Here is a 114,661-nt window from a genome sequence, read left to right on the forward strand (position 1 = left end):
CCGTTCCGGTTACATTCGCGCACGTCAACGCCTACGCACTGTCGCTTGTCGACCCGCACCGGAGATTGCCGGGCTTTCGTGAACGCTGTTTCCGGGAGGTCTCGCACTTCCCAAACGGTTGCCGACTCTGATGAAATCGCGGCCGTGCCGCATGTGGCACGTGCTCTGCCGCCTCGCTCGGCCGGGCCCGGGCGACGGCGATCGTACGGGCGAAGAGACGCGGGGACGATCAGCGAGGAGATGTCGTGAGCACCGGATCTTCGGCCCAGGCCGCGACCCGTACCCCGAGCGCTGTCGCCGATCCCGACTCCGCCAGCTTCGACTCGGCGTTGAGCAGCGAAAATGACGAAAGTGAACGCGGCGGTGTGCCGGCTCGGGGCACGCGACGGCGGTGGTTCCCCCGGCTGCGTGACGCCCGCATCCGTTCCAAGCTCGGCCTGATCCTCTTCGTTCCGTTGCTCGCGGTGCTGGCGCTCGCCGCCGTACGGCTCGTCGACGTCGGTGGTCGTGCGCTCGACTCCGGCCAGGTGGAAGACCTGACCCGGCTGTCCACGAACGTCTCCGAGCTGACCCACAAGCTCCACCAGGAACGGATCGCGGCAGCCGCATACCTGGCCGATCGGGCGGCCACAGCAGACGGTTACAACACGGTCATCGCTGAGAGTGATCGGCGCATTCAGGAGTACACCGTGGCGCGCCGTGCGCAGGGTGACCCGCCGCCCGCGCTGCAAGCCCGCCTCACCCGCATCGACGACCATCTGCGCACGATGGACGCGACCCGAAAGAAGATCACGGATCGCGACGAGATCGCCGTCGCCGAGGCGGTGCTGCGCTACGGCGTCGTCATCACCGACCTGGTCGGCTACGGCGAGGTCCTCAGCCAGTACGCGGGCGAGGGTGCCGTCGCCGACAGCCTGCGCGCCGTCGCCGCCTTCACCCGGGCCAAGGCCGGCACCGCGGAGCAGGAAGCCGTGGCGTACGCCGCCCGCGTAGCCGGGGACACCAGCGATGAACAGCTGTCCGTCCTCACCGCCACGCAGACCGCTCAGCAGGAAGCGCTCGAAGGTTTCGCCCTGGTCGCCACCCCGGACCAGCAGTCCCTGGTCGACAACACGGTCACCGGCGACGCGGTCAACCTCGCCGATCAGACCGCCACCCAGCTGCTGCGGGGCGCGTCGGTGCCACCACTCGACATCATCCAGTCCATGGGTTCCGTCGTGGACCTGATGCGCTGGGCCGAGCAGCGACTCGAATCGCAGGCGCTGAACCAGGCCGCGGGGGAGAGCGGCGCGGTGACCCGGCAGGCCGCCATCGAAGCCGCCCTCGTGCTGCTGACCCTGATCATCGCGGTGGCGCTCGCCGTCGTCCTGGCGCGTTCGCTCAACCTCTCGCTGCGCCGACTGCGCGAAGGCGCCCTCGCGGTGGCCCATCGCGACCTGCCCGAGGCGGTCTCCCGGCTCCGCGACGTCCGCAACCTGGGCGACAGCGGACTGGAGGACATCGTCCGCCAGGTGCGTGACCCGATCCGGCTCAGCAACCGTGACGAGGTCGGGCAGGTAGCCCAGGCCTTCAACGTGGTCCACCGGGAAGCCGTCCGCGTCGCCGCCGAGCAGGCAGCCCTGCGAACCAGCGTCTCCGCGATGTTCCTGAACCTGGCCCGCCGCTCGCAAACCCTGGTCGACCGGATGATCGGCGAGCTCGACCAGATCGAGCGCGGCGAGGAGGACCCCAAGCGGCTCGCCCAGCTTTTCGAGCTCGACCACCTGGCCACCCGAATGCGCCGCAACGACGAGAACCTGCTCGTCCTGGCCGGGGCCGACTCCAGCGCCCCGCGCCGCGAAGACGCGCTGGTGGTCGACGCCCTGCGTGCCGCGCAGTCCGAAGTCGAGCTCTACAACCGCATCGAGTTCGGCACGGTCGACACCGACATCTCCATCGCCGCCATCGCGGTCAACGACGTGGTTCGGCTCGTCGCGGAGCTGCTGGACAACGCCACCCGCTTCTCGCCACCCAATTCGGTGGTGGTCGCTGACGGCCGCCGCATCCGCGACTATGTGGTCATCCAGGTGGAAGACCGCGGCCTCGGCATGTCCGAAGAGCAGATGGACGGCCTCAACCGACGGCTGGCCGACACCCCCGACGTCGACGTGGCCGCGTTCCGGCTGATGGGCCTCGCCGTGGTGAGCCGCCTCGCCGCCCGGTACGGCATCCGCGTCGAACTGCGCGCCAACCTCGAAGGCGGCACGGTCGCCCAGATCATCCTGCCGAACAGCATTGTGGTGCTGCCCGGTCTCCGCCCCAGCGATCCACCGACCCGCGGTGGACGCCCGCTGGATGCCGCGCCGGTGGGCTGGAACGACCCGATGCCGCTGGGCCGGGGACCGGCGGTCACGGCGACGCTGCCGGCGATCGCCTTGGACCCGGGGCACCGCAACGGCGACGGGCACCCCCGGACGTCGGTGGCCGACCTGCCCGACTTCGAGCCACAGCAGCCAGCGATCCCGGTCCACCCCCAGCTGCCGCTGCTGCCGTCGCAGCGGCCCGCCAGCGGCGAAGGCTTTCCCACCCCGAACCGGCCCGCCCTGCCCAAGCGCGGTGCCGAAGACCGGCCGCCGCTGCCCACCCGGATCGCCCAGCCGGTCGAACCGGAGCCGGCGCGAAAGTCGGTGTGGAACGCAGAGGACCCCCAACCCGGTGCCTCCAAGCCGGAACGGACGCCGGAGTGGGACGCGCGGACCGAGATGCAGCCGCTAGTTCCCGCGCGCGGTCCGGAGGCGAGCGGGGGGTGGGGAGCTGCGCTCGCCGCGATGCCGCCGCCACCGCCGCCTCCCGTGTCGGCACCGCGTGACGAGCGGCCCGAAGCCGCGCCTATCTTCCTGCAGATGCAACAGAGTTGGTTCAAGGGTCACGATGGACCGATCGAGGATTGGGGCCTGCCCACCGCGGGCTACGCGCCCCCGCCGAATTCCCCGGTAGCTGTCGCCGCTCCCGTCGCACCTCCGGCCCCAGCGCCAGCCCCGGCTGCAGCTCCAGCCCTGGCTCCGGCCCCCGCTTCGGCTTCGGCTCCGGCCCCAGCTTCGGCTTCGGCCCCGGCCCCGGCCCCAGCTTCGGCTTCGGCCCCGGCCGCAGAGAGTGCGGAGAACAGCGGGCAGGCCGTTCCGCGCCCGCGTCGGTCAGCAGAGGACGCCTGGCGGACAGCCGCCGACGAGGGCTGGCAACGGGCCATGGCAGCAGCCGAACCCAACGTCACCGACACCACCCGCTCCGGGCTCCCCAAACGGGTGCCCCAGGCCCAGCTGGTGCCGGGCGGCGTGGAAAGCAACCTTCATCACCAGAACCGGCGCAGCCCAGACGAGGTCCGCGGGCTTCTCTCCGCGTACCACCGGGGTGTGCAACGCGGGCGTACGGCCGGCAGTGAAGAAGCTGCCGCCCTCGCCCCTGCTCCTAAGGAGAACGGACAGTGACCAGGCCCCCCACCATGCAGGACATGGGCTGGCTGCTCAGCAACTTCGCCGACAGCGTCGCGGGCATCGCCCACGTGGTCGCGGTCTCCGCCGACGGGCTGCTGCTGGCCTCCTCCCGGGATCTGCCCGGGGACCGGGCCGACCAGCTTGCCGCGATCACCTCCGGCGTGGTCAGCCTCACCGACGGTGCGTCGCGAATGTTCAATGCCGGCCAGGTGCAGCAGACAATCATCGAGATGGACAGCGGCTACCTGTTCCTGATGTCCATCAGCGACGGTTCGTCCATGGCCGTCCTGGCAGCTCGCAGTTGTGACGTCGGCCAGGTCGGCTACGAAATGGCCCTGTTGGTCGAACGGGTCGGCGCCGCCCTGGTGCCGGCTCCGCGTGAAGTCGTCGCCGGCCAGGTCTGACCGACCGACCGCGGACAGCCTGGCAGGAGGTGATCGCTCGATGGGACAGCCGTACGATCCGCGCGGCAACCTGGTCCGACCGTATGCGGTCACCAGAGGCCGGACCGAGCCGCGCCGGGAAATACCGATCGAGGCGGTGCTGGTAGCCAGCCAGGCCGCTGTTCAGGAAGCCCGGTTCGCCGGGCACGACAAGTACCGCATAGCCGTGCTGTGTGAGCCACGGGCGCAGTCGTTGGCCGAGATAGCGGTCTACAGCAGGCTCCCCCTGGGCGCCGCCCGAGTTCTCGTCGCCGACATGGTCGCCGACGGGATGTTGTCGCTGCACAGCGCCGCTCCCAAAAGTGGATTCACGGAGCGGATGGATCTGCTGGAAAGGGTGTTGAGTGGACTTCGCAAGCTCTGAGCGAGCGGGGGCGCAACCCAAGGAGATCACCTCCGCGAAGATCGTTGTCGCCGGTGGCTTCGGCGTCGGCAAGACGACGCTGGTCGGTGCGGTCTCCGAGATCGAGCCGCTGACCACCGAGGCCGTCATGACCTCGGCCGGGCAGGGCATCGACGACGCCTCCAAGGTGCCAGGCAAGGAAACCACCACGGTGGCGATGGACTTCGGTCGGATCACCATGGCTGAGGACCTGATCCTGTACCTCTTCGGTACGCCCGGACAGACCCGCTTCTGGTTCATGTGGGACGAGCTGATCCGGGGTGCCGTGGGTGCGGCCGTGCTGGTGGACACCCGACGGATCTCCGATGCCTTCGCGCCGCTCGACTACTTCGAGAACCGGCACCTGCCGTACCTGGTCGCGCTGAACTGCTTCGACGGCGCGCCCCAGTACGAGCCGGACGAGGTGCGGGAGGCGTTGGCGATCTCGTCGCACGTGCCGCTGATCATGTGCGATGCGCGACACCGGGACTCGGTGAAGTCGGTGCTGGTGGGCGTCGTGGAACACGCGATGCGCACGTTGGTGGCCGAGCAGGGTCGAGGCTTCCCGGCCGCGGTGGGCTAGGACCCGTCTCAGGCCGGCAGCCGGTAGCCGCGCTTCACCACGGTCTGCACCACGCCGGGCAGACCCAGCCCGGCGCGCAATCGGGCCACGGCCATCTCCACGGCGTGCTCGTCAGCGCCGCGGGGCAGGGCGTGGAGGAGTACCGCCCGGGACAGCACCCGGCCCGGCGTCGCGGCGAGTGCGCGCAAGACCGCCATCGGGCCGGGCGCCAGCGGCTTCAGTTCGCCGTCGACGATCGCGGCATGGCCGCGCAGGGTCAGTCGGTGTCCGGCCACGTCGATCGTGCGCGCTCGGCCGGGCAGCGCTTTTTCGACCGTACGCACAAGGGCGCCCGACCCGGCACGTGCCGGCGTCACCACGGGCACGTCGCGCTCGCGCAGCGGCGCGGCGGTGACCGGCCCGACGCAGGCCGCGAGCACGTCCCCGCGCAGCGCTTCCAGGACCGTGGCAGCGCGCGGCCCGGCCGCGCGCAGGAGGGCGGTCACCGCGGGCGCGGAGGTGAAGGTCACCGCGTCCACCAACCGGGCGGCGACAAGATCGACCAGCCGAAACAGCGGCGCCTGGTCGGCCGGCGGCGCCCACCGGAACACCGGGACCTCGATCACGCGCGCGCCGGCCGTCCGCAGCACTTCCGCGGCCTCCGGCTGACTTTCCCCGTGTAGTTGCATCGCGACGGTCAGGCCCGCCACACCCCGGGCCAGGAGGTCGTCGAGGTGGTCGTCGAGGTCGCCGCGGGTGAGCAGACACGAGCGCATCAGTACGGCACGCAGCGGCTCGGCGACACCCCAGCTCTCCGCGGCGCTGAGCCAGCCACCCAGCCCGTCGCCGGAGCCGTCCCACACAATGTCGGGTGGTGTGTCGAGGCAGTCCCGTGTCGCCGTACGCAGCTCAGCGCTGTCGGCGCAGGAGACCACACGCAAAGCGGGCGCGCAAATCACCCGGGCTCCCAGACGCGTGAACAGGTCCGCCAGCTCCGCTCGGCGGCGGTCCGACGTGACGCCGACCGTGTAACCGGACAAAGAGGTCGCCGCACCACTCGCCATCACCGCATCGTGGCGGTGGGTGATTTCGCCCCCAAGTCCCGTATGTTTCGATTCCGTCAAGCGCCCGCCCGCCCCCGATGCCGCCCTCCGCGGACTCCCGTGGGTGGAATCACGTCACCCGGCGTCGGCGTGCCGGGGGTCACGGCCTATCCTGGGGCCGATAAGTTATGCGGTCCGTCGGCCTGACGGGCCTCCTAGCCCGTTTTGACCGCGCGCTGCGCCGGCGGGTATTGTTGCCTGCTGTTGTGCGACAGCTGCGAGCGTTCCCCTTCGGGTACGCTCGATGTTCGTGCTCGACACCTGCTGTTGGTGGCGAACAGGCGCGCGCTCCCCAGACCGACGACGAGACAAGGTAATTCTGTGCGTACGTACAGCCCGAAGCCGGGTGAGATCGAGCGTCAGTGGCACATTATCGACGCTTCTGACGTCGTTCTGGGTCGCCTGGCCACCCACGCCGCCACCCTTCTGCGCGGCAAGCACAAGCCGATTTTCGCCCCGCACGTCGACACCGGCGACTTCGTGGTGATCATCAACGCGGGCAAGGTCGCGCTGACCGGCAACAAGCGCCAGACCAAGGTCGCCTACCGCCACTCCGGCTACCCGGGTGGCCTGAAGCAGGTCGGCTACGAAGAGCTGCTGACCAAGCGCCCCGAGCACGCGGTCGAGCTGGCCGTCAAGGGCATGCTCCCGCACAACAAGCTCGCCCGGCAGATCATCAAGAAGCTGAAGGTCTACCCCGGCGCCGAGCACCCGCACGCCGCGCAGCAGCCGGTGCCGTTCGAAATCAAGCAGATCGCGCAGTGAGCGCGGGCGAAGGAAACAGCATGTCCGACATCGCCGAGCCCGAGGTCGTCGAGACCGTCGAGGCCCCCGCTGAGGCCGCTGCCGAGGTTCCCGCCGAGACGGTGGAAACCCCCGCGGAGACCGTCGTCGTCGAGGCCGCGCCGGTCGTGGTGCGCGCTCCCCGCCCGGGCGACCGTCCGATCCAGACCGTGGGCCGCCGCAAGGAGGCCATCGTCCGGGTCCGGCTCGTCCCCGGCACCGGCAAGATCACCTGCAACGGCCGCGAACTCGCGGAGTACTTCCCGAGCAAGGTGCACCAGCAGCTCATCCGCGAGCCGCTGAACACCGCCGAGAAGGCCGAGCAGTTCGACGTCATCGCGAACCTGCGCGGCGGCGGCATCACCGGCCAGGCCGGCGCCCTCCGCCTCGGCATCGCCCGTGCGCTCATCACCAACGAGCCCGATGACCGCCCGGCGCTCAAGAAGGCCGGCTTCCTCACCCGGGACGCCCGGGTCAAGGAAAGCAAGAAGTACGGTCTCAAGAAGGCCCGCAAGGCCCCGCAGTACTCGAAGCGCTGATCGCAGCGCTCGCCTTGCACCACGTCTGACCGGACGGCCGGGTGCGCCCCCTCGCTGGGGGCGCGCCCGGCCGTTTCGCATTTCCCTGCCCGAACTACGCACCGGTCGGCCTTTACTTGAGGGATCGGACCGGCGAAAGGAACGACCACGATGGGGCGACTCTTCGGTACGGACGGCGTACGTGGGCTCGCGAACGGTGAGCTGCTCACCCCGGAACTGGCCCTCTCGGTCGCGGTCGCGGCCGCCCGGGTGCTCATCGAAAGCGACCGCAGCCACCAGCCGCTCGCGATCGTCGGCCGGGACCCCCGCGCCAGCGGCGAAATGCTGGAAGCGGCCGTGGTGGCGGGCCTGACGAGTGCGGGCGCCAACGTCGTCCGGGTCGGCGTGCTGCCCACGCCCGCGGTCGCGTACCTGGTCGGTCAGGCGCAGGCGGACCTCGGTGTCATGCTGTCGGCCTCGCACAACCCCATGCCGGACAACGGCATCAAACTCTTCGCCCCGGGCGGCCACAAGCTGCCCGACGAGCTCGAAGCGCGCATCGAAGCGGCGATCGAAGACGGGCACGGCCTGGTAGGCCGCCCCACCGGCGCCGGCGTGGGCCGCGTCCACGACCTGCTGGACGGCGCCGAGCACTACGTGAAGCACCTCCTCGCCTCGGTGCCGCACACCCTGGAAGGCGTCAAGGTGGTCGTCGACTGCGCCAACGGCGCCGCCAGCGACGTCGGCCCGGCCGCCTACGAGCAGGCCGGCGCGGAGGTCGTCGCCATTCACGCCGACCCCGACGGCCTCAACATCAACGACAACTGCGGCTCCACCCACATGGAGGCGCTCCGCGAGGCCGTCATCCGCGAAGGTGCCGACCTCGGCCTGGCCCACGACGGCGACGCCGACCGCTGCCTGGCCGTCACTGCCGCCGGTGACATCGTCGACGGCGACCAGATCATGGCGATCCTGGCCCTCGCCATGCGCGAGGCCGGCACGCTCACCGACGGCACCCTGGTTGCCACGGTGATGAGCAACCTCGGCCTGCGGCTGGCCATGAAGCAGGCCGGCATCCGCCTCCTCGAGACCAAGGTCGGCGACCGCTACGTCCTCGAAGAGCTGACCGCCGGCAACCTCGCCCTCGGCGGCGAGCAGAGCGGCCACATCGTCATGCCCGCCTACGCCACCACCGGCGACGGCGTCCTGACCGGCCTGCACCTGATGGCCACGATGGCGGCCTCCGGCAAGTCCCTGGCGGACCTGGCCGCGGTCATGCACAAACTCCCGCAGGAACTGATCAACGTCCCGGTGCAGGACCGTGAGGCAGGCGCCCAGGCCCCGACCGTCCAGGCCGCGGTGGCGCTGGCTGAGGCAGAGCTGGGCGAGACTGGCCGGGTGCTGCTCCGCCCGTCGGGCACCGAGCCTCTGGTCCGGGTCATGGTCGAGGCGGCCACTCAGGAACAGGCCCGGACGGTCGCCGAGCGCGTCGCCGACGAGGTACGGTCCGCCAGCCCTGCCTGATGCGGCTTCCGCGCTTGAGTTTTTGGTAGCCCGGCCGCTGTCGCGGCCGGGCTCTGCCGTCTTTGCGGGCGGCCGGGGCTTGGCTTCCGGGTTCAGGCGGCGTTGCGGACAGCTGGGCTTTGGCGGTCGAGCTCGGGTGGCTCGGGCTTGGGCGGCTGTGCGGGCGGCCGGGGCTTGGCCTCCGGGTTCAGGCGGCGTTGCGGACAGCTGGGCTTTGGCGGTCGAGCTCGGGTGGCTCGGGCTTGGGCGGCTTTGCGGGCGACCGGGCCTCAGCTGCTGCTGGCGAGGGTGCGGAGGCGCTGTGCGGCTTCATCGATGACGTCTTCGCGTTTGCAGAAGGCGAAGCGGATCAGGTGGCGGCCCTGATCCTGGTGGTCGTAGAAGACCTGGGTGGGCACCGCCACGACACCACACTGCTCGGGAAGTGAGCGGCAGAAATCGACCCCGTCCTTACCGCCCAGCGGCGTGATATCGGCCGTCACGAAGTAGGTGCCCTCGGACGGCAGCACCCCGAAGCCGGCGTCGGTCAGCCCGGAGACCAGGCGATCCCGGCGGGCCTGGAGACCGTCGCGGAATGTGGTGAAGTAGGCGTCGGGGAGCGCGAGAGCCACCGCGACGGCTGGTTGCAGCGGCCCGGCGTTGACGAAGGTCAGGAACTGCTTGACCCGGAGCACCGCGGAGACCAGCGCGGCCGGGCCGGTTGCCCAGCCGACCTTCCATCCGGTGCAGGAGAACGTCTTGCCCGCCGAAGAGATCCGCAGCGTGCGCTCCCGCATACCCGGCAAGGTCGCCAGCGGCACGTGCGGTGTCGCGGTGTCCGTGAACACGAGGTGCTCGTAGACCTCGTCGGTGACGGCATTCACGTCATGTTCCTGGCAGAGCTGGGCGATCAGCGTCAGTTCTTCCGTCGTGAAGACCTTGCCGGTCGGGTTGTGCGGCGTGTTCAGCAGCACTAGACGGGTACGCGGACCAAAAGCCGCCCGCAACTCGTCCGGGTCGAAGTCGTACCGCCCGCTGGCACCGGGCCGTAGGGTCACCGGCCGCCGCACCGCACCGGCCAGCGTGATCGACGCCGCGTACGAGTCGTAGTACGGCTCGAAGCACACCACCTCGTCGCCGGCCTCGCACAACGCCAGAATGGTCGCCGCGATCGCCTCGGTAGCCCCGGCAGTGACCGCAACTTCGGTGTTCGGGTCCCGACCAAGCCCCCAGAACCTGTCCTCGTGCGCGACGATCGCCTGCCGCAGCGCGGGGATGCCGGCCAGCGGCGGGTACTGGTTGGCGCCGGACCGCAACGCCTCGGCTGCGGCGGCCAGCATCTCCGGCGGCCCGTCGGTGTCGGGGAAGCCTTGTCCCAGGTTGACCGAGCCGGTCCGGACGGCGAGCGCGGACATCTCGGCGAAGATAGTGGTGCCGAAGGGGCGCATGCGGCCGACGAGCGGATCCGCGGAGGTCGACATCGTCACGCGCGTCAGACTACGGCCTTCCGCTAGAAAATCACTTTGGAGCAGGTGGCGGTGATGAAGGTGCCGGTGCTCGTCTTCTGTGCCACCTCTTCGCCGTTCACCTTGGCACTGCAACTGATCGACCCGTCGGTGATGTTCCCGCGCACGGCAACCACGGAAACGAGCGACGAGCCGCGCAGCTTGACCGTCTTGCGCCAGGGCAGCTTGGCGTCGCTGACTCGTTTCGGCTCCTTGCCGAGGTCTTCCATGTAGACGATCTCGACCGGACCGTCGCCGGTGACCTCGTACTCGACCTCGATCTCCGTGCCCTCGCCGGGCAGTTGCGGGAGGTTGGTCGGTAGTTCGGGCAAGTCGGTGGGCAGGCCCGGCACTTCCGGCACTTCGGTGGGCACCTGTGGCACGGTCAGGCTGGGTGGCGTGGGGAGGTTGTTGATCGCTTCTTCGGCCTTGTCGGTGGCCCGGTTGACCAGCAGCACCCCCGAGGTGATCCCACCCGCGCAGAGCAGCAGCGTCACCGCGATCAGCACTGCGACTAACGGGGTGTTGTTGCGTTTCGGTGGCGGCGGGGGAGGGGCGCCGTACCCGGGTGGCTGCCCGTAGGCCGGCGGCGGCGCGAATCCACCAGGCGGCGCGAATCCACCAGGCGGCGGGTAGCCGCCTTGCTGGGACGGCGGTTGATCGACCGCCGGGAACTGCGAAGTCGGCGGATACATGGCGGGAGGTGCGCTGGCCGGCGGCTCGGGCAGCGAGGCAATACCGGGTTGAAACTGCGGCGTAGCCGGCGGCCCGCTGTGGGGCGCTGCGGGTGGCCCGCTGAACGGCGCTGCGGGTGGCCCGCTGAACGGCGCTGCGGGTGGCCCGCTGTGGGGCGCTGCGGGTGGCCCGCTGAATGGTGCGGCGGGTGATCCGCTGTAGGGCGTCGTGGGTGGCTCGTTGAAGGGCGCTGCCGGCGGCTGGCCGTATGGCGTGGTCGGTGGCTCGCCGCCGTAGGGGGTGGTGGGTGGCTCGCCATAGCTGGCGGCAGGCGGCCCGCTCGGCGGGGCGAAGGGAGATCCGCTGGAGGGCGCGGTGGGCGGCTGGCTCTGCGCGACGGTCGGCGGCTCGAACGGCGTGGGCGCCAGGGGATCGCCGGTCGGTGACGACCAGGGCTCGCCCGAGGGCGGCTCCTCCGGGGGCAGCGGGCGAGTGGGATCCGTGGGCGGTGGATAGCTCAATCGTCTCTCCAGAGCAGGCGTACGGCCGACGGTACGCCTGCCAAGCCAGACCTGGATCACCCGGTCGGGTCAGCGTTGCTCGTGACCTGGACGGGAGTCCGCGCACGGCTGACCGAACGGCTGTTTCGCTCACGTACGATGCGCGAAAGTATGCTTCTCGAGCAGCGTCCGTGAGCAATTGTCCGCTAGGCTGCCCTTCATGTGTGGGATCGTGGGTTACGTCGGCAATCGTCCGGCGCTGCAAATCGTCCTCGACGGGCTCCGCCGGTTGGAATACCGCGGATACGACTCGGCCGGCGTGGCTGTCATCGATGACTCCGTCATCCTGACCGAGAAGCGGGCCGGAAAGCTGGCGAATCTGGAAAAGGCGCTGGCCGATCGGGCGAGCGACGGGATCGCGGCCGGGAAGACCGCCATCGGGCACACCCGCTGGGCCACGCACGGCGGACCCACCGACCGGAATGCGCACCCGCACCTGTCGGCTGACGGGCGGGTCGCGGTGATCCACAACGGGATCATCGAGAACTTCGCTCGGCTGCGCGCCGAACTGGAAGCCAACGGCACCGAGTTCGTCAGTGACACCGACACCGAGTGCGCGGCTCACTTGCTCGCCGCCGAGATGCGTACGCTGCGGGACTCCGGTGCGGCTGACGGCCCGCAGCTGCTGGCTGAGGGCATGCGCCGCGTGGTGCGCCGTCTCGAGGGCGCGTTCACGCTGCTTGCCATCGACCTTGGTGTGCCGGACGCGGTGGTTGCCGCCCGGCGTAACTCGCCGCTGGTGGTGGGCCGCGGGCAGGGGGAGAACTTCCTCGCCAGTGATGTCTCCGCCTTCATCGAGCACACCCGCGAGGCGATCGAGCTGGGTCAGGACCAGGTTGTCCTGATCACCGGAGCGGACATCGAGATCACCGACTTCGATGGCGCCCCGGCGACCGGCCAGGAATACCACGTCGACTGGGACCTGTCCGCCGCCGAGAAGGGTGGCTACGACTACTTCATGCTCAAGGAGATCGCCGAGCAGCCCCAGGCCATCGCCGACACGCTGCTGGGCCGGCTGAGCGAACGCGGCGAGATCATCCTGGACGAGGTGCGGCTTACCGACCAGGACCTGCGGGATGTGGACAAGGTGTTCATCGTGGCCTGCGGTACGTCGTACCACGCGGGCATGGTGGCGAAGTACGCGATCGAGCACTGGGTGCGCATTCCTTGTGAGGTGGAGCTGGCTAGCGAGTTCCGCTACCGCGACCCGATCCTGGACCGTTCCACCCTGGTGATCGTGATCAGCCAGTCGGGCGAGACGATGGACACCCTGATGGCGCTCCGGCACGCCAAGGAGCAGAAGGCTCGAGTCCTCGCCATCTGCAACACCAACGGGTCCACCATCCCGCGTGAGTCGGACGCCGTGCTCTACACCCATGGCGGCCCGGAAATCGCTGTCGCCTCCACCAAGGCTTTCCTCACCCAGCTCGTCGCCTGCTACCTGATCGGCCTGCATCTGGCCCAGGTGCGCGGCGTGATGTACGCCGACGAGGTCGCCGCCGTGGTCGAGAAGCTGCAGGCCACCCCGGACAGCCTCCGCACCCTGCTGGACCGCATGGAGGAGGTCCGAGCGCTGGCCCGGGACCTGCGGACCGCCTCGACCCTGCTGTTCATCGGCCGGCACGTGGGCTTCCCGGTGGCGCTGGAAGGCGCGCTCAAGCTCAAGGAACTCGCCTATATGCACGCCGAGGGCTTCGCCGCCGGCGAGCTCAAGCACGGCCCGATCTCGCTGATCGACCAGGGCACCCCGGTCGTGTGCGTGGTGCCTTCCCCCGCCGGGCGCGGCGTCATGCGGGACAAGGTCGTCTCCAACATTCAGGAGGTTCGGGCCCGGGGCGCCCGGACGATCGTGATCGCGGAGGAGGGTGACGAGGACGTTCGAGCCTTCGCCGATCACCTGATCCCGGTGCCGCCGACGCCGACCCTGCTCGCGCCGTTGATGACCACCGTGCCGCTGCAGGTCCTTGCCTGTGAGATTGCCGCCGCTCGCGGCCACGACGTTGACCAGCCGCGCAACCTGGCGAAGTCCGTCACCGTGGAATGACATCGGTGCTCCCCACCACGATGTGCGCCAAGGCGTCCAGCGCCGGGCCACCCTCGGCCCAATAGCCGAGGTGCCCGGCGCTGGCCTGGGCCGCGAATGTTCGCCCGCCGAAGGCAGGGTCGGCGGGGTTTCTGCCGAAGAAGAGGTCGCGCTCCGGTCGACCGAATGCGAGCAGAGCACCCGCCGGACCGGCCGGGGCGAGGAGTGCATCCTCGGCCAGGCTGCGGGGTGACACGGCGGCCCACTGGATGGGGTCCGTCAGGGAAGTCGTGGCCCACACCTCGGTGGACGGAACGTGCAGGTGCGCCGCGGCATCCACGCCCACGCCCGGCGAGCCGACGAAGACCACGCTATCGGCGTCGAATGCGGGCTCGGCCGCGGCGGTGCCCACGACTAGCGACCCGTAGCTGTGCCCGAGCACGGTCTGTCGAGCGGTCAGACCCTCGTGAGTCGCGCGCAGCCCCTCCTGGAAGTAGCGCAGGGCGGTAGCTCCTCTGTCGGCCTGCGCTCGGCTTACCGCCTCGCCCAGATGGTCCGGAGCGTCGTAGCCCAGCCACAGGATCGCACTGGTTGCTACGCCCGGTGACAGTTCACCCGCCTGGGCCGAGAGCCGCGCCACGCGGGCAAGCTCGCCTCCGACCGAGGCCAGGTCGGCCGTCATGCCTGGCACATGGGTGACGACGTTAGCGGCCGAGTCGGGATCGCCCAGCGCAAGCACCGCCCGCCCGTCACCCGTGGGATCGATCTGCAGGAGGTACGCCCGCAGCCCGTCCCCCTCAGCTAGCTGATGAGCCAGTGCGCCGCTACCTCGCAGCTCGTTGAGCAACAGCCGGTTGGCGCGGTCCCGGGCGGCGGCGGGAATGCCGTCCAGCGAGCCGATCCAGCCCGGTCCGGTAACGAGCAGCCAGCCGCGATGCGCCGGGTCGAGGCCGTTCCACCACCGGTTCACCTCGGCTGGCGTTGCCGTGCAGGCAGGTGGATCGGTGCCTGGCGGTTGCGCGGGGATCCGAAACACCTCCCGGAGGGTCTTGCTTGCCCGGATGTCTGCTGCGGTGGCGATGCCGAGATCATTGCTGCGCCGGGCTCGGTCCAGCGCTGCGGCGAACTCGCTCAGCGCCTGGTCAGCGGCCCAGCAGTCCAGCCGGAAGAGGTCCAGCCGGCGGAGAATCCGGAGGAGCTGGTCGCCGGCGGCAAGCGCCGCTCTGCCCTGCCAGATCGTCCGTAAGGCAGCGGAGAGCTGCCGTAGCTCGGCGGACCAGATTCCAGCTGTGGAAGCCAGGATTCGCCACGCCGAGGCGATCACACTCCAGTGGCGTGGGTCGGTCGCCTGCAGCACGCTCATCGCAATGCCCGAAAGCGGTCAGCGACTCGATTGTCGGTGTCGTCATAAGCGCCGGCTGTGGCGGCTGCGGCTCGGGCTGTGGCGATGAGGTCGTCGGCGATCGCTGCCAAAGTGTGCTGGGCGGCTGTGGCTGCGCCCGTACCCGCGGCAGAGGCTGACCAGGGCGGACCCGGAATGGGCGGCAATGGATCGGCGTGCAGCCGATCGCCCGCTCTGATCAGCTTTTCCGCCCAGGCGCGCAGGCCTTCCGTGGTGACCTCGAACTCTTGTGTCATCGGCAACCTTCCCTTGGCCGTTCGCGAGCCGGGACAGGCTCGGGCCGACGACGTTAGGGAAAGCGGGAACCGGCCGAATCCAGCCTGTGGATAACGCGGCTCCGACAGCACGTTGTGGATAACTCGCACCGATAGGGTTGGCTGTGTGATCGTGTCTGTCGGGATCGACGTGGTGCTGGTCGAACGGTTCGCCCGCGCACTGGAACGCACGCCGCTGCTTGCGGATCGGCTCTTCACCGATGCGGAACGGACGACGCCGTCCGGCAACCCGCGCTCGCCGGAGTCGCTGGCCGCCCGCTTTGCAGCGAAAGAAGCGGTAGCCAAAGCCTTGGGCGCGCCTGGCGGGCTGCGCTGGCACGACTGCGAGATCGTCTCGGACCCGGATGGCCGACCGTGGCTCACGGTCTCCGGTACGGTCGCGGCGGTGGCGGCCGAGCGAGGCGTCAATCGGTGGCATCTGTCGCTGTCCCACGACGGCGGCATCGCCTCGGCCATGGTGGTCGCCGAGGCCTGACAGACGGGAGCACGGATGCGGCAGGCATGGCGGGTTGCGGACGTACGCTCGGCAGAGAAAGCCCTGATGGCGACCCTGCCAGCCGGCACTCTCATGCAACGGGCCGCGGCTGGACTCGCCCGTCGGTGCGCCTTGCTGCTGCGCGAGAGCGGCGGTGTCTATGGCGCGAGCGTCGTGCTGCTCGTGGGCAGTGGTGACAACGGTGGTGACACGCTCTTCGCGGGAGCGCTGCTGTCCGGGCGTGGTGCCGCGGTGTCGGCAGTGCTTCTCGACCCGAATCGGGCGCATTCCGCCGGACTTGCCGCGCTGCGTCGCGCGGGTGGGCGCGCGATCACCGACCTGCCGGTGTGCGCCGATCTGGTGGTCGACGGCATCGTGGGCATCGGCGTGAGCGGTGGATTGCGGGATCAGGCGGCCGCCCTTGTCGCTCGGCTCAGCAGTCTGCAGGCGCGAGATGGCGGACGGCCGCCCGTGGTGGCGGTGGACGTGCCGAGTGGTGTGGCGGTGGACACAGGTGACGTGCCGGGCGACGCGGTGCACGCCGACGTCACGGTGACGTTCGGCTGTCTCAAGCCCGCGCACGTCGTGGGGCCCGCCGCGGCCCTGGCGGGCCACGTCGACCTGGTGGACATCGGTCTGGGCGCGACGCTGCGAGCTGATCCTGCCGTACGCGTCCCTGACGTGTCCGATATCGCCGCGTGGTGGCCCCGCACGCATTCCGGGTCAGACAAGTACAGCCGCGGCGTGGTCGGGGTGGCGACGGGGTCCGCGACCTATCCGGGCGCGGCGGTGCTGTCGATTGCCGGGGCGCTGGCCGGGCCGGCTGGCCTGGTGCGTTATGCCGGCAGCGCCGGACCCGAGGTGCTGCGGCAACACCCGTCAGTGATCGCCACCGAGCGGGTCGCCGACGCCGGCCGAGTGCAGGCCTGGGTGTGCGGGTCGGGGCTGGGCACGGGAGCCGATGCGCGTACGGAACTGCGAAGCGTCCTGGCCTCGTCGTTGCCGGTCCTGCTGGATGCCGATGCCCTGAACCTGCTGGTGGATGGGCAGCTCGCGACGGATTTGCGGCGGGACGCACCGCTGGTGATCACTCCGCACGACGGGGAGTTCGCCCGACTGTCCGGGCAGGCACCCGGCGCCGACCGAGTTGGTGCCGCTTGTCGCCTCGCCGCGTGGATCAACGCCGTGGTGCTCCTCAAGGGCGATCGGACCATCGTGGCGACGCCGGCCGGTGAGGTCTGGGCCAATCCGACCGGCAGCGCCGCCCTTGCCACCGCCGGATCGGGTGACGTGCTGGCAGGCCTGCTGGGTTCCCTGCTCGCCGCGGGGGTGCCCGCTGAGCGAGCGGCTGTGGCCGCCGCGTACGTGCATGGCCTGGCTGGACGCCACGCCGCGGTCGACGGGCCGGTGACCGCGCCGGATGTTGCCGCAGCGTTGCGCTCGGTGCTGGCGGACCTGCGGTGACGTGGTTCTGTCGGACCCGGTCAGTAGGGTGGTGAACATGTGGCAGGCCGAGGTCCGGATCGATCTGGACGCGATTCGCGACAACGTGGCGATGCTGCGGACCGGCACCACCGCTGAAGTCATGGCGGCCGTGAAGGCCGACGGTTACGGACACGGCATGCTGCCCGCGGCCCGTGCCGCCCTGGCCGGCGGTGCCACCTGGCTCGGCGTCGCGACCCTCGACGAGGCCCTGATTCTGCGCCGGGCCGGGATCGTCGCTCCCGTCCTGGCCTGGCTCCATGCGCCGGGAATGCCGCTGCACGAGGGCGTCGAAGCGGATGTGGATCTCAATGCCGGCAGTCTCGGTCAGCTCAATGAGGTCATCGCGGCCGCTCGCCACGCCCGGCGGGCAGCCCGGGTGCATCTCAAGATCGATACCGGCCTGTCCCGCGGCGGCGCAACGTCGGCCGACTGGTCCGCCCTGGTGGAGGCCGCGGCGAAGGCGCAGGCAGGCGGAGACCTCGAGGTCATCGGGATCTGGAGCCATTTCGCGTGCGCCGACCTGCCCGGTCACGAGACGATCGACGACCAGTTGGCCGGCTTCGAGGAGGCGCTGGCGGTCGCGGAGCGCTTCGGAGTGCAGCCGCGCTACCGCCATATCGCCAACTCGGCCGCCATGCTCACCCGCCCGGACACCCACTACAACCTGGTTCGGCCCGGTGTGGCGGTCTACGGCCTGTCGCCCTTGCCCGGCCCGCCGCCCCCGGGGCTGCGCCCCGCGATGACCGCCCGGGCCAGGGTCGCCCTCACCAAGCGGGTCCCGGCCGGCCAAGGCGTTTCGTACGGTCACACGTATCACACCGCCCGCGAGACCACCCTCGCCCTCGTGCCGCTCGGCTACGGCGATGGTGTCCCGCGACATGCCTCCAACGTTGGCCCGGTGCTGCTCGGTGGCGCCGTGCGTCGCATCGCCGGACGGGTCAGCATGGACCAGTTTGTCCTGGACTGCGGCGACGACCCGATCGCGGTAGGCGACGTGGCGGTCCTCTTCGGCTCGGGCGACGCCGGTGAACCGACCGCCACCGACTGGGCCGAGGCGACCGGCACGATCAACTACGAGATCGTGACCCGGTTCGGCGGATCCAGAGTGCCGCGCGTCTATGTCGGATCAGCGGGTAAAGCATCCGGCAGCAACCACGTCAGCTCTTCCCCCGAGGAGACCGGATGAGTTCCGCCAAACCGTCCGCCCGTGGCACGTCTCGGTCCGGGCGGTCCGGACCGCGCCGCCGCGCGAAGCAGGTCGGCATCGCCGGTGCCGTCATCGGTGTCGCCGCGGCCGGGCTCGCCACGGCATTCGCCGTCGAGCGAGCTCTCGTCCGCCGATCGGTGAACGCACCCGGCGACCCGTATGCGGACGAGGAATTCGGTGAGCAGCCGCACGACTCCGAGCTCACCGTTACCGCAGCAGACGGCACCAAACTGCACGTGGAGATCGTGGAGCCTCGGCAGGCCGGTGACAGGCCCACGATCGTCTTCGTGCACGGTTTCGCCCTGGACATGGGCACGTTCTATTTCCAGCGGCAGGCCCTCACGGAGCAGGGTCAATACCGACTCGTCTGCTACGACCAGCCGGGTCACGGCCGGTCGAGCCGCTTGCAGTCCGGCGACTACGACATCGCGGCGCTCGGAAAGTCGCTGGCCGCCGTGCTGAACGAGGCGGTGCCGGACGGGCGCATCATTTTGGTAGGGCACTCGATGGGCGGCATGACTGTCATGGCGTTCGCCGAGCAATACCCGGAATGGTTCGGCGAACGGGTCACCGGCGTGGTCCTCATGTCCACTTCGGCCGGTCTGATCGACAAGGCGAAAATCGGCCTGCCGACCCTGGTTGCCCGCGCCAGTGCCCCGTTCATCCCGGTGTGGGGCGGCGCCGCGCGGCTCGGCGGGACCGTGATCGACCGCGCCCGGGTTGCCTCTTCCGACCTCGCCTGGCTGTTGACCCGCCGCTACGGGTTCGGTGACTCCCGGCCCAGCCCGTCGCTGGTGACCTTCGTCGAGCAGATGAACTCCCGCACCTCGGTCGAGACCCTCACCAAATATCTGCGCACCCTCTATACGCACAACCGGTTCCCGGCTCTGTCGGCGTTGGAAAAAGTGCCGGTCCTCGTGCTGGTCGGGGACAAGGACTACCTGACGCCGGTGGCGCACTCGGAGGATATTCTCCGACGCCTGCCGGACGCGGAGCTCATGAAGATCGACAACAGTGGTCATGTGGTGATGTTGGAAAAGGCGGATGAGGTCAACGCCGCGTTGCTGTCCTTCCTGGAGCGACACGGATGAAGCACCGACTAGCCACTGTGGATGAAACTCAAGCTTTCGGTGTGCGACTAGCAGGTCTCCTGCGCGCAGGAGACCTGCTCTTGCTGACTGGCCCCCTCGGCGCCGGCAAGACCGCTTTGGTGCAAGGCATCGGCGCCGGGCTGAAAGTGCTCGGCGCCATCACCTCGCCCACCTTCGTCATCGCCCGCGTGCACCGGCCCGACCCGGCGCGAGGCGGCGAGGTGCCGCTGGTGCACGCCGACGCGTACCGGCTGGGTGATGCTGCCGACCCGCGAGCGGAGATCGACGACCTCGACCTCGACGCCGCCGCCGAAGATGCCGTCACCGTTGTCGAATGGGGGGCGGGCCTGGTCGAGCAGCTCAACGATGAACACCTTGCCGTGCACATCGACCGCCTCGACGACGACACCCGCGTGATCGACCTGGTACCCCATGGTGGCGACTGGGCCGCCCGCCTCGACAAACTCTGCAACCCGGAGATCAAGTGAAGCTGCCCGAACTGCTCCCCACCGCCTGGCGTGCGGAACTGACGCCGTTCCTCGACCCCGCCGCCACCGAGGCGCTGGGCGCGTTTGTCGGCGAGCAGTATGCCCAGCACAACGTCTACCCGCCGGTCGAAGACCTCTTCGCCGCGTACCGGCTGTGCACGCCCGAGCAGACGCGAGTGCTGATCCTCGGCCAAGACCCGTACCACGGGCCGGGGCAGGCGCACGGCCTCAGCTTCAGCGTTCGCGACGGCGTCCGGGTCCCCCCGTCGCTCCGTAACGTCTACAAGGAACTCGCGGCTGACCTCGGTGTGCCACCCACGACGAGCGGTGACCTCACTGGGTGGGCGAAACAGGGTGTGCTGCTGCTCAACGCGGTTCTCACCGTACGCGCAGGGGCGGCGGCCTCGCACAAAGGCAAAGGGTGGGAGGAATTCACCGACGCGACGATCCGAGCCCTGAACGCGCGGCAGGAACGAGTGGTGTTCCTGCTCTGGGGTGCCTACGCCCGTAAAAAGGCAGCCTTCGTCACCAACCCCGTCCATACGGTGATCGAATCCGGACACCCCAGCCCGATGAACGGCGGCCGGGACTTCTTCGGCGCCCGGATGTTCAGTGCGGCCAACAAGGCACTCGCGGATGCCGGACGTCCCACGATTGACTGGGACCCCCGTAGCTAGCCGCTGACGCCGCTCATCCCTGGACAGCGGACGGCTGAGCCTCGACTCCGGCGTCAACCTCGTGCGCAGGTAGGCCAGGTGCGAGGGTCGGCGTGGCGTGCGGGTCGGGCTAGCGCGCGTGCGGTTTGGCCTGGCGTGCGGTTGGGCTGGCGTGCGTGCGGTTGGCCTGACGTGCGGGTTGGGCTGGCGTGCGTGCGGTTGGCCTGACGTGCGGGTTGGGCTGGCGTGCGGGTTGGCGTGCGTGCGGGTTGGGCTGGCGTGCGGGTTGGGCTGGCGTGCGGGTTGGCCTGGGCGTGCGGGTTGGCCTGGGCGTGCGGGTTGGCCTGGCGTGCGGGTTGGGCTGGCGTGCGGGTTGGGCTGAGCTGGCGTGCGGGCGGTTGATCGGTGCGGTTGGGTTTGGGTCGGTGCGCGGCTGGATTATGGTCGGCCGCTACTGTTTCCTGGTGCTGGTACTTGCCCTGGATACGTCCACTCCTGCGGTCACGGCTGCCCTTGCGGAAGTGACCGATTCCGCGCTGACCGGGCTGGGCGAACGCCGCGTTGTCGATTCGCGGGCGCATGGGGAGTTGCTGGCGCCGCAGATCAGGGCGGTGCTTGCCGGGGCCGGGGTGCGGCCCGCGCAGCTGGGCGGGATCGTTGCCGGGCTGGGGCCGGGGCCATTCACCGGGCTGCGGGTTGGGCTCGCTACGGCGGCGAGCATGGGGCAGGCGCTGGGCATTCCGGCGTACGGCATCTGTTCGCTGGATGCGATCGGTCGGGCTGCCGGGCCGGGGCGGGTCCTGGTGGCAACCGATGCGCGGCGACGGGAGGTGTATTTCGCCACCTATGTCGATGGTGTGCGGGTGACTGAGCCGGCGGTGGCGAAGCCAGCTGAGGTGCTGGTGGATGCCGAGCGGGCCGTCGGCGAGGGCGCGCTGAAGTACAGCGACGTGTTCGGGGTGCCCATCGATGATCGACTGCTGTACCCGCCGGGCGAGGCGCTGATCGCGCTTGCGTGGGACAAGATCCGCGCCGGGGCGCCGGGGGACGCGCTGACGCCGCTCTACCTGCGGAGGCCGGACGCGGTCGAACCCGCTGCGCGGAAGACTGTGCTGCCGTGACACCAGACGGCGCTAACGGCTCTGAGCACCGTGTCGCCGTGGCGAAGGGTAGTGCCGGCGGCTTGAAGGATCGTGCTGCCCACACGAAGGACTTTGCCAAGAGCTCCCAGGACTGTGCCGCTGGGGCGGAGGACCGGGCTGCTGGGGCGGAGGACCGGGCTGCTGGGGCGGAGGACCGGGCTGCTGGGGCGGAGGACCGTGCCGCTGGGGCGGAGGACCGTGCCGCTGGGGCGGAGGACCGTGCCGCTGGGGCGGAGGACCGTGCCGCTGGGGCGGAGGACCGTGCCGCTGGGACGGGGGCCCAAGCCGGTGGCTCGGAGGGTCGGGCTGTGATGATTGAGCGGTTTCGGTGGTGGCACATTGCCGAGGTGTTGCCGCTGGAAGAGGACCTTTTCGGGCCGGAGAAGTGGTCCGCCACGATGTTCTGGAACGAGTTGGCGCAGCGGAACTTCTACGTGGTGGCTGTCGAGGACGACCGGGTGCTCGGGTACGCCGGCCTGGCGGTGGTCGACGACGAGGAGAGCTGGGTGCAGAACATCGCCGTCCGGCGGGACGCGCAGCAGCGGGGTCTGGGGCGGGCGCTGCTCGAGACGCTGCTGGAGCGGGCAGGGAAGCGGAAGGTGTTGTTGGAGGTCGCTGTCGACAATCAGCCTGCTCAGCGGCTGTATGCGCGGTATGACTTCGAGCCCGTCGGGATTCGGCGGGGCTACTATCAACCGAGTAACACGGATGCCCTGGTGATGATGCGCGATGCGTGACGAGCCCCTGGTTCTTGGGATCGAGACCTCTTGCGATGAGACCGGCGTCGGCATCGTGCGGGGGCACACCTTGCTGGCTGATGCGTTGGCCTCCAGTGTGGACCAACATGCGCGGTTCGGCGGGGTGGTGCCGGAGGTTGCCAGCCGGGCGCACCTGGAAGCGATCGTGCCGACCATGCAGCGGGCGTTGGACGAGGCGGGCGTGACGCTGGCCGACATTGACGCGATCGCGGTGACTGCCGGGCCGGGGCTTGCGGGGGCGCTGCTCGTCGGTGTCGCTGCCGCCAAGGGGTACGCCCTCGCGGCGGAGAAGCCGATCTACGGCGTGAATCACCTCGCGGCGCATGTCGCCGTGGACACCTTGGAACACGGGCCGTTGCCGGAACCAGCGGTGGCGATGCTGGTGTCCGGCGGGCATTCCTCGCTGCTGCTCGTGGACGATCTCACCGCCGGGGTGCAGCCGTTGGGTGCGACCATCGACGACGCGGCGGGGGAGGCCTTCGACAAGGTGGCCCGGCTGCTGGGGATGGGATTTCCGGGCGGGCCGGTGATCGACCGTACGGCCCGGGACGGCGACCCGCGGGCCATTGCGTTCCCTCGGGGGTTGACCGCGGCGAAGGATATCGACCGCTACCGGTTCGACTTCTCGTTCTCGGGGTTGAAGACCGCCGTGGCGCGCTGGGTGGAGGCCCGGGAGCGCAGTGGCGAGCCGGTGCCGGTCGCCGATGTGGCCGCGAGTTTCCAGGAGTCGGTCTGCGATGTGCTGACCGCGAAGGCGTTGGACGCCTGTCGGGAGCACGGCGTCCAGACGCTGATCATCGGTGGTGGGGTGGCGGCGAATTCCCGACTGCGGCTGCTGGCGGAGGAACGCGCCGCGAAGCTGGGCATCCGGGTGCGGGTGCCGAGGCCACAGTTGTGTACGGACAACGGGGCGATGGTGGCGGCGCTCGGGTCGCATCTGGTGGCCGCCGGGGTGTCGCCGAGCCCGCTGGAGTTGCCGGCTGATTCGGCGATGGCATTGACCTCGATTGCCGTCGCGGGGTAGGAAGCCAGGATGATCGCACGGATGTGGGAGGTACGCGCCTCGCGCAGCGGCTTTGACGAGCTGCTGACCTGGGTGTGTGATGTGGCGCTGCCGGCGCTGGAGGTGCTGCCCTCGCACGTGTCGAGTGAGGTGTTCACCTCCACGGATCTGCGCATTGTGGTCATCTCGAAGTGGCGGAACCCGCCCGCTTCCCTTCCGGAGCCGCCGGCAAACCTGGTGGCGCGGTCTCCGCACGTATGGGATTTCTCGCCGGTCGACAGATAACGCGCTGGATCGTGACTGCGGGGTTACGTAACGTCGAAGGGCCATGCGAGATCTGCCCCCCGCCGATCCCGGCTCTCCCGACTACCGGTCGGCCACCCGCTATCTGGGCTGGCTTGCCCGGCGCGCCTGGGTATCCGTCAGCGCCGCGATCTTCTTCGCGGTGGTGTGGATGGTGTGCCAGGCCTTTATTCCGGCGGTGCTGGGTCGGGCGATTGATGCCGGGCTGACCGGGCGGGACGGCCGGCAATTGTTCTTGTGGAGCATGGTCCTGCTGGGTGTCGGCCTGGTGCAGGCGGGCGCCGGCCTGTTGCGGCATCGCCGGGCCGTGTTCAACTGGCTGTCCGCCGCCTATCGGACGGTGCAGGTGACCGTACGGCAGGCCGGGTGGTTGGGGGTCGCGCTGCCGCGGCGGATGGCGGCCGGTGAGGTGGTAGCCATCGGCACGGCGGACATCACCCACATCGGCAACGCGATCGACATTACGGCTCGCGGGGTCGGCTCAGTGGTCGCCGTTCTCACCGTCACCACTATTCTGCTGGTCACGAGTGTGCCGTTGGGCCTGGTGGTGGTGCTCGGCATTCCGGTGCTGATGGCGGTGGTGAGCCTGCTCATCCGGCCGTTGCACCGGCGTCAGCATGCGTACCGGGAGCAGCAGGGGCGGCTTACCGGGCTCGCCACCGACCTGGTCGGCGGACTGCGGGTGCTGCGCGGCGCGGGTGGTGAGCCGATCATGTCCGCCCGCTACCAGGCCGAGTCGCAGCGGCTCCGAGCGGCGGGTGTCCGGGTTGCTCGGGTGGAGTGTCTGCTGGATGCGGCGCAGGTTTTGCTGCCGGGAATCTTCCTGGTGTTGGTCACCTGGCTGGGCGCGCGCTTCGCGATCTCCGGGAAGATCACGGTGGGGCAACTGGTGTCCTTCTACGGGTACGCCGCGTTTCTGGTCTCCCCGTTGCGTCAACTCACCGAGACGATCGACAAGCTGACTCGCGGCCACGTGTCCGGGCGGCGGGTGGTGTCGATGCTGCGCATGCACTCTGACCTGCATGGCTCGCCGCATCCGCGGCCCGCTCCGGAGCGAGGTGACCTTGTCGATCCGCTGTCCGGCGCGGTGGTCAGGCCGGGGCTGGTGACCGCAGTTGCGGCGGCGGTGCCGGCCGACGCGGTCGCCATCGCGGATCGGCTCGGCCACTACACCGCTGCGGGTGCGGGGACGACGCTTGCCGGCGTACCGTTGCCTGATTTGGATCCGGCGAGCGTGCGCGAGCGGATCGTGGTGGCGGACAACGACGCCCGGCTTTTTTCCGGGCCGCTGCGGGACGATCTCGATCCGGACGGCGGTGGGCACGTGTCGGCGGCATTGACCGCGGCGGCCGCGACCGACGTTGTCGAGGCGCTTCCTGACGGCCTGGACAGCGAGGTTGCGGAACGCGGCCGCAGCTTTTCGGGCGGCCAGCAACAGCGGTTGCGGTTGGCCCGCGCGTTGGTCGCCGACCCGGAGATCCTGGTCCTGGTGGAACCGACCAGTGCCGTCGATGCGCACACCGAGGCCCACATCGCGGCGCGGCTCGGTGCGGCCCGCGACGGTCGCACGACTGTCGTCTGCTCGACCAGCCCGCTGGTGCTGGATCGCGCCGATCACGTGTTGTTCGTCGAGGACGGCGTGGTGACGGCGGAGGGAACCCATCGCGAGCTGCTGGACGGCAGCCTCGCTTACGCGAGGACGGTGCTGCGCGAGTGAGCAACGCGCTCCCGGTGGCGGACACCCGCCAGGTGCGACGGTACGCCCGCGATCTGTTCCGCCGGCATCCGCGCGCGCTCGTGGCAACCGTGGCCCTGCACGCCCTGGCCGCCGTGGCCGGCCTGTTCGCGCCGCGGCTGCTCGGCGAACTGGTCGAGTCGATCCAGCACCACGCGGGGGTGGGCACGGTCGACCGCATTGCCCTGGCTCTTGCCCTGTTCGTGCTGGTGCAGGCCGTTTTAGTGCGGTTCGCCTACTTGGCTTCGGCGCGACTCGGCGAGCAGGTCCTCGCCGAGCTGCGGGAAGAGTTTGTGGATCGGGTGCTGACCATCCCGTTGTCCACGGTGGAGCGTGCCGGCACCGGCGACCTGTTGACCCGGACGTCGCGGGACGTCGACGCGTTGTCGCGGTGCCTGCGGTTCGCGGTGCCGGAGACGCTGATCGCCGTGCTCACCGCGGCGCTCGCGATCGGGGCGCTGATCCTGGTCAGCCCGCTGCTCGCCCTGCCGTTGCTGATCGCCGTGCCGATTCTGACCATCTCCACCCGGTGGTACCTGCGCCGCGCGGCAGCTGGCTATTTGCGGCAGAATGCCGCTTACTCGCAGGTCACGGACGGGCTGTCGGAAACCGTTGCGGGAGCGCGGACGGTGGACGCGTTGCGCCGGCAAACTCAGCGGGGGCGGCGCACCGATGCCGATCTGCGCCGGTCCTGGCAGGCCGAGCGTTACACGTTGTTCCTGCGTACGGTGTGGATGCCGTCCATCGAGGTGGGTTATGTCCTGCCGGTGGTCGGCACGTTGCTCCTCGGCGGCTGGTGCTACCTGCAGGGCTGGGTCGGGCTCGGCCAGGTGACAGCGGCGGTGCTGTATGCCCAGCTGCTGGTCGACCCGATCGACCGTTTCCTCGGCTGGTTGGACGAGTTGCAAGTCGGCGCCGCCTCCCTGGCCCGGCTGCTCGGCGTCTCCTTCCGGCAACCGGAAACGACCGCGCTCACGCCGGTCGGCGCGGAGATCGTGGCCGAGGACGTCCGGTTTTCCTACGTCGAGGGTCGCGAGGTGTTGCACGGCATCTCGCTGACCATCGCGCCGGGGGAGCGGCTGGCCATCGTCGGCCCCTCCGGCGCCGGAAAGTCCACATTGGGGAGATTGTTGGCGGGGGTGCACGCGCCGGGCGGTGGGTCGCTCACCGTCGGCGGAGTTGCGCTGGCCGGCCTGCCCCTGGACCGGCTGCGGACGGAAGTCGCCCTGGTCAGCCAGGAACACCACGTCTTCATGGGTACGCTGCGCGACAACGTCGCCATGGTCCGGCCCGACTCCTCCGCGGCCGACGTTCGCCAAGCGCTCGCCGCGGTCAACGCCTTGACCTGGGCCGAAGACCTACCCGACGGCCTGGACACCGTGGTCGGCGCGGACGGGACCAACCTGTCGGCCGCTCAAGCGCAGCAGGTCGCCCTGGCCCGCCTGGTGCTGGCCGATCCGCACACACTCGTGCTCGACGAGGCGACCGCGCTGCTCGACCCGCGGGCCGCCCGGGACCTCGAACGGTCGCTCGCCGCCGTGCTGAAGGGCCGTACGGTCATCGCGATCGCGCACCGCCTCTTCTCGGCGCACGACGCGGACCGGGTGGCGGTGGTGGAAAACGGGCGGATCACCGAACTGGGCTCGCACGACGAGCTCGTGGCGGCGGGCGGCTCCTACGCCGCGCTGTGGGACTCGTGGCACGGCACGCCGCCGGTCGGTTCTAGCGCAGGGCCAGGAAAACACCCAGCAGAACAAGCGTGACGGCGGCGATGACGAGGAGCAGCAGGAACTCCCGTTGTTGCCGCTCCTCGGCTGTCTCGGCCGGGAGGTCGCTGACCACGGCGGCCAACTCGTCCAGGGTGCTGGCACCGGCGGCCACCCCGGCCCGCTGGGTGAACTCGTCCAGCGTCAGACGGCCGGCACCGGTGTGCCGCTCCAGCGCAGCCATGATCCGCTGCCGGTCCTCGTCGGAGGCGCGCATGCTCACGCCCGGCACTCTAACCCGTGCGAACCAGTCGGCCCAGACTGCGAACGGCCGGAAGTCCTTAGCCGGTGGCACCCAGCAGCGGATCGGCCAGCAGCGTTTCGAATGCCAGCTCCGCGGCGCCGATCAGGGCCGCGTCGGTGCCCAGCTCGGGCGTTCGTAAGCGGATGTGCTCGCGGCAGGCCGGCAGGGCGACCTCGTTGAGCCGGGACCGGATCTGCGCCGCCGCCACTAGGTAGACGTCGCGCAGAGTGCCGCCGAAGATGACGGCCTCCGGGTTGAAGATGTTGACCAGGTTGCCGACGCCGAGCCCGATCCACTCGCCGACGTGCCGGACTGCCTGCTGGGCCGCCCAGTCGCCGCGCATCGCCGCTTCGACGACGCCGAGCACCGCCTCGCGGCCGCTGCGGTCTTCCCGGCCGGCCAGCTTGAGCAGCGGATACTCGCCGATTTCGGTCTCCCAGCAGCCGTGCGAGCCACAGCTGCACGGGTTGCCGCGCGGGTTGACCACCATGTGGCCGACTTCGCCGCCGTACCCGCCGTGGCCGGTGATGCGTCGGCCGCCGGCGATGATGCCGGCGCCGACGCCGACGTCGCCGTACAGGTAGATGACGTTGTCGCGGCCGGCGGCGGCGCCGCGGCTGTGCTCGACCAGGGCGGAAACGTCGGCGATGTTGCCGACGATCATCGGGCCGTCCCCGCCGATCTCCGCCAGCAGCGCCTCGCCGACCGGCTGATCGACCCAGCCGATGGTCGGGGCCAGCCGGACCATGCCGTCCGCGCGGCGCACCATGCCCGCCACGGCCAGCCCGGCGCCGACGTAGCGGGCACCGGCCGGCACGTCCTTGCCCATCTCCTGGACGAAGGCTGCGAGCGGCTGGACGGCGTCCACCACCTGCATGCCCCGGGGGCGCTCCGCCTCGCGGCGGTCCAGGATGACCCCGCCGAGACCGACCCGGGCGGCGCGCAGCCGGTCGACTTCGATGTTGAGCGCGTAGGCGTACACCTTGGCGGACTCGGGTCGGACCAGCAGCGAGGGGCGCCCGGCCCGGCCGGTTTCCCGCTGGCCTTTCTCGGTGACGAGACCCGCGGCGGTGAGATCGGCGGTGAGCGCGCCGATGGTGCTGCGGTTGAGGCCCAGCTTGGTGGTCAGTTCGGCGCGGGACGTTGCGCCATGAATATGCACATAACGCAGCAGTGTTCCCAGGTTGTGCCGCCGGACCTCCTCCTGGCTGGGCCCGGCCTTCATCGGTTACCGGTGGCGGCCGCTCTGCGGCGCGACAGCGCGTCGACGCTCGCCGCGAGCAACAGGATCAGGCCGGTGAAGATGAACTTCTGCCCGCCGCTGAAATCCATCAGGCCCATGCCGTTGTCGATGACCGCGATCACCGCGCCGCCGATCACCGCGTCCAGCACCCGGCCCTTGCCACCGAAAAGGCTGGTGCCACCGATGACGGCCGCGCCGACCGCGTACAGGAGCACGTTGCTGCCGCCGGAGTTCGGGTCGACCGAGTTGGCCCGGCTGGCCGCGAAGATGCCGCCGATCGCAGCCATGAACGAGCCGATGACGAAGACCGAGATGCGGATCCGGTCGACCGCGATACCCGCGCGGCGCGCGGCTTCCTTGTTGCCACCCACGGCATAGACGTGCCGACCGTACGTGGTGCGGCCCAGCACGAACGTCCAGGCGACCAGGGCCACCGCGATGAGCGGGGCGACCAGCGGCACGCCCTTCACCGAGATGCTCAACGGGTTGATGCTCCGCTCCTGGGTCAGCACGGCGACCGCGGCCACCAGCAGCACCGCCAGGCCGCCGATCCGTGCGAGCACGATACCCATCGGGTCGGTGATCAGGCCGCGGGTGGCCCGGGCCCGGAAGCGCAGGAGTTGGGTGGTGGCGTAACCGAGGATCAGCACGACGGCGAGCGCCCAGCTCAGGGCGACCGACATGTTGTTCTTCGCCAGCGACAGCACGAACGGGTCGCGGATCGAGATGTTCTTGCCGCCGTCGAGGAGGACGAGCAGGACGCCCTGGAAGGCCAGGAAGCCGGCCAGGGTGACCACGAAGGACGGGATGCCCAGCTTCGACACCAGGAAGCCCAGCGCGAAGCCGATCGCAACGCCGGTGCCCAGGGCGACCGGGATGGCCGCGTACCAGGTCCAGCCCTGATCGGTGAGCAGGATCGCCATGATCGCGCCGCAGACGCCGCTCGCGAAACCGGCGGACAGGTCGATCTCGCCCAGCAGCAGGACGAAGACCAGGCCCATGGCGATGAAAATGACGGCCGCGCCCTGCGAGAACAGGTTCGCGAAGTTGAGCGGGGTGAAGAACGCCGGCCGGGCCACGCTGAAGATCAGACAGAGCGCCACCAACCCGAGGATCGCCGGCAGGCTGCCGATGTCGCCGCCGCGCACCCGACCCCAGTAGTCGTGCAGATGGCTCGCGACCGTGGGCTGGACCTCCGTGGTGGGCCCGGTCGGGGAAGTCATGGTGGTCGACATCAGTGGCCGCCTCCCGGCCCGAAATCGGCGTAACCCACAGTGGTCCGTTCTGGTGGCAGGCCGAGGTTTCCGCTGCGGCCTGAGGTGATCAACTCGACGACCTGGGAGTGGGTGACGTCGGTGGTGCGTACCTGGGCGGCGGTCCGGCCGAGATAGAGCGCACAGATCCGGTCGGAGACGGCGAACACGTCGTTCATGTTGTGCGAGATCAGCACCACGCCGAGTCCGTTGTCGGCGAGGCGGCGGACGAGCTCGAGCACCTGGGCGGTCTGCGCCACGCCGAGCGCCGCGGTCGGCTCGTCCAGGATCACGATCCGGCTGTTCCACAGCACGGCCTTGGCGATCGCCACGGTCTGCCGCTGGCCGCCGGACAGGCTCGCCACGGACTGGCGCAGGGATTTCACCGTACGCACGCTCAAGCTGGCCAGGGTGTCGCTTGCCATCTGTTCCATGGTGGGTTCGTCCAGCACGATGCCGCGGACCCGTTCCCGGCCCAGGAACATGTTCTGCACGACGTCCAGGTTGTCGCAGAGCGCGAGGTCCTGGTAGACGACCTCGATGCCGAGCAGCGCGGCGTCGCGAGGACTGCTGACCGCCACCTCGTCGCCGGAGAACGTCACGGTGCCCGCATCCATCGTGTAGATGCCGCTGATGCACTTCACCAGGGTGGACTTTCCGGCGCCGTTGTCGCCGACGAGCGCGGTGACCTCGCCGGGATAGACGCTCATGCCGACGTCGTGCAGCACCTGGACGGGACCGAAGCTCTTGTCGATCCCGCGCAGCTCCAGCAGTGGTGTCGCGGCCACGGGCAGCTCTCCTCCTCGGCGGGTCAGACGCCGTTCTCGGTGCACAGCGCGGCGAAGTCACCGGTGCACAGCTGAGCCTTGGTCACGAAGCCTTCGGTGATGACATCGCCGACGTTGTCCTTGAAAATCGGCTTCGGGGGGATCAGGACAGCCGGGACATCCCGCCCGGTCTCGCCGTCCTTGATGGTCTGGTCGACCTTCTTGCGCTCGCCGCGGGCCAGCGCAATGGCGAGATCGGCTGCGGCATCGGCCACCTGCTTGATCGCCTTGTAGACGGTCATACACTGGTCTCCGGCCAGGATGTTCTGCAGGCCCTGCACGGTGGCGTCCTGCCCGGTCACCGGCACCGCGCCGTTCAGCTTGTACTTCTTCAGGACGGAGATGACGGCGTTGCCCATGCCGTCGTTGGCCGCCAGCACACCCTTGATGTCGCGGCGCTGCGTCAGCATCTGCTCGAACATCGTCCCGGCCTGCGCGTTGTCCCACTCCGGTACGGCCTGGTCCGGCCCCTTCTCATACTCGCCAGAGGTGAACTTGGGCTGGAGCACCGAGTCGTAGCCCTCCTTGAACAGGGTGGCGTTGTTGTCGGTGGCGGCGCCGTGCAGCTCGGCCACTACAGGCTTCGGGTACTTCTTCTCGGCCAGGCACTTGACCAGGCCTTCGCCCTGCAGCCGGCCGACCGTGACATTGTCGAAGCTCACGTAGTAGTCGGCGCCACCGCCGAGGGTGAGGCGGTCGTAGTCGATGGTGGCGATGCCGGCTCGCTTCGCCTTGTCGAGAACGGCTTTGCCCGTACCCGAATCGAGGTTGACGATCATCAGGACCTTGACCCCGCTGGAGATCATGCCGTCCGCGATGGTCTGGAACTGGCTCTTGTCGCCCTGGGCGTTCTGGATGTCGGCGGAGACGCCGGCCGCGTCGAAGGCCGCTTTGAGGAATTTCGGGTCGTCGGAGCCCCAGCGCTGGGAGCTGGCGGTGTCGGGCAGGATGATGCCGATCTTGCCAGCGGATCCGTCATCGCCCTTGTCGCTGCACGCGGTCAAGCCGCCAGCCAGCAGACCCGCCGCGGCGAGGGCGGAGATTCCCCTACGCATTCCTCGTGTCCTCTCGGATCGCCGCTGACCGAAATTTTGTTGTGTCGGGCAACGTATTCCGGCGACGTGCTGCGGCACAACCCGGCGACCTCCGGGCGCTCCTTAAAGTGACGCTAGGTCACGTTAAGTGGCAGAATCGGCGCTTCTCCGGTTTTGCCCGAGCCTTATGTCCGGATCCGCGCCGCCGTCGCGCCGGTCAACCGCACCAGATCCGCCGGCGCCAGTGACACCTGCAAACCCCGGCGACCCGCCGAGACATACATCCGCTCCAGCCCCAACGCCGAATCATCCACCACCGTCGGCAGCCGCTTCCGCTGCCCCAGCGGGCTGATGCCGCCCCGGACATAGCCGCTGCTGCGCTCCGCGGCCGCCCGATCGGCCAACGCCGCCCGCTTCCCGCCCGCCGCGCCGGCCAGCGCCTTCAGATCCACCTCGCCCGTCACCGGCACGACAGCCACCGTCAGCGCGCCATCGACCTCGGCGATCAACGTCTTGAACAGCGACGCAGGCGACACCCCCAGCGCCTCGGCCACCAGCGCGCCATAGTTCGGCACCTCCGCCGCCACCTCGTACGCGTGCAGCTCGTGCGGCACCTTCGCCGCGGACAGCAGTACGGTCGCCGGCGTCCCGGCCGCCTTCTTTGCCATGACCACGCAGGCTAGCGACACACCAGGACGGTCGGGGCATCCGCCACCCGGGTCAGCACCAGCGACGCCGCGTTGCTCCCGCGCAGCCGCAGGTCACGGCGCAGCTGCTCCGGCTCCAGGGCAGAACCGCGCTTACGGATCTCCAGCCGCCCCACCTCGCGCTCCCGCAGCAACGCCCGCAGCCGCTTCAGCGAGAACGGCAGCACATCGATGATCTCCAGCCGGCGGCCGTACGGCGAGTCGACCGGCTCGTCGGTGTAGACGTAGGCGATCTGCGGGTCTGCGAGCCGACCCCCGATCCCCGCCGCGAACTCGGCCACCAGGTGCGAGCGGACGACTGCCGGGTCCGGGTCATACACGAACCGCCCCACCTCGCCGACCGGTGCCAGAGTGGTTCCAGGGCCGTGCAACGTGCCGCCGTCCGGCAACAGCACCGCCCGCCGGGGCACCTCGGCCAGCGGCCCACACCAGAACGCCGCCTCGACCAGGTCACCGTCGACGCTGACCCACTCGCCCTCGGCGCCCGGGGGAAGCAACGCGTGATCGATCCCGGGAGCGAGCTTGAGGACCGTTCTCGGCACCCGCGTGGGCAGTGCGGCGATGAAGTCCCACGGCGGCGACCAGGACTGCGGGTCCATCAGCCGGCCGCGCCCCGCTCGGCGTCTGGCCGGGTCAGCGAACACCGCGTCGAACCGCTCCACGTCAACCGAGGTCGCATCAGCGCACGCCACGGTCACCCGATCGGCGAGGCCGGCGGCTGCCACGTTGGCCTCGGCGATCGCAGCGGTCAGTGGGTCGGCGTCCACCGCATACACCCGGATCCCGTGCCGGGCCGCCGCCAGCGCATCCGAGCCCAACCCGCAACCCAGATCGGCGAGGCTTTCGACGTCCGCGGCGCGCAGCCGCGCGGCGCGCCGGTCGGCCACCACCATTCGGGTCGCCTGTTCGAAGCCAGCCCGAGTGAAAAACATCCCCGCCGCGGCCGCTCCGAACTTGCCCGCAGCGCGTCGGCGCAGGTCGGTCTGCGTCAACGCGGCGGCCGCCAGCGGCGCCGCGACACCCCGCGCCCGCAAGGCCGTGGCCGCAGCGAGCGGGTCGGCGCCGGCCACCTCGGCAGCCGCGGTCAACGCCTTCAAGCCTTCATCGGTACGCAGGGCGGCGAGCAGTTCCAGGTCCACGCCGAGTCATTCTGCCGTGTTGGCACTCTCCTTGACGGAGTGCTAGTTCCGGCATAATCTCCGATTAGCACTCTCAACCTGAGGGTGCCAGCGCGCGCCCCGCACGGGGGCACACGCTTGCGCCAGGCGGACCGGCACCCGCGACGACGGCCCCGCCCGGTGGCATGAGGCATGAGATCGGCCGTTCCGGCCGGCGAAACCTGTACCCAGGAGGGTATGCCCGTGACTACCGCGACCAAGGTTGCGATCAAGCCGCTCGAGGACCGCATCGTGGTCCAGGCGAACGAGGCGGAGACCACGACGGCTTCCGGCCTCGTGATCCCCGACACCGCCAAGGAGAAGCCGCAGGAGGGCACCGTCCTCGCCGTCGGCCCCGGCCGGATCGACGACAAGGGCAACCGCGTTCCGATCGACGTGAAGGTCGGCGAGACCGTCCTCTACTCGAAGTACGGCGGCACCGAGGTCAAGTACGCCGGCGAGGAGTACCTGGTGCTCTCCGCCCGCGACGTCCTCGCGGTCATCGAGAAGTGACCTACTGACAGTGCTTCCCGCCCTGGCCCGAGCTCTCGGGTCAGGGCGGTGGTGCGTGAAGGGACCATTACATGGCGAAGATTCTCAGCTTCTCTGACGACGCGCGGCACCTGCTGGAGCACGGCGTCAACACGCTCGCCGACACGGTCAAGGTCACCCTCGGCCCGCGCGGCCGCAACGTCGTCCTGGACAAGAAGTTCGGCGCGCCCACGATCACCAACGACGGTGTGACCATCGCCAAGGAGATCGAGCTCACCGACCCGTACCAGAACCTTGGCGCGCAGCTGGTCAAGGAAGTGGCGACCAAGACCAACGACGTCGCCGGCGACGGCACCACCACGGCCACCGTGCTCGCCCAGGCGCTGGTCCGCGAGGGCCTGCGCAACGTGACGGCCGGTGCCAACCCGATCGCCCTCAAGCGCGGCATGGACCTGGCCGCCGAGGCCGTCTCCAAGGCCCTGCTGGGCAAGGCCGTCGAGGTTGCCGACCACAAGTCGGTAGCCAACGTCGCCACCATCTCGGCCCAGGACGCCGCCATCGGTGAGCTCATCGCCGACGCGATGGACCGGGTCGGCCGCGACGGTGTCATCACCGTCGAGGAAGGCTCCGCGCTCAGCACCGAGCTCGTCGTGACCGAAGGCCTGCAGTTCGACAAGGGCTTCATCTCGCCGAACTTCGTGACCGACGCCGAGGCCCAGGAGGCCGTGCTCGAGGACACGTACATCCTCATCACGACCCAGAAGATCGGAAGCGTCGAGGAGCTGCTGCCGCTGTTGGAGAAGGTTCTCCAGGCCAGCAAGCCGCTGCTCATCATCGCCGAGGACGTCGAGGGCCAGGCGCTGTCCACCCTCGTGGTCAACGCCCTGCGCAAGACCTTCAAGGTCGTCGCCGTCAAGGCGCCCGGTTTCGGCGACCGCCGCAAGGCGATGCTGCAGGACCTGGCGATCGCGACCGGTGGCGAGCTCATCGCCCCCGAGCTCGGCTACAAGCTCGACCAGGTCACCGTCGACATGCTGGGCACCGCCCGGCGCGTCGTGGTCGACAAGGAGAACACCACCATCGTCGATGGTGGCGGCAAGAAGGCCGAGATCGAGGACCGGGTCGCGCAGATCCGCAAGGAGATCGAGGCCTCCGACTCCGACTGGGACCGCGAGAAGCTGTCCGAGCGGCTGGCCAAGCTGTCGGGCGGCATCGCCGTGATCCAGGCCGGCGCCGCGACCGAGGTCGAGATGAAGGAGCGCAAGCACCGCATCGAGGACGCCATCGCGGCGACCAAGGCCGCGGTCGAGGAGGGCACCGTGCCCGGCGGCGGCGCCGCCCTGGCGCACGTCGTCTCCGCGCTCGACGGCGACCTCGGCCTCACCGGCGAGGAAGCCATCGGCGTCTCGATCGTCCGCAAGGCGCTCGTCGAGCCGCTGCGCTGGATCGCGCAGAACGCCGGCCACGACGGCTACGTCGTGGTGGGCAAGGTCGGCGAGCTGAAGTGGGGCCACGGCCTCAACGCGGCCACCGACGAGTACGTCGACCTCGCCGCCGCCGGCATCATCGACCCGGTCAAGGTGACCCGCAACGCGGTCTCCAACGCCGTGTCGATCGCCGGTCTGCTGCTCACCACGGAGAGCCTCGTGGTCGAGAAGCCGGCCGCACCGGAGCCGGCCGCGGGCGGCCACGGGCACAGCCACGGTGGTCACGGCCACCAGCACGGCCCGGGCTTCTGACCCGAACGCACGAGGTAAAGGGCGCGTCGCAGCAGCGGCGCGCCCTTTCTCGTGTGATCCTTCCCAGGGAGAGGTGCGCGGATGATCATCGTCGTGGAGGGTCCCACTGCGGCCGGGAAAACCTCCTGGTGCCGCGGGTACGCCGGCCGGTACGTCCCAGAACACCAGGCGACAGGCCGCGAACCGACAGACGCGGTGGCGCTCGCCCGGCACTGGGTCCGCGCCGGCATGCAGCGCTGGTCCGCCGCACTCGACCTCGAACGGGCGGACGGCGTGGCCTTCTGCGACACCGACCCGGTGAAGCTGCACTACGCGTGGGGGATGGCCGCGCTCGGGCTCGCGCCGCGGGCCCAGTTCGACCGGGAGCTGGCGGTCACCCGGGAAGCCTTCCGCAAGCACCGGCTCGGCTTCGCCGACACCGTGCTTGTCAGCCTTCCCGACACCGCAACCCTGCAACAACGCCGAGACGGCGACCACACTCGGCGACGGCGCAATTTCGCTGCGCACGTGCAGCTCCGGGAACCCCTCCAACACTGGTACGCCGCCCTGGAACAGCTGTCCCCGGGACGAGTCGTGTGGGAGCTGCCCGTGGCGGGCCTGCCTCCCGGGCCGCAGCCGCGTACGGACCGGTGCTCGGTGGAGCTGCTCGACGCGGTGGTCGAGGCGTTGCCGCCGCTGCGTGCGCCGGTCATGACCTCGTTGCCTGCCTGAACCGTCAGGACTTGGTAAGGAGCAGCCGGGCTCCGCAGAGGCAGGATGGTCCTTGTGAAGGTCTTGCCTCCCCTCGCTCGGGGATCTGTCCTGCGGGCGGCATGTGCCGGCATTGCCGCCGCAGCTGTGGCGCTCGGGGTCGCCGAGGTCGTCGCCGTCTTTACCGGAGCCCCGTCAGCCCCGATGCTCGCGGTCGGCGCGGCGGTGATTGATGCGGTGCCCGGCCCGGTCAAGGACTTCGCCGTCAGCGTCTTCGGCGGCTACGACAAGATCGCCTTGATCACGGGAACCCTTATCCTGCTGACCCTCTACGCCGCCGGCGTCGGCATCGCGGCCCTACGCTCGTGGCGCCTGGCCTTCTTCGGCGTGGCTGTCTTCACAGCGATCGGCGTCACCGCCGCCCTGACCCGCCATGACGCAGGTCTGACTGCTGCCTTCCCGTCCGTGGCGGCCGGGGTGATCGCGGCGCTCGCCCTGCGCCGCCTCCTCGCGCCGGTCGCCTCTTTGCCGGTCGTGCGCGGTGCCGCGGCCGAGTCTTCCGCTGCGCCGGTCGTGCGCGGTGCCGCCGCCAGTTCTCCCGCTGCGCAGCCGTCCGGGCATGCGGCGCCACTTTCGGCTGACAGCCGGCGGCAATTCCTGGTCGGCGTCGGGGTTGCCGCGGCGGCTGCCCTGGTTACCGGAGTGAGCGGACGTTTCCTGACCTCCCGGCGCGCTGTCACCGCGGCCCGTTCCGCTGTCGTCCTGCCGCCACCGGTCTCGCCGCCGCCGGCCGTCCCGCCGGGCGCTCAGGCCGAGGGCGCCACGGCATACGTCACGTCGAATGCCGACTTCTACCGCATCGACACCTCGTTGTATCCGCCGCAGATCGATCCGGCCAACTGGGAACTGCGCATTCACGGCATGGTCCGCAACCCGATCACCCTCAGCTGGGAACAGCTGCTCCGCCGTCCGATGATCGCGCGGTATGTCACGCTGGCCTGTGTCTCCAACGAGGTGGGTGGCGACCTCATCGGCAATGCACTCTGGCTCGGTGTCCCCGTGCGCGAGTTGTTGGACGAGGTCCAGCCCCTGCCCGACGCCGACCAGGTGGTGTCCCGTTCCACCGACGGCTGGACCTGTGGCAGCCCGACCGCCGTCCTCCGGGACGGTCGCGACGCCCTGATAGCCGTCGGTATGAACGGGCAGCCGCTCCCCGTGGCCCACGGCTTTCCCGCCCGAATGGTCGTCCCCGGCCTGTACGGCTACGTCTCGGCCTGCAAGTGGATCACCGAGATCGAGCTGACCCGGTTCACGGATTTCGACGCCTACTGGGTTCCCCGCGGCTGGTCTGCTCAGGGCCCGATCAAGACCCAGTCCCGCATCGACACCCCGCGTGACGGCGCGACCCGCAAGCCCGGCCCAGTGACCGTCGCCGGCGTCGCCTGGGCCCAGCACCGCGGCATCACCAAGGTGGAAGTTCAGGTGGACGACGGCCTGTGGGCACCGGCCAGCCTCGCTCCCACCGTCTCCACCGACACCTGGGTGCAATGGTCCTACCGTTGGGACGCCACACCCGGGAGCCACACGATCCGGGTCCGCGCCACCGATGTCGACGGTCAGACTCAGACCGCCCAGCGCGCCCCGGTCGCTCCTGACGGTGCCACCGGCTGGCACTCCGTCAAGCTCAACGTCGACTAGGACGGTCCCACCGCGGCTAGCCTCGGGTCGTGGCCGGAGCAGCTGACGTCGCGGATCTGAACACCCTCGTCGGCTTCTGCGCGCGACGCGACGTTGACGTGCTCAGCCGCGGAGCGGTGGAGGACTGCGCCGACGGGCCGGTGGACGTTGCCATTCTGTTCGGCGGGAGCATTCTCGCCGGCGGGGACCTGTTTGCCCGCGCGATCACGGATGGGGTGGCCGCCCGTTTCCTCATCGTCGGTGGTCAAGGCCATTCCACCGACGTACTCCGTGCCACCATGCGGCAGCACCTCGGCGGGGACGATGTCGCGGGTGAGACGGAAGCCGCGCTTTTCGATCGCTATCTGCGCCAGCGCTACGACATCCAGGTCGACCTCCTGGAACACGAGTCGACGAACTGCGGCAGCAACGTACGGCACGCGCTGGCCCTGCTCGCCGCCGAAGGGGTTCCGCACCGGCGCATCCTGCTCATCCAGGACGCCTCGATGCAGCGGCGAATGGACGCGGGCTTCCGTCTGTTCGCTCCCGCCACGCGCGTGGTGAACTTCGCCGCCCACCGCACCCCCGTGGAGCTGATCGACGGCGAGCTGGGGTTCCGATCACCGCCCGAGGGCATGTGGCCGCTGGATCGTTACGTCTCCCTCCTGATGGGCGAGATTCCCCGCCTCACCGACGACCCGGCCGGGTACGGCCCCGCCGGCCACGGCTTCATCGCCCACGTCGACGTGCCGGCCGACGTGATGCAGGCGTACTCGGCTCTGCGAGCGCGCGGAGTGGGGGCACCGCGGATCGCCGATCAGCAATGGGCGGACGCTGCGGGGCCAGTTGACAACCCTCGTCCGCAGGATTCAGTCACATCGATGTCGCGACCTGGTCCGCGGGTCTGACCAGCGACGATGATGCACATTTCGCCGCGGCGCCGTCGTCTGACCGGGTGTCACGCGAAAGCCGCACTTTTCGTCCGACGTCAAGGGCAAGTTCGCTCATACGGTGGCTTGCATGTTCACCGATGCGACTGACATGCCGTTACCGAAGCCGACGCGGCTCCCCGGGGGGAACCGCGCCGTCGGGTGTGTGGTGATGCCGCGTGTCGGGCGGCGTCAGGCCGCCGGTGCTTGCCGTTGTGCGGGAACCGTGGACTTGTGGGGTCGGCCGAGGCGCGCCTCGAGCCGGATGAGGTCGACCCGCCCGTGATGCCGATCGGCAAGGTCCTCCCAGCCGACCGCGAGCAGCCGCAGCCGCTCCGCTTCGCTGAAACCTCCCCAGACGCCGTACGGCTCACGAACAGCCAGCGCGTGCGCGGCGCACTCCGCCCGAACCGGGCAAGCGCCGCACATCGTCTTGGCCTTCGCCTCGCGGCGATTGCGGGAAGACCCGCGCTCGCCGTCGGGGTGGAAGAACTGAGCGCTGTCGCGCCCCCTGCACAGGCCGAGTCGCTGCCAGTCCCACAGGTCGGCGATGGGCCCGGGCAGTCTGCGAACGTTCGACATCAACACCCTCCTCCCGCGCGGCACCGCGGAGTGTTGTTATGAGGGGCCTGGCTCAGGCCTGCCGCCCGTGTACCCCGGCACACGCCGGATCACACACGACTCGTCGATGTCTTCACCGGTCGTATCTCACCGGTGCAGAAAATCGTGCCGATCTTTCCCATTTTTTCCATCTAAAGCGCGTAATGCTGCGGCCCTCGCGTGATCTCCTCTGAGAGAGAAGGAGGATCACTGTGCGTACCGTCCTCGTGTGCGTCCGTACCCCACTGGCGGCCCAGACCGTCGCGTCCACCGCGGCCCGGCTCGGCATGACCGGGGTGGTGCGGACCGCGGTGAGCGAGACCGAAGCCATGATCCGTCTGGCTGAAAGGCCGGCCGAGGTCGTTCTGGCGGACACTGCCGTGACCCGTCCCGACAGCGTCGGTTTTACCCGACGCGTACTCGCCCGCGCTCCGCAGGCGCAGGTTGTTCTCTTCGGCGCGGAAGACCCTCGGGTCGCCGCCGCCACGGTCGCCGCCGGCGCCCGCGGCGTCATCCGCGGTGTCGAGCATGATCTGGTCAGCGTTGTCGCCAAGGCGCTACTGCTTCTCCTGTTGCCGGCGCGCCCCCAGGGCCTGCCGATCAACGGTGCGAACGCCCAACCCGCCGCCGTGGGTGGCGCTGGGCGCAACAACAATTCGGCCGCGGCCCGGGGCCTGCACCGGGACGGCATGGCGATGGCCGGCAGTCCGAACGCGGCCGGCATCCCGGCGATGCTGCCGAACTCGCCGATGGTGCCGTCCCAGCGTGGGGACGGCTCCGAGATCGATCCGGCGACCGGGCGTCCGTATATCTGGCCGGGCAACGAGGGTCGCCCGGGTGAGGCAGCACCGGCTGGGCGCCGCTTGACGCTCACCGAGCGGGAGCTTCAGGTGCTGCGCGGCATGGCAGATGGCAAGAGCAACGCCGAGATCGGCCGGGAACTGTTCGTCTCGGAAGACACGGTCAAGACCCACGCGCGGCGGCTGTTCCGCAAGCTGGGTGCTCGGGACCGGGCGCACGCCGTGGCCGCCGGATTCCGTGCCGGTCTGGTGGCGTAACCGCGGATCCGCGGGCGTTGACAGCGAAGAATGTCGGAAAGATCCGGGCATCGAAAGGTGCCCGGATCCGCCACGCTCAGTGCCCGAAAAGCCCGCTCAAACGGGTTCTTCGTCCGAGCTGTCCGTCAACGTGTCATGTACGCCATCTGCATAACCGCGGGCGTACTCCCACGTGACGTAGTGATCGGGATCCGGGTCGTACGCCGGCTCGTGCACCCGCGGCCGCCCGCTGGACAGCAGATGGCGCAGGTTTCCGCGGAGCAGATCCCAGTCGAAGTAGTGCGGTTCGTGGCAGTCCTCGCACTCGATCACCAGCCCGCGGATCCCCGTGGGGCTCAGCAGCGCCTGGTAGATCTCCAGGTCAGACAGGTCTTCGAGCACGTCCTGCCGCTCGGCCTCGGTCAGCGGGTCCTGCTCGGCGTCCTCGGTGAGGTCGTCGAGTCCCGCGGCCGGGTCGGCGGGATCGCCGCTGAACGGGTCGATCGGCTCTTCTTGCACGGTGTATACCGTACCCATGAAGGGCGGTTGTGTGCTGGCCCGCACGTCCTGTCCGCCCCCTCGGGGACGCCTCGCGCGATGAGTAGGATGTAACACTCCGCCTCTTCGCTAGGGATGATCTGTGGAAACTGACTCCGCGCGCACGGTGCCTCTCGGTCTGACGTTCGACGACGTCCTGCTGCAGCCCGGTGAATCCGACGTGGTGCCGAGCCGGGTCAACACCATCACGCGGATGACCCGCAACGTCGAGCTGTCGATCCCGCTGCTGTCCAGCGCCATGGACACGGTGACCGAGGCGCGGATGGCGATCGCCATGGCCCGCCAGGGCGGCATCGGCGTGCTGCACCGCAACCTCTCGCTGGAGGAGCAGGCCTCGCAGGTCGACCTGGTGAAGCGCTCCGAGTCGGGCATGATCACCAACCCGATCACCTGCAGCCCGGACGACACCCTGCGCGAGGTCGACCAGCTGTGCGGCCGTTACCGGATTTCCGGTGTGCCGGTGGTCGACCCGGAGGGCGTGCTCGTCGGCATCGTCACCAACCGTGACATGCGCTTCGTGACGGACGACAGCGTCAAGGTGCGCGAGGTGATGACCAAGGCGCCGCTGATCACCGCCGCGGTGGGGGTCAGCAAGGACGAGGCCTTGGCGCTGCTGCAGCGGCACAAGGTGGAGAAGCTGCCGCTGGTCGATGATTCCGGCCGGTTGCGCGGGCTGATCACCGTCAAGGACTTCACCAAGAGCGAGCAGTATCCGAACGCCACCAAGGACGCTCAGGGCCGGTTGCGGGTCGCCGCGGCGGTCGGTGTCGGCGACGACGCCTACAAGCGGGCCCGGGCGCTGATCGACGCGGGCGTGGACGTGGTGATCGTGGATACCGCGCACGGGCACCAGCGGGCCGTGCTCGAGATGGTCGCCCAGCTCAAGAAGGACACCACCACGGACATCGTGGGCGGCAACATCGCGACGTACGCGGGCGCCAAGGCTCTGGTCGAAGCCGGCGCCGACGCGGTCAAGGTCGGTGTCGGTCCCGGCGCGATCTGCACCACCCGGATCGTCGCGGGTGTGGGCGTGCCGCAGATCACCGCCGTGATGGAGGCGGCTCGCGCCTGCAAGCCGGCCGGTGTGCCGGTCATCGCCGACGGCGGCATTCAATACTCCGGTGACATCGCGAAGGCGATCGTGGCCGGCGCGGACACGGTCATGCTCGGCGGCCTGCTGGCGGGTTCCGAGGAGAGCCCCGGCGATCTGATCTTCATCAACGGCAAGCAGTTCAAGTCCTACCGGGGCATGGGCTCGCTGGGCGCGATGCAGTCGCGGGGCCAGGCGAAGTCCTACTCCAAGGACCGCTATTTCCAGCAGGACGTCACCGAGGACAAGCTCGTTCCCGAGGGTGTCGAGGGTCAGGTCCCCTACCGCGGCCCGCTGTCGCGCGTCGCGCACCAGCTCGTCGGCGGCCTGCGGGCGGCGATGGGCTACGTCGGCGCCGAGACGATCCCGGACATGCAGGCCAAGGGTCAGCTCATCCGGATCACCGCGGCGGGGCTCAAGGAGAGCCACCCGCACGACATCCAGATGACCGTCGAGGCTCCGAACTACCACTCCCGGTAAAGAGGGTTCAGAACATGCGTGACGTCGTGGAGATCGGTCTCGGGAAGACCGCTCAGCGCGGGTACCACTTGGACGACATCGCGATCGTCCCGAGCCGGCGGACCCGGGACGTGGACGACGTGTCCACGGACTGGAAGGTCGACGCGTACCCGTTCCGGATCCCGTGCGTCGCGCATCCGTCGGACGCCACCATGAGCCCGGCGTCGGCCATCGCCCTGGGCCGCCTCGGCGGCCTGGGCGTGCTCAACGCCGAGGGGCTGTGGACCCGCTACGAGGATCCCACCAAGATCCTCGAAGAGCTGGCCTCGCTGGACGAGGAGGCGGAAGCCACCAAGCGGCTGCAGGAGGTTTACTCCGAGCCGATCCGGCCCGAGCTGATCGCCGACCGGGTGCGGGAGATGCGCGACGGCGGTGTCACCGTCGCCGTGCGGGTGTCGCCGCAGCACACCCTGGCCCTCGCGCCGGTGATCCTCGACGCCGGGGTCGACCTGCTCGTCATCCAGGGCACCCTGGTCAGCGCCGAGCACGTGTCCACGACGGACGAGCCGCTGAACCTCAAGGAGTTCATCGCCGACCTTGACCTGCCGGTCATCGTGGGCGGCTGCACGGACTACAAGACCGCATTGCATCTGATGCGTACGGGCGCAGCCGGCGTCATCGTCGGCGTCGGCGCCGACGAGTGGGCCACCACGGACACCGTCCTGGGCATCCGGGTCCCGATGGCGACGGCGATCGCGGACGCGGCCGCCGCCCGGCGCGACTACCTGGACGAGACGGGTGGCCGCTACGTGCACCTGATCGCCGACGGTGGCATCCAGACCTCGGGTGACATCGCGAAGGCGATCGGCTGTGGCGCCGACGCGGTGATGCTGGGCGAGCCGCTGTCGCTGGCCGAGGGCGCGCCGGCCGGGGGCGCCTGGTGGCACTCCGCGGCGAGCCACCCGAAGCTGCCGCGCGGCGGCTTCTGCATCGCCGGCGAGCCGGACGGCTCGCTGGAAGAGCTGCTGTACGGCCCGGCCGACCGGCCCGACGGGCAGCTCAACCTGTTCGGCGGCCTGAAGCGGGCCATGGCGAAGTGCGGCTACCGCGATGTCAAGGAATTCCAGAAGGTCAGCCTGGTCCTCGACCGCTGACCGCAGGTCCCCCACGTATGGTCGGGATAGGACTTGATCAACCGGGGGAGCAAGATGCGAGTGGGAATCGCGGCGGTCACCGTCGCCGCTCTGGCGCTGGCCGCCGGGTGTACGACCGACGACAAGCCGAACGCGGGGGCGAAATCTGCTCCCGCGCCGAGCTTCGCACCCGGCGCGCCGGGAGCGGGTGACCCGTACTTCCCGTCGTACGGCAACGGCGGGTATGACGTCGCTGGATACGACCTGAAGCTGAAGTACGACCCGAAGACGGGGCGGCTGGACGGCACGGCGACCATTTCGGCGACCGCGACGCAGGATCTGTCGAGCCTGAACTTCGATCTGGCCCATCTGACCGCCACCAAGGCCGTCATCGACGGGCAGCCGGCGACGGTGAAGGCGGACAAGAACGAGCTGATCGTGACGCCGGCGGCGGGCATCGTGAAGAGCCGCGCGTTCACCACGATCATCGAGTACGGCGGCGTGCCGAAGGCGCTGACCAACGAGGCGCTGGGCGACGGCGGCTGGATGCGTACCGCGGACGGCGGGTTCGCGCTCGGCCAGCCCGAGGCGGCGAGCACCTGGTTCCCGGTCAACGACCACCCGAGTGACAAGGCGACGCTGAAGCTGGCGATGACCGTCCCGGACGGTGTCGAGGCGATCAGCAACGGTGTGCCGGGTACGCAGAGCTCTGCCGCCGGCTGGACCACCTGGACCTGGACCGAGTCGAAGCCGATGGCCAGCTACCTCGCCACGGTGGTGATCGGCCAGTACCGCGTGCAGACCACGACGCACGCCGGCAAGCCGATGATCATTGCGATCCCGGAGTTCCTGCCCGCGAACTCGCCGGGGGAGCGGTCGCTGGCGAAGACGGGGGAGATCGCCGACTTTCTGGTCACCAAGTTCGGGCCGTACCCGTTCGACTCGTTCGGCGGCGTGATCATCGACGATGACCGGATCGAGTACGCGCTGGAAAACCAGTCCCGCCCGGTCTACGGCAACGTTTTCTTCAGCAAGGGCCCGGACGAGATCGTCGTCGCGCACGAGCTGGCCCACCAGTGGTACGGCGACAGTGTGGCGGTTGCCAGCTGGAAGGACATCTGGCTGAACGAGGGCTTCGCCACGTACGCGGAATGGCTCTGGCAGGAGCACAAGGGTGAGCGGACCGTCGACCAGTCGTTCGACCGGTCCTACAGCGGTTTCAACTGGGGGATTCCGACCGGCGACCCGGGTCCGGACCGCATCTTCGGCGACGCCGTCTACGTTCGCGGCGCGATGGTCGTGCACGCTCTGCGGAAGAAGATTGGCGACGCGGCGTTTTTCGCCCTGCTGAAGTCGTGGCCATCTCAGTACAGCAACGGCAACGCGAGCACGCAGGACTTCATCGCTGCCGCTGAGAAGGCGTCCGGCCAGGATTTGCAGACCTTCTTCCAGGACTGGCTCTACGCCAAGGTGCAGCAGCCGAAGCCTTGATCTGGCAAGTCCACATCATGGGACGGTTTGCTAGCTTTTTACGCAGCTGAATGCCTCGATATCTCGACTGGTGGAACGGCATCTAGACGCCCGGCCACCCACCCTTACGATGACCCGCGCGTTCACCGGCAACGGTGATCGATAACGGGGAGGCACGTTTTCCATGAAGTTGGTTATGCGACGCGTCGTCATCGGCGTGCTGTCCGCCGCGGTGGTTGCCGCCGGTGCTGGCGTCACCACCTGGGCCACCGCCGAGGAAGCCCCCCAGCCGCCGGTGCGCCTGGTCGTCGGCATGAAGGCCGGCGCCGACGGATTCATGCCGCTGCAAAAGGCCTCTGGGCTGGGTGCCAAGTCTCTCGACTCCGGCGCAGCCCAGAAGGCCATGGCGGCCGCGTTGAACGCACAGACGCTCGAAGTTTCCGCGGCGCGCCGGGATCGGATCATCGAGACACTGCGCAACGACCCGAACGTCGCGTACGTCGAGGTTGACCGCAAGCGCAAGGCGTTCGGTTTCAGCCCGAACGACCCGATGTACACCCAGATCGGCAGCGACGGTCTCCGGATGCAGTCCGAGGTCGACCAGGTGAAGCTGCCCGAGGCCTGGGGCACCACCACGGGCCTGGCGAGCACGACGATCGCCGTGCTCGACACCGGGGTCACGCCGACCGGCGACCTGGCCGGCGCGGTTTCCGGCGGCTACAACTACGTCGACAACAACAACGACACCAGCGACGATGCCGGACACGGCACGGTCGTCGCCTCGCTGATCGCCGCCCGGGGCAACAACGGCCAGGGCATGGCCGGCGCCTGCTGGTGGTGCACCATCATGCCGGTCAAGGTGCTCGACTGGCAGGGCAACGGCAACGACAGCGACATCGCCAAGGGCATCGTGTTCGCGACCAACAGCGGCGCCGACATCATCAACATGTCCCTCGGTGGCTCCGAAAGCAGCAAGGTGCTCGCCGACGCGGTCGCCTACGCCAACCTGAGGGGCGTGCTGGTCGTGGCCGCGGCTGGCAACGAGGGCCGGGACCCCGCGTGGCAGACCGTCAAGCAGTACCCGGCGGCGTACCCCGGTGTCGTGTCGGTGGGCGCGACGGCGCGCAACACGACCGAGCGCGCCGACTTCTCCAGCTTCAACCGGCCCGGCGACACCTGGGTCGACCTGGCGGCACCCGGCGACGTGGTCGGCATGAACCCCGACGGCAACTACAACGCCGGTGAGCAGGGCACCTCGTTCGCGGCGCCGATCGTGGCCGGCGCGGCCGGCCTGGTGAAGTCGATCCACCCCGATTACACGGGCTGGTCGTTGGAGCGGGCGCTCCTCGAATCCGCCACGCCGATCGGCGGCAACGGCTGGGTTACGCGCGGAATGCTCAACGCCGAGAAGGCGCTGACCATCGGCACCGATGCCACCTCGCCGACAATCTCCGGCATCGCCCGGCCCGGCCACAACCAGCGCGTCCGCGGCAAGACCACGGTCACGGCCACCGGCGTCGGTGACTCCTGGTCCGGTGTCCGCAACGTCGACCTGTACGTCGATGGCCGCTACCAGTCCCAGGACCGTTCGGCGCCGTACGACCTGCCGTACAACACGGCCGGTCGCAACGGCACAGTGGTGCTGGAGGTTCGGGTCTACGACAAGGCCGGCAACCGGCGCGACTTCCGCCGCACGATCATCGCGGACAACAAGGCGCCTGCGGTGAAGATCAGCAAGGGACCGAAGCACAAGGCCAAGGTCAAGGGCACGGTCAAGCTGACCGCGACCGCCTCGGACGCGGCCGGCCTGCGCCGGGTCGAGCTGCTGATCAACGGCAAGGTGAAGCAGACGGACACCGCCGCGCCGTTCAAGTTCAGCTTCAAAGCCAAGAAGTACCGCTCGGGGATGAAGATCCAGGTCCGTGCTGTCGACCTCGCCGGCAACACCAAGACCGACAAGGCGCGTACGTACAAGCGCTGACCGCAGCAACCGTGCAGCCCCCGCCGAACTATCGCCGGGGGCTGCTCGCTACCTGATTGCACCCGGCGCGACACGTCCCGCCGACCGGCCGCGCCGACTGTGGGGGCATGATCCTGCGTTTCGTGGCGACCGGCCTGCTGGCTGGCGGCATCGCTATGACCGGAATGTCCGCGGCTGCCGCCGCCCCGGCCGAGGTGTCCGCCGCCGCTCCGGTCTCGCTCGTCGTGGGCCTGCGGTCGGACCAGGCGCCGGTGGCCGAGTCCGCATCACTCGCCGATGCCGCGTCATTTGCCGAGACTGCCGAGAGCGCAGCGGTCGTCGACAATCTCGCAGAGCATGTCGACGTCGTCGACAGCGAGCCGCTGGGCGGTGCCATCGCGGTGGACGTACCCGCGGATCAAGCCGCCGAGGCAGCAGCCGCGCTGCGGGCCGACCCGGCAGTCGCGTACGTGGAGCAGGACCACATCGCCACCACGCAGGCGGTCACGCCGCGCGACCCCTACTTCGGCTACCAGTGGGGCATCGACCGGACCGGCGTCGACGCCGCCTGGGAGACGACCCGGGGTCGCGGTGGAGTCGTCGTCGCGGTCGTCGACACCGGCGTCAAGGCGCTCCCGGACTTCGCCGGCCGCCTGCTGCGCGGCTACGACTTCGTCAACAACGACTCGAACGCCACCGACGACGACGGCCACGGCACGATGGCCGCCGGGGTGATCGCCGCCGGCGGCAACAACGCCACCGGGATCGCGGGCATCTGCTGGTACTGCAAGATCCTCCCGGTGAAGGTGCTGAACTCGGAAGGCTCCGGCAGCTACAGCGACATCGCGCGCGGCATCCGGTGGGCCGCCGAGAAGGGCGCCGACGTCATCAACCTGTCGCTCGGCGGCAGCGAGGACAGCCAACTGCTGCGCGACGCCGTTGCGTACGCCAGCGGTAAGGGCGCTGTGGTCGTCGCCGCCGCCGGCAACTCGGGCAGCTCCCGCCCACACTTCCCGGCCGCGACGCCCGCCGCCATCGCGGTTGCCGGCTCCACCGCCGGCGACGCCCGGTACGCCTGGTCCAACTACGGCAGCAGCTGGGTCGACATCGCCGCGCCGGGCTGCAACCCGGCCCAGGGCATGAACGGTATCGTCAGCGACTTCTGCGGCACCTCGTCGGCTACCCCGTTCGTCGCCGGTGTCGCGGCACTGATGGCCTCCACCAGTCCTGCACCCAGCCCGGCCGGCATCCGATCGGCGTTGATCTCGTCCGCCCGGACGACCTCCGGCTCCTGGGTCGCCAGGAACTCCGGCCGGATCGACGCGGCCGCCGCCCTCGCCGCCCTACCGGCCGGTGCCGACACCGTCGCCCCGGCCACCTCGTTCGTCACCCCGGGCGGTGGGGCGCTGGTGCGCGGCACCGTACGGGTGGCCGCCACCGCCACCGACAACGTCGGCATCGCCAAGGTGGAACTGCTCGTCAACGGCGTCGTGGTGAACGTCGACCGGGCCGCGCCGTACTCGCTGCCGTGGCGTACGGCGCTGCGGGGCGGGACCGTGACGCTCGGGCTGCGGGCGTACGACCGGGGCGGCAACGTGACGACCGCGACCCGCCGGGTCCGCGTCGACAACGCCGCTCCCGCCGTGCGGATCACGTCCGGCCCGGCGAGCGGCACCCGGGGCATCGGCGGCACCCGCAAGCTGACCGCGGCAGCCAGCGACAGCAGCGGCATCCGGGGCCTCGAACTGCTGATCAACGGCCGGGTGGTCCAGCGCTTCGCCGGGACGCGTCACACGTTCTCGATCCCGACCGCGAAGTTCGGCAAGATCCTCCACGTCCGGGTACGCGCCTACGACCGCGCCGGAAACGCCGCCCACACAGCTGCCCGTACCTGGACCCGGTGAGCCCGGTCCCAGCACAGGCCCCGCCGCCAGGGACGGGTTCCAGCCGCCGGTAAACTCGCGGGTCATGAGCGAGCAACGCGAGCGAACCGGCCAACTCAGTGCACTCGTGCCTCGCGGCGTCGATGAGCGAAGCGAGGCGACGGCGTGAGCATCCCGCGTCCGGTTCTCGTTGTTGACTTCGGCGCCCAGTACGCCCAGCTGATCGCCCGCCGGGTCCGCGAGGCGCGGGTCTACTCGGAGATCGTGCCGCACTCGATGCCGGTCGCCGAGATGCTGGCGAAGAACCCGGCGGCGATCATCCTGTCCGGTGGACCGTCCAGTGTGTACGAACCCGGCGCTCCGGTGCTGGACCCGGCACTGTTCAGCCACGACGTCCCCGTCTTCGGCATCTGCTACGGCTTCCAGGCCATGGCGCAGGCCCTCGGTGGCACGGTCGCGCACACCGGCTCACGCGAGTACGGGCGTACCGTGCTCGCCCCGAGCGCCGAGGCCGGCACCCTGCTCCGGGAGCTGCCCGCCGACCTGCCGGTCTGGATGTCGCACGGCGACTCGGTGACCGAGGCTCCGGCCGGTTTCGCGGTGACCGCCTCCTCGGCGGGTGCACCCGTCGCCGCCTTCGAGAACCTGGACACCCGGCGCGCCGGTGTGCAGTTCCACCCCGAGGTGGCGCACACGCAGCAGGGCCAGGAGATGCTGCAGCGGTTCCTCTACGACATCGCGGGCATCGAGCCCACCTGGACGCCGAGCAACATCATCTCCGACCAGGTCGCGGCGATCCGCACCCAGGTCGGCGACAAGCAGGTCATTTGCGGTCTGTCCGGTGGCGTCGACTCGGCGGTGGCGGCGGCGCTCGTGCACAAGGCGATCGGTGACCAGCTCACCTGCGTGTTCGTCGACCACGGCCTGCTGCGTGCGGGCGAGGCCGAGCAGGTCGAGAAGGACTACGTCGCGGCCACCGGCATCCGCCTCAAGGTCGTCGACGCGTCGGACGTCTTCCTCGGTCACCTCGACGGTGTCACCGACCCCGAGCAGAAGCGCAAGATCATCGGGCGTGAGTTCATCCGTACGTTCGAACAGGCCGCCCGCGACCTCGACGCCGAACGCCACATCGAGTTCCTGGTCCAGGGCACGCTCTACCCGGACGTCGTGGAGTCTGGCGGCGGCACCGGCACGGCCAACATCAAGTCGCACCACAACGTCGGTGGGCTCCCGGACGATCTGCAGTTCGCTCTGATCGAGCCGCTGCGCACGCTCTTCAAGGACGAAGTTCGCGCGCTCGGCGCCGAGCTGGGCCTGCCCGAGGAGATCGTGCAGCGCCACCCGTTCCCCGGCCCCGGCCTCGCCATCCGCATCATCGGCGCGGTCGACCGGCAGCGGCTCGACATTCTGCGCGCAGCCGACCTGATTGCTCGCGAGGAGCTGACGGCGGCCGGCTTGGACCGCGACGTGTGGCAGTTCCCGGTGGTCCTCCTGGCGGACGTCCGCAGTGTCGGCGTCCAGGGCGACGGCCGGACCTACGGGCACCCGGTTGTCTTACGGCCGGTCTCCAGCGAGGACGCGATGACGGCGGACTGGTCCCGCTTGCCCTACGACCTGCTGGCCAAGATCTCCACCCGGATCACCAACGAGGTCGTCGAGGTGAACCGCGTCGTCCTCGACGTCACCAGCAAGCCCCCGGGCACGATCGAGTGGGAGTGACCCGCGGTTTCTAGCCGGTCAGCTCAGGCCGCAGCCGGACCCGGCTGCGGCCTGAGCCGTTCCATCCCCATCCTGGCGCTGCGCCTGCGCCCGGTCGTGGGCGCCGCCGGTCCGAGCGATCACGCGGCCGGGTCAGTGCTCGTCGGCGTGGCCGGTCCGGCGCTCGTCGGCGGCACCGGGCCGGTGGTGGTCGAGTGGGCCATGGGGTGTCCCCAGGTGGGGTCGGCGGGGTCGCGCCAGGCCGGAGCGGCCGGGGCGGGCTCCTCGGGCATCAGGAACCAGGCGATCGGGTACGCCAAGATTGCGGTTCCCCACGTCAGCACCGCGGCGGCCGCGAAGGCGACCCGAATCAGGACCGGATCGACGGACAGGTAGCGGCCGAGACCGCTGCACACGCCGGCGATGATGCGGTCGTCGTAAGGGCGGCGGAGTTGCTTGTACGGGGCGACAGTCGGTTCAGTCATGACTCCAGAGTCGGCTGCCGAGCGCTCGACGGCCTCGGTGAACGCCCCGAGTCCGACCCTGATTCCGGCCTGGGGGTGCGGGTCGACCGGTGTGTTTCGCACCGATAGCAACCTGTTACTGCCCGACTGCGCTTCGTGCGGAGAACCGCCCTGAACTGCGATTACTGAGCGCTATCGCCCTGTCAGGAACCCGACAGTAGTTCCCCAGAGTTAACATAAACCGGGCAAGATGCCGCCGTGACCCCCGCACTGGAGCCGCTCCGCAGGATTGCGGCATACGCCGTCGCGACCGATCCCCACGGCCGCGTCCTTCTCGTCCGTGCCTCGGCCCGCTCCGGCACGCCCGGCGTCTGGTCCCTACCCGGCGGTGCCGTCGACCACGGAGAGGACCCAAACCACACCGTCGTCCGAGAAACCGCCGCAGAGACCGGCCTCTCCGTCACGGTCACCGGCCTGCGCGACGTCCTCGCCGACATGCGCTCGCTGCCGCACCGCGGCGTCACCATTCACACCGACCGCCTGGTGTACGAGGTGTCGGTGCGCGGCGGCAACCTGATCGACCGGGTCGGCCAGCCCACCGACATGGCCCGCTGGCACACCGTCGACGAAGCCCAGGAGCTGCGGCTGCGCCCGTTCACCGCGGCCGCGCTCGGACTGCCCGCCGCCAGCGCCGACCTGCGGCCCGAAGAAGCCCCCGACTACCCGTCGTTCTATGCCTATCCCGGCCCGGACGGACTGCACCGGGCGCAGCGCTTCGCGGCGTACGCGATCGCCACCGATCCGCACGACCGCCTCCTGCTGACCCGGGTCGCCCCGGGCTACCCCGGCGAGGGCTGCTGGCATCTGCCCGGCGGTGGCACCGACTACGGCGAACAGCCCGGCGCCGCCCTGATCCGTGAGCTCGTCGAGGAGACCGGCCAGCAGGGGCGACTCGTCGAGCTGCTCGGCGTAGCCAGCCACCGTGATGCCGCTTCGCTCGGCCCCGAGGGCTACCCGATCGACTGGCACGGCGTCCGGGCCTTCTATCGGGTCTTCGTCGACGCGCCCACCGACGTGGCGGTCGGCGACGTCGGTGGCTCCACCTCGGAAGCGTGCTGGCTGGCCCTCGCCGAAGTCGCCGCGCTGCCCGAGGACGAGCTCACCGAAGTCACCGTCGAGGCTCTGCGCGCAGCCGGGCTGCGCTGATCACGCGCCGCGGACCGGGTTGCTGAGGCCTGCGGCGCGTGATTGCTCACGCCTGTGGCCTGCGGCGCGTGATTGCTGGACCGGGCTGCTGAGGGCTGCGGCGCGTGATTGCTCACGCCTGTGGCCTGCGGCGCGTGATTGCTGGACCGGGCTGCTGAGGGCTGCGGCGCGTGATTGCTCACGCGTGTGGCCTGCGGGGTCCGCGTGGCCGGCGGTGCGGACGTGGGGCGGGCCGGACCCCGGCTGGCCCCGGACGCCGCCCCGCTAGCCTGGGCGGGTGAAGGTCAGACGGATAGGCGCGTACGGGCTCTGCCGCGATGCCAGCGGCCAGGTGTTGATGGCGCACAACTCCCGGCTCTCCGCCTTTCCCGGACTCTGGACCCTGCCCGGGGGCGGGGTCGAGCAGGGCGAAGATCCCGACGACACCGTCGTGCGGGAATTCGCCGAGGAGACCGGCCTGCGGGTACGCATCCTGAAACTTCACTCGGTGACCTCCGACGTTTTCCGGCTTCCAGACACGGATACGTGGGAACACACCGATCGGATCATCTACGACGTCCAGATCCTGGACGGGGAGCTTTGCGACGAGGCGTCCGGCACGACTGACCGGGTCGCCTGGGTGGTTCCGGACCAGCTCCCGCTGATGCCGTTCACCGCGGGCGTGTTGGGGCTGCCCGTGCTGCCCTCCGAGGTGCCGCCTGAGGAGCTCGAGCAGCAGGAGCGCACCAACCAGCGGTTCGGGGCGTACGGAATCGTCACCGACCCGGACGGCCGCATCCTGCTGACCCGGATCGCGGCCGGCTATCCCGGGGCCGGACTCTGGCATCTGCCCGGCGGCGGAACTGATCACGGCGAGCTGCCGGAGGTCGCCCTCGCCCGGGAGCTGGTGGAAGAAACCGGGCAACACGGACGGGTGACCCGGCTGCTCGGGACCTCGCACCACCATGACCCCGCGGCGATAGGTCCGGAAGGCGTACCGGTGGACTGGCATGTCGTTCGTGTCCTGTTCAGTGTTTCGGTCGACCGGCCGACAGAACCAGTGGTGATGGAGGAAGCGGGCGGATCCACGTCGGCGGCGGCCTGGTTCGATCAGGTCACGGCGAGTGATCTGGAGTTGACCGAAGTTGCTGGATCCGCGCTCCGGCGGCTCGCGGACGAAAGGGCTCATCAGTGATCGGCTTGGCGGGCCTCGGTTAGACTCGTCACAGAGCCGAGCAGTGTGCGTGCCTCCTCGGCCGTACGGAGGAATGAAAACTCCAGAGCACGACGTTGCACACGACGGTCGATTCGTCCCTCGCCAAGAGGGCGCGGCTGTGCGATTGTGTAACCCGCCTCAATCACGGTCCGTAGATACGACGGGCGTTGGGCAGCACCCCGCAACGGCCCCAGCCGGCGGGAAATCGAAAGCAGATGGAGGAGCACGTGCCGAGAACCCCGTGGCGCCGACGTACGACGGATAGTCCCCGTCCCGCCGGGCGTCGTTGGGCAGGCCGGCTTCGCCGTGGCGGCACGATCGCCCGGCAGGCCCTGTTGGTGCGCGTGGGGAACAGGTCCGCTGACGCGGGCCGGGCCGCCACCGCGACCCGGGCGGAAGTCATCTACACCGGCACGGAGCTCGTGCCGCTTTCCGGACGTGGCCGTACCCTCACCTCGGGCAGCCACGGCCCGGTAGCTATGGCCCAGCCGGCCACGCTCGAGGCCGACTCCACCTCCCTGCTGCCCGGGGAGCACACCATGCGTCGCCGGATCAGCTTCGGCCTGGTCAACGCCTGCACCCTGGCCAGCCTCGGCCTCGGCCTGCTCGCGATCTTCCTCGCCATGCAGGGCGAGACCCGCTACGCCGCGGCCTGCCTGGTCGCCTGCGTGGCTTTCGACGGCCTCGACGGAGCCCTGGCCCGCCGACTGGACGTTTCCAGCCCGTTCGGCGCGCAGATGGACTCGCTGGCCGACATGTGCTCGTTTGGCCTTGCCGCGCCGGTCGTCGTCTACGCCTCGCTGGTGCACTCGGTGCCGACGGTCGCGGCCGGGGTGGCCAGCGTGCTGGTCGCGGGCTGCGCCGCCATCCGGCTGGCCCGCTTCAACGTCTCACCCAAGGACGGCAAGTTCTTCTCCGGTGTGCCGACCACCATGGCTGCCGCGGTGCTTGCCCTGACCGTGCTCATCGGCCTGCCCCTGCCGGGTGGCGTGGTGCTCGGCGGCGTAGCCCTGCTGGCCTTCGCCATGGTGTCCAGCTTCCCCTACGCGAAGCTCGCCCGGATCGTGAAGCTCCCGCCGTGGCTCTGGCTGCTCCCGATCGTGGGTGCGCTGGTCGACGCCCGGCTAACCTTCGTGATGGTCGTCGCGGCGTACCTGATCAGTGGTCCGGTCATGTGGATGAAGGCGCGCCGGGCCTGACCGTTCGAACGCACGAAAAAGCCCACCCGGCACCGGGTGGGCTTTTTCGTGCCTGAAGGCCTGCCGATCAGAGCCAGCGGGCGATCACCGAGGTGCCACCGCGGACCTTGTCGCCGACCGCGACCAGCGGCTCCGCCTTGTCGACGGGCAGGTAGACATCGGTGCGGGAGCCGAACCGGATGAGACCCATCCGTTCGCCCCGGGCCACCAGCGTGCCCACCGGAGTGCGCTGGACGATGCGGCGAGCGATGAGGCCGGTCCGCTGCGCCACCGCGACCGTGCCGTGGTCGGTGTCCAGCACCGTGTACGCCGCCACGTTGTGCTCCGCCGCCGCCGTCATGGCGTTCGCGTAGCCGCCGTCGATCACGAAGTAGTCGGTCACTCGGCCCGCGACGGGCACCCGGTTCACGTGCACGTCCAGCACCGACAGAAAGACGGCAATGCGCAGGAACTCCCCCTCGCCGAGCCGCTCGTCGGTCGTCCGCTCCACCGACAGCACCTTGCCGTCGCTGGCCGCCACGATGGCCGCCGGGTCACCCGGAACGTCGCGCTCCGGGTCGCGGAAGAAGGCCGCCACGGGCGCGGCGGCGAGGGCGGGCAGCAGCCACAACTTGGACTTCGGCCGGGAGCGTCGGGCCAGCGCCGCCAGGCCGAGCGCGATGCCCGCTGCCGCCACGCCGTTGGAGTCCAGGTGCATCGTGCGGGTCACCGGCACGCTCGACGGCCGGTACGCCGGCGCCAGCGTGGCCGCCTTGGCCGTGTCGGCCGGAGTGAACCGCAGCTTGTGGATGCGCAGCGGCGGCTGATTGCGGAGCACGAGGTCGGAACCCACCCCGAAGAGGGCGCTCTGCCGGAACAGCTCGGCGGCCGCCCCGCTCGTACGACCCGGGGCTGCCGGAGTCGCTACCGAGACGACCGCGCCGTCGGTGAGGTGTTTGCTCAGGCCGTCGAGGACCGCGCGGGTCTCGTCGGCGGTGCCCGTCAGGGGCTCGGCGATGATGACCACCTCGGCGGGTTCGGCCTCGTCGAGCGACTCGACGATCCGGACCCGGTCGGCAATCCAGCTGCCCAGGCCGGTGATGTGGTCGCGGAGCAGTCCGGCGGTGCTGCGCTCGCCCGCGACCAGAATGAGCGTGTCGCCCGGCAGCAGCGCCTCGAGCGCCGCGGCCACCACAGCCGACGCGTGGTCGGCGCCGAGCACCAGAGCGGTGGTCGCCGCGTTTTGGCGGGCGAACTCGGCGGTGAGGCTGCGGGCGGCGCGCTGGCCCACGCCGGTCACGGGGGCGGCGGACACGGAGGGAAACGGCGTCATGGCACGAGCATATGGCGCGGGTCGCGGGTCGCACCCGTTGGTGTGACCCGCGACCCGCGCCGACCAGCTAGTCCGCCCGCTGCACGCCCCTCGGATCGGACTGCTCGTCCGGGGCCAGATCGACCCGGTCGGCCGGGTTGCTCAGCAGCTCTCGAACGATGTCGGCGTGCAGCTCCGGCGGCAGATCGCCGGGCGTTTCCACCGGGGCCGGTGTGGCTGCCGGCGCCGCCGGCACCTCGGCTCGCCGGCCGGACCGGATAGCGCCGAGCAGTCCCAGCGTCCCGAAGAGGATCAGCGCGCCAGCCACCAGCCAGCCCGGCGCGGGGAGGCTCACGGTGAGCACCTGCGAGATCACCCACCAGAGCGCGACCAGCAGAAAGATCAGACCGAAACTGAACGACACGCCATCGGTACGGTGCGGCTTCACCGGGTCACCTCCACGTTGCCCGTGTCCATCTGGATGGTCAGCCGCACGTTGCCGCCACCTTTGCCGTCCGCGCCGAGGTCCGTCACGCCCTGCACGTCGAGGTTCCCGGTCTTCTCCTGGCCGTACAGCAGGGCCCGCCCGTCGTTCATCGAGACGGCGGTCGCCACGTCGACCTTGTCCGGGAGCAGCACCTTGACCTGACCAAACTTCATGGTCACCAGGATCGCCTGGTCCTGGCCGGTGAAGTCGAGAGCGCGCAGGTCCAGGGTGGCGGTGCCGACTGCGAAGTCGTACCGGTCGGCCACCGCGGTCAGCGTCTGCGGCCGGTACGAGTTGGTGATGAACTCCCCACCGAAGCGCTCGGCGCCGGTCGAGATGAACAGGCCGATGGTGGTCAGGATCGCCAGGAAGATCAGGCCGCGGGCCCGGCCGAACCAGGTGCCCACGAGCAGGCCCAGTGCGATCGTGGCGAGGGCTGCCGCGAAGTAGCCGGACACCGGCACGCTGGCCGCGGCCAGGTCGATCACGGTGAGCACGCCCATCACGAACACCACGCCGAAGAAGGTGATTCGGCCCAGCTTCGAGCGCTCCCGTGGCTTCTTCGCCGGCCGGGGCGGTGGAGGCGGCGGCTGTTCCGCGCCCTGCGCCCACGGGGCGTGCGGGGGCTGTCCCGCGCTGGCACCCCACGGGGCGTGCGGGGGCTGTCCCGCGCTGGCACCCCACGGGGCGTTCGGAGGCTGTCCCGCGCCGGGGCCCCACGGCCCGTGCGGCGCGAACGGCGGCCGGTAACTCCCGGACGGTGGCCCGAACTTCGGCGGCTCCGGCCACTGGTGCGGTTCGGCAGGCGTTGCCGGGCCGGTTTCCGCGGGCGGTCCCATGGGCGGCAGGGGAGCGGTCACCGGCTCGCCGGTCGGTGTGGGTGCGGGCGGCGGACCGGCCGCGGGACCGGCTGTCGCGAACTCCGTCGTGGGGTCTGCCGCGTTCGTCGTGGTCCCCGCGGTGCTGGTCGCGCCGCCAGCCGGGCTTCCGGTCGTGCTTCCTGCTGTGCTTCCCGCCGTGGCGAAGACAGCGGTGGGGTCCCCAGCCGGCGCGGGCTGGGCGGGCTGCGGAAACGGGGCGCGCTTCTTGAGCACGAGTGCTCCGCAGACCAGCACCGCGGTTGCCAGCAGCGTGGCGCGGAAACCGTCCTGCACGATGAAGGCGAACACCAGCACCGCGGTGCCGCCGAGCAGGACCACCGAGACGGGGGTCATTCCCGAACGGCCGCGGCCGAGCAGCGACTCCAAGGGCGCGGCGGTGTAACCCTCGGTGGGAATCAGCAGCCAGCCGAGCAGGTAAACCAGCAGACCGACGCCGCCGAAGAAGCCGAGGACGGCCAGCAGCACCCGCCAGAGCACCGGGTCCGTATTGGTGGCGCGCGCGATAGCGCCGCACACACCGGCCAGGTAGCGGCCCCGGGCCGGGCGGATCAACTTCTCCCGCGCGAAGCCGGGACCGTCCGGCGCGCCGAACCAAGGCGGCGGCGCCATGCCCGGGGGCGGCGGGTGAGACTCCGATGCCCCCGGAGCGTTCTGCGACGCCCCGGCAGCTTCGCGGGACTGGGCGGCTTCGTCGGTCATGCCTTTGATACTGGCGTCCGGCGTACCCGGCTCGCCTCAGGCGGCGACCCTGACCCCACCCTGAGATCCCGGGGTCCCCGGCATGGGGGATGTTCCCCGTGGCTCCGAGGTCGCCGACGTGTGACGATCGAACGGTCACCGTCCGTCCGCGACCGGGAGGGGTCCCGCGATCACCGCCACCACCGAACCGACGCGCCGGCTGTACCGGCCACGCGACCACCGTGTCATCGCCGGTGTCGCGACGGGTATCGCGCGCCACCTCGGGGTCCCCGTCACCGCGGTCCGGGTCGTCCTCGTCGCCCTGCTCGGCTTCAACGGCCTGGGCCTGCTGCTGTACGCGGTCTTCTGGGCGATGCTGCCCTTGCAGGCACCGACCGGAGTGCCCCCCCGCCGCGAGCTGGTGCTGCTGTTGCCGTTCGGTGCCATCGGGCTGGGCGTGGTGCTGCTGCAGGCGACAGTCTCCGACGACACGGGCGTGGCCGGCGCGGTCGGTTGGCTGGTCGCGGTCATCGCGGTCGGCGCCGGCATCATCTGGCACCAGTCCGATCCGACCCGCCGTACGCAATGGGCGGAAAGCGCGTCGCACACCCCCTGGCTCGCTGCCGTGGTAGCGGAGAGTGACCGCCGCTCGTTCGTCTTCCGCTTCATCGGCGGCGGGGTGCTGGTCGCGGTCGGCGTCATCGGGGTGCTCGCGGTCGTCCTGCCCAAGGGCAATCTCGCCACTGTCTTCAACGGCGTCATCTTCGCCCTGGTCGGCCTGCTCGGGGTGGGTGTGGTGGTGGCGCCCCTACTCTGGCGGACGTTCAGCCAGCTCCGCTCGGAGCGGGAGGGCCGGATCCGCGAGCAGGAACGTGCCGAGGTGGCGGCCATGATTCACGATCAGGTGCTGCATACCCTCGCGCTGATCCAGCGCAATTCCACCGACATCAAACAGGTGCAGCGGCTCGCCCGGGGCCAGGAGCGCTCGTTGCGCAACTGGCTCTACAAACCGGCCGCTTCACCGACTGAGCGGTTCTCCGCGGCGCTCGAACAGGCCGCCGCCGAGGTCGAGGACACGTACGCGATCTCGGTGGAGGCTGTCGTGGTGGGCGACACGCAATGTGACGAAAGGGTGGCCGCCCTGGTCGCCGCTGCCCGCGAGGCCCTGGTCAACGCGGCCCGGCACGCGGGTGTGGCTACCGTCTCGCTGTACGCGGAAGTCGAGGACACCGAGTTGAGTGTCTTCGTTCGCGACCGTGGCGCTGGCTTCGACGTGAACGCCGTGGAAGATACCCGGCATGGCGTACGCGGTTCGATCATCGGACGGATGCAGCGGCATGGTGGCAAGGCCGTGATCCGCAGCGAACCTGGTGACGGCACGGAGGTCCGCCTGACGTTGCCCGCCTCACGCGACAGCGTCGCCGCCGGAAAGGAGAATGCACGATGACCGAGCCTATTGCCGACCAGGACCGCCGGCTGACCGTCTTCCTCGTGGATGACCATGCCATGTTCCGCGCCGGCGTACGCGCCGAGCTGGGTGCGCATGTCGACGTGGTGGGGGAGGCCAGCTCCGTGGCCGAGGCGGTCGCCCGGATTGCCGCGACCCAGCCGGACGTGGTGCTGCTGGACGTCCACATGCCTGACGGCGGGGGGCGGGCCGTGCTGGACGCGATGCGGCGGACGCACCCGCAGGTCAAGTTCCTCGCGCTGTCGGTGTCGGATGCCGCGGAGGACGTGATCGGGCTGATTCGGGCCGGCGCGCGTGGTTACGTGACGAAGACGATCTCGCCGGACGAGCTGGCGGCCGCCGTACGCCGGGTGGCCGATGGTGACGCTGTGTTCAGCCCGCGGTTGGCCGGCTTCGTGTTGGACGCCTTCGCCGCGCGGCCGGACGTGCCGGTGGCCGATCCGGAACTCGACCAGCTCACTAACCGTGAGCGGGAGGTGCTGCGGTTGTTGGCGCGCGGGTACGCGTACAAGGAGATCGCGAAGGAGCTTTTCATCTCCATCAAGACAGTGGAGACGCACGTGTCGAACGTGTTGCGGAAACTGCAGATGTCCAACCGTTACGAACTATCACGGTGGGCAGCGGATCGGCGACTCGTCTAGTAACGGTCAGCCGTCCGCGGGGGATGATTCTGCACGCGGGGGGTGAAACCCGGACATTGTACTTACGGTCCGTTGCCAAACCATTACCTTCGACCATAACTCCTGGTCAGAGGCTTGTTTCTGACCGAAAGTACGAGCTCTGGAAGGCCGCTGAGGGACAACGGGCGAATATCGGGTTGATAACGGCGCCGTCGAGGACTAGTGCCGCTGTGTAAAGGTGTCACCCTACTCACACAACCCCTCGTGAGAGCCCTTGAAGGAGGCAACTCCCATGTTTGGGAATCGCCCGTGGAAGATGGCTGTCGGCACCGTTGGTGCCGCCGCCCTCGCCTTGTCGGTCGCAGCCTGTGGAGGTGGGTCGGATGAAGCTGACTCGGCCTCCAACAGCATCGTCATTGGTATCGCTGAGCCCAAGCACCTGATCCCGTCGAACACGACGGAGACCAGTGGCGCCCAGGTTCTCGCCGCCCTTTTCTACCCGCTCGTCGACTTCGACGCGCAGAACCAGCCGATCGAGGTGGCCGCCGAGTCGATCACCTCGGACGACAACAAGGTCTGGACGGTGAAGCTCAAGCCCGGCTTCACGTTCCACAACGGTGAGCCGGTTGTCGCCGACAACTACATCGAGGCCTGGAACTACGGCGCGTACGCTCCGAACGCCCAGGAAGCCTCGTACTTCTACGAGCGCATCGACGGCTACGCGGACCTGCAGTCGAAGGACCCGGACGGCGAAGGCCCGCAGAAGGCTCCCGAGCCGAAGGCCAAGACCCTCACCGGTCTGAAGAAGGTCGACGACTCGACCTTCACCGTGACGCTGTCCACGCCGTTCGCCGGCTGGAAGTCCGTCATGGGCTACACCGCCTTCCACCCGCTGCCGAAGTCGGCCTGGTCCGCCCCCGGCGTTCTCGCCCAGGGCTTCGAGGACGCGATCGTCGGTAACGGCCCCTTCAAGATGAAGGGCACCTGGGCGCACGACTCGAAGATCGTGGTCGAGAAGGTCCAGGGCTTCAAGGGCACCGTGCCGAAGGTCGACGGCGTCGAGTTCAAGATCTACCAGGACCAGAAGGCCGAGTACGCCGACCTGGTCGCGGGTAATGACGACGTGCAGACCCAGATCCCGATCGAGAGCCTGGCGTCCGCGCCGACCGACCTGGGTGAGCGGTTCAAGCGCAGCAAGAGCTCGTCCTTCCAGTTCGTGGGCTTCCCGACCTTCCAGCCGGAGTTCGCGAAGGTCGAGATCCGCAAGGCGCTTTCCATGGCGATCGACCGCAAGGAGATGACCGACCAGATCTTCCTCGGTTCGCAGCAGCCCGCCACCAGCTTCGTGTCCCCGGCCGTCGCCGGCTTCCGCGAGAACACCTGCGGCGCGAACTGCGAGTTCAACCCGACCGAGGCCAAGAAGCTCTGGGACGCCAACAACGGCCCCAAGAAGATCCAGATCACCTACAACGCTGACGGTGGTCACAAGACCTGGGTCGACGCGATGTGCAACCAGGTCAAGGCCTCGCTGCAGATCGAGTGCGTCGGCACCGGCGAGCCCAAGTTCGCCGACCTGCTGACCAAGGTCGAGAAGAAGCAGCCGGTCGGCCTGATCCGTCTCGGCTGGGTCATGGACTACCCGCTGATGGAGAACTACCTCGGTCCGCTGTACAGCACGACCGGTTCCTCCAACTACTACGGGTTCAGCAACACCGCGTTCGACAACCTCCTGAAGGAGGGCTCGGCGGCCAAGACGACCGACGACGCGATCGCCAAGTGGCGCGCGGCCGAGGACATCCTCGCCAAGGAGATGCCGGTCATCCCGCTCCGCTTCGGTCAGAACTCGTTCGGTCACTCGGAGAAGGTCACCAACGTGGAGGTGGACATCTTCACGAAGGTCGACCTCTACAAGATCGAAGTCAAGAAGTGATCTAAGCCGTTCGTGCACTGGTGGCGTCACGGTTTATGTGAAACCGTGGCGCCACCGTTGTGTATCCCCCCTCCTATCAGCCCGTCTGTCGTCGTTGCCAGGCGGTGCATCTTCCGCGGAAGAGGCTAAATCCGTATGTTCCGCTACATCGTGCGGCGCCTACTGCAGATGGTCCTGACGTTCTTCGGGGCCACCTTCATCGTGTACGCGCTGATGTTCGCCAACCAGGACAACCCCCTCCAGGCGTTGGCGGGCGAAAAGCCCATCTCCGAGAACGTCAGGCAGGTGCTCACCGAGCGTTACCACCTCGACGAGCCCTTCCTCATGCAGTACTGGTACTACATGAAGGGCCTGCTCACCGGTGACTTCGGCACCTCGCTGACCGGCCGCCAGATCGGCGACATGATGGAGACGGCCTGGCCGGTCACCATCAAGCTCGCGCTGATGTCGATCGTCATCGTCGCCACGGTCGCGATCCTGGCCGGCGTCATCTCCGGCATCCGCCGCGGCGGACTGTTCGACAACGTCACGCTGATCCTCACGCTGATCATCCTGTCGCTGCCGATCATCGTGCTCGCCCCGCTGACCCAGCTCTTCTTCGGCATTCAGCTCAAGTGGTTCCCGCCGACAGCCGGCGCGGACGCGACCTTCTATGCCCTGCTGCTGCCGGCCCTGGTTCTGGGCAGCTCGGTGCTGGCGAGCGAACTCCGGGTCACCCGGGCGTCAGTGGCGGAGAACCTCCGCTCCGACTACGTTCGCACAGCCCGCGCGAAAGGTCTGTCCCGCCCACGGGTGATTGGCGTGCACGTCCTGCGTAACTCACTCATTCCGGTCGTGACGCTCATCGGCGTCGACATCGGCGGCCTCATGTCCGGCGCGATCGTGACCGAAGGCGTGTTCAACATCCCGGGGGTCGGCTTCAACCTCTTCCGCGGCATCCGGACCGAGGACGGTCCGCTCGTGGTCGGGTTCGTCAGCATCCTCGTCATCGTCTTCCTGGTCGTGAACCTGCTGGTCGACCTGCTGTACGCCGCCCTCGACCCAAGGATCCGTTATGAGTGACATGGAAGCAGTAGTCGCGTCCGCCGGGCCCAGCGGCGAAGCACCGACCCAGCCCAAGCACGCGAGCAGCAAGAAGAGCAAGCCCCGCAGCCTCGCCGCCGACGCCTGGCTCGACCTCCGCAAGAGCAAGATTTTCTGGGTCGCCTCGATCCTGGTCGTCATCATCACGCTGATGGCTCTGGTGCCCGGGCTGTTCGGCGCCGGTGACCCGCGGGAGTGTTTCCTGTCCCGACAGTTCGACGGAGCGAGCGGTAACGCCTTCTTCGGCTACGACTACCAGGGCTGTGACGTTTACGCGAAGACCATCTACGGTGCGCGGAACTCGCTGCTGGTGAGCCTCTTCGCCACCGTCATCTCCGGCATCATCGGCCTGATGTTCGGGCTCAGCGCCGGTTACTTCGGCGGTTGGGTGGACGCCGTCCTGTCGCGTTTCATCGACGTGGTGCTCGGCATCCCGTTCCTGCTCGCCGCGATCGTGATGGCGAAGCGCCTGTCCGCCGACCCGGAGAGCAACGGTGTCCTCGCCGTGACCCTGACCCTGGGTGTGCTCGGCTGGACCACGGCGGCCCGCATCATGCGGTCCTCGGTCATCGCGTCCAAGAACCAGGACTACGTGGCGGCGGCCCGGATGCTCGGCTCCGGCCCGGCCCGGCTGATGATGCGGCACATCCTGCCGAACTCGACCGCGTCGTTCATCGTGGTGCTGACCCTGCTGCTGGGTGCCAACATCGCCAGCGAGGCGACCCTGTCGTTCCTCGGTATCGGCCTGAAGAACAACGCCATTTCGTGGGGCATCGCCATCTCCGAGGCGAGTCCGCAGGCGCGGGTCGAGGCCATGCCGCTGGTCTGGCCGTCCCTCTTCCTCGCGGCCACGGTCCTGGCCTTCATCATGCTCGGCGACGCCATCCGCGACGCCTTCGACCCGAAGTTGCGGTGACGCAGACATGACAGACATCAAGGCACAGATCGACGTCCTGCCAGGTCTGGACCCGCGCGCGCCGCTGCTGGAAGTGAACGACCTGCACGTGGAGTTCCGCACCCAGTACGGCGTCGCGCGCGCCGTCAACGGTGCCAATTTCCGGCTGGCGCCCGGCGAAACGCTCGCCATCCTCGGCGAGTCCGGCTGCGGCAAGTCCGTGACCGCGCAGGCGATCATGGGCATCCTGGACACGCCGCCCGGCTTCATCACCAAGGGCGAGGTCAAGTACCGCGGCCTCGACCTGCTGAAGCTGCCGGAGAAGCAGCGCCGCAAGGTGCGCGCCAACCAGATCGCGATGATCTTCCAGGACGCACTGTCCGCCCTGAACCCGGTCTACACCGTCGGATACCAGCTCAGCGAGCTGTTCCGGGTGCACCGGGGGATGTCGCGGGCCGACGCCAAGAAGCGCTCGATCGAGCTGCTCGACCAGGTCAAGATCCCGGCCGCCAAGACCCGGATCAGCGACTTCCCGCACCAGTTCTCCGGCGGTATGCGCCAGCGCGTGATGATCGCGATGGCGCTGGCGCTGGACCCCGAGGTGCTGATCGCCGACGAGCCGACCACCGCGCTCGACGTGACCGTGCAGGCCCAGGTCATGGGCCTGCTCGCCGAGTTGCAGCAGCAGCGCAACATGGGCCTCATCCTCATCACGCACGACATGGGCGTGGTGGCGGACGTCGCCGACCGCATCTCCGTGATGTACGCCGGCCGGGTCGTCGAAGAGGCGCCGGTCTACGACATCTACGCCCGGCCGGCGCACCCGTACGCGAAGGCCCTGCTCGAGTCGATCCCCCGGCTCGACATGAAGGGCCAGCAGCTCAACGTGATCAAGGGCCTGCCGCCCGCGCTGACCGCCATCCCGAGCGGGTGTGCGTTCGCCGCGCGTTGCGCCTACGCCCAGGACGTGTGCCGGCAGGACCCGCCGCCGCCGCCGTACGCGGTCGCGCCGGGCCGGACCTCACGCTGCCACTTCTGGCGGGACGTGGTCGGCGCATGAGCGGGCTGGTAAGCGAATCAGTGAGTCAGGCGGAGGCAAAGGCATGAGTGACCGCAACGAAGTGGTGCTCGAGACCCGCGGTCTCAAGAAGCACTTCCCGATCACCCAGGGCATCGTCTTCCAGTCGAAGGTGGGCGCCGTCCGGGCGGTCGACGGCGTCGACCTCCAGCTGCGGCGCGGCGAGACGCTCGGCGTCGTGGGCGAGTCCGGCTGTGGCAAGTCCACGCTGGCCAAGCTGCTCGTCGGGCTGGAGAAGCCGACCGAGGGCTCGATCAACGTCCGCGGCGAGGACATGGTCAAGCTCAAGGGCGGTGCGCTGCGCCGGGCCCGCCGCAACATCCAGATGGTGATGCAGGACCCGTACACGTCGCTCAACCCGCGCATGACGGTCGGCGACATCATCGGTGAGCCGTTCGAGATCCACCCCGAGGTGACCCCGAAGAGGGGTCGCGAGAAGGCGGTCCAAGACCTGCTGGACACGGTCGGCCTCAACCCCGACCACGTCAACCGCTACCCGCACCAGTTCTCCGGCGGTCAGCGCCAGCGCATCGGCATCGCCCGGGCGCTCGCGCTCAAGCCCGAGATCATCGTCTGCGACGAGCCGGTCTCCGCGCTCGACGTGTCGATCCAGGCGCAGGTCATCAACCTGCTCGAGGGGCTGCAGAACGACTTCGGGCTGTCGTACATCTTCATCGCGCACGACCTGTCCGTGGTCCGGCACATCTCGGACCGGGTCGCGGTCATGTACCTCGGCAAGGTCGTCGAGATCGGCAACGACGAAGAGATCTACGAGCGCCCGACGCACCCGTACACGCAGGCTCTGCTGTCTGCCGTGCCGGTGCCGGACCCGACGCTGCGCGGCCTGCGCGACCAGATCGTCCTGGAGGGCGACGTGCCGTCGCCGGCCAACCCGCCGTCGGGTTGCCGCTTCCGCACCCGGTGCTGGAAGGCCGAGGCGATCTGCGCCGAGCAGGAGCCCCTGCTGCAGATCGGGCAGCGCTCGGCACACCCGAGCGCCTGCCACTTCGCCGAGCCGCGGGATGTTGTGCACGCGGTGTAGTTCTCGTTTCTGGGAGGGGTCCGGCTTGCCGGGCCCCTTCTGTTTTGCGCGGTTCAAGAGCGAACTTCGGCTGACTCGGGCTCGTCGTGGTCCGAGACGTCGCTCCCGCCAGAGACCGGGCACGGACGACCAGTCGCCTGGCGGCTCCTGAACGGTCGTCCGCACCCTGCCACCTGCGTGAGCGGCTGAGCTCGACCCGAAGATCAACCCCCGTTGGACCGCCCGCTTCGGCCTCTTCTTACCGTGCGGGCCGCTTGGACCGGTTCTTCAGAGCGGGCCGCGGCCGGCGCGGAGCAGGAGCAGGGCGACCTGGGTGCCGTCGGGGCCGAGGGCTTCGCGGAAGCGTTCGACGATCTCGCGTTCGCGGGAGAGGACGAGGCGGGTGCCGCCGGAGGCCATCCGGGTGCGGCCGACCTGCTGGGAGAGGTTCGAGCGTTCCAGCCAGAGGTCGATGATCGCTTGGTCGATCGCGTCGATGCGCTCGCGGATCGCGTGGATCTCGTCGGCCGCGAGCACGTCGCTGGTGCCGGTCGTGGGGGAGGCCGGCGCGGCGCTCGTGGGGGAGGCATGCGCGGCGCCGACGCCGGTCGCGTGGGCGGCGGGCAGGTCCGTCACGCTGGAAGCGGCGGCGGCGGGCTGGGCGATCAGGTCTGCGGTCATGTCCTGCTCCTCGGGTGGTGGGGGCGACCCAGTCCGGGCAGCAGCAAGCCCCGGGCTGGGAAGCCCGGGGCTTGGTGTAGGCCTGTCGTTCAGACGCGTCCTACGGTCGCCGGACCTCCGGTGCCGTAGGCAAAATACGAAACGCGCTGAATCACGAAGCGAGTATGCCCCGGGCTCGGGCCGCCTCGCAAGGAAACGGCCCGAACCGTGGGACGACACACCGGCGGAAAATTCAACCGACCTGCGTGCCTCGCACAGAGATCGGGCTCAGCCGACCTGGGTGCTGCGTACTGGGATCGGGCTCAGCCGACCTTGGTGATGCGGTTGGCCGGACCCGGGGCGACCGGCGTGCCGGCGCTCAGGTAGCCGATCAGGGCGTCGATGTCGAAGCCCTGCGCGGTGGTCCGGTTGGTGCCCTTGGCCAGGTTGGTGAAGCCGTCCCCGCCGTTGGCGAGGAAGTCGTTCGTGGTCACCCGGTAGCTGGCGGCCGGGTCGATCGCCGTGCCGTTCAGCTTCAGGTCGGTGACCTTCGCGCCGGCGGCCGCGGTGCTGTTCCAGGAGTAGGTCACGCCGGCCGACACCTGCAGGATGCGCTGGGTGGTCTGCCCGCCGAAGCCGACGAACTGCTGCTCCAGCACGTCCTTGATCTGCGCGCCGGTCAGAGTCTGGGTCACCACGAGGTTGTTGAACGGCTGGACGGTGAACGCCTCGCCGTACGTGATCTTGCCGTCCGGCTCGCCGCCCGCGGAGGCTTCGGCGTCGAAGTCGGCGCGGATGCCGCCCGGGTTCATCAGCGCGAGCTGCGCGCCGTCGTTCTTCGTCCAGGCGAGCTGACCGTCCGCGATGACGTCACCCATCGGCGACTCGCCGTTGGCGCCGGCCAGCCGGACGATGTCACCGGTGATCTCGCCGACGACCTTGTTGGCGATCGGCGCGACGGCCGTACGGTACTTGTCCGCGACCTTCTTGGCCTTGGGGTCGACCGTGTCGGGGTTCTTCAGGAAGGCGCCGGTGACCGGGTCCTTCTTCCACCCGCCGGCACCGTCCGAGACACCGTTCTCGACGACGACGTTCTTGGCGGTGATCTCGGCGAACCGGCCGGTGCGCCGGTCGATGGTGTAGTCGATGTCCGTGACGACCTGGCCGTTGGTGCCGGCGCTGGTCACCACGGAGGTGCTCTTCGCGTTGGGCAGCGTGCACGAGTAGAACTTGTGCGTGTGGCCGGAGACCACCAGGCTGAACTCGGGGTTCAGGCCCTTGACGATGTCGACCAGCGGGCCGTTGAAGTTGTTGCAGTCCGAGACGCCCGGCACCGGGGTCTGCTCGGAGGCGTTCTGCGTGCCGCCCTGGTGCACGAGCAGGACCTGCGCCTTGATGCCGAACAGCTTGAGCAGGCTGCCCCACTTGTTGGCGGTCTTGATCTCGTTGGTGAACGTGACGTTCTTGATGCCGGCCGGGTTCACGATGCCCGGGGTGCCCTCCAGGGTGAGGCCGACGAAGCCGACCGGCTGGCCCTGGACGAAGCGGATGTCGATCGGCGGCAGGATCGGCAGGCCGGTCTTCTTGTTGATCGTGTTCGCGGCGAGGTAGGTGAACTTCGCGCCGCGGAAACCGTCGCCGTCCTGGCAGCCGTCGGTCGGGTGGCAGCCACCGCGCTGCAGGCGCAGCAGCTCGGCCACGCCCTCGTCGAACTCGTGGTTGCCGACCGAGGAGACCTGCAGGCCGATCTCGTTCATCAGCTCGATGGTCGGCTCGTCGTGGAACGCGGCGCTGACCAGCGGCGAGCCACCGACCAGGTCACCGGCGCCGACGGTCAGCGTCTGCCGACCGTCCTTGGCGGCCTCAGCGCGCAGCTTCTTCAGGTAGGTCGCGAGGTACTCGACACCGCCCGCGGGGGTGCCGTTGACGACCGCGCCGGAACCGCTGGGCGGGTCGATGGCGCCGTGGAAGTCGTTGTAGCTGAGGAACTGACCCTTGACGGTCTTTCCGTACGGCAGCCCGTAGTTGTGGCTGATCGGCGCCAGGCCGGCCTGCGACGCGGTGGCGGGCGCGGGGGCGTCCTCGGAACGCGCCAACGGCAGGGTGGCGACGACAGCCAGTGCGAGGGCCGGTACGGCGAGATTGCGCAGCACAGCCCAGCCACGGCGGCGGGGGTGGTTCATATGTGGGTTCTCCCGGTCGGGTTATCGGTCAACCTCGACAGCCTGGTGTATCGACGCTGGTCAGCGCTACCACTTCTGGATGACAGGTTGGTTTCGAGGATCGTGCAAGCAGTCTTTTCGTGGTGATTCGGCCCGCGAACTCCCCTCGGGCCCCGCAAAGATTGTCGGACCCCGGGCATAGACTTGTCCGCGCGATGCGAGCCCTCCCCGAAAACACCCAGCCCCTGTTCGCGATCCCCGCGGTCAAGACTCCCCCGGCCGTCGACCCGCCGCGGCGGCCGCCGGCGCCGCGCTTCAACCCGGAAGAGCTGCTGGACGGCCTCAACGGGCCGCAGCGTGACGCCGTCACCCACTCCGGGTCGCCGCTGCTCATCGTCGCCGGCGCCGGGTCGGGCAAGACCCGGGTGTTGACCCACCGCATCGCCTATCTGCTCGGCGAGCGGCACGTGCACCCCGGCGAGATCATCGCGATCACCTTCACCAACAAGGCCGCGGGCGAGATGAAGGAACGCGTCGCCGCGATCGTCGGCAACCGGGCCCGGTTGATGTGGGTGTCGACCTTCCACTCGGCCTGCGTCCGCATCTTGCGCGCCGAACACGAGCACGCCGGGCTCAAGAGCACCTTCTCGATCTACGACGCCGACGACTCCCGACGCCTCATGCAGCTTGTCGCCCGGGAGCTCGACCTCGATCCGAAGCGCTACACCGCCCGGGGCCTCGCCGCCCAGGTGTCCAACCTGAAGAACGAGTTGGTCGACCCGGCCGCGTTCAAAGAGAAGGCCAAGGGGCCGAACGAGCGGGCCGTCGCCGAGGCGTACGAGCTGTATCAGCGGCGCCTGCTCGAAGCCCACGCGCTCGACTTCGACGACATCATCATGGCAACCGTGCACCTGTTGCAGTCGCACCCGCACGTCGCCGAGGCCTACCGCCGCCGCTTCCGGCACGTCCTCGTCGACGAATACCAGGACACCAACCACGCCCAGTACATGCTGGTCAAGGAGCTGGTCGGCACCGGCGGCGGGGAGATCCCCCCGGCCGAGCTGTGCGTGGTCGGCGACGCGGACCAGTCGATCTATGCCTTCCGGGGCGCGACCATCCGCAACATTCTCGAGTTCGAACGTGACTATCCGGACGCGCGCACGATCCTGCTGGAGCAGAACTACCGCTCCACCCAGACCATCCTGTCCGCGGCCAACGCCGTCATCGACCGCAACACCAGCCGCAAACCCAAGCGGCTGTGGAGCGATCAGGGCGCCGGCGAGCAGATCGTCGGCTACGTCGCGGACACCGAACACGCCGAGGCCGACTGGGTCGCCCGCGAAATCGACCGGCTCGGCGACCGGCACGAAGTTCGCCCGGGAGACGTTGCGGTCTTTTACCGTACGAATGCGCAGTCCCGGGTTTTCGAAGAGGTCTTCATCCGCGTCGGCCTGCCCTACAAGGTCGTCGGTGGCGTCCGCTTCTACGAGCGCAAGGAGGTCCGTGACGCGCTCGCCTACCTGCGCTCGGTGGTCAACGACGACGACACGGTGAGCATCCGCCGCGTCCTCAACACCCCGAAGCGTGGCATCGGCGACCGCGCGGAGGCCTGTATCGAAGCACTGTCCACCCGGGACCGCATCTCCTTCGGTCAGGCGCTGCGGCACGCGAAGGATGCCCCGGGAATCTCCACCCGGGCAGCCAACAGCATCACCGACTTCGTGCGGCTCCTCGACGATTTGCGGGAGTTGTCGCAGACGGCCCCGCCCGAAGAGGTGCTGGAATCGGCCCTGCAGCGCTCCGGCCTGCTGTCCGAACTGGAGGAAAGCCTCGACCCGCAGGACCAGGGTCGCGTCGAAAACCTGCAGGAGCTGGTCAGCGTCGCCCGCGAATACACCGAACGCGTCGAAGCGCAGGCCGAAGAGGACGCCCCCCAGGCCGCCACCCTGGCCGGCTTCCTCGAGCAGGTCGCCCTCGTCGCCGACGCCGACCAGATCCCCAGCGACGACCCCGACCACCAGGGTGTCGTCACCCTGATGACCCTGCACACCGCCAAGGGGCTCGAATTCCCGGTGGTCTTCCTGACCGGCCTCGAAGACGGCGTCTTCCCGCACATGCGCGCCCTCGGTGACAACACCGAGCTGGAAGAAGAACGGCGCCTCGCCTACGTCGGCATCACCCGAGCCCGCCAGCGGCTCTACCTGTCCCGCGCCGTGACCCGTTCAGCCTGGGGCCAGCCGCAATACAACCCGCCGTCCCGCTTCACCGACGAGCTCCCCGCCGAACTGGTGCGGTGGGAACGGACCGGCGGTTCCTACACGTCCTGGTCCGGCACGGGCGGCGGCGTGGGCGGCCGAGGCGGCGACCGCGACTACGGTCGAGGCGGTGGCTTCGCCGGCGGCACCCCCAAGGCGCAACGCCTCGCCGAGCGCATCGGCGTCGACGCCAGCAAACTGACCACCGCCAGTGAGCTGAAACAGCCCCCCAAGGTCGCCGCCGGCGACCGCATCAACCACCAGCGCTACGGCCTCGGCCGGGTCGTGACCGTCGAAGGCCAAGGCCCGGGCGCCCGCGCCCAAATCGACTTCGGCGACCAGGTGATGTGGCTGATCCTGCGCCACGCCCCCATCGAAAAGCTGTAGCCCTGGCCCAGGGCCCTGAGGCTCAGGCCAGGAGGACGTGTAGGTTCTTGTCGGTTCTGGCGGCGGTAACGCCTGCTGAACTGGGGTTTCTCGGTCGCCCGGTTTCGCACTGAACATGGCGAATTCCTCGACGAAGGTCGCCCTGCTGCACGTGGCGGAACCCCGCGCGCACCACCGGGTCGACGAATCCGCCAGATGCGATGCGGACTTACCCACCGACCGGACCCGCTGGCTCTCCTTCGGGCTCGTCATCGTCTCTGAACACCACAAGGCGCGGTACGGCGCGGAGTGCACGAAGTGGGCTCAGCGCCAGGCGCCCACGCTGTAGCCGTGAACGGGAACGGGAACGGGAACGATCGTGCTGCCCGCGAAGCAGCCGGGGTGCCTGGTGGGAATGCGGGTGCCGCTGCCGTCTGGCATCGGATTGACTGACCACGTGATCAAGCTGCAGGCCGGGATTGAAGTGCCGATGTTCGATGAGGGTCCGGCGCCGTGGCCGGTCGCGGCTGCCGCGCCCGGCTCGTGGTTGGTTCTCGACGCTGGGTGCACTGCTGATCAGGTGGGTCTGTTCGTGGCGGCCCTCGCCGCGCGGATTGATGTTGCGTCGCCGGGCAGTCGTGATGAGGTTGTGGACGCGCTGCTGGCAGAGGAGTTTCTCATCGTTGCTGGCGGTCTGCGGCTGAGTGACACGGAAGCCGGAACGGTCGTCGTGCCGGGCTGTTGTTGTGGCCTGGAGGACTGGCGGGAATGGATCCGGGTCCGCACCGACTGCTCGCCGTGGCTGGGACATGATCCCGGCCCGGAGGTCGAGGTCATCGGCCTGGATCTGCGGGTGTGGCAGGACGGCGGGCCGAATCGTGAGCGTGGCCGGTGGGCCGAGCAACGAGTCGACCTTCCCCGCCGTGAGCTCCCGGAGCTCCTGCTCGGCGTCCAGCGGGACTTGGTTGGCTTCTTGAACGGTCTGGCCCAGTGGGCTGAGCAGACTGGGATCGGCCCGCGAGGGGCAGAACTGGTGGCGATGATCGACCAGAACTTCGCTGTCACCGCGCCGCTGGAGTTGCCGGCCAGCTGACCGGGCGGCAATCTGATGTCGGCGTCCAAGACTGGCGACAGCCGGCTTCGGCGTGGCGGCCGGAACCAGGAGTCGAAATGGTGAAAGAGGTTCCGGCTTGTTCCTGCGACTAGGCAGGATCCCCACTTCTCATGAGGGCTGCAGGCCGCAGCCGGCGATGTCCACGCCGTGGTCGTGCATCCACCGGGTGGGTTCGATCGGGTTCTGGTAGGTGCCCTGGTGCACCTCGAAGTGCAGGTGCGGCCCCGTCGAGTGGCCCGTGGACCCTTCCCGGCCGATCTCGACGCCAGCCTCGACCGTCTGCCCGGCGACGGCGGTGATCGCCGACATGTGGCCGTAGTGGGTGAGGTAGCCGTTGCCGTGGTCGATCAGGACCGCGAGGCCGTACCCGTCGGCGGGACCGGCCGAGACCACCACGCCGGCGCCGGCCGCGACGATCGGGGTGCCGGACGGGGCGGCCAAGTCGACGCCGGCGTGCATGCGGCCCCAACGCTGGCCGTAACAAGAGGTCACCGCGCCCTCGGGCATCGGGTGCACCCATTCCGGCAGCGGTTTGGTCTTGCGCTGCGGCGCGACAAACGGTTGCCCGTCTGGGGAGACGTCAGTGGTCGCGGCCATAGCGGCGCTGGCCGCCGGCTTCGCCAACGGAGCCTGCGACGGCAAGGAAACCTGCGCCGACGACGGAGTCGGCAGGGGAGCCGGAACGATCGGCGCAGCCACCTGGCTGTTAGCTCGCGCAACCGCACTGGCCGGCGCGGTGCCATCACTAGCCGCGGCAACGCCGGCAACGCTCACTCCGGCAACGAGGGCCGCGGCCACTGCGTACCGGCCCTTCTCGGCGATAGGTTCGCGCGGTGCCCGGTGACTGTGCAGCGGAATGGTCCTGCGGTGCCGGCCTCCGGCGTTCCGTGGGGCTCGATGCTGCACGGTGGGCTGCTCCTTGCGGGTTCCGGTTCGGTCCGACACCTGCCTGTCGGCACCGCTCCGGCCCGTCCTGAGTCACCACACCCACCTGCTACCGCCCCGGTTGCTGCCCGGTTGCCACACCCCTCACGGACTGCTCGCGACACGGAAACGGTCCGCCAGGAACGCATGCAGACCCGTCCAGCGCCGGGGAGGGAGCTGCGGATCTGATCATGGATCGGGGAGCGTGCGGCGCAGCGGACCTGCGGCAATCCGCCGGTTACGGATAGCCGGGCGGCTTTGTCCAGCTCTTCAGGTCCAGACGGCCAAGGGCCAGCTCTTCAGGTCCAGACGGCCAAGCGGGGATCCGGGGGCGGCGAGCGCGGTCCGGGTGGCGTGGGGACGGGTTGGCCCGGCAGGAGGGGAGAGCGGGAGCAGCCTAGGAGGCTGCGAGCGACCCCATCACCGATTCGATCTTGAGCTTGATGTCGACGCCGTGCGACCGGAGGAACACGATCGGGTCGGTCGGGGAACCGTCGACGTGCACTTCGAGGTGGAGGTGGGTGCCGTACGAGTAGCCGGTATTTCCCACCTCGCCGATGATCTGTCCGGCCTTCACCTGGTCGCCGGCCTGCACCAGCAGCCGCCGCGAGTGGGCGTAGATCGTTTCGGTGCCGTCGTCGTGCTTGATGGTGATCGCGTAGCCGTAGCCGCCGCTGTAGCCGGCCGAGGTCACCGTGCCGCCGTGGACCGCCTTGTAGGGGGTGCCTTCCGGTGCGGCGAGGTCGATGCCGGCGTGCAGCTTGCCGAAGCGGACGCCGTAGGGGGCGGTGAACTCGTAGTCCTCGAGGGGCAGGAGCCAGGCCTGGGCGGCGGCTTCCGCTTCGCTCACCTTGGGGTCCGCGGTGGTGCGCTCCTCGCCGCGGGAAGCGGCGGCGACGTCTATGGAGCGTTCGGCGAGGGCGTCCTGGGTGGTGGCGGCCTCTTCGAGGTTCTGCAGCACCGTGGGGTTGACGGCCTTGGCGTCGGGGAGCTGGGAGGCCGCCCCGAGGGCGACGACTCCGGCGCCGACGAAGGCCGAGGTGACCACCGCGGCGTAGCGGCTGCGCGGGGGGGTCGGGACGCGGCGACGGCCGCGATAGCGGTCGGGCTCAGACGACAAGCGCTGACGCACGAACAACCCTCCGAAGGTGGCGTTAAAAGCGGCATCCACCGGAAAGGAACAACTGCTGAACGGTGGTTTGCCGGGCCGCCGGTCCGGGGTTAACCGGTTGACAGCCGGGAGCCACGGTAACCAAACGCAACGCCAGTCACAAGTCGCAGCGCCAATTCTCTGACACTTCCGTCGAAGCATTCGTTGGTGAATGTCCGAGTTGGTGAGCTTTTCTGAGGAGGGGAAGTGTTGGCTCTCCGTAACTGCTCGTATGGCAGATAGTAATGTGACGTGGAATACGGGGCATGGTGCTTGCACCCGAGGTCCGGCTCCCTCTGGCGCTGGCCGGTAGTACGGAGCGGCGGCTACCAGGGTTCAACGGCGTGGGGTTAACCTTCGTTAAGGTCGGACTCGTACGCGCGCCGAAGGGGTCGCAACATGCAAGCACGGATCAGGGTCGTGGTCGCCAAGCCGGGACTCGACGGGCATGACCGGGGTGCCAAGGTGGTCGCCCGCGCCCTGCGTGACGCGGGTATGGAGGTGGTCTACACCGGGCTGCACCAGACGCCCGAGCAGATCGTCGAGACGGCCGTTCAGGAAGACGCCGACGCCATCGGCCTGTCGGTTCTCTCCGGTGCGCACATGACGCAGTTCCGCCGGGTCATGGAACTACTCACCGAGCGCGACGCGCGCGACATCGTCGTATTCGGCGGCGGCATCATTCCGCCGGAGGACATCGCCGAGTTGCAGAAAATCGGCGTTGCGCACATTTTCACGCCAGGCGCCACAACGGTATCCATCATCGAATGGGTACGCGCCAATGTGGCGTCACCCGTTTCTTGACGGATAATCACCGAATAACTGCAAAGAGTTAAGGGGAGAGGCCGGACGCACCCCTCACACGTCCGGCCTCTCATGCACGATGCCCCGCCGCCACCCCTCGACCGACAGGGCATCGGCCGCTTTCGTCGTCGCTCAGCGCTCCGACACCACACTCAACGACGCCTCCGGGGTCGGGTTACGCAGTCGTTTTCAAGATCTTTTCTATAAGTACGCGGGTCCCCGCCCACAACCGCAAGCACCGTGGCCGGACCGCCTCCGGCGGCTGTCGCGCCCAGGCCGTCGCCCCTCCCAGCCATCCCCACCCGCCGGCCGAGAGCATCCGCCCGGTAGGCGGACGGGCAAAGAACCCCGTCTTGCGGGAGCAAGTAAGTCGGCGGGAGCAGGTAATCCGGTTGGCAGCCGGGCGGCAGCGGGCAGGGCGGGCCGACAGCGGGCGGCCTGGAGAGCGAGCGGCCGGTGAGAGCGGTGGCTCGGCGCTGGCGACCAAAGCGGCAGTGACAGCTGAGTCGGCAGTGACAGCTGAGTCGGTAGTGGTGAGCAGGTCAGCGGCCGGGAATGGGCCGGAGTGTGAGCAGGTCAGCGGCGGGGAGTGGGCCGGGGTGGTGAGCAGGTGAGCGGCGGGGAACAGGCCGGAGTGTGAGCAGGTCGGCGGCGGGGAGTGGGCCGGGGTGGTGAGCAGGTGAGCGGCGGGGAACAGGCCGGAGTGTGAGCAGGTCGGCGGCGGGGAGTGGGCCGGGGCGGTGAGCAGGTCAGCGGCGGGGAGTGGGCCGGAGTGTGAGCAGGTCAGCGGCCGGGAACAGGCCGGAGTGTGAGCAGGTCAGCGGCGAGGAATAGGCCAGCAAGGCGGCGCAGGCGCCGCTCGGAGACCTGCTGTCGGGTGCAGTGGGCCGGAGCGGGCGGATGGCCTGGAGGGTCGACGGCCTGGGCGCGATAGCCGCCGGAGGCGGTCCGGCCCCGGTGTCTGCGGTTGCTGAGCCGCCAGCCGCGTACTGAAGAAGCAAGGGTTTGATCGAAGGGGATCTGAGAAGGTTCAAAGGAGTGTTACCCCGCACACCGTGGCCCCGCGGGGGTGGTGGGGGAGGCGGGGTGGCTAGGCTGCGAAACGTGGCCCCGGGAACACGGCGGGGCTGACATTTTCCTCACGCTGGCGGCGACGCAACGACGCGCCGCGTACACAGGTCGGGACGCGGGCACGCGGCTTGCCGCGCGCGGTCGTCGCGAGCGAAAGGAGAGACGTGGACCTGTTCGAGTATCAGGGGCGCGACCTGTTCGAACGGCACGGGCTGCCCGTGCTGGGCGGCGGTGTCGCCGAGACCCCGCAGGAGGCTCGCGCGATCGCCGAGCGGCTGGGCGGCAAGGTTGTCGTCAAGGCCCAGGTCAAGGTCGGCGGCCGCGGTAAGGCCGGCGGCGTGAAGCTGGCGACGGACGCGAACGAGGCCGAGGCGCGGGCGACCGACATCCTCGGGATGGACATCAAGGGACACACCGTCCACAAGGTGATGCTCGCGGAGACCGCGGACATCAAGGAGGAGTACTACTTCTCCTACCTGCTGGACCGGGCCAACCGGACCTTCCTGTGCATCGCCAGCGTTGCGGGCGGCATGGAGATCGAGACGGTCGCCGAGGAGGACCCGGAGCGGGTCGCCAAGATCGCGATCGACGCCAACAAGGGCGTGGACGAGGCCAAGGCGCGCGAGATCGTCGCCGCTGCCAAGTTCCCGGCCGAGGTGGCCGAGCACGTCGTCGACATCGCCGTGAAGCTGTGGCAGGCGTTCGTCGCCGAGGACGCCACGCTGGTCGAGGTCAACCCGCTCGCCAAGGTCGGCGACGGTCGGGTGCTGTGCCTGGACGCCAAGATCACGCTGGACGAGAACGCCGGCTTCCGGCACCCCGACCACGAGGCGCTGGTGGACCAGTCCGCGGTGGACCCGCTGGAGCAGGCCGCCAAGGCGAAGAACCTGAACTACGTGAAGCTCGACGGCGAGGTCGGCATCATCGGCAACGGCGCGGGCCTGGTCATGTCGACGCTCGACGTGGTCGCCTACGCCGGTGAGAAGCACGGTGGCGTCAAGCCGGCCAACTTCCTCGACATCGGCGGCGGCGCCAGCGCCCAGGTGATGGCGAACGGCCTGGAGATCGTCCTGGGCGACCCGGCCGTCAAGGCCGTGTTCGTCAACGTCTTCGGTGGCATCACCGCGTGCGACGAGGTCGCCAACGGCATCATCCAGGCGCTCGCCCTGCTCGGTGAGCGCGGCGAGGCCGTCACCAAGCCGCTCGTGGTCCGCCTCGACGGCAACAACGCCGAGGCCGGCCGGGCGATCCTGGACTCGGCGAACAACCCGCTGGTGCAGCGGGTGGACACGATGGACGGTGCGGCCGAGCGCGCCGCCGAGCTCGCGTTTGCGGGGAAGTGACGACATGGCTATCTGGCTCACCAAGGACTCCAAGGTCATCGTCCAGGGCATGACCGGCTCGGAGGGTTCGAAGCACACCCGCCGGATGCTCGCCGCGGGCACCAACGTGGTCGGCGGCGTGAACCCGCGCAAGGCCGGCACGACCGTCGACTTCGACGGCACCTCGCTGCCCGTCTTCGCCAGCGTCGCCGAGGCCATGAAGGAGACCGGCGCCGACGCGACGGTCATCTTCGTGCCGCCGGCGCACACCAAGGCCGCCGTCATCGAGGCGATCGACGCTGAGATCCCGCTCGCCGTGGTGATCACCGAGGGCGTGCCGGTGCAGGACTCGGCCGCGTTCTGGGCGTACAACATCGCCCAAGGCGAGAAGACCCGGATCATCGGGCCGAACTGCCCCGGCATCGCGTCGCCGGGTGCGTCGAACGCGGGCATCATCCCCGCCGACATCACCCCGGCCGGCCGGATCGGCCTGGTCTCGAAGAGCGGCACGCTGACCTACCAGCTCATGTACGAGCTGCGGGACTTCGGCTTCTCCACCTGTGTCGGCATCGGCGGCGACCCGATCATCGGCACCACGCACATCGACGCCCTCAAGGCGTTCCAGGACGACCCCGACACCGACGCGATCGTGATGATCGGTGAGATCGGCGGCGACGCCGAGGAGCGGGCCGCCGAGTTCATCAAGGCCAACGTGACCAAGCCGGTCGTCGGCTACATCGCCGGCTTCACCGCGCCCCCCGGCAAGACCATGGGGCACGCGGGCGCGATCATCTCCGGCTCGGCCGGCACCGCCGACGCCAAGAAGGAGGCCCTCGAGGCCGCCGGTGTCAAGGTCGGCAAGACCCCGAGCGAGACCGCCCGGCTCATGCGCGAGGTCATGAGCTGATTTTGGTACGCCCGCAGGCGCGCCGTCGCCCGGACCTTCGCGGTCCGGACGGCGGCGCGCCCGTGTTTCTGCCCGCAGATCCCGTCCGTCTTGCCCGGTTAGGCCGGGTCCGCGCCGGCAGTGGATCAGCTCGATCCGGCGCGTCGTCGCCTCTGCGTCGCCGCGGGCGGTCCGGCGTGGAAAAGTAGTCGGCGATGCCGATCACACCCGACCGTCCCGACGGTCGATCCGCCGGCTCGGGGGACCCGGACAAGGCCACCGATGCCACGGCCGACGCTGCCCGCGACCCCGCACTCCCGTCCAACGCTGCACGCCCCTCCGAGGGAGGGCGTTCCGCCGAGACTGCGCGCTCGTCGGGAAGCGGGCGCGTCGCCGAGTCTGCGCACTCGGGCGAGTCTGGGCGTGCTGTCGGCCGTGGGCGGGCCGCCGGACCTGATCTCGGCGATGATCTCGACATTCTCCGGGACACCGGGGCGGCGAATGTCCGCCCGGCGGTGCCGGATCAGGCCACGGTCCAGCTGGGTTTCACGCCCGGCCGCCAGGGGAGCGAGTCTGCTGCCCGCGCGCAGCGGAAAGCCGCCGGCCGTGAGTCTGCTGCCCGCGCGCAGCGGAAAGCCGCCGGCCGTGAGTCTGCTGGCGGCGGTGACGGGGAGCAGGACCACGCGACCGTGGCGGTCGATGTGGGGGACCGGCCGACCGTGCTGGTGGACACCGGCAAGCATCCGACCGTCAAGCTGCCCGGCCAGCGCCGGCCCGTCGATGGCAAGGGGCGGGCGCCGCTGGCGGTGGCTGCCGCGTTCGCGACGGTGTGGGCGGCGCTGATTTCATATCTGCCGGTTGCCCTGATCATCGGGCTGGCGCGCAGTCTGGAGGGGCAGGGTGGCGTGGGCGCCGCCGCGCATGCCGGGCTGGCCGGTTGGCTGCTCGGGCACGGCGTACCCATCGGGACGTCGATCGGGCCCCTGGGGCTTGCGCCGCTGCTGCTGACCCTGCTGGCCGGCTGGCGACTCAACCGGGCCGGGCTGCACGTCACGCGGGCAATCGGAGCCCGGCGGAGCGGCTCTGCGCGGGCTGCGTTGCTGGTGGCGGGTGCGATTGGCGCCGCGTACGGAATCCTCGGGCTGTTGGCGGCGCTCGTCGTCGACGGTCGCGGCACGGACGTCTCGCCCGGGCGCGCCGCGTTCCATCTTTTCGTTGCCGGCCTGGTGTGCTCGCTGGTGGGGGCGTTGCGTGGCACGGACGCGCTGGTCGTGATCGCCCGGCGGATGCCGCCGCCGCTCCGGCACGGCCTGCGCACCGGCGTCGTGGCGGCGCTGCTGATCTTGGCTGCCGGGGCCGCGTTCGCCGGGCTGTCGATTGCGATCGGCGGGGGGCAGGCCGCCGACATGATCGGCGCTTTCCGCACCGGCGTCGCCGGGCAGACCGGCATCACCCTGGTGAGCCTCGGGTACGGGGCCAACGGCGCAGTGTGGGCCGCGGCTTACCTGCTCGGGCCCGGGTTCCTGCTGGGCACCGACTCGTCCGTCCGGCTGACCGAGCTGACCGTCGGCCCGCTGCCCACCCTGCCGCTGCTGGCCGGGCTGCCCAACGGCCCGATGGGCGCGAGTGGCGCTGCCCTGCTGGCCGTGCCGGTGTTGGCCGCGATGGCGGCGGGCTGGCTGCTGACCCGGCGGCTGATGGGCATTCACCACGTGGTGGCCGGGCACCTGCGCGACAACCGCCACGCCGTACGGCCGGGTGAGGCGCTGCCTGCGGAGCCTGCCTGGTCGATGGTGCTGGGTTCGGCGCTGCTGGCCGGTCCGGTGGCGGGTGTGCTGCTGGGCTTGCTGGCCTGGTTGTCCGGTGGGTCGCTCGGCAACGGCCGGCTGGCGGACATCGGCCCGGTGCCGTGGCACGTGGCGCTGATCGCGACCGCGGTCGTGGGTGTGTCGAGCTGCATCGGCGCGGCGGCCGGGCGGGCATTCCGCGCGCCGGTCCACAAGTAGGCGCGTTGGGCCGGCAGGAGGCGTGCCGGTTCGCAATGAAGGCTCGCCCGCCGAGCAAAACGGGCGCCCGGCCGAAGCCGTGGCGCCCGTTCGCGGAGTGCGGTGCTTACCGCGCGGTGGTGGAGAAGTTGAACCAGCCGGCCGCGTAGCCCACGATGTTGATCACCAGGAGCAGGGCGGAGAGGCCGAAGCCCACGTACGCCAGGGTGGGCTGCTTGTTGACCTTCTTGGCCTCCAGCAGGCTCAGCACCGCGAAGACGACGCCGAGCGGCATGCAGCAGAAGGCGAACACGATGCCCAGGACACCCCAGAGGGTGGTCTTGTCGTTGGCCGGCGCGGGCGGCTGCTGTCCGTAGTAGGGCGGGGGGGTCATGGCGAATCCTCCAGGTAACTCCCGCCCGCAGGCGGTGATGTGCCAACCGTTGCGCTCACGTGCTATTACGCGAGCGGCCCGCAGCCTAGCGGAAGATCAGTGGTTTGCGCTGCCCGCATTTGACCCGTCTGCGGTAACCGGTCGGCGCGGCGATAGGGTGCACGCGTGTCTGACCCCGTGCCCGCCCGGCTGGTCGTGCTCATCTCCGGCTCCGGCAGCAACCTCCAGGCCCTTCTCGACGCCGCCGCAGACCCCGCGTACGGCGCCACGGTCGTCGCCGTGGGAGCTGACCGGGACGGCATTGCCGGTCTTGACCGGGCCGCCGCCGCTGGTGTCCCCACGTTCGTGGACTCGGTGAAGGCTTATCCGAGCCGGGACGACTGGGACGCCGCCCTCGCCGAGCACGTCGCACAGTACGAGCCGGACCTGGTGATCTCGGCCGGGTTCCTGAAGCTCGTCGGCGAGCGGTTCCTGGCTGGCTTCGGCGATCGCTATGTCAACACGCACAACGCGCTGCTTCCCGCATTCCCGGGCATCCACGGCCCGCGGGACGCCCTCGCCTACGGCGTGAAGCTCGCCGGCGCGACGCTCTTCTTCGTCGACGCGGGTGTCGACACCGGGCCGATCATCGCCCAGGTCGCCGTGCCCGTGTTCTCCGACGACACCGAGGACACGCTGACCGAACGGATCAAGGACGCCGAGCGGCGCCAGCTCGTCGAGTGCGTCGGCCGGCTGGTTCGCGAAGGCTGGACCATCAAAGACAGGAAGGTCACCATCCCATGACCGAGGTTGGTCGTCGCCAGATCAGGCGGGCACTGCTCAGCGTGTACGACAAGACCGGGCTGGTAGAGCTGGCGCAGGCCTTGCACGGCGCCGGGGTGCAGATCGTCTCCACCGGTTCGACCGCGTCGATGGTCGAGGGCGCCGGTGTGCCGGTGACCCGGGTCGAGGAGTTGACCGGCTTCCCGGAGTGCCTGGACGGCCGGGTCAAGACCCTGCACCCGCGGGTGCACGCCGGTCTCCTCGCCGATCTGCGGCTACCGGCCCATGAGCAGCAGCTCGCCGAGCTCGAGGTGCAGCCGTTCGACCTGCTGGTGAGCAACCTCTACCCGTTCACCGAGACGGTCGCCTCGGGCGCCAGCGTGGACGAGTGCGTCGAGCAGATCGACATCGGTGGTCCGGCGATGGTCCGGGCGGCGGCGAAGAACCACCCGTCCGTCGCGGTGGTGACGGGCGTGGCGGCGTACCCGCTGATCCTGGAAGCCCTGCGCGACGGCGGTTTCACGCTGACGCAGCGCAAAATGCTCGCTGCTCGCGCCTTCGCGGACATCGCGGAGTACGACGTGGCGGTCGCGAACTGGTGTGCGACGACCCTGGCCCGTTCGATGCCCGGGATCTCCGCGCCGTCCGAAGGACCAGGCGCCGGCGATGACACAGCGTGGCCGGAGTTCGCCGGCCTGTCGCTGAAGCGGGAGAGCGCCCTGCGGTACGGCGAGAACCCGCACCAGCAGGCAGCCCTGTACGTCGACCCGAACGCGCCGGCCGGGCTCGCGCAGGCGGAGCAGCTGCACGGCAAGGAGATGTCGTACAACAACTACGTCGACGCCGATGCGGCCTGGCGCAGCGCGAACGACTTCACCGAGCCGTGTGTGGCGATCATCAAGCATGCCAACCCGTGCGGCATCGCGATCGGCGCGGACGTGGCCGAGGCGCACCGCAAGGCGCACGCCTGTGACCCGGTGTCGGCGTTCGGTGGGGTCATCGCGGTCAACCGGGAGGTGACCGCGGAGCTGGCGAAGCAGCTCGACGGTATCTTCACCGAGGTGATCGTCGCGCCGTCGTTCTCCGGTGACGCGTTGGCGATCTTCCGGGAGAAGAAGAACCTGCGCGTGCTGGTGGCGCCGGCCTGGAGCCCGCCGCCCGCCGAGGTCAAGCAGATCGGCGGCGGCATGCTGGTGCAGCTCGCCGACCGGATCGACGCCGAGGGTGACGACCCGGCGAACTGGACGCTGGCAACTGGCGAGGCGGCGTCCGAGGAGGACCTCCGCGATCTGGCGTTCGCCTGGCGGGCGGTGCGATCGGTGAAGAGCAACGCGATTCTGCTCGCCCACGATGGTGCGACCGTCGGCGTCGGCATGGGCCAGGTCAATCGGGTCGACTCGGCGCATCTCGCGGTCGACCGCGCGGGCACCGACCGGGCCAAGGGCAGCGTGGCCGCCTCGGACGCGTTCTTCCCGTTCCCGGACGGCCTCGAAGTGCTGATCGCGGCCGGTGTGAAGGCCGTGGTGCAGCCCGGCGGCTCGATCCGCGACAACCTGGTCATCGAGGCGGCCGAGAAGGCCGGGATGACCGTCTACCTGACCGGCACCCGGCACTTCTACCACTGACGTGGAGGCGCCCGTCGTCAGTGACCAGATCTTCTCCGGGGAGGACTGGGCGCTCGCCGAGGTGGAACGCGCGGTCTACGAGGACTGCGCGTTCCACGACATCGACTGGTCGGAGTCTCGGCTGACCGGCTGCACGTTCCGCCGCTGCGAGTTCGGCAATGTGCGCTTCAACGCGGCCGAGCTGACCAGCTGCGCGATCGTCCAGTCGACCCTGCGCAAGTGCAACCTCTTCGACGCGACGCTGACCGACTGCAAGCTGACGGGTACGCAGTTCGTCGACTGCGGTTTGCGTCCCCTGACCGTGGACGGCGGCGACTGGTCGTTTGTGTCGCTGCGCGGGGCGAACCTGTCCGCCGTCTCGCTGGCCGGGTTGCGCCTGCACGAGGCGGATCTGGAAGGCGCGAACCTGAGCAAGGCCGATCTGCGCGGCGCCGACCTGTCCGCGGCCCGGCTCAAGGACGTGGTCCTCAAGGGCACCGACCTGCGCGGGGCGAACCTGGATGCGGTGGCCCTGCGCGAGGTCGTCTTGACCGGCGCGAAGATCGACATTGCCCAGGCCGGCTTGTTCGCCCAAGCACACGGCGCCGTCCTCGGCTAGCCCGGAGTGGCTTACCCGACCCGATCAGGCCCTACCCGGTATCGGCGCGTCAACCGACTGATACGGTCCGAAAAAAGCCGTCCCGCGGACTGGGAGTTGAGCATGGGCAAGAAGGTCACCGTCGTAGGCGCCGGATTCTACGGGTCCACGACCGCACAGCGTCTCGCCGAGTACGACATCTTCGAGACCGTGGTGCTCACCGACATCATTGAGGGCAAGCCCGCCGGTCTCGCGCTCGACATGAACCAGTCGCGGCCGATCGAGGGCTTCGAAACCAAGATCGTCGGCGCCACCACCGGCCCGAACGGCGAGGGTTACGAGGCCATCGAGGGCTCGGACGTCGTCGTGATCACCGCCGGTCTGCCGCGTAAGCCGGGCATGAGCCGGATGGACCTGCTCGAGGTCAACGCCAAGATCGTGCGCCAGGTGGCGGAGAACGTCGCCAAGTACGCCCCGAACGCCGTCGTGATCGTCGTCTCCAACCCGGTCGACGAGATGACCGCGCTGGCCCAGATCGCCACCCAGTTCCCCAAGAACCGGGTGTTCGGCCAGGCCGGTGTGCTCGACACCGCCCGCTTCACCAACTCGATCGCCGAGACGTTGAACGTGCCGGTCTCCAGCGTCAAGGCGCTGACCCTCGGCTCGCACGGCGACACCATGGTGCCGGTCCCGTCGCGCTGCACCGTCGACGGCAAGCCGCTCGCGGACCTGCTCCCGGCCGAGAAGATCGAAGAGCTGGTCGTGCGTACGCGCAACGGCGGCGCTGAGGTCGTGGCGCTGCTGAAGACCGGCTCGGCGTACTACGCCCCGTCTGCCGCCGCCGCTCGCATGGCCAAGGCCGTGGTCGAGGACTCCGGTGTGGTCATGCCGGTCTGCGCCTGGGTCGACGGCGAGTACGGCATCTCCGGCGTCTACCTGGGTGTCGAGGCCGAGATCGGCGCCACCGGCATCAAGAAGATCGTCGAGGAGAAGCTGACCGACACCGAGATCGCCGGTCTCAAGGAGGCCGCCGAGGCCGTCCGCGCCAAGCAGGCCGACGTCGCCGACCTCTGATCGTCGCTACGAAGAAGGCCGGACCCCTCGGGTCCGGCCTTTTTTGCGCGGTTCAGGCGTGCGCGACGCCGAAGCCGATGAGGATGAGACCGAGGCCGGCGGCCAGCACGGTGACCGTCGACGCGGCCGCGCGCTCCGAGGACGGCTCGCGCAACACGCAGGCGGCCGCGGGAATGACGGCGGCGGCCACGAGGAGCAAGCTGTTCATGGTGACGGCGAGCAACAGCACCACCACGGCTGCCGTGACCAGGATGATCCTGGTCACGGAGGGCGTGGGACGCTCGTCACGGTGCTCGGAATGAGTCATCGGAAAACAGCGTAGAACCCTCCGTCCAGACCCGGACCCGGCGGCAAGGGGTTCCCGACAGGCAGTACGCTCGTACTGCTAAATATTGTCCCGGGAGAGGAGCGCCGGTCGATGGCGAAAATCAAGGTCAACAACCCGGTCGTGGAGCTCGACGGCGACGAGATGACCCGGATCATCTGGAAGCAGATCCGTGAGCAGTTGATCCTGCCCTACCTCGACGTCGACCTCGAGTACTACGACCTCTCGATCCAGCACCGCGACGAGACCGACGACCAGGTCACCATCGACTCGGCCAACGCGATCAAGCGGCACGGTGTCGGCGTCAAGTGCGCCACGATCACCCCCGACGAGGCCCGCGTCGACGAGTTCGGCCTGAAGAAGATGTGGCGGTCGCCCAACGGCACCATCCGCAACATCCTCGGCGGCGTCGTGTTCCGTGAGCCGATCATCATGTCGAACGTCCCCCGGCTCGTACCCGGCTGGACCAAGCCGATCATCATTGGCCGGCACGCGCACGGCGACCAGTACAAGGCGACCGACTTCGTGGTCCCCGGCCCCGGCAAGCTGACCGTCACGTTCACCCCCGAGGACGGCTCGGCGCCGATGGAGTTCCACGTCGCCGACTACCCGGGCGGCGGCATCGCCCAGGCGATGTACAACTACGACGAGTCGATCCGCGACTTCGCCCGCGCCTCGTTCCGCTACGGCCTGGCCCGCAACTACCCGGTCTACCTGTCGACCAAGAACACGATCCTCAAGGCGTACGACGGCCGGTTCAAGGACCTCTTCGCGGAGATCTTCGAGACCGAGTTCGCCGAAGAGTTCGCCAAGGCCGGGCTGACCTACGAGCACCGCCTGATCGACGACATGGTCGCCGCCGCGATGAAGTGGGAGGGCGGCTACGTCTGGGCCTGCAAGAACTACGACGGTGACGTGCAGTCCGACACCGTCGCGCAGGGCTTCGGCTCGCTCGGCCTGATGACCTCGGTCCTGATGACCCCGGACGGCAAGACCGTCGAGGCCGAGGCCGCGCACGGCACGGTCACCCGGCACTACCGGCAGTGGCAGAAGGGCGAGAAGACCTCGACCAACCCGATCGCCTCGATCTTCGCCTGGACCGGCGGCCTCAAGCACCGCGGCAAGCTCGACGGCACCCCGGCGGTCACCGAGTTCGCCCAGACGCTCGAGCAGGTCTGCGTCTCCACCGTCGAGGGTGGTCAGATGACCAAGGACCTCGCGCTGCTGATCGGTCGCGACGCCCCCTGGCTGACCACCGATGAGTTCATGAACGCCCTGGATGAGAACCTGGCCCGCAAGCTGGCCTGATCTTCCCCACCGCACAGAGGCCTTCCGGCGAACCCGCCGGAGGGCCTTCGTGCGTTCGGGGAGCAAATCCACGATTCGGGCTCGTCACCGGAACGTGATGTTTAGGATCCGTAACTAGGGGAACGCGGGCCTCGTTTCATCTGACAGAACGGATGACGGTCACCCGCACGAAGAGTCGCCCGCCGGTCCGGCTTGCCTTGTCCCGGGCGCCGATCGGTTTCTTCGTGCGACCAGTGACCAGTAGGCGGACCGCCTGCCGTCCCTTCCCTGCGGGGGGCCTTGTCCCGGGCCCCCCGCCCCCTAGGTTTGTGTTATATGGCCGCTGTTACATGGCCTCGCTTCGCTCGGCGGGCACTTCGCCCCCGAGGGGTCGGTGTCGAGGACACCGAAAATGACTACGGCAAAGGGCGCCTAGTCATTTTCGGCGCCCTCGACACCGACGGGGCGAAGCGCGTGGGGGTTGCTCTGGGTGCCTGGGGAGAAGAGCGGGCGGGGGCGAAGCGCGTGCGGGTTGCTCTGGGTGCCTGCGGAGATGTGCGGTCGGGCGAAGTGCGTGGGTCAAGCTTGGTGGTTGCGCAGCAGCTCGGCGGCGCGTTCGGGTTCGATGTCGTTGACGAAGGCGCCCATCGCGGATTCCGAGCCGGCCAGGTATTTCAGTTTGTCCGCGGCTCGGCGGATGCTGAAGAGCTGGAGATGCAGGTAGCCCAGGTCTCGATCGGATCCGGTGGTCACTGCTTGGTGCCAGGCCGCGATGTAGGGCATCGGCTTGTCGAAGAGTCCGTCGAAGCGGCGCAGGACGTCCAGGTAGAGCGGCGCGAAGGCGTCGCGTTCCTCGGCCGTCAGAGCGGAGATGTCGGGGACGTGGCGGTGCGGGGCCACATGGACCTCGTAGGGCCAACGGGAGGCGGCGGGTACGAATGCCGTCCAGTGTTCGTTGGTCCCGACGATGCGAATCTCAGCCTTGCGTTCGGCGGCGAGGACGTCGGCGTAGAGGTTGCGGCCGGTGCGGGAAATGTGGCGGCGGGCGGCTGACAGCATGGCCGCTGTGCGGGGTGGGACCGTCGGGTACGCGTAGATCTGGCCGTGGGGGTGGCTCAGGGTCACGCCGATCTCGACGCCGCGGTTTTCGAATGGGAAAACCTGGACCACGCCCGGCAGGGCCGACATCTCGGTGGTGCGGTCGGCGAGGGCGTCGAGCACTGTGCGGACGCGTTGGGGTGGCAGGGCGCCGAAGGAGCTGGTGTGGTCGCTGGTGAAGCAGACGACCTCGCAGCGGCCGATTCCGGGCTTGACCGGCACCAGGTCGGTCAATGCAGCGGCCTCGTCGGGGGCGACCCGGTCGCTGAAGGACGGGAACTGGTTCTCGAACACCACCACGTCGTAGTCCGGCGCGGGGATCTCGCTGGCGAAGTCCGGTGTGGACGGACACAGTGGGCATTTGTCGGACGGCGGCAGGAAAGTGCGGGTCTGCCGGTGGGCCGCTACGGCCACCCATTCGTCGACGAGCGGGTCGTAGCGCAGCTGGGCGGTCGGCGGCGGGGGTGGCAGGTCGCGGGTGTCCGGTGTGCCGGTGCGGTCGGTGGCCGGGTGCTCGTCGAAGTAGATGAGTTCGCGGCCGTCCGACAGTCGGATCGCTGTCCGCCGACCGATCACGATCCGCTCACCACCACGAGCTCGTGCACCTGTTCGGACAGGATTGCGCGGGCGGTTTCGTCGAGTTCGCCGTCGGTGATGACTATGTCGGCGCGGTGCAGCGGCACGATGGATGAGATGCCGACCGTGCCCCACTTCGTGTGGTCGGCCAGCACCACGAGCCGTTCGGCTGCGGCCACCAGTGCGCGGTTGACCTCTGCCTCCATCAGGTTGGGCGTGGTGTAGCCAGCCCGTTCGCTCATGCCGTGCACGCCGAGGAAGAGCATGTCGAGGTGCAGCGTGCCGATAGCCGCGACGGCCACCGGGCCGACGAGGGCATCGGACGGGGTCCGCGTGCCGCCGGTGAGGATGACCGTCTGGTCGGGGCGTCCCGCGCGGTAGAAGACGTCGGCGACGGGGATGGAGTTGGTGACCACGGTCAGGTCGGCCACGTCGACGAGGAGGTGGGCGAGGCCGGCGGTGGTGGTGCCCGCGGAGAGCGCGATGGCGTCGCCGGGGGAGACCATGGCGGCAGCCCGGGCGGCCATGGCGGCCTTTTCGGCGCGCTGGCGTACGGACTTGGCCGCGAAGCCGGGTTCGTGCGTGGAACCCGGGCTCACGGTGGTCGCGCCGCCGTGTACCTTCGCGAGGAGGCCGCGGTCGGCGAGGGATTCGAGGTCGCGGCGGATGGTCATGTCGGAGACGCCGTACTCGGTGGCGAGCTCGCTGACCCGGACGCCGCCGGCCGCGCGGACCCGGTCGAGGATCGCCGCTTGGCGTTGCTGGGCGAGCATCAGAGACCCGCCGACTTCCGCACTAATTCGAACACGTGCGAACACTACCCGGCGATCGGGTGTGCGCGAAAGAGTTGGTTAGATCCCTCGGCCGCGTTTGTGGAGCGCGGAGAGGACGTTCTCGACCTTCACCGCGCCGGTCATGGCGGCCAGCGCGATCGCCGTACGTGGCTCCTTCCAGTTCGCGCGAACCGCCTCCTTGCTGAACCGCCACGCCTGCGAGCGGTTGCCGGTGGCCGCGGACCAGCAGGCGAGCTGGCCGTACACCCGGGCGGCGCCGGGGCGGCAGCCGCTGATCTCCGGGTGCCGTTGCATCATCCAGCGCAGCGAGGAGATCTTGGTCGCGTACTCGTACGCATAATGCGAGGTCCGCCCCCAGAGCACCCGGACCAGCGGCTCGTCCAGGTGCACGATCGGGGACCGGCGGGCCGCCCGGAGCAGCAGGTCCCAGTCCTCGTTCTGGCTGCCGGGCGCGTCCTCGGCGACCAGCCCGATCGCGTCCTCGCTCAGCGCCTCCCGGCGCATGAGGAACGACGACGAGTGCAGCATCGCCATCCGGGATCGGGCCAGTTCGTCGACGGTGACCCGGCTGTGCCCGGCCAGCCGGGGTGTGCACTTGCCTTCGAACTCGACCTCGATCGCACACGTGGCGAACTCGGCGTTCGGCTCGGCCACCAGCGCGGCGACCTGGCGGCGCAACTTGTCCGCGGCCCACTGGTCGTCGTCGTCGCAGAACGCCACGAGCTCGGTGTCCAGGGCCAGGATGCCGGTGTTGCGGGCGCCCGCGAGACCGGAGGTGCGCCAGTTGGTCAGGACCAGGACCTGGGTGCCGGTGGTGGAGGCGAGCAGGTAGTCGGGCTCGGTCTGGTCGTACACCACGACGACCTTGATCAGGCCCGGGTACTGCTGCTCGCGGACCGCGGCGATCGCCTTGCGGACCAGCTCGGGTCGGTTGCGGGTGGGGATCACGACGCCGACGGACGGCCAGTTCATCACGCCTCCTGAGGGGCTGGTGCGGGGTTGAGCGGGTAGCCGTACGCGCGCAGCATCGGCGCGCACACCGCGCCGACCAGCCGCCGTTGGTTGCCGGGCAGAGCGCGCACCCACGCGTCGTCGCGGCGCAGTGGCAGCCGCCCGACGGTGAAGCGCATCGGGTTGCCTGCGGCGCTGTGGCTGACGCCGAGGTCGGCGTGCCCGTCGCCGAGAAAGCCCAGGTCGGTGTCGCCGACCGGGACGCCCGCGTATGTGGCAAGCTCGCGCAACGCGGCGCGCGGGTCGGTGAGGAACTGCTCGTAGCGGATTCGGCGCACCGGCACGCCGCGTCGGGCGAGCAGACCGAAAGCCGCGTTGTGCGCGTTCCAGAGCATGGCCGAGCGGCCGGGGGAGTAGCGGGTCATCTCGTCGCCGCCGTCGGTCTCCGGGCGGGTCACGGTCTTGGTCCATGAGTACGCGACCCCGCGCGCATCCCGCACCACGTGCACGACCCGAAGGTCCACGTCGTCCGCCCAGCGCAGGACGTGGGCGAGGGCGCTGTGCTTGGACGAGTCGACGACCACCTCGGCGCCGGAGACCTCAGCGGCGGCCGCGTACACCCGGCTGTAGAAGGACGCGTACTCGCGGACGTCGGCGAGTTGGGCCGGGGGCAGGTTCGCGGCGGCGAGGCGCGGGATGAAGCGCGTGCGTTCCACGGAGTCGCGCAGGGCGTGCACCCGGTCGACGTCGACGTTCTGCCAGCCGCCGTACGCGCGTTCGCCGACCCGCTTCCAGAAGGTGCAGGCGGCGAACCGGGCGCCGCAGCCGCAGCGTTCGTTGTCGCGGATGTCGCGCTGCCAGAGGTGGACGATTTCGCCCAGCGTGCAGACCGAGGGCAGTTCGCCGAGGAGGCGCTCGACGAGCGTAGTTCCGCTTCGTCCCAATCCGCCCAGATATACGACTCGTGCCACTTCTGACCGCCTTCGCTCGTTTCGCTCCTATAACGAGCGAACAAGCATGAAGGAGGCGTGGGAGTGTCAATCGAGGCTTTCGACCGCATCGAACTGGATGGGACCGGCTTTGACCCCCTGACCGAGGGTGCAGTGGTCACCATCGTCCGGCAGGCGCTGGCTGCCGGCCGGGGCGGCCGGATCGTCACTCCGAACGTCGACATCATGCGGCAGTCCCGGGTGGACGACCGGGTCCGCGGCTACCTCGACGACGCCGACCTGATCGTCGCGGACGGCATGCCACTGGTCTGGGCCAGCAAACTGAGCGGCACGCCACTGCCCGAACGGGTCGCCGGCAGCAGCCTCATCCGTTCGCTGTCGCAGGGGCTGGGTCTGGACGGTCGGTCCATCTTCGTCATCGGCGGCACCCCGGCCGCCGAGAACACCCCGGACGGTGCCACGCGCGCCGCGGACAAGCTCGCTGCCGAATGTGCGGGGCTGCGCATTGCGGGCACGCTCTGCCCGCCGTTCGGCTTCGAGCGCGACGAGCAGGCGTACGCGGACGTCTGCGCGAAGGTCTCGGACGCCGAACCGGATCTGGTCTTCGTCGGTCTGGGCTTCCCCAAGCAGGAAGAGGTCGTCAACCGGCTGCGCGCGACCATGCCGCGGGCGTGGTTCGTGGGGTGTGGCGCGGCGGTCAACTTCGTGGCCGGGGACGTGGAGCGGGCACCGCGCTGGATGCAGCGCACCGGGCTGGAATGGGCACACCGGCTGGGCACCGAGCCGGGCCGGCTGGCCGGGCGCTACCTCAAGCACGACGCGCCCTACGCGTTGCGCCTGCTGGCCCAGGCCCGCCGGCGGCACGGCCAAGTTGCGAAATAGCGAGCCCAGGCCGGCTGACGGTCAGGGATTGAAGTAGGGATCCTTCGTCAACCGGGCGAAGGCCTGGAAGGCGGGCCGGTCGCCGGTGAGCTGGAACTGCTGGTTCGGCCCGTTGCCCTCGGGATCGGACTCGAAGTAGACGACCGCCTTGATCTGCGGGTTGGCCTTGAAGGTGCGCTGGGCGTCGCGCAGCCAGGCCGCCCGCCCGGCCGGCCCCCACGCCTTCGCCACCCCGAACTCCCCGATGACGATCGGCTTGGGGCGCTGAGCGGCCCACTCCAGGAACGGGCCCATGAGCTGCCCGATCGGCTGGAAGAGGTTGCCGGCGTACACGTCGACGCAGGTCCAGTCGACGAACTCGTCGCCGGGATAGAACGCAGGTGCGTCGCCGCGGACGAAGCCCTCGGCGGTCGGGCACCAGACCCACGAGACGTTCTTCGTCCGCTCCTCGCGGAAGATCTCCCGAATGTGCTTGTACGCGGCGATGTAGTCCTCGCCGGACCACATCGTCGCCCGCAGATTGGGTCGGTCCATCTCCCAGCGGATCCGCAGCAGCAGCGGCTTCTTTACCTTGCGGATCGCCTTGGCCTGCTGGCGAATGAGCGCGTCATGCTCGCCGGCAATGATCGACCGGTTGTCCCCGGTCGCCCAGCTCACCATCAGCGTCGCTTCCTGATCCAGGAACTCCGCGTCCGACTCGGTGCCCACCAGCTGCTCGAACCGTCGGTACGTGTTGATGATGTCGAGCCGCCGACCGAGGTCGCGTTCCAGACCGCCGACGGCCTCCACCCGCCCGGCGTGGGTCAACGCCTCCGGCTTGATCCAGGCACCGAGGTACGCGCCGGTGGAGGGTGCGTCGTAAGGGCCGGACTCGAACGGTCCGGGATTCACCGCCACGGCCTTCGGCGGGCTGGTCAGGTCGGGTGGCTGCGTCGGGCCGGGCTCGGCCCGCCGGTGCGAGGTGCAACCGGCGAGCACGAGCACGATCAGCCCCAGAAGGGCGCTAGCGCGGCGCACGGCGGCTACCCCTTCCGGCGCGCCGTGTAGAGCACGTTCACCGCGAAGCCGTCGGTGCCGGGCAGCGCTCGGGCCGCCGCGTCCGCGGCCCGAGCCACCGGATTCTTGTTCAGTGACTCGGTGAGCATGGAGAAGCCGCGCCGCTCGACGATCTCGAAGCCGTGCCGGTCGAGTAGCGCCTGCACCTCGGCGTGCGACAGCTCGGCGAACCAGCGCTCACCGTTGTGCCGCCGCGCCCGCAGGTGCCGCAGCGATCCGGCGTTGCCGTGGTTCTCCACCACGAGCACGCCCGCGTCCGGCGTCGGCAGGACCTTCCCGGCGAAGGCGATGGCCCGGTCCCGAATCGACTCGTCGACGTTGAGCAGCAGCCGGAACATGGTGACGATCGCCGGGTGTCCGGCCGGGACCGGGTTCGGCACCGGGCCGTCCGCGGGGATCTGGTGCCACTGCGCCCGCGAACCGACCTGCTCGGCCTTCGCCATCATTTCGGCCGACGTGTCGTAGCCGTGCGCCTCACTGACCAGGCCATGCAAGGTCCGAATAGCCCGCCCAGTGCCGCAGGCGAAGTCGTGCTGGACGGGCAGCTTCGCGCCGAACTCGCGCTGGACCAGCTTGCGCAGGTACGCCTGCTGCCGCTCGTTGATCTGCGACGCGTAGCTGTCCGGCGCGTAGGTGACGTGCTCGTACTTGTCGACGGCCTCGGCGTCCTGGAACACCTTGGTGTACTCGGTAGTCAATCGATCCTCCTTGACGAGAGCTTGCGAGGCTTGAAGGCGTCGAGGGCTAAACGATGGCGCAACGGCCAGAGACCGGCTCCGAAGGCAGCGATTGACAAAAATGTCGCGATGCCCAGGCCGGACGGGTTGGTCCCGGTCACGGCAAGCACACCTCGGGGGAGTACGCCGAAGCACGCGACCGACAACGCACCAGCGGCGAGTGTCCCCCGGCCGAACGGGTGCAGGCGGGCGACCCGGCCCACCTGGATGAGCGGCAGCAGGTTGTTCGCGACGAGTGCGCAGGCGAGGCCGATCGCGGCTCCCAGTGCGCCGTACCGGGGGATGAGCAGCAGGTCCAGCCCGATCGTGACGGCCAGGGCGACCAGCACGTTGATCAGGTTCCAGGAGGTGCGCCCGGCCATGGCGAGCACCATGTCGACCATGCCGCAGCCGGTAGCCACCAGCATCGCGCAGGCCAGCACCACGACCACCGGAGTGCCGTCCACGTAGTCGGCGCCGAACAGTCCCAGGTAGAGCGGTGCGAGCAGAATCACCAGCAGGTTGATCGGCCAGGTGACCAGCACGAGCCAGCCGGTCGCGGTCTGGTAGAGGTGGTTGGCCGTCGCCCGGTCGCCGACCGCCAGCGCTTCGGCGAGGCGAGGCTGCACCGACTGCGAGATGCCCTGGTTGGCGAACTGGATCAGCACGACGAAGCGACCGGCGACCGCGTACACCGCGGCGGCGGAGAGACTGCCCAGCGCGGCCACCAGCAGCACGTCCACCCGCTGCAGGGCGAGCTGCGCGACGCTGGCCAGGGCGCGCGGGCCAGTGAACTTCCAGAAAGCCCGGCGCAGATCCAGCCGCTCACTGCGTCGGCTGCGAAAGTTTTCCGGCTTGCCCGCGAGGTAGATTTTCCGCAGGGCCAAGCCGGCGAGCACGTAGACCGGCAGGTACGGCAGCGCCCAGGCCGCGGCGAACACGGGCAACGATGCGGCGAACCACAGGGTGGCGACCCCGGCCGCGCCGACGCACAGCAACTGCAGCGCGCTGCGCAGCAGGCGGTCCAGGGTCACCGTCGGGCGCATCGCCTTGTAGCCGCGGGTGGCGGTCAGGAACGCATCGGTCATCGCCTGCAGCGGCAGGAACAGGGCCAGGACCCGCAGACCGACCGTGTGTTCGTGCGCCAGGTACGGCGTCTCGCCGGCGCTCAGGTGCGCGATGTCGGGCGCCGCGAACCACATCGCCGCGCTCAGCAGCACCGACATGACCAGCACCGGCGTCAGCGCTGTGCGCAGGCAGGCGCCGAGCAGGTGTTCCCGGCCGGTGGCCCGCAACTTCGCGGGCCAGTACACCAGGCCGGTCTGGGTGCCCAGCTTGGCCAGGCCGCCGACGAGGACGAACGCTGCGGTGGCCGCGAAGAAGGCGCCGGCCTGCTCGGCGCCCAGAGTGCGCGCGACGATCCAGGTGACAATGACCCCGGTGCCGCCGGCCAGGGCCGAACCCGCCATGTTCGCCAGGCCCCCGCGCGCCACCCCACGAGTGCCCCTGTTCGCCGGCGCCTCGTCAACGACCGCAGTCACGCTGAGTTTGCCGGGTATGCCCTCCCGGCCCTCGCCGTCCCGGCCGTTCACCGCAAGCGGTGAGCGAGGCTCGGTGCGGTCGGTCATACCGAACGCCAGATGGGTACGTGCCCCAGCCACGTCATGAGAGCTTCGTCGTGCGAGGCGTAGTGGCTGGACAGTTCGCGGCGCAGGCCGGGGTCCATGTCGGACTGTCGGGGTCGGGCGTTGTGGCGTTCGAACGGTGGGTGGCCCATGTTGATCGGCAGGTCCAGGAACGCACACACCTCGTCGTAGACCTGCTCGGGCTCTGAGAAGAACCGCTCGCTCTCCACCACGTGGATGCGTTCCCGGCCGACGTGCTGGGCCATGACGCTCAAATACCGGGCGTATTCGCCGCGCGCCCGGTAGGCCTGGTGCTGGTGCGCGAACGAGTAGTACTTCGGGTCGGCCGCCAGCTTCTCCTCCTGCCGGTGCAGCCGAGCCGGTTCCAGAGCGACCGCGTTGCCGAAGTTGCGCTCGTTCTCGAAGCCGCGGGCGACCTCGTGGTGGTGTTGCGAGTACGCCCGCTCGACTGGGTCGCGGACCAGCACCACGAGCTTCGCCGCGGGCAGGTCGGCGGCGATCCGCGCGGCGGCCTGCGGGTGGTACATGTAGTACGGGCTCGACTCGAAGGTCTGCGCCGGGACGCCGTACTTCTCGTAGACCTTGTCGGCCTGGCGTTGCGTCGGGAAGTGCCCTTTGTACCAGGACATGCCGCGCTCGTACGACACGTCGAAGTAGTGCACGCCTTTGTGCAGGACGGCTTTGAGCACCGCGGGGTGCGCGGCGAGCGCCCGGTACAGCGATGTCGTGCCGCAGCGCTGCCCGCCGCAGATGAGGAAGGTGGGCGTCATCCGGCCGGGCGCGGTGAGCCGGCCGTAGGAGCGGGAGCCGAGGTGCACGACCCGCTTGACGGGTGCCGGAACCTTACGAACGTCCATCAGAGCTTTTCGACCCTTCGAATCAGTACGGGCAGCAGCCACGTCCCCAACACACCGAGCCGCGCCCCCGCCTCGGCTTGCCGGTCGGCGAGATAGCGGGTGGCGAGATCGACGAGGTACAGCAGTGCGGTCAGCTCGCGGGCTTCCGGGGCGACCCCGAACGGCTGGAGCAATTCGGCGGACCGCCGTACGGTGGCTTCGACCGCTCCGGCCGCGTCGCCGCTGGACTGGATCCGCCGTTGCAGCTCGTGGTGCACGGCGTCGAAGCCGACCGGTACGCCCTTCGTGAACCGCTCCCAGTCCCAGACCAGGAGCGCGTCGGTCAGGTTGGCCATGTTCCACGGGGCCCAGTCGCCGTGCCAGGCGCCGTAGCGCAGCACGGTGTCGCCGGTGTGTGCGGCGAGCTTTTCCGCGGCCGCGGCCAGTTCGGTGCCCTCGGCTCGGTCAGCGACCGCCGCCAGCCGACTGCGCAGCTCGACGAGGTAGTGGCTGGCGGCCAGTGTGCCGGTGGTGTAGCCGCAGCAGCCGGCGATGTCGAGCATGGCGGCCGTGAGTCGACGCGGGGTCATCGGGGCACGCGGAAGCCACACCGGCAGGGCTGACTGGATGAGCACCTGCGAGCCGCGCCACTGTCCGGCGTGCAGCACCCGGGGCACGGTGAGTTTCGTCAGGCCCAGCGTGCCGAGGGCGGTGAGCGCGGCGGTTTCGGCCTTCACCAGGCGCTGGGTCAGTGCCCCGGTGCCGAGCTTGCCAAAGCCGAACGTTTCGCCGTCCGGGCTGATCAGTTGCAGCACCGGCTTGCGGTTGGCCCGTGCCGGTCCGATGTGGATGCTGACCGACAGCTCGCGGCCCAGTGCCTCGCGCAGATAGCCGTCGATGCTCTCCGAGGCCGGGCCGGTGACTTTGACCCGGTCGCGGAGCAGGACGCTGGAAGCCCCGGTGCGCAGGGCCGCCACCACCGCGTCCCGCTTGAGTCGGGCCGACCGGGACTGCGGTTCGGCGTACCGGCGGACGGCGGCGGCAGCGACCCGGCGGGACGTGGTCGGCACGAGCAGCCGGGGCCGTCGAGCATCCGGCACGACCAGGTATTCGGCGACCGGTTCACCTTTCCGGTCGTCGGTTCGGCACGGCTCGGGATACAGGAGGGCGAGCACCTCGGCCAGGTACTGCGTGCGCAGTGCCGAGTCGCCGGCGGTCAGCGCCGCCGGTGCGGTCTTAACGGGCATGTGCGTCCCCCTCGAGTTGGTTGCGCCAGAGCAGCGCGTACGCCAGGAACATGAACGCCAGGGGGGTCGGGATCGCGTTGTACCAGAACATCGCCGCGAACGAGCTCACGATCGCGGCGCTGCCGGCGATGCCGATCGGGGTACGGTCGCGCCGGAACCGCCACAGCCCGTAGCCGAAGAAGCCCAGGTACGCGATCGTGCCGACGGCGCCGTGGGCGTACATGAGCTGCCAGAACTGGCCGTTGCCGCCGACGGTGAAGTTGCCGCAGCGTTCGCAGCCGGAGCTCTCGCCGACCGTGATGGAGTTGCGGCCGCCGATCGTGTTGCGGGTCGAGCCGTAGCCGACGATCGGGGAGTGCGCGAAGCCGTCGACGGCCCGCTCCACGAGGAACGACCGCACGCCGTTGGACTTGCCGTTGTCCAGCCGGGCGTTCACCACATCACCCAGCGGGGTGACGAACAGGGCGACGACGAGCCCGGCTCCGGCGAGGACGACCGCGCCGATGATCCACAGTCGACCCATGAGGACGTACCGGATCGCGACGTAGCAGACGACGACGCCGATGCCGATCCACAGGCCGCGGTTCAGCGAGACGACAGCGGGCGCGATCGCGGCGCCCAGGCACAGCAGGGCGAACACCTTGTGCCGGGCCCGGCGGGTCGCCCATGCGGCCACGACGAGCCAACCCATCAGGAGGCAGAAGTTGTTGCCCCACGTGTTGGTGTAACCCCACGGCGCCGCCGGGCGGGGCTTCTCGCCGCCGACCAGGTCCATGATCTGCGCCGCGTACGGGTGCACCAGTGACTGCACGAAGCCTTTGCTGCGAATCTCGCCGGGCAGCAGCCACTCCACCGGCGAGGTGAACTCGAACCGGCCCGCGACCATGCCCAGCAGGCCACCCGCCACAGTCACCACGAACAGCCAGCCCAGCAGCTTCACCAGGCGTTTGCGGGGCAACTCGTCCTCGGTGAGGTTGCCGGCGTAGATCAGCAGGATGGTCATCGACGCGTACACGGCCAAGCGGTAGACGACGGCCAGCAGGCGGTCGCTCGCGTGCTCGGCCACCGTCCCCGGCGGGTCGGCGCCCAGCGCCACGATGCTGATGACGACCGCCGCGAGGAACACCGCCCACCAGAGGAAACCTGGCGGCAGCCGCAGCATGCGTCCGGCTGCCCGCCGGCGCACCAGCAGCACCAGCATCGGTACGGCCATGATCAGGAAGATCAGCACGCCGAGGCCGAGCGCCCACCACAGGGGATAGAGGGCCAGGACGCTCGCGATCGGCCACGCCGGCAACCAGGTGGGCCGTTCCGGTGCCGTGCTGTGTGCCGCCCGCTGCTTCGCGCCCGGGACGACCAGTGTCACTTCTCGTCCGGCTTACCGACAGTCCGGGTTGCCGTACCGGACGGGGTTCCCTTGAAGTTCGGCAGGTCGATCACCGCGGTGACTTCTTCGGTGCCGTCGCCCTGGCGCGGCGGCCGGACCGGGCCACCCTGCGGCAGGCGCATCGGCTGGGTGCGTTCGCCGTCGACGACGACGGTCTCGTCGGGTTTCTGCGCGCTGAGCGCCACGGCCGGCAGGTTCTCCTCGGCTGTGGACCGGCGCACGTTCGTGAGCTGGGGCAACACCACTGCGCCGAGCAGCGGCGTGCCGACCCGGCTGAGCTGCTCGGTGGCGTCCAGCAGGGCGGGCCGCTTCGCCCGGCGCAGCTCGACGGCGAGGATGGCCGCATCCGCGAGGCTCGCCAGGCTCTGCGCGTCGGCGCTGCTGCTGGTCGACGGGGCCTCGATGACGACGTACCCGGTCTGCCGGCGCAGCGCTTCGAGCGTGTCACGCAGTCGCTGCGACTGCATCAGGCCGGCCGCGGTCGCGGCACCGCCGGTCGTGATGACCCGCAGCGACGGAATCCGCGGGCAGCGCTGCATCGCCTTGTTCAGCCCGATCCGGCCGGCGAGCAGGTCGGACAGCCCCGGCATCGCGGAGACGCCCAGCATCCGCGCCAGCGGCGCGGCATCCACCACGCTGTCCGGCAGGTGCGCCCCGATCAACACCACGTCACTTCCGGTACGCGCCAGCGCCGCGGCCAGGTTCGCGGCCACCAGCGTGGTCGCCGACCCACGGCTCGCGCCCGTGACGACGATGATCTGGTCACCGGCACTCAGGCTGGCCAGGATCTCGTTGCGGAGCCGGTTGAACACCCGCCCGCCCGGCCCGTACGGCTGCAGCACGTCATCGAAATGCGGGGTGGTCCGCTCGTCCAGGGCAGCGAGCACCGGCACCCGGCCCCGGTCCCGGACATCCGCGGCGGTGCGCAGCCGGCGGTCGAACCGCTCCCGGACGAACGCGAGTCCGAGCCCGAGCAGCAGACCGGCCATCGCGCCACCGGCGATGTTCAGCATCGCGTTCGGGCTGGACGGCTCCTCCGGCTCCCGCGAATCGCTGATGATGTTGCCCGCGCTGATGGTGGAGGTGGTCAGCTCGTTGAGCTTGCCGGTCAGGTTGTTGAGCTGGTTCTGCGAGTTGCCGCGCAGGCTCTCCAGATTGCTGCGCTCGGAGCTGCCGTTGGCAGCTCGAGCCAGCCGGCTGTTGATGCTGGTCAGCGCGGTAGTGAGCTGCTTTACCTTGAGGTTCAGCGTTTTGATCTGCACGTCCAGGCCGGCGCGTGCGGTCTCCTCGCGGTTGCGCAGGTAGGCCTCGGCGAACGCGTGCGAACCGGCCTGCGCGTCCTTGGCGTTGCCGGCCTCGAACCGGATCACCAGCACCGTGGTGTTGGGCGGCACCTCCACCGAGACGCTCTTGGCTAGCTCGATCGGCGAGACGGTGGAGCGCAGCAGGGTCGCCGCCTTGGTCGCGACCGCACCGGAGCCCACCAGCTGGGCCTCGGTGTCCAGGTTGATCGTGCCCTTGGTGCGGCCACCGGCGGCGTTGGTGTCCTGCTCGACCGACTGCACCAGCACCGAGGCGGACGATTCGTAGACCCTGGGCAGGGCCTGGGTAACCGCAGCACCGATCGCGAGGCCGGCGCCGGTGGCGGCCACCACGACCCACCAGTGCCGGCGGAACACCCCCAGGTAGTGGGAGAGGTCGGCGGACACCGGACGAGTCGCTTCCATGGGTACGGCGGCCCTTTCGCAGGCGGAGAAGTTCATCGGCAATCGGGCGTTTCGCCCCCGAGGGGTAAACGGCCCGTGCGCCGATGCGTAACTCCTCCGTCCGGACCCTTTACTTCATCTCGGGCTCCACCCAGCCGCTGTCCACCAGGTGCGCCAGCACGAGATCGATAGCCTCCGGCACCGTCATGTTCGTGGTGTCGACCACCAGCTCCGCATCCGTCGGCACCTCGTACGGGTCGTCGACGCCGGTCATGCCGCGCAGCTGGCCGGCGCGGGCGCGGGCGTACAGGCCCTTGCGGTCGCGCTGCTCGCAGACTTCCAGCGGGGTGGCGACGTGCACCAGGACGAAACCGGCGCCGGCGTCGGCGGCCATCCTGCGGACGGCAGCGCGGGCGTCCGCGTACGGGGCGATCGGGCAGGCGACGGCCATGCCGCGGTGCCGGGCGACCTCGGCGGCCACCCAGCCGATCCGCCGCACGTTGCGGTCCCGGTCGGCGCGGCTGAAGCCCAGCCCGGCCGAAAGCTCGCGGCGCACCACGTCGCCGTCGAGGAAGGTGATTGTCCGCTCGCCGCTTTCGCGCAGCGTGTCGGCCAGGCCGCGGGCGATCGTGGACTTGCCGGAGCCGGAGAAGCCGGTGAAGAAGACGACCAGGCCGCGGTGTCGGCGCGGCGGGCGCACCCGGGCCAGTTCCTTGGCGACGGCGGGCGGGGTGTGCCACTCGGGCAGCGGGAAGCCCCGGTCCAGCGTGTCGTCGATCTCGGCGGGGGACATGGCGAGGCGCCGGTTGCGTGGCGGGATGTCGTCGCGCCAGCGCCACTGCCCGTCCCGGTTGTCGTACGCCAGCTCGCGGGGCACCAGCACGCGCAGGCCGCCGCCGGACAGCATGTCGCCCGTGGACAGGACGTGCGTGACGCCGTACGCGGTGGCGACCTTGGCGCGCAGCAGCGCGTCGCGCATCTCGTCGCCGCGGGTGAGCAGCGGGACCGCGACGATGGTGGCCGGGGGCATCCGGTCGCGGGCCGCGAAGATCGCGCGGACCAGGGCTTCGGGCGGGATGCCGCCGGGGCCGGGTCCGCTGACCGGGATGAAGATCAGCAGGTGGGCGGCGAGGGTCCGCGCGGCGTGCGCGATCTGCGCCAGCTGTGGTCGGTGCAGTGGCCGGTCGGCGATCACGCCGAGCACGCGTCCGGGCGGCAGCAGTGCTTTGACGTCCTCGGGGCTGCGGCGCAGGCGTTGGAACGGACCGTGCCCGCCGTCACCCATCCGGCGTACCGTGCCGCCGACCCCGGAGCGGCCGTCGGTGGTCGGCCATGCGTCGGTGATCTCGATGGCGGCGACCGGCGCGCCTTCGGGGTCGGTGAGCACGACGGTGCGCCGCTGGGGATCGGCGAGGTCGAGCCCGGCGGCGATGTCGGTGGGGATTTCCAAAGTGACGGCGACCGGCCACGGTGCACCGTTCGTGAGGTGCCCGTTGCGTCGGACGGATTGCAGGTCAGCACGGCTGAGGAAGCCGGTCAGCGGCGTGTACGCCCCGGCCAGCAGCAGCTCGAGGTCGGCGAGTTCGGGCGCGCGCGGCGTATACGTCGGCGCGTCACGCATGACGTCCTCGGGCAGCACAGAACCGTCGTTCACCTAAGACTCCCCCTGCAGTGACTTGAGGGACAGTTTCGCAGCCTGATCCCGCGCGGTCGAGCGGGGCCGGGGTCTGTCCGGTCTCGACGGTCGACTCCGCCGCACACGGTCGGGTAGTCGACAAACAGGACTTTAATGCCAATACTGGGCGATCGTGAGACGTGGACCCCGCCGCAGCCGCTTCGTGCACCTTGCCGCCATCACGACCGTCTTCAGCATTTCGGTCGTAGCCACCCTGTCCTGGGCGTGGACCGGCGGCGTCGACCAGATCGGCCTGCCCTACGGGCCGGAGCCGGTCGTGCTGCCCGGCCCGGCCGCGACTTCGGCGCCCGGCACGCCCGGCGGACCGCCGTCGCCGGCTGAGCCCGGCGTGCCCGCGTGGCCCGGCCTGCTGCCGTCCGCGGCCCCGTCCCTCCTGCCGTCGCCGTCGGCTTCCGCTGCGCCCACCGCGCGTCCCGGCCAGGTCGACCCGGCGCCGGCTGGCTCCTGCCGTACGGGGAAAAAGCTGGTCCCGACCTGCGGTGTCCTCTGGGGAGTCGCCCCCGGAGCGTTCACGGAGGAACGCGGCCGGCAGGCGCTCACGTCGTTCGAGAAGAAGACCGAGCGGCATCAGGACATCTACCACGCGTACCACCGGGGTAACGGCCAGGTCTTCCCGACCAAGGAGGAGATGGCGATCGCCCGCGAGCCGGGTCGGGAGCGCGTGCTGTTCCTCAACTGGAAGCCGCGCGGCGCGTCCTGGGCCAAGATCGCCAAGGGGGACAAGGCGACCGACAAGTTCCTCGACAAGCTCGCCGAGCACATCAAGAAGAACTACACCGAGCAGTTCTTCTTCACCGTGCATCACGAGGCCGAGGACAACGTCAAGGAGAAGGCGGGCTCCGGCTACACCGCCAAGGACTACTCGCGGATGTTCCGCTACGTCGTGCAGCGGCTGCGCGCCGACGGCGTCGACAACCTGGTGACGGTGCTCGTGCACATGGCGTACGTGCCGCACACCAGCCAGAAGTGGTTCGACAGCATGTACCCGGGCAACGACGTGGTCGACTGGATCGGCTTCGACACGTACGCGTACAGCGACCCCGGCTACGGGCACGGCGACTTCCGGGAGCTGCTCAACCGCCAAGCGTCGAACCGCCCCACCTGGCCCGGCTTCTACAACTGGGCGGTCGAACGGCACCCGGACAAGCCGCTGATGGTGGCGGAGTGGGGCGTGTGGTCCTCGAAGAAGAACCCCGGCCACAAGGCGGAGTTCTACCGCGAGGTCGGCCAGCAGATTCGCGACTTCCCGAAGATTCGGGCCATGGTCCACTTCGATACGCCGCACAATCAGGAAGGCCGGGAATCGTCGGTGGACGCCACGCCGGAGTCGCTGGCGGCGTACCGCAAGCTGGGCAAGATGCCGATCTTCCAGGTCGAGGTCGCACCCGCACTGCCTTGATGGGTCGAATGTCCTGATTTTGCGGTGGCGCGGAAGGGAAAGTCGGTCCTCCGGTTTCCACTCCGGGCCTCCGCGGCCTAGTACCCACATGACGAGACTGCGTGACGAGAGCCCGGACCTGACCTCCGCGGCGGAAGCGCTCCGCTTCCTCACCCCTGACCTGCGCGCTTTCCTCGCCGACCTGGAGGGCGCCCCGGTCTCGATCGCCCAGGCCGCGGTGCAGCTACTGCCGTTCGGCTCGCGATCCGCGCTGCTGGCGACCGGCCTGGCGACCGCGGACGGCAGCGGCAGCGGCCCCGAGGGGGAGACCGGCTTACGCCTGACCAACCTCGGTCTCGAGGTGATCGCGGAGGCAGCCGCACCCGCCGCGCCGGCCGAGGTCGACCGGCTCACCGCGCTGGCCGACTCGATCGTCGCCGAGCACAACGCCTGCCACTAGCGGTCCGCCGTGGGTCGGCGTGATCCGTTAGCGGCCCGCTTAGGCCGTCAGCGCAGCGGACAGGTAGGTCCGTAGCCGGCGCAGCGCTTTGCCGACGCCGGCGTGGCTGAGCCCGAGCGCGTCCCCGGTCACCCGGTTGCTGGGTGCTTCGCCGGTGCGCTGGATGTGGTCGAGCAGGTACGTTGCCACCGTCACCGCGGTGACATCGCCGTCGCGTCGGGCCCGGGTCATCGCCCGGCGCAGAACGTCGACCGTCGCCAGCCGGTCGAGGCGGGCCGCCGCTTCCGGATCGGTGAGCGTGCTGGCGACCTCGGCGCCGGCCAGGTCCGCGGTGCCGCCCACCTTCCGGACCGTGGCGTAGCCGTTGTTCATGGCGATCCGCAGCAGGTAGCCGGTGGGATTGCCGTCAGCGTGCACCAGTCCGCGTCGTGCCGCGTCGAGGAACTGGGTGATCGCGTCGGCGGCCAGGTCCTCGATGTCGCCGGGGCCGAGTTGGGCGGAGAACCGCCGGGACAGATAGTCGCGCAGCGCCGCGAAGCCGTCCGGGAAGCTCTTCGCCGGTAGGCCCTCGCCGCCGGCCAGCAACTCCCGGACCATCCGCAGCATCGGATCGTCGGTCACCGCGGATCCGCTTCCCGGCCGCGGCGCGTCTCCAGCAGACTGTAGAAGTCGGTCAGGGCGTCCTCGACGGATGCCTTGGTGAGCGGGTGCTCCAGCGTCCGTAGCCGCAGCGCGATGGCCGACGGTAACGGTGGTCTGCCGTCGAGATCTGCGACGTCGAGGTAGTAGGTGACGATGCTGACGTCGAGCGCGCGCCCCTCGGTCACCCACTCCCGCATCCCCGCGCGGATCTCGGTCGCGTCGAACTGGCCGTGAAACACGGTCTCGGCGAACAGATCGTCGTACTCGTGGCTGCCCGCCGGGATGCTGCCGGCTGCTCGGAGCCACGCCAGGGCTGCCCGGTTGGCGTCGGCGCGTAAGCCGCGTACCGGCTCGCCGGCAGCGTCTCGCAGCGGGCCGCTGTGCCAGTGTTCGAGAACGCCGGTCACCAGGGTTTCGATGGCGGCGTCGTCGATCCGGTCGGGGAATCGGGCGCGCACGTGGGCGCAGAGTTCGTGGACGATGCGCCGCGCGGCCTCGGGGCTCAGCGACTGCCAGGCCGGGGTGGGCATCCGCGTCGCGTGGCGATCCGAACCATGCTGCTGATCCACCATCGCGAGTCCACCTCGACCCATTGCGCCGTTTATGCCGGGATTCTAGTTATTCATAGGCAAGCGCCGAGTCTATTGGCAGTTGTAGGGTCTTGATGGGAGATCATATAAACCGCGGAGCCGGTCATGTCCTTTGCTGTGGCGGTCCTGGTGGCAGCGGGCCTCGCGCTGTTCGGCCTCCCGTTCCGCTCCTACCACTTCTGGTACAGCTGGACGCCAAAGGTGTTCTGCGCGGGCTTTCTGGGCTACCTGGCGATCGCCGGCTTCGGCGGCGGTTTCGTCGGCTGGCTCCCCGGCCAGTTGGGTGTGCTCACGCCGACGACAAACGATGTTCTCAACGGCCTGATCTTTGGGTTTGCCGGCTCGCTGGCCGTCCGCGCGGACTTCGGCGGTCGGGCACCGGCCGGCGCGCCGGAAGCCCGGCGGGCGGCGTCCCTCATCGGAAAATCCATCGACTGGACCTCCGGGATGCTCGACCAGGTCGCCTGCCGGGCCGTCGCGAACTGGGCCAAGAACCTGTCCGACGCGCAACTGCTCGAACTGGCCCGAGACATCTCCTACGGCATCGGTGCGGCGTCGCCGGCCGTCGTGCCGGGCAAGGCGAAGGTCACCACGATCAAGACGGTGACCGACGCGATGGCGGCGATCGGCAGCGCCGACCCGACCCAGCAGGACGACGCCCGGGCCCGGCTCACCCAGTTCTGCCTGCGGTACATCTGCGCGGAGCGGGTCCCCAAGCCCGCCCCGCCGCAGAAGTAGGTCAGCTGGTCTCGCCGGCCACCGAGAAGGACCGCAGGCGATCCACCGCGGCAATCGCGCAACCCACCACGAAGATCGCGCCCATCACCACGGCCACCGGCAGCGACACCTTCCCCTCGAGGATGTCCGTGGGGGCGGCCTTGTCCGCGATGGTGATCACGTACTGCTGGATCGACAGCACCCGGGTGCCGCTGACGAACCGGCCCAGCAGGCCCTCCCACACCAGGATGTAGACCAGACCCAGCAGTACCGGACGCCGGGTCAGCAGGCTCAGCAGCACAAAGAACGCCGAGTACGCACACGCGCCGACCGCCGCCGCCAGGGCCAGCGCACCGCCGAACGCGGGTGAGTCGGCCATCCAACCGGTCACGAACAGCGGCACCGCGGCGGTCACCGCGGCCACGGTGATCGCGACACCGAGCTTCGCCGCGATGATCTCGCGCCGCGGCAGCGGCTTGGTCAGGATGTGCACGATGGTGCCGTCGTCCACCTCGGAGCCGAGCACACCCGTACCCACGATCAGCGACACGACCGGCAGCAGCACGGCCAGGCCGAGACCGATGATCAGCGCCGGCCCCCACTCGGTCGGATCGACGCCGTACGCCTCGACGAGCCAGGCCAGGCCGACCAGCAGCAGGGGCAGCGGCAGGAGCAGCAGGACCCGCCGGCGACCGAGCAGGCCCCGGGCGGTGATCCACGCGACCGTAGACATGTCAGGCCTCCAGCAGGTAGGAGAAGACGCTCTCCAGGGATTCGTCGGACGGGATGAGCTTGCGCAGCCGGATGCCTTCGTCCAGGGCGATCCGCGGCAGGGCGCGGGTGAAGGTGCCATAGTCGCCGGTGCGGACGGTCATCCCGGTCGCCTCGATCTCCACCCCGGTGACCGACTTCTCGGCGATCAGCGCGACGGCCAGCCGACGGTCGTCCGACGACTGCACCGCGAAGACGTGCGGGCGGTTCGTCATCAGCCGCCGGATCTTGCGGTAGTCGCCCGACGCGGCGAGCCGGCCCGCCACGATCACCTGGACCGTGCCGGAGACCTGCTCCACCTCCTCCAGGATGTGCGAGCTGAACAGGATCGTGTGCCCGCGGTCGCCCAGGTCGTGCAGCAGCGCCATCATGTGCATGCGCTGCCGCGGGTCCATCCCGTTGAACGGCTCGTCCAGCAGCAACACCTGCGGCTGGTGCACCAGTGCCGCCGCCACCCGGGTGCGCTGCCGCATGCCCTTGGAGTACGTCTCGATCCGGCGGTCCGCGGCCGACGCCATCTCGACCTGGTTCAGCGCCCACTCGGTCGCCGCGACCGGATCCGGCAGCTTCTGCATCTTGGCCGACGCGAGCACAAACTCCCGCGCGGTGAGGAAGCCGTGGACGGCCTCGCGCTCCGCCACCAGCCCGAGCTTGCGATAGATGTCCGGGTTACGCCAGGTCGAGTCGCCGTCGACGGTCACCGTGCCCTTCGACGGCGACAGGAAGCCCGCCATCATGTGCAGCACGGTGGTCTTGCCGGCGCCGTTCGGGCCGAGCAGGCCGGTCACACCCGGCTCCAGGGTCATGCTGATGTCGTTGACGGCCACGACGTTGCCGTACCAGCGGGAGACGTTCTGCAATTCCACTGTGGTCACAGCGCGGCCACCTTCCGGTAGCGGGCGAGTAGGAGCAGCATGCAGGTGAAGATCAGCGTCGCGGTCTCGATCGCGTACACCGGGCCGTAGCTGCCGATCTCCAGGCCGGTGTTCGCGGTGGGGACGAGCCACTGGCCGACGCCACCCACCATGGTCATCGGGCTCGCCAGGCCGGCCAGCTCCTGGGAGGTGCTCGACGGCAGACTCGCCAGGACGCCGACGATCGGTGTGGTCATCAGGAACACTGCGACGATGCCACCGGCGGCGAACGCGCGCTTACCGGTGAGCGACGCGATCAGCAGGCCGATGCCGGTGAACAGCAGCGCCCACAGCAGGCTGTAACCCCAGGCGGGCAGCAGGTCACCGAGTTCCTTCCAGACGTCCGACATCCCATTCTGGGTGGTGAAGGCCGCGCCCAGGAAGATGATGAACTGCGGCACGGCCAGCAGGGCCCAGACGGCCGTGACCATGGCGGCCACCTTGGCGCCGATGTAGTCCGCGGCCCGCAGCGGCCGGCTGAAATAGAGCGGCAGCACACCGGCCTTCATGTCCCGCGACACCAGCTCCGGCGCGACGATGGCGACGAAGAAGATGATCAGCCAGCTCATCGCATCCGCGAACTGGATGTAGTTGAGCGGCAGCATGCCCGTCTGCGAGCGGACCGCGGCGAGGATCACCCCGACGAGGATGACGATGCCCATGACCAGCCACGGGAAGATTTTCGCCTTGGCCGAGCGGCCGAAACCGTACGCAGCTCGCAGCCCGTGCACGTAGATCGCACCGAACACCGCGCTGCGACCCAGCCGTGGGCCGGTGTAGCGCTGGTAGCCGATGTCATGGATGACACTGGACTCAGACATCGGCGGTCTCCCGAGGGGCGAAGAGCTCGGCCACCCGGTGGCGTCGCTGGTCGAGGCGGTGCAGAGACAGATCGAGGTCGGCCACGGCGCGCAGAATGCGGTCGTACGTGTCCTCGCGGTCCAGCGGCACGAGCAGCATCCGCCCCTCCACCTGGGGGGTGATGCCGAGGTTGGTGAGGGCGGCGGCGAGCTCGTCGGTGCCGTCGGCGACCTCGACCGCCAGCACGTCGCTGGCCGCTGTCATCGCCGAGATCCGGTCGGCCCGCAGCAGCTTGCCGCCCTCGATCGCGATCAGTGAGTCACAGATCCGTTCGACCTCGCCGAGCAGGTGCGAGCAGACCACGACCGAGATGCCGAACTCGGTGCCGATCCGGTGCACCAGCGCCAGCATGGCGTCGCGTCCCGCCGGGTCGAGGCCGTTCGTCGGCTCGTCCAGCAGCAGCAGGTCCGGGTCGTGCACCAGCGCCTGCGCCAGCTTGACCCGCTGCTTCATGCCGGTCGAGTAGCCGCCGATCTGCCGGTACCGCTCCTCGTAGAGACCGACGTGCCGCAGCGCTTCGGAGGCCCGCTCGCGGGCGGCTGTCCGCGGCAGGCCGCTGATCCGCCCGAGGTGGGTGACGAACTCGGCCGCGGAGACGTCCGGCGGCAGCGCGTCGTGCTCGGGCATGTAGCCGACCTTCGACCGCACCTTGTCGGTGTCGACCGTCGGATCGAGACCGAACACCCGGACCTGACCGGCCGACGGCGGAATCAGCCCCAGCATGATCTTGATGAAGGTCGACTTGCCGGCACCGTTGGCGCCCACCAGACCGATGATCCCCGGTTCGACGGAGACGCTCAGCTCGTGCAGGGCGGTCACCCGCCCGCCGTACGTCTTGGTCAACCCTTGGGTTTCGATGAGGTTCACGCCCGACAGCCTAGGGAGGCGGAGCACGCCGGGGGATCAGGTGTTCACCCGGACTCACCCCTGAGGTGCACCTATACCCCGAGGCCGACGACGGGGACCTCTCCTGCATCGCCGGATGATGTTGAAGCCGCAGGGTGAGGTATCTTGGCCCGGCTCGAGCTGGCCCACCCATAGATCAAGGAGCGTTCACGGATGTCCGGTCTCGTCCGCAACCGAGACGTCCGGCTCGATATTCAGGCACTACGGGCAATCGCCGTGGGTGTGGTGGTGTGCGCTCATCTGTGGCCGCACGGAAGACTGGCGGGCGGTTTCGTCGGGGTCGACATCTTCTTCGTCATCTCCGGATTTCTCATCACCTCACACCTGGTGGACAACACCCCGACGAACATTCGCGGATTGCTGGACTTCTGGGCCAGGCGGGTACGGCGCTTGTTGCCGGCATCGCTGGCCGTCCTGGCGGCAACGGCCGTGGCCGGGTGGGTGTGGCTTCCGGAAGCGCTGTGGGACATGACCGCGCGGCAGATACGGGCAGCCGCCACCTACTGGATCAACTGGCAGCTGGCCGGCGACTCGGTCGACTACTTCGCGGCGGGAAACCAGGCGTCCCCGGTGCAGCACTACTGGTCGCTCGCGGTGGAAGAGCAGTTCTACGTGGTGTGGCCGCTCCTGCTGCTGGTGCTGACCTGGCTGGGGTGGCGACTCCGGGACAAGCGTTGGCTGTACTTCGCAGGTCTGTTCGCAGTGGTCTGTGTGTCGTTCTGGTGGTCGATCACCTACACGCGCACGACCCCGTCCGCCGCCTACTTCGTGTCCACGACCCGGGTCTGGGAGTTGGGCAGTGGTGGTCTGCTGGCCGTCGCCTACCCGGTGGTGGCGCGGGTGCTGGCGACGAAGTGGGGTGAGCGGGCCCGGATCCCGATGGCCTACGGCGGCTGGCTACTGATGGGCGCCGCGGTGGTGCGGTTCACCGAGGGCGCGCCGTTCCCGGGTTGGCGGGCGATCGTGCCCGTCGCGGGAGTTCTGCTGGTGATCGCGGCAAACGCTCCGCTGGACTGGTATCCGGTGAACTCGCTGCAGTGGCTCGGCGACCATTCCTACTCGATCTACCTGTGGCACTGGCCGCTGCTGGTGATCCTGCCGGCGGCCGTGGGGTCGCCCCGGGGCTGGAAGCACGATGTAGCGATCATCGTCGCCATGCTGGTCCTCGCGGCGCTGACGAAGCGGTTCATCGAAGATCCCGTTCGAACCCGCGCGTGGTGGCGCCGTTGGGTGCCGACGTATGCGATCGGTGCCGCGGGAATGGCGGTCGTGATCGCCTTGGCCGCGAGCTGGAGTGTCGTGGAGAACCGCCGGCAGGACGCCTACCAGCGTCAGCTCGCGGCGCAGCTCGCAGGCGCGGATCGATGCTTCGGTGCCGCGGCCCTCGATCCTGGCTCGAACTGCGGTCGCTCACTGCGGGGTGAATACGTCCCGCGAAACTCCACCTGGCAGGTCGGTGCCATCGCGGAGGACAAGCCGGGACTCAACTCCACGAAATGCAACGCCACTGCTTACGAATGGCCCGTCACCCGGTGCGATGCCGGGAACGTTTCGTCGCCGGTGAAGGTGGTGCTGACCGGCAACTCGCATGCGTTGCAATGGCTCGAGGCGGTGTCGAACATCGCGGAGACCGAAGGCTGGCACCTCATCACCTACTACGCCACCGGCTGCCCGTTTGCCCTCTGGCCGAAGGAGTCGTTCACGCCCAAGTTCGAACGCTGTGCCGACTGGGAAGCGAAGGTCCTGAGCAGTGTCATCGAGCTCAGGCCCGCCCTCGTGGTCACCTCCAACCTCGGTTACCTGGCCCGGTACAACGGCTGGTTCAAGCCCGACAAAAAGACCTCGACCGTCGACGCCTACTACGCCGCCTTCGACCGGTTGAACGACGCCGGAGTCAGGACCCTGGTGATCAAGGACGCCCCCGCGGCTGCGGGCGGGGACAAGTCCGATACCGCCAAGCACGCAAACGCCGACCCGATCCGTTGTCTGGAAGCCAACCCGAACGACTACGGGCCGTGCTCCGCACCGAGATCGGATTGGGATTATCCGGATGCCGCTGTGCAGGCCGTGCAGAAAATCGGGTCCAAGACAATCACCTCGGTCGACCTCAACGACCACATCTGCGGCCCCGAGATATGCGACGCCGTCGTCGGCGGAGTCCGAGTGCGACAGGACTATTCACACCTCACTGCGACGTACGTCCATACCTTGATTCCGTATCTGCGCCCGACACTCATCGCAGCGGTAGCAAGCGGCAGCCGACCGTCCTGACGGAGCGCGGCCCGATGCGTGCCGCCCACCAGACCGGTGATCCCGGTTCGACGGAGACGCTCAGCTCGTGCAGGGCGGTCACCCGCCCGCCGTACGTCTTAGGGAGGCGGAGCACGCCGGGGATCAGGTGTTCACCCGGACTCACCCATGAGGTGCACCTATGCCCCAGGGTGCACAACGACGTGCCGCAAATGCAGCAGACCGGGAACCCGCACCCGGCCCCGGGCTTCCCCTGAGGCCGCATCGACCCAGTGCACCTCATCGGTCCCGCCCAGAAAAAGCGGTTTCGCGCCTACGTCGAGCCCGAGCCCACGAACCGGCGCCGGCGCCGTCCACCGCGAGCTGCTGCCGCCGTCCAGCACCGTCACCATCGCGCCCATTCCCACGTACGCCCGGGAGCCCGCCAACGCCAGCGAGGCAGGCCCCGACCCCCGCGGCACCGGATCGACCCGCTCGATCGACAGCGACTCGGTGCTCGCGTACGCCATCGACCCGCTGGACCCGTCGACCACCGCGAGCCGGTTCCGGTCGACGGCGAGGGCGTGCGACTCAGCCGGCCCCTCCCCGAACGGGTGCGGCAGATTCAGGCAGTACGCCCACCGCTGCTCCAGGTGCAGGACGTGCACAAACGCGTGCACCTCGCCGCCACCCCGCCCCGCGAGCAGGTCCCGGGTGTGCAGGTGCCCGGCCTGATGGGTGTACAGCGTGTAAAGGATCGTGCGGTCCGGCGACAGCACCGCCTGGCGCCCCTCGCCGCGCATTTCCTCCTCCGCGCCCGGCGGCACCGGCACCTTGGCCTTGGTCAGCAACGGCCCCCGCACCCCGGTCGTCAGGTCCATCAACCGCACCCGGTAGCGGTCCGGATCCGTCGGCGGCAGCCACTCCAACACGAACAGCCCCGCGTTGTCCGTGGTGAAAGCGTCGGGCTGGACCGTCGCCGGCACCTCGTACCGGCGCTGCTGATCTCCCCGGGTCACCAGCAGTTCGCCCGCGCGGCGCGACACACACGCCGTGCCGTCCGCGGACACCACTTGCGGCTCCCAGCCGTCCTCGAGCGGGGTGGTCGCTGCCGGTCCGGCCAGGGTCGCGCCGGTAGCCGCATAGACATAGGTGCCGTCCGGGCTCACCGCCGCCCGACCGCCCAGGTCACGGATCTCGGTGCCGTCGAGCACCACCAGCCCGCCGGCGGTCTCGGCGATCAGCACGCCGGGCACCGCCACCGGGTCCGGAGCGCGGCGAAGCGCGTGGCAGCCGCTCATCCCGGCCGCCGCGCCCGCGATGATGAGAAAGGTACGCCGAGTCGTCATAGCCGGTGGACACCGCCACCCGGCGGAAAGTTCCCGCTGTGGTCGGGAACCTTCTGGCCGCGCGCGGTGTCAGCCGAGCGGGATAGCACGATGCAAACGCCGTTGCTTGAGGCGGCGCCCGACGCCGCTGCTTGAGACGGCGTCGACACCGTTGCTTGAGACGGCGTCGACACCGTTGCTTGAGACGGCCTGTCGGCGGTTCGGGGTCGGCGGTTTGATTTGTCGGCGTCGGCGTCGGCGTCGATGTCGGTGTCGGTGTGGGAGTCGGCTTGTCGGAGGTGTCGAGGCTGGACGAGGTCGGAGATCTCGACGACGCGGCTGTCGTCGACCGCTGCCGCGGCGGCGACCTGGACGCATATGAGGTCCTGGTCGGCCGGTGGACCGCGCCCGCGCACCGGTTCGCGGTGCTGCTCGGGGCCGGCGAGGACGCCGACGACGTGGTGCAGGAGGCGTTCGTGAAGGCGTACCGGCAGCTCGCCCGCTATCGCGGTGACTCCGGTTTCCGGCCCTGGCTGTTCTCGATCGTCGCCAACGAGGCCCGCAACCTGCACCGCACCCGCAAACGCCGCGACGGCCTGGTCCTGCGCGCCGCCGCCGTGGTCGACGCGGAACCCGTGTCCCCGGACCCGGTCGAGGCGCTTGAGCGACGGGAACGGCTGGTGGCCCAGCTGCGGCTGCTCGACCCGAAGGAGCGAGAGGTGTTGGTCTGCCGCTACCTCCTCGACCTGACCGAGGTGGAGACCGCCGAAGCCCTCGGTGTCCCGAAAGGAACCGTCAAGTCCCGGGCCTTCCGCGCGCTGGCCCGGCTGCGTGACCGGCTCGTGGAGGTCTCCGATGTCTGACGACTTCCTGATCGCCGAACTGCGTGCCC

General features: G+C 69.5%; 104 protein-coding genes (1 of these 104 cut by a window edge). 61 read left to right on the forward strand and 43 right to left on the reverse strand.

Annotated features, from left to right (window positions below; all coding sequences use genetic code 11):
• The first annotated feature begins 365 nt into the window (after positions 1–365).
• From ACIA1L_RS08790 to ACIA1L_RS08805, 4 genes are read left to right on the forward strand one after another with little or no spacing between them, the layout of a single operon-like run.
• On the forward strand, positions 366–3,464 hold the full coding sequence (locus ACIA1L_RS08790; protein WP_396072450.1) for a nitrate- and nitrite sensing domain-containing protein: 3,099 nt from the start codon (positions 366–368) through the stop codon (positions 3,462–3,464).
• Positions 3,461–3,874, forward strand: a complete 414-nt coding sequence (locus ACIA1L_RS08795) for a roadblock/LC7 domain-containing protein (protein WP_396071986.1) — start codon at positions 3,461–3,463, stop codon at positions 3,872–3,874. The genes ACIA1L_RS08790 and ACIA1L_RS08795 overlap by 4 nt, the downstream gene beginning before the upstream one ends.
• Positions 3,875–3,914: 40 nt before the next feature.
• A complete protein-coding gene (locus ACIA1L_RS08800) occupies positions 3,915–4,277 on the forward strand; it encodes a DUF742 domain-containing protein (protein WP_396071987.1) in 363 nt (120 codons plus the stop codon).
• Positions 4,258–4,878 carry a GTP-binding protein gene (locus ACIA1L_RS08805; protein WP_396071988.1) on the forward strand — a complete coding sequence of 207 codons (621 nt, stop codon included), beginning with the start codon at positions 4,258–4,260 and terminating at the stop codon, positions 4,876–4,878. The genes ACIA1L_RS08800 and ACIA1L_RS08805 overlap by 20 nt, the downstream gene beginning before the upstream one ends.
• Positions 4,879–4,886: 8 nt before the next feature.
• Here the strand turns inward: ACIA1L_RS08805 and ACIA1L_RS08810 are convergent, their stop codons facing one another.
• Entirely contained in the window at positions 4,887–5,921 is a 1,035-nt protein-coding gene (locus ACIA1L_RS08810; RefSeq protein WP_396071989.1) for a uroporphyrinogen-III synthase, read from the reverse strand.
• 360 nt (positions 5,922–6,281) lie between these two features.
• Here ACIA1L_RS08810 and rplM point away from each other — a divergent pair, with 360 nt between their 5' ends.
• From rplM to glmM, 3 genes are all read left to right on the forward strand, one after another.
• Positions 6,282–6,725: a 50S ribosomal protein L13 gene (gene rplM, locus ACIA1L_RS08815; protein ID WP_396071991.1), complete on the forward strand. Its 444-nt coding sequence runs from the start codon at positions 6,282–6,284 to the stop codon at positions 6,723–6,725.
• A 20-nt stretch (positions 6,726–6,745) separates the two neighbouring features.
• Positions 6,746–7,282: a 30S ribosomal protein S9 gene (rpsI, locus tag ACIA1L_RS08820; protein ID WP_396071992.1), complete on the forward strand. Its 537-nt coding sequence runs from the start codon at positions 6,746–6,748 to the stop codon at positions 7,280–7,282.
• A 150-nt stretch (positions 7,283–7,432) separates the two neighbouring features.
• Positions 7,433–8,785 carry a phosphoglucosamine mutase gene (gene glmM, locus ACIA1L_RS08825; RefSeq protein ID WP_396071993.1) on the forward strand — a complete coding sequence of 451 codons (1,353 nt, stop codon included), beginning with the start codon at positions 7,433–7,435 and terminating at the stop codon, positions 8,783–8,785.
• Positions 8,786–9,054: 269 nt separating this feature from the next.
• On the opposite strand, the gene ACIA1L_RS08830 is transcribed toward glmM, so the two are convergent.
• Both ACIA1L_RS08830 and ACIA1L_RS08835 read right to left on the reverse strand, forming a co-directional pair.
• Positions 9,055–10,245, reverse strand: coding sequence for a pyridoxal phosphate-dependent aminotransferase (locus tag ACIA1L_RS08830; protein WP_396072451.1), 1,191 nt, complete (start codon positions 10,243–10,245; stop codon positions 9,055–9,057).
• A gap of 29 nt (positions 10,246–10,274) precedes the next feature.
• Complete coding sequence (locus ACIA1L_RS08835; protein WP_396071994.1) at positions 10,275–10,778, reverse strand: MmpS family transport accessory protein; 504 nt, start codon at positions 10,776–10,778, stop codon at positions 10,275–10,277.
• 886 nt (positions 10,779–11,664) lie between these two features.
• On the opposite strand from ACIA1L_RS08835, the gene glmS reads away from it, so the two are divergent.
• Positions 11,665–13,548 carry a glutamine--fructose-6-phosphate transaminase (isomerizing) gene (gene glmS, locus ACIA1L_RS08840; RefSeq protein WP_396071995.1) on the forward strand — a complete coding sequence of 628 codons (1,884 nt, stop codon included), beginning with the start codon at positions 11,665–11,667 and terminating at the stop codon, positions 13,546–13,548.
• Here the strand turns inward: glmS and ACIA1L_RS08845 are convergent.
• Together ACIA1L_RS08845 and ACIA1L_RS08850 are read right to left on the reverse strand one after the other, a co-directional pair.
• Positions 13,535–14,890: an alpha/beta hydrolase gene (locus ACIA1L_RS08845; RefSeq protein ID WP_396071996.1), complete on the reverse strand. Its 1,356-nt coding sequence runs from the start codon at positions 14,888–14,890 to the stop codon at positions 13,535–13,537. The two genes, glmS and ACIA1L_RS08845, sit on opposite strands and share 14 nt — an antisense overlap.
• Positions 14,887–15,165 carry a hypothetical protein gene (locus ACIA1L_RS08850; protein WP_396071997.1) on the reverse strand — a complete coding sequence of 93 codons (279 nt, stop codon included), beginning with the start codon at positions 15,163–15,165 and terminating at the stop codon, positions 14,887–14,889. Before ACIA1L_RS08850 ends, ACIA1L_RS08845 begins: the two co-directional genes overlap by 4 nt.
• Before the next feature lie 145 nt (positions 15,166–15,310).
• Here ACIA1L_RS08850 and ACIA1L_RS08855 point away from each other — a divergent pair, with 145 nt between their 5' ends.
• The 12 genes from ACIA1L_RS08855 (at position 15,311) to ACIA1L_RS08910 (ending at position 27,310) form a co-directional block, all read left to right on the forward strand.
• The gene (locus ACIA1L_RS08855) at positions 15,311–15,679 is read left to right on the forward strand and encodes a holo-ACP synthase (RefSeq protein WP_396071999.1); all 369 of its coding nucleotides are present in this window, start codon (positions 15,311–15,313) and stop codon (positions 15,677–15,679) included.
• A gap of 15 nt (positions 15,680–15,694) precedes the next feature.
• Positions 15,695–17,143 carry an NAD(P)H-hydrate dehydratase gene (locus tag ACIA1L_RS08860; protein ID WP_396072000.1) on the forward strand — a complete coding sequence of 483 codons (1,449 nt, stop codon included), beginning with the start codon at positions 15,695–15,697 and terminating at the stop codon, positions 17,141–17,143.
• A 37-nt stretch (positions 17,144–17,180) separates the two neighbouring features.
• Positions 17,181–18,350, forward strand: a complete 1,170-nt coding sequence (gene alr / locus ACIA1L_RS08865; protein WP_396072001.1) for an alanine racemase — start codon at positions 17,181–17,183, stop codon at positions 18,348–18,350.
• Positions 18,347–19,462: an alpha/beta fold hydrolase gene (locus ACIA1L_RS08870; RefSeq protein ID WP_396072003.1), complete on the forward strand. Its 1,116-nt coding sequence runs from the start codon at positions 18,347–18,349 to the stop codon at positions 19,460–19,462. The genes alr and ACIA1L_RS08870 overlap by 4 nt, the downstream gene beginning before the upstream one ends.
• Positions 19,459–19,950 (forward strand): tRNA (adenosine(37)-N6)-threonylcarbamoyltransferase complex ATPase subunit type 1 TsaE, encoded by a 492-nt coding sequence (gene tsaE, locus ACIA1L_RS08875; protein WP_396072004.1) that lies wholly within the window; start codon positions 19,459–19,461, stop codon positions 19,948–19,950. Before ACIA1L_RS08870 ends, tsaE begins: the two co-directional genes overlap by 4 nt.
• Positions 19,947–20,627 carry a uracil-DNA glycosylase gene (locus ACIA1L_RS08880; protein WP_396072005.1) on the forward strand — a complete coding sequence of 227 codons (681 nt, stop codon included), beginning with the start codon at positions 19,947–19,949 and terminating at the stop codon, positions 20,625–20,627. Before tsaE ends, ACIA1L_RS08880 begins: the two co-directional genes overlap by 4 nt.
• 443 nt (positions 20,628–21,070) lie before the next feature.
• A complete protein-coding gene (gene tsaB, locus ACIA1L_RS08885) occupies positions 21,071–21,727 on the forward strand; it encodes a tRNA (adenosine(37)-N6)-threonylcarbamoyltransferase complex dimerization subunit type 1 TsaB (RefSeq protein ID WP_396072452.1) in 657 nt (218 codons plus the stop codon).
• A 329-nt stretch (positions 21,728–22,056) separates the two neighbouring features.
• A complete protein-coding gene (rimI, locus tag ACIA1L_RS08890; protein WP_396072006.1) occupies positions 22,057–22,485 on the forward strand; it encodes a ribosomal protein S18-alanine N-acetyltransferase in 429 nt (142 codons plus the stop codon).
• Complete coding sequence (tsaD, locus tag ACIA1L_RS08895) at positions 22,478–23,530, forward strand: tRNA (adenosine(37)-N6)-threonylcarbamoyltransferase complex transferase subunit TsaD (RefSeq protein ID WP_396072007.1); 1,053 nt, start codon at positions 22,478–22,480, stop codon at positions 23,528–23,530. Before rimI ends, tsaD begins: the two co-directional genes overlap by 8 nt.
• Before the next feature lie 9 nt (positions 23,531–23,539).
• The gene (locus ACIA1L_RS08900; protein WP_396072008.1) at positions 23,540–23,794 is read left to right on the forward strand and encodes a hypothetical protein; all 255 of its coding nucleotides are present in this window, start codon (positions 23,540–23,542) and stop codon (positions 23,792–23,794) included.
• Between the two features lie 43 nt (positions 23,795–23,837).
• Positions 23,838–25,529, forward strand: a complete 1,692-nt coding sequence (locus tag ACIA1L_RS08905; protein ID WP_396072009.1) for an ABC transporter ATP-binding protein — start codon at positions 23,838–23,840, stop codon at positions 25,527–25,529.
• On the forward strand, positions 25,526–27,310 hold the full coding sequence (locus tag ACIA1L_RS08910; RefSeq protein WP_396072010.1) for an ABC transporter ATP-binding protein: 1,785 nt from the start codon (positions 25,526–25,528) through the stop codon (positions 27,308–27,310). Before ACIA1L_RS08905 ends, ACIA1L_RS08910 begins: the two co-directional genes overlap by 4 nt.
• Here the strand turns inward: ACIA1L_RS08910 and ACIA1L_RS08915 are convergent.
• From ACIA1L_RS08915 to ACIA1L_RS08945, 7 genes are all read right to left on the reverse strand, one after another.
• Positions 27,270–27,530 carry a DUF1707 domain-containing protein gene (locus ACIA1L_RS08915; RefSeq protein ID WP_396072453.1) on the reverse strand — a complete coding sequence of 87 codons (261 nt, stop codon included), beginning with the start codon at positions 27,528–27,530 and terminating at the stop codon, positions 27,270–27,272. The two genes, ACIA1L_RS08910 and ACIA1L_RS08915, sit on opposite strands and share 41 nt — an antisense overlap.
• A gap of 64 nt (positions 27,531–27,594) precedes the next feature.
• On the reverse strand, positions 27,595–28,782 hold the full coding sequence (locus tag ACIA1L_RS08920; RefSeq protein ID WP_396072011.1) for an ROK family protein: 1,188 nt from the start codon (positions 28,780–28,782) through the stop codon (positions 27,595–27,597).
• Positions 28,779–30,035: a sugar ABC transporter permease gene (locus ACIA1L_RS08925; RefSeq protein WP_396072012.1), complete on the reverse strand. Its 1,257-nt coding sequence runs from the start codon at positions 30,033–30,035 to the stop codon at positions 28,779–28,781. Before ACIA1L_RS08925 ends, ACIA1L_RS08920 begins: the two co-directional genes overlap by 4 nt.
• Positions 30,035–30,841, reverse strand: coding sequence for an ATP-binding cassette domain-containing protein (locus ACIA1L_RS08930; protein ID WP_396072013.1), 807 nt, complete (start codon positions 30,839–30,841; stop codon positions 30,035–30,037). The genes ACIA1L_RS08925 and ACIA1L_RS08930 overlap by 1 nt, the downstream gene beginning before the upstream one ends.
• Positions 30,842–30,864: 23 nt before the next feature.
• Positions 30,865–31,935 (reverse strand): sugar ABC transporter substrate-binding protein, encoded by a 1,071-nt coding sequence (locus tag ACIA1L_RS08935; protein WP_396072015.1) that lies wholly within the window; start codon positions 31,933–31,935, stop codon positions 30,865–30,867.
• 164 nt (positions 31,936–32,099) lie between these two features.
• Positions 32,100–32,582: a Cys-tRNA(Pro) deacylase gene (gene ybaK / locus ACIA1L_RS08940; protein ID WP_396072016.1), complete on the reverse strand. Its 483-nt coding sequence runs from the start codon at positions 32,580–32,582 to the stop codon at positions 32,100–32,102.
• 11 nt (positions 32,583–32,593) lie between these two features.
• A complete protein-coding gene (locus tag ACIA1L_RS08945) occupies positions 32,594–33,760 on the reverse strand; it encodes a methyltransferase domain-containing protein (RefSeq protein ID WP_396072017.1) in 1,167 nt (388 codons plus the stop codon).
• 216 nt (positions 33,761–33,976) lie between these two features.
• Here ACIA1L_RS08945 and groES point away from each other — a divergent pair, with 216 nt between their 5' ends.
• The 5 genes from groES (at position 33,977) to ACIA1L_RS08970 (ending at position 39,284) form a co-directional block, all read left to right on the forward strand.
• Positions 33,977–34,291, forward strand: a complete 315-nt coding sequence (gene groES / locus ACIA1L_RS08950; protein ID WP_084558066.1) for a co-chaperone GroES — start codon at positions 33,977–33,979, stop codon at positions 34,289–34,291.
• Positions 34,292–34,362: 71 nt separating this feature from the next.
• Positions 34,363–36,009, forward strand: coding sequence for a chaperonin GroEL (gene groL / locus ACIA1L_RS08955; RefSeq protein WP_396072018.1), 1,647 nt, complete (start codon positions 34,363–34,365; stop codon positions 36,007–36,009).
• An 81-nt stretch (positions 36,010–36,090) separates the two neighbouring features.
• Positions 36,091–36,720 (forward strand): hypothetical protein, encoded by a 630-nt coding sequence (locus tag ACIA1L_RS08960; RefSeq protein WP_396072019.1) that lies wholly within the window; start codon positions 36,091–36,093, stop codon positions 36,718–36,720.
• Positions 36,721–36,765: 45 nt separating this feature from the next.
• On the forward strand, positions 36,766–38,397 hold the full coding sequence (locus tag ACIA1L_RS08965) for a molybdopterin-dependent oxidoreductase (RefSeq protein ID WP_396072020.1): 1,632 nt from the start codon (positions 36,766–36,768) through the stop codon (positions 38,395–38,397).
• A 29-nt stretch (positions 38,398–38,426) separates the two neighbouring features.
• A complete protein-coding gene (locus ACIA1L_RS08970; RefSeq protein ID WP_396072021.1) occupies positions 38,427–39,284 on the forward strand; it encodes a YdcF family protein in 858 nt (285 codons plus the stop codon).
• A gap of 213 nt (positions 39,285–39,497) precedes the next feature.
• Here the strand turns inward: ACIA1L_RS08970 and ACIA1L_RS08975 are convergent, their stop codons facing one another.
• Positions 39,498–39,887 (reverse strand): WhiB family transcriptional regulator, encoded by a 390-nt coding sequence (locus ACIA1L_RS08975; RefSeq protein ID WP_396072023.1) that lies wholly within the window; start codon positions 39,885–39,887, stop codon positions 39,498–39,500.
• 230 nt (positions 39,888–40,117) lie between these two features.
• On the opposite strand from ACIA1L_RS08975, the gene ACIA1L_RS08980 reads away from it, so the two are divergent.
• Positions 40,118–40,963, forward strand: coding sequence for a response regulator transcription factor (locus tag ACIA1L_RS08980; RefSeq protein WP_396072024.1), 846 nt, complete (start codon positions 40,118–40,120; stop codon positions 40,961–40,963).
• 96 nt (positions 40,964–41,059) lie between these two features.
• On the opposite strand, the gene ACIA1L_RS08985 is transcribed toward ACIA1L_RS08980, so the two are convergent.
• A complete protein-coding gene (locus tag ACIA1L_RS08985; RefSeq protein ID WP_396072026.1) occupies positions 41,060–41,461 on the reverse strand; it encodes a DUF5319 domain-containing protein in 402 nt (133 codons plus the stop codon).
• Between the two features lie 121 nt (positions 41,462–41,582).
• On the opposite strand from ACIA1L_RS08985, the gene guaB reads away from it, so the two are divergent.
• The 6 genes from guaB to guaA all read left to right on the forward strand — a co-directional run bounded on the left by guaB (position 41,583) and on the right by guaA (position 51,214).
• On the forward strand, positions 41,583–43,070 hold the full coding sequence (gene guaB, locus ACIA1L_RS08990; RefSeq protein WP_396072027.1) for an IMP dehydrogenase: 1,488 nt from the start codon (positions 41,583–41,585) through the stop codon (positions 43,068–43,070).
• A 14-nt stretch (positions 43,071–43,084) separates the two neighbouring features.
• Positions 43,085–44,203, forward strand: coding sequence for a GuaB3 family IMP dehydrogenase-related protein (locus ACIA1L_RS08995; RefSeq protein ID WP_396072028.1), 1,119 nt, complete (start codon positions 43,085–43,087; stop codon positions 44,201–44,203).
• Between the two features lie 54 nt (positions 44,204–44,257).
• On the forward strand, positions 44,258–45,673 hold the full coding sequence (locus tag ACIA1L_RS09000; protein WP_396072029.1) for a M1 family metallopeptidase: 1,416 nt from the start codon (positions 44,258–44,260) through the stop codon (positions 45,671–45,673).
• Positions 45,674–45,848: 175 nt separating this feature from the next.
• Positions 45,849–47,633 (forward strand): S8 family serine peptidase, encoded by a 1,785-nt coding sequence (locus tag ACIA1L_RS09005; protein WP_396072031.1) that lies wholly within the window; start codon positions 45,849–45,851, stop codon positions 47,631–47,633.
• 107 nt (positions 47,634–47,740) lie between these two features.
• On the forward strand, positions 47,741–49,516 hold the full coding sequence (locus ACIA1L_RS09010) for a S8 family serine peptidase (RefSeq protein ID WP_396072032.1): 1,776 nt from the start codon (positions 47,741–47,743) through the stop codon (positions 49,514–49,516).
• Positions 49,517–49,660: 144 nt separating this feature from the next.
• Positions 49,661–51,214: a glutamine-hydrolyzing GMP synthase gene (gene guaA, locus ACIA1L_RS09015; protein WP_396072033.1), complete on the forward strand. Its 1,554-nt coding sequence runs from the start codon at positions 49,661–49,663 to the stop codon at positions 51,212–51,214.
• A 119-nt stretch (positions 51,215–51,333) separates the two neighbouring features.
• Here the strand turns inward: guaA and ACIA1L_RS09020 are convergent, their stop codons facing one another.
• Complete coding sequence (locus ACIA1L_RS09020; protein ID WP_396072034.1) at positions 51,334–51,678, reverse strand: PspC domain-containing protein; 345 nt, start codon at positions 51,676–51,678, stop codon at positions 51,334–51,336.
• Positions 51,679–51,915: 237 nt separating this feature from the next.
• Here ACIA1L_RS09020 and ACIA1L_RS09025 point away from each other — a divergent pair, with 237 nt between their 5' ends.
• From ACIA1L_RS09025 to ACIA1L_RS09035, 3 genes are all read left to right on the forward strand, one after another.
• Positions 51,916–52,863, forward strand: coding sequence for an NUDIX hydrolase (locus ACIA1L_RS09025; protein WP_396072035.1), 948 nt, complete (start codon positions 51,916–51,918; stop codon positions 52,861–52,863).
• Positions 52,864–53,140: 277 nt separating this feature from the next.
• Positions 53,141–54,037, forward strand: coding sequence for an NUDIX hydrolase (locus ACIA1L_RS09030; protein ID WP_396072036.1), 897 nt, complete (start codon positions 53,141–53,143; stop codon positions 54,035–54,037).
• A gap of 248 nt (positions 54,038–54,285) precedes the next feature.
• On the forward strand, positions 54,286–55,257 hold the full coding sequence (locus ACIA1L_RS09035) for a CDP-alcohol phosphatidyltransferase family protein (protein WP_396072037.1): 972 nt from the start codon (positions 54,286–54,288) through the stop codon (positions 55,255–55,257).
• Between the two features lie 67 nt (positions 55,258–55,324).
• Here the strand turns inward: ACIA1L_RS09035 and ACIA1L_RS09040 are convergent, their stop codons facing one another.
• From ACIA1L_RS09040 to ACIA1L_RS09050, 3 genes are all read right to left on the reverse strand, one after another.
• Entirely contained in the window at positions 55,325–56,569 is a 1,245-nt protein-coding gene (locus ACIA1L_RS09040) for a phosphatidylserine decarboxylase (protein WP_396072038.1), read from the reverse strand.
• Positions 56,570–56,636: 67 nt separating this feature from the next.
• Positions 56,637–56,996, reverse strand: coding sequence for a hypothetical protein (locus ACIA1L_RS09045; RefSeq protein WP_396072039.1), 360 nt, complete (start codon positions 56,994–56,996; stop codon positions 56,637–56,639).
• Complete coding sequence (locus ACIA1L_RS09050) at positions 56,993–58,615, reverse strand: PspC domain-containing protein (protein ID WP_396072040.1); 1,623 nt, start codon at positions 58,613–58,615, stop codon at positions 56,993–56,995. The genes ACIA1L_RS09045 and ACIA1L_RS09050 overlap by 4 nt, the downstream gene beginning before the upstream one ends.
• 169 nt (positions 58,616–58,784) lie before the next feature.
• On the opposite strand from ACIA1L_RS09050, the gene ACIA1L_RS09055 reads away from it, so the two are divergent.
• The 7 genes from ACIA1L_RS09055 (at position 58,785) to ACIA1L_RS09085 (ending at position 66,710) form a co-directional block, all read left to right on the forward strand.
• Complete coding sequence (locus ACIA1L_RS09055; protein ID WP_396072454.1) at positions 58,785–60,041, forward strand: PspC domain-containing protein; 1,257 nt, start codon at positions 58,785–58,787, stop codon at positions 60,039–60,041.
• Entirely contained in the window at positions 60,038–60,703 is a 666-nt protein-coding gene (locus tag ACIA1L_RS09060; protein ID WP_396072041.1) for a response regulator, read from the forward strand. Before ACIA1L_RS09055 ends, ACIA1L_RS09060 begins: the two co-directional genes overlap by 4 nt.
• A 271-nt stretch (positions 60,704–60,974) precedes the next feature.
• Positions 60,975–62,612 (forward strand): ABC transporter substrate-binding protein, encoded by a 1,638-nt coding sequence (locus tag ACIA1L_RS09065; protein WP_396072042.1) that lies wholly within the window; start codon positions 60,975–60,977, stop codon positions 62,610–62,612.
• Positions 62,613–62,747: 135 nt separating this feature from the next.
• Positions 62,748–63,674: an ABC transporter permease gene (locus ACIA1L_RS09070; protein ID WP_396072043.1), complete on the forward strand. Its 927-nt coding sequence runs from the start codon at positions 62,748–62,750 to the stop codon at positions 63,672–63,674.
• Positions 63,667–64,611, forward strand: coding sequence for an ABC transporter permease (locus ACIA1L_RS09075; RefSeq protein ID WP_396072044.1), 945 nt, complete (start codon positions 63,667–63,669; stop codon positions 64,609–64,611). The genes ACIA1L_RS09070 and ACIA1L_RS09075 overlap by 8 nt, the downstream gene beginning before the upstream one ends.
• Positions 64,612–64,618: 7 nt before the next feature.
• Positions 64,619–65,650 carry an ABC transporter ATP-binding protein gene (locus ACIA1L_RS09080; protein ID WP_396072045.1) on the forward strand — a complete coding sequence of 344 codons (1,032 nt, stop codon included), beginning with the start codon at positions 64,619–64,621 and terminating at the stop codon, positions 65,648–65,650.
• Between the two features lie 43 nt (positions 65,651–65,693).
• A complete protein-coding gene (locus tag ACIA1L_RS09085; RefSeq protein ID WP_396072046.1) occupies positions 65,694–66,710 on the forward strand; it encodes an ABC transporter ATP-binding protein in 1,017 nt (338 codons plus the stop codon).
• A 267-nt stretch (positions 66,711–66,977) separates the two neighbouring features.
• On the opposite strand, the gene ACIA1L_RS09090 is transcribed toward ACIA1L_RS09085, so the two are convergent.
• Positions 66,978–67,316 carry a chorismate mutase gene (locus tag ACIA1L_RS09090; protein ID WP_396072455.1) on the reverse strand — a complete coding sequence of 113 codons (339 nt, stop codon included), beginning with the start codon at positions 67,314–67,316 and terminating at the stop codon, positions 66,978–66,980.
• Between the two features lie 356 nt (positions 67,317–67,672).
• Entirely contained in the window at positions 67,673–69,532 is a 1,860-nt protein-coding gene (locus tag ACIA1L_RS09095; protein ID WP_396072047.1) for a bifunctional metallophosphatase/5'-nucleotidase, read from the reverse strand.
• A gap of 194 nt (positions 69,533–69,726) precedes the next feature.
• Between ACIA1L_RS09095 and pcrA the strand changes: the two genes are divergently transcribed.
• From pcrA to ACIA1L_RS09110, 3 genes are all read left to right on the forward strand, one after another.
• On the forward strand, positions 69,727–72,153 hold the full coding sequence (gene pcrA, locus ACIA1L_RS09100; protein ID WP_396072048.1) for a DNA helicase PcrA: 2,427 nt from the start codon (positions 69,727–69,729) through the stop codon (positions 72,151–72,153).
• Between the two features lie 115 nt (positions 72,154–72,268).
• On the forward strand, positions 72,269–72,481 hold the full coding sequence (locus tag ACIA1L_RS09105) for a hypothetical protein (protein ID WP_396072049.1): 213 nt from the start codon (positions 72,269–72,271) through the stop codon (positions 72,479–72,481).
• Positions 72,482–72,589: 108 nt separating this feature from the next.
• Positions 72,590–73,225, forward strand: a complete 636-nt coding sequence (locus ACIA1L_RS09110; RefSeq protein ID WP_396072050.1) for a hypothetical protein — start codon at positions 72,590–72,592, stop codon at positions 73,223–73,225.
• A 129-nt stretch (positions 73,226–73,354) separates the two neighbouring features.
• Here ACIA1L_RS09110 and ACIA1L_RS09115 read toward each other — a convergent pair whose 3' ends face one another.
• Both ACIA1L_RS09115 and ACIA1L_RS09120 read right to left on the reverse strand, forming a co-directional pair.
• Positions 73,355–73,888, reverse strand: a complete 534-nt coding sequence (locus ACIA1L_RS09115; RefSeq protein WP_396072051.1) for a M23 family metallopeptidase — start codon at positions 73,886–73,888, stop codon at positions 73,355–73,357.
• A gap of 679 nt (positions 73,889–74,567) precedes the next feature.
• A complete protein-coding gene (locus tag ACIA1L_RS09120) occupies positions 74,568–75,302 on the reverse strand; it encodes a M23 family metallopeptidase (protein ID WP_396072052.1) in 735 nt (244 codons plus the stop codon).
• A 417-nt stretch (positions 75,303–75,719) separates the two neighbouring features.
• On the opposite strand from ACIA1L_RS09120, the gene ACIA1L_RS09125 reads away from it, so the two are divergent.
• From ACIA1L_RS09125 to ACIA1L_RS09140, 4 genes are all read left to right on the forward strand, one after another.
• Positions 75,720–76,124, forward strand: coding sequence for a cobalamin B12-binding domain-containing protein (locus ACIA1L_RS09125; protein ID WP_396072053.1), 405 nt, complete (start codon positions 75,720–75,722; stop codon positions 76,122–76,124).
• 1,235 nt (positions 76,125–77,359) lie between these two features.
• Positions 77,360–78,538 (forward strand): ADP-forming succinate--CoA ligase subunit beta, encoded by a 1,179-nt coding sequence (sucC, locus tag ACIA1L_RS09130; protein WP_396072054.1) that lies wholly within the window; start codon positions 77,360–77,362, stop codon positions 78,536–78,538.
• Between the two features lie 4 nt (positions 78,539–78,542).
• The gene (sucD, locus tag ACIA1L_RS09135) at positions 78,543–79,424 is read left to right on the forward strand and encodes a succinate--CoA ligase subunit alpha (RefSeq protein ID WP_396072055.1); all 882 of its coding nucleotides are present in this window, start codon (positions 78,543–78,545) and stop codon (positions 79,422–79,424) included.
• 668 nt (positions 79,425–80,092) lie between these two features.
• On the forward strand, positions 80,093–81,409 hold the full coding sequence (locus tag ACIA1L_RS09140) for a DUF6350 family protein (RefSeq protein ID WP_396072456.1): 1,317 nt from the start codon (positions 80,093–80,095) through the stop codon (positions 81,407–81,409).
• 106 nt (positions 81,410–81,515) lie between these two features.
• Here the strand turns inward: ACIA1L_RS09140 and ACIA1L_RS09145 are convergent, their stop codons facing one another.
• On the reverse strand, positions 81,516–81,782 hold the full coding sequence (locus ACIA1L_RS09145; RefSeq protein WP_396072056.1) for a DUF4190 domain-containing protein: 267 nt from the start codon (positions 81,780–81,782) through the stop codon (positions 81,516–81,518).
• Positions 81,783–81,947: 165 nt separating this feature from the next.
• Here ACIA1L_RS09145 and purN point away from each other — a divergent pair, with 165 nt between their 5' ends.
• The 4 genes from purN (at position 81,948) to mdh (ending at position 85,820) form a co-directional block, all read left to right on the forward strand.
• Positions 81,948–82,565, forward strand: coding sequence for a phosphoribosylglycinamide formyltransferase (gene purN, locus ACIA1L_RS09150; RefSeq protein WP_396072058.1), 618 nt, complete (start codon positions 81,948–81,950; stop codon positions 82,563–82,565).
• The gene (gene purH, locus ACIA1L_RS09155) at positions 82,562–84,169 is read left to right on the forward strand and encodes a bifunctional phosphoribosylaminoimidazolecarboxamide formyltransferase/IMP cyclohydrolase (protein ID WP_396072059.1); all 1,608 of its coding nucleotides are present in this window, start codon (positions 82,562–82,564) and stop codon (positions 84,167–84,169) included. Before purN ends, purH begins: the two co-directional genes overlap by 4 nt.
• 1 nt (position 84,170) lies before the next feature.
• Positions 84,171–84,767: a pentapeptide repeat-containing protein gene (locus tag ACIA1L_RS09160; protein ID WP_396072061.1), complete on the forward strand. Its 597-nt coding sequence runs from the start codon at positions 84,171–84,173 to the stop codon at positions 84,765–84,767.
• Positions 84,768–84,869: 102 nt separating this feature from the next.
• Positions 84,870–85,820 carry a malate dehydrogenase gene (gene mdh, locus ACIA1L_RS09165; protein ID WP_396072062.1) on the forward strand — a complete coding sequence of 317 codons (951 nt, stop codon included), beginning with the start codon at positions 84,870–84,872 and terminating at the stop codon, positions 85,818–85,820.
• A 52-nt stretch (positions 85,821–85,872) separates the two neighbouring features.
• Here the strand turns inward: mdh and ACIA1L_RS09170 are convergent, their stop codons facing one another.
• Entirely contained in the window at positions 85,873–86,127 is a 255-nt protein-coding gene (locus ACIA1L_RS09170) for a hypothetical protein (RefSeq protein WP_396072063.1), read from the reverse strand.
• Positions 86,128–86,238: 111 nt separating this feature from the next.
• Here ACIA1L_RS09170 and ACIA1L_RS09175 point away from each other — a divergent pair, with 111 nt between their 5' ends.
• Positions 86,239–87,453, forward strand: coding sequence for an NADP-dependent isocitrate dehydrogenase (locus ACIA1L_RS09175; RefSeq protein ID WP_396072064.1), 1,215 nt, complete (start codon positions 86,239–86,241; stop codon positions 87,451–87,453).
• Between the two features lie 558 nt (positions 87,454–88,011).
• Here ACIA1L_RS09175 and galT read toward each other — a convergent pair.
• The 4 genes from galT to ACIA1L_RS09195 all read right to left on the reverse strand — a co-directional run bounded on the left by galT (position 88,012) and on the right by ACIA1L_RS09195 (position 91,822).
• Positions 88,012–89,106, reverse strand: coding sequence for a galactose-1-phosphate uridylyltransferase (gene galT / locus ACIA1L_RS09180; RefSeq protein ID WP_396072066.1), 1,095 nt, complete (start codon positions 89,104–89,106; stop codon positions 88,012–88,014).
• Positions 89,103–89,879 carry a DeoR/GlpR family DNA-binding transcription regulator gene (locus tag ACIA1L_RS09185; RefSeq protein ID WP_396072068.1) on the reverse strand — a complete coding sequence of 259 codons (777 nt, stop codon included), beginning with the start codon at positions 89,877–89,879 and terminating at the stop codon, positions 89,103–89,105. The genes galT and ACIA1L_RS09185 overlap by 4 nt, the downstream gene beginning before the upstream one ends.
• Positions 89,880–89,957: 78 nt before the next feature.
• Positions 89,958–90,872: a glycosyltransferase family 2 protein gene (locus tag ACIA1L_RS09190; RefSeq protein WP_396072069.1), complete on the reverse strand. Its 915-nt coding sequence runs from the start codon at positions 90,870–90,872 to the stop codon at positions 89,958–89,960.
• Positions 90,872–91,822 (reverse strand): sulfotransferase, encoded by a 951-nt coding sequence (locus ACIA1L_RS09195; protein WP_396072070.1) that lies wholly within the window; start codon positions 91,820–91,822, stop codon positions 90,872–90,874. The genes ACIA1L_RS09190 and ACIA1L_RS09195 overlap by 1 nt, the downstream gene beginning before the upstream one ends.
• A gap of 63 nt (positions 91,823–91,885) precedes the next feature.
• Here ACIA1L_RS09195 and ACIA1L_RS09200 point away from each other — a divergent pair, with 63 nt between their 5' ends.
• The gene (locus ACIA1L_RS09200; protein ID WP_396072072.1) at positions 91,886–92,683 is read left to right on the forward strand and encodes a WecB/TagA/CpsF family glycosyltransferase; all 798 of its coding nucleotides are present in this window, start codon (positions 91,886–91,888) and stop codon (positions 92,681–92,683) included.
• A gap of 21 nt (positions 92,684–92,704) precedes the next feature.
• On the opposite strand, the gene ACIA1L_RS09205 is transcribed toward ACIA1L_RS09200, so the two are convergent.
• The 8 genes from ACIA1L_RS09205 to cysC all read right to left on the reverse strand — a co-directional run bounded on the left by ACIA1L_RS09205 (position 92,705) and on the right by cysC (position 102,931).
• Complete coding sequence (locus ACIA1L_RS09205; RefSeq protein WP_396072073.1) at positions 92,705–93,700, reverse strand: glycoside hydrolase family 26 protein; 996 nt, start codon at positions 93,698–93,700, stop codon at positions 92,705–92,707.
• 5 nt (positions 93,701–93,705) lie between these two features.
• Positions 93,706–94,437 (reverse strand): methyltransferase domain-containing protein, encoded by a 732-nt coding sequence (locus ACIA1L_RS09210; protein ID WP_396072074.1) that lies wholly within the window; start codon positions 94,435–94,437, stop codon positions 93,706–93,708.
• Positions 94,434–96,083, reverse strand: coding sequence for a lipopolysaccharide biosynthesis protein (locus ACIA1L_RS09215; RefSeq protein ID WP_396072075.1), 1,650 nt, complete (start codon positions 96,081–96,083; stop codon positions 94,434–94,436). Before ACIA1L_RS09215 ends, ACIA1L_RS09210 begins: the two co-directional genes overlap by 4 nt.
• Entirely contained in the window at positions 96,080–96,958 is an 879-nt protein-coding gene (locus ACIA1L_RS09220; protein WP_396072076.1) for a sulfotransferase family protein, read from the reverse strand. Before ACIA1L_RS09220 ends, ACIA1L_RS09215 begins: the two co-directional genes overlap by 4 nt.
• Complete coding sequence (locus ACIA1L_RS09225) at positions 96,958–98,184, reverse strand: hypothetical protein (protein ID WP_396072077.1); 1,227 nt, start codon at positions 98,182–98,184, stop codon at positions 96,958–96,960. Before ACIA1L_RS09225 ends, ACIA1L_RS09220 begins: the two co-directional genes overlap by 1 nt.
• The gene (locus ACIA1L_RS09230; protein WP_396072078.1) at positions 98,174–99,550 is read right to left on the reverse strand and encodes an O-antigen ligase family protein; all 1,377 of its coding nucleotides are present in this window, start codon (positions 99,548–99,550) and stop codon (positions 98,174–98,176) included. Before ACIA1L_RS09230 ends, ACIA1L_RS09225 begins: the two co-directional genes overlap by 11 nt.
• Entirely contained in the window at positions 99,547–101,298 is a 1,752-nt protein-coding gene (locus ACIA1L_RS09235) for a Wzz/FepE/Etk N-terminal domain-containing protein (protein ID WP_396072079.1), read from the reverse strand. The genes ACIA1L_RS09230 and ACIA1L_RS09235 overlap by 4 nt, the downstream gene beginning before the upstream one ends.
• A 109-nt stretch (positions 101,299–101,407) precedes the next feature.
• Complete coding sequence (cysC, locus tag ACIA1L_RS09240; RefSeq protein WP_396072080.1) at positions 101,408–102,931, reverse strand: adenylyl-sulfate kinase; 1,524 nt, start codon at positions 102,929–102,931, stop codon at positions 101,408–101,410.
• Between the two features lie 154 nt (positions 102,932–103,085).
• Here cysC and ACIA1L_RS09245 point away from each other — a divergent pair, with 154 nt between their 5' ends.
• Complete coding sequence (locus ACIA1L_RS09245; protein WP_396072082.1) at positions 103,086–104,372, forward strand: glycoside hydrolase family 26 protein; 1,287 nt, start codon at positions 103,086–103,088, stop codon at positions 104,370–104,372.
• An 88-nt stretch (positions 104,373–104,460) separates the two neighbouring features.
• Positions 104,461–104,811 carry a hypothetical protein gene (locus ACIA1L_RS09250; protein ID WP_396072083.1) on the forward strand — a complete coding sequence of 117 codons (351 nt, stop codon included), beginning with the start codon at positions 104,461–104,463 and terminating at the stop codon, positions 104,809–104,811.
• Between the two features lie 39 nt (positions 104,812–104,850).
• Here the strand turns inward: ACIA1L_RS09250 and ACIA1L_RS09255 are convergent, their stop codons facing one another.
• Together ACIA1L_RS09255 and ACIA1L_RS09260 are read right to left on the reverse strand one after the other, a co-directional pair.
• Positions 104,851–105,432, reverse strand: a complete 582-nt coding sequence (locus tag ACIA1L_RS09255) for a hypothetical protein (RefSeq protein WP_396072084.1) — start codon at positions 105,430–105,432, stop codon at positions 104,851–104,853.
• A complete protein-coding gene (locus ACIA1L_RS09260; RefSeq protein WP_396072085.1) occupies positions 105,429–106,025 on the reverse strand; it encodes a hypothetical protein in 597 nt (198 codons plus the stop codon). Before ACIA1L_RS09260 ends, ACIA1L_RS09255 begins: the two co-directional genes overlap by 4 nt.
• Before the next feature lie 123 nt (positions 106,026–106,148).
• On the opposite strand from ACIA1L_RS09260, the gene ACIA1L_RS09265 reads away from it, so the two are divergent.
• Positions 106,149–106,781: a hypothetical protein gene (locus ACIA1L_RS09265; protein WP_396072086.1), complete on the forward strand. Its 633-nt coding sequence runs from the start codon at positions 106,149–106,151 to the stop codon at positions 106,779–106,781.
• Position 106,782: 1 nt separating this feature from the next.
• Here ACIA1L_RS09265 and ACIA1L_RS09270 read toward each other — a convergent pair whose 3' ends face one another.
• From ACIA1L_RS09270 to ACIA1L_RS09285, 4 genes are read right to left on the reverse strand one after another with little or no spacing between them, the layout of a single operon-like run.
• The gene (locus ACIA1L_RS09270; RefSeq protein WP_396072087.1) at positions 106,783–107,493 is read right to left on the reverse strand and encodes an ABC transporter permease subunit; all 711 of its coding nucleotides are present in this window, start codon (positions 107,491–107,493) and stop codon (positions 106,783–106,785) included.
• Between the two features lies 1 nt (position 107,494).
• Positions 107,495–108,406, reverse strand: a complete 912-nt coding sequence (locus ACIA1L_RS09275; protein WP_396072089.1) for an ABC transporter ATP-binding protein — start codon at positions 108,404–108,406, stop codon at positions 107,495–107,497.
• On the reverse strand, positions 108,403–109,266 hold the full coding sequence (locus ACIA1L_RS09280; protein WP_396072090.1) for an ABC transporter permease: 864 nt from the start codon (positions 109,264–109,266) through the stop codon (positions 108,403–108,405). Before ACIA1L_RS09280 ends, ACIA1L_RS09275 begins: the two co-directional genes overlap by 4 nt.
• Positions 109,259–110,173 (reverse strand): ABC transporter ATP-binding protein, encoded by a 915-nt coding sequence (locus ACIA1L_RS09285; protein WP_396072091.1) that lies wholly within the window; start codon positions 110,171–110,173, stop codon positions 109,259–109,261. Before ACIA1L_RS09285 ends, ACIA1L_RS09280 begins: the two co-directional genes overlap by 8 nt.
• A 192-nt stretch (positions 110,174–110,365) precedes the next feature.
• On the opposite strand from ACIA1L_RS09285, the gene ACIA1L_RS09290 reads away from it, so the two are divergent.
• Positions 110,366–112,483 carry an acyltransferase family protein gene (locus ACIA1L_RS09290; protein WP_396072092.1) on the forward strand — a complete coding sequence of 706 codons (2,118 nt, stop codon included), beginning with the start codon at positions 110,366–110,368 and terminating at the stop codon, positions 112,481–112,483.
• A gap of 158 nt (positions 112,484–112,641) precedes the next feature.
• On the opposite strand, the gene ACIA1L_RS09295 is transcribed toward ACIA1L_RS09290, so the two are convergent.
• Positions 112,642–113,790 (reverse strand): hypothetical protein, encoded by a 1,149-nt coding sequence (locus tag ACIA1L_RS09295; protein ID WP_396072093.1) that lies wholly within the window; start codon positions 113,788–113,790, stop codon positions 112,642–112,644.
• 278 nt (positions 113,791–114,068) lie between these two features.
• On the opposite strand from ACIA1L_RS09295, the gene ACIA1L_RS09300 reads away from it, so the two are divergent.
• Together ACIA1L_RS09300 and ACIA1L_RS09305 are read left to right on the forward strand one after the other, a co-directional pair.
• Positions 114,069–114,632 (forward strand): RNA polymerase sigma factor, encoded by a 564-nt coding sequence (locus ACIA1L_RS09300; RefSeq protein ID WP_396072457.1) that lies wholly within the window; start codon positions 114,069–114,071, stop codon positions 114,630–114,632.
• On the forward strand, positions 114,625–114,661 hold the 5' portion of the coding sequence (locus tag ACIA1L_RS09305; protein WP_396072094.1) for a hypothetical protein. 719 nt of this gene lie beyond the right edge of the window; only the first 37 of its 756 coding nucleotides appear in the window; the start codon lies at positions 114,625–114,627; its stop codon lies beyond the right edge, outside the window. The genes ACIA1L_RS09300 and ACIA1L_RS09305 overlap by 8 nt, the downstream gene beginning before the upstream one ends.

The organism is Actinoplanes sp. NPDC051859 (assembly GCF_044452725.1).
Lineage (GTDB): Bacteria > Actinomycetota > Actinomycetes > Mycobacteriales > Micromonosporaceae > Actinoplanes.

Coding starts and splice junctions, on each gene's coding strand:
- ACIA1L_RS09095 (WP_396072047.1), bottom strand. CDS start 69,532: ATGAACCACCCCCGCCGCCGTGGCTGGGCTGTGCTGCGCAATCTCGCC.
- rpsI (WP_396071992.1), top strand. CDS start 6,746: ATGTCCGACATCGCCGAGCCCGAGGTCGTCGAGACCGTCGAGGCCCCC.
- ACIA1L_RS09190 (WP_396072069.1), bottom strand. CDS start 90,872: ATGAACTGGCCGTCCGTCGGCGTCGTGATCCCCACCCGCAACCGACCC.
- glmM (WP_396071993.1), top strand. CDS start 7,433: ATGGGGCGACTCTTCGGTACGGACGGCGTACGTGGGCTCGCGAACGGT.
- ACIA1L_RS08925 (WP_396072012.1), bottom strand. CDS start 30,035: ATGTCGACCACCATGACTTCCCCGACCGGGCCCACCACGGAGGTCCAG.
- ACIA1L_RS09215 (WP_396072075.1), bottom strand. CDS start 96,083: ATGACCGACCGCACCGAGCCTCGCTCACCGCTTGCGGTGAACGGCCGG.
- ACIA1L_RS09290 (WP_396072092.1), top strand. CDS start 110,366: ATGTCCGGTCTCGTCCGCAACCGAGACGTCCGGCTCGATATTCAGGCA.
- ACIA1L_RS08975 (WP_396072023.1), bottom strand. CDS start 39,887: ATGTCGAACGTTCGCAGACTGCCCGGGCCCATCGCCGACCTGTGGGAC.
- ACIA1L_RS08960 (WP_396072019.1), top strand. CDS start 36,091: ATGATCATCGTCGTGGAGGGTCCCACTGCGGCCGGGAAAACCTCCTGG.
- ACIA1L_RS09235 (WP_396072079.1), bottom strand. CDS start 101,298: ATGGAAGCGACTCGTCCGGTGTCCGCCGACCTCTCCCACTACCTGGGG.
- purH (WP_396072059.1), top strand. CDS start 82,562: ATGACCGAGGTTGGTCGTCGCCAGATCAGGCGGGCACTGCTCAGCGTG.
- ACIA1L_RS09070 (WP_396072043.1), top strand. CDS start 62,748: ATGTTCCGCTACATCGTGCGGCGCCTACTGCAGATGGTCCTGACGTTC.
- ACIA1L_RS08905 (WP_396072009.1), top strand. CDS start 23,838: ATGCGAGATCTGCCCCCCGCCGATCCCGGCTCTCCCGACTACCGGTCG.
- ACIA1L_RS09175 (WP_396072064.1), top strand. CDS start 86,239: ATGGCGAAAATCAAGGTCAACAACCCGGTCGTGGAGCTCGACGGCGAC.
- ACIA1L_RS09125 (WP_396072053.1), top strand. CDS start 75,720: ATGCAAGCACGGATCAGGGTCGTGGTCGCCAAGCCGGGACTCGACGGG.
- ACIA1L_RS08800 (WP_396071987.1), top strand. CDS start 3,915: ATGGGACAGCCGTACGATCCGCGCGGCAACCTGGTCCGACCGTATGCG.
- ACIA1L_RS08810 (WP_396071989.1), bottom strand. CDS start 5,921: ATGGCGAGTGGTGCGGCGACCTCTTTGTCCGGTTACACGGTCGGCGTC.
- ACIA1L_RS09075 (WP_396072044.1), top strand. CDS start 63,667: ATGAGTGACATGGAAGCAGTAGTCGCGTCCGCCGGGCCCAGCGGCGAA.
- ACIA1L_RS09145 (WP_396072056.1), bottom strand. CDS start 81,782: ATGACCCCCCCGCCCTACTACGGACAGCAGCCGCCCGCGCCGGCCAAC.
- ACIA1L_RS08830 (WP_396072451.1), bottom strand. CDS start 10,245: ATGTCGACCTCCGCGGATCCGCTCGTCGGCCGCATGCGCCCCTTCGGC.
- ACIA1L_RS09050 (WP_396072040.1), bottom strand. CDS start 58,615: ATGACCGACGAAGCCGCCCAGTCCCGCGAAGCTGCCGGGGCGTCGCAG.
- ACIA1L_RS08915 (WP_396072453.1), bottom strand. CDS start 27,530: ATGCGCGCCTCCGACGAGGACCGGCAGCGGATCATGGCTGCGCTGGAG.
- ACIA1L_RS08860 (WP_396072000.1), top strand. CDS start 15,695: ATGCGGCAGGCATGGCGGGTTGCGGACGTACGCTCGGCAGAGAAAGCC.
- ACIA1L_RS08870 (WP_396072003.1), top strand. CDS start 18,347: ATGAGTTCCGCCAAACCGTCCGCCCGTGGCACGTCTCGGTCCGGGCGG.
- ACIA1L_RS09040 (WP_396072038.1), bottom strand. CDS start 56,569: ATGACGCCGTTTCCCTCCGTGTCCGCCGCCCCCGTGACCGGCGTGGGC.
- groES (WP_084558066.1), top strand. CDS start 33,977: ATGCCCGTGACTACCGCGACCAAGGTTGCGATCAAGCCGCTCGAGGAC.
- mdh (WP_396072062.1), top strand. CDS start 84,870: ATGGGCAAGAAGGTCACCGTCGTAGGCGCCGGATTCTACGGGTCCACG.
- ACIA1L_RS09065 (WP_396072042.1), top strand. CDS start 60,975: ATGTTTGGGAATCGCCCGTGGAAGATGGCTGTCGGCACCGTTGGTGCC.
- ACIA1L_RS09105 (WP_396072049.1), top strand. CDS start 72,269: ATGGCGAATTCCTCGACGAAGGTCGCCCTGCTGCACGTGGCGGAACCC.
- pcrA (WP_396072048.1), top strand. CDS start 69,727: ATGCGAGCCCTCCCCGAAAACACCCAGCCCCTGTTCGCGATCCCCGCG.
- ACIA1L_RS09295 (WP_396072093.1), bottom strand. CDS start 113,790: ATGACGACTCGGCGTACCTTTCTCATCATCGCGGGCGCGGCGGCCGGG.
- ACIA1L_RS09170 (WP_396072063.1), bottom strand. CDS start 86,127: ATGACTCATTCCGAGCACCGTGACGAGCGTCCCACGCCCTCCGTGACC.
- glmS (WP_396071995.1), top strand. CDS start 11,665: ATGTGTGGGATCGTGGGTTACGTCGGCAATCGTCCGGCGCTGCAAATC.
- ACIA1L_RS09085 (WP_396072046.1), top strand. CDS start 65,694: ATGAGTGACCGCAACGAAGTGGTGCTCGAGACCCGCGGTCTCAAGAAG.
- ybaK (WP_396072016.1), bottom strand. CDS start 32,582: ATGGCAAAGAAGGCGGCCGGGACGCCGGCGACCGTACTGCTGTCCGCG.
- ACIA1L_RS08935 (WP_396072015.1), bottom strand. CDS start 31,935: ATGCGTAGGGGAATCTCCGCCCTCGCCGCGGCGGGTCTGCTGGCTGGC.
- ACIA1L_RS09260 (WP_396072085.1), bottom strand. CDS start 106,025: ATGGTGGATCAGCAGCATGGTTCGGATCGCCACGCGACGCGGATGCCC.
- ACIA1L_RS09020 (WP_396072034.1), bottom strand. CDS start 51,678: ATGACTGAACCGACTGTCGCCCCGTACAAGCAACTCCGCCGCCCTTAC.
- ACIA1L_RS09250 (WP_396072083.1), top strand. CDS start 104,461: ATGACGAGACTGCGTGACGAGAGCCCGGACCTGACCTCCGCGGCGGAA.
- ACIA1L_RS09005 (WP_396072031.1), top strand. CDS start 45,849: ATGCGACGCGTCGTCATCGGCGTGCTGTCCGCCGCGGTGGTTGCCGCC.
- ACIA1L_RS09000 (WP_396072029.1), top strand. CDS start 44,258: ATGCGAGTGGGAATCGCGGCGGTCACCGTCGCCGCTCTGGCGCTGGCC.
- ACIA1L_RS09265 (WP_396072086.1), top strand. CDS start 106,149: ATGTCCTTTGCTGTGGCGGTCCTGGTGGCAGCGGGCCTCGCGCTGTTC.
- ACIA1L_RS08995 (WP_396072028.1), top strand. CDS start 43,085: ATGCGTGACGTCGTGGAGATCGGTCTCGGGAAGACCGCTCAGCGCGGG.
- ACIA1L_RS08920 (WP_396072011.1), bottom strand. CDS start 28,782: ATGAAGGCCGGGCCCAGCCAGGAGGAGGTCCGGCGGCACAACCTGGGA.
- ACIA1L_RS09010 (WP_396072032.1), top strand. CDS start 47,741: ATGATCCTGCGTTTCGTGGCGACCGGCCTGCTGGCTGGCGGCATCGCT.
- sucD (WP_396072055.1), top strand. CDS start 78,543: ATGGCTATCTGGCTCACCAAGGACTCCAAGGTCATCGTCCAGGGCATG.
- ACIA1L_RS08900 (WP_396072008.1), top strand. CDS start 23,540: ATGATCGCACGGATGTGGGAGGTACGCGCCTCGCGCAGCGGCTTTGAC.
- alr (WP_396072001.1), top strand. CDS start 17,181: ATGTGGCAGGCCGAGGTCCGGATCGATCTGGACGCGATTCGCGACAAC.
- tsaD (WP_396072007.1), top strand. CDS start 22,478: ATGCGTGACGAGCCCCTGGTTCTTGGGATCGAGACCTCTTGCGATGAG.
- groL (WP_396072018.1), top strand. CDS start 34,363: ATGGCGAAGATTCTCAGCTTCTCTGACGACGCGCGGCACCTGCTGGAG.
- ACIA1L_RS09185 (WP_396072068.1), bottom strand. CDS start 89,879: ATGCTCGCCCAGCAACGCCAAGCGGCGATCCTCGACCGGGTCCGCGCG.
- ACIA1L_RS08845 (WP_396071996.1), bottom strand. CDS start 14,890: ATGAGCGTGCTGCAGGCGACCGACCCACGCCACTGGAGTGTGATCGCC.
- tsaE (WP_396072004.1), top strand. CDS start 19,459: ATGAAGCACCGACTAGCCACTGTGGATGAAACTCAAGCTTTCGGTGTG.
- ACIA1L_RS08965 (WP_396072020.1), top strand. CDS start 36,766: ATGGTCCTTGTGAAGGTCTTGCCTCCCCTCGCTCGGGGATCTGTCCTG.
- ACIA1L_RS09080 (WP_396072045.1), top strand. CDS start 64,619: ATGACAGACATCAAGGCACAGATCGACGTCCTGCCAGGTCTGGACCCG.
- ACIA1L_RS09270 (WP_396072087.1), bottom strand. CDS start 107,493: ATGTCTACGGTCGCGTGGATCACCGCCCGGGGCCTGCTCGGTCGCCGG.
- ACIA1L_RS09220 (WP_396072076.1), bottom strand. CDS start 96,958: ATGGACGTTCGTAAGGTTCCGGCACCCGTCAAGCGGGTCGTGCACCTC.
- ACIA1L_RS09280 (WP_396072090.1), bottom strand. CDS start 109,266: ATGTCTGAGTCCAGTGTCATCCATGACATCGGCTACCAGCGCTACACC.
- ACIA1L_RS09225 (WP_396072077.1), bottom strand. CDS start 98,184: ATGCCCGTTAAGACCGCACCGGCGGCGCTGACCGCCGGCGACTCGGCA.
- ACIA1L_RS08850 (WP_396071997.1), bottom strand. CDS start 15,165: ATGACACAAGAGTTCGAGGTCACCACGGAAGGCCTGCGCGCCTGGGCG.
- ACIA1L_RS09060 (WP_396072041.1), top strand. CDS start 60,038: ATGACCGAGCCTATTGCCGACCAGGACCGCCGGCTGACCGTCTTCCTC.